This is a genomic window from Klebsiella sp. BDA134-6, from assembly GCF_015601345.1.
Taxonomy (GTDB): domain Bacteria; phylum Pseudomonadota; class Gammaproteobacteria; order Enterobacterales; family Enterobacteriaceae; genus Klebsiella; species Klebsiella grimontii.
Genome location: NZ_CP064784.1, coordinates 3,619,090 through 3,732,810 on the forward strand (window position 1 = coordinate 3,619,090; position 113,721 = coordinate 3,732,810).

Sequence of the window (113,721 nt, forward strand, 5' to 3'; positions counted from 1 at the left end):
TCGCGAACCGCTTCCGGCTTAAGCACCGCTTCACTCTCTTCGCCGTGCCAGACGCCCTGCTCATCGCGCTGATATTCCGCCCAGTAGACCTCGCCCATTCTGGCGTCGATGGCCGCCAGTACGCGGGTTGCGCCGGTTTTGCGCCACGCGCCCTGCGCCATGGTTGCCAACGTGGACACGCCGATCATCGGCAGCTCGGCTCCCAGCGCCAGCCCCTGGGCGATACCGATACCGATACGCACGCCGGTGAAGCTCCCCGGCCCGCGGCCAAAGGCCAGCGCGTCAAGGTCGGTTAATTGCGTGCCGCTTTCATTGAGGACCTCCTGCACCAGAGGCAGGATACGTTGGGTATGTTCACGGGGGCAGATTTCAAAATGAGCACTGAGGGTGCCATCATTCCACAGCGCCGCGGAGCAGGCCTCCGTGGCGGTATCGATAGCTAAAATTCGCATGGGTTGTCGCGCTCTCGCTCTAGCAGATTGACAAAATGGCGCGCAGCTTACCACATTTTGCGTCGGATTACCTCGCCGGCGGCACCGCAAGAAAGCGTACCGCCCGGCGGATGTCGCGCGTGCGCGGCGCGGGCGGCAGGCTGGCGAGGAAGGTCGCACCGTAGGGACGCATCACCAGACGGTTGTCGCAGATAACCAGTACCCCACGATCGGTAACATCGCGGATCAGACGCCCCACGCCCTGTTTAAGTGTAATCACCGCGTCCGGGAGTTGCACCTCATCAAAGGGATCGCCGCCGCGCAGACGGCAATCCTCCATCCGCGCTTTGAGTAGCGGATCGTCCGGCGAGGTGAACGGCAGTTTGTCGATAATCACCAGCGAGAGGGCATCGCCGCGCACGTCCACGCCTTCCCAGAAGCTGCTGGTCGCCACCAGCAGCGCATTTCCGGCGCTGACGAACTGCTGTAAAAGCTGACCTTTACTGGTTTCCCCCTGCAGCAGCACCGGCAGGGTCATGGTGGCGCGAAACTGCTCCGCCAGATCGCGCATCATGGCGTGGGAAGTGCACAGCATAAAGCAGCGCCCGTCGTTGGCCTCAATCAGCGGTTTGAGCATCGCTGCCAGATGCCGCGCCGCGCCGGGTTGGTTGGGTAACGGCAGATTTCGCGGCACGCACAGCAGCGCCTGATGGGCATAATCAAAGGGGCTGGGCAGCAGCAGCGTTTGCGCTTCGCCGATGCCCAGGCGATCGGTGAAATGACGTAAATCGTCATTGACCGAGAGCGTCGCCGAGGTAAAGATCCAGCTTCCCGATTTTTGCGCCATCACCTCTTTAAATTTATCCGCCACCGTCAGCGGGGTCAGCGCCAGGGTGAAGGTACGTGAAGTACACTCATACCAGTAGCTAAAGCCCGGCTGGCTGGTCTCTTTTAGCCGCTTCAGGCGGCCGCGATAAAGGGTTGCCCGCTCAAAGGCGGCATCAAGCAGCGCCGAGCGGCCCAGCGACAGCTTTGCCACGTCGTAACAGAGTTCGAGCGCATCATCAAGCAGCAGCAGCGCGCGCTGAATGTTGTGGTCAGCCAGTAGTTCGCGCAGATTGCCGCGATAGCCTGGTTCCCCCAGCTGCAGGCGAAAATCCTGCGCGCTCTGGGCCAGTCGGTCGGCGCACTTCTGCAGCTGCTGGGTGTCTTTGAGCTCGGTACGATAAGCAATCGTGATATCTTTCGCCAGGTCCAGCAGCTGGCGGCTGGAGAGCGATTGCCCAAAGTACTGGCTGGCGATATCCGGTAGCTGATGCGCTTCGTCGAAGATCATCACTTCCGCTTCGGGAATCAGCTCGGCAAAGCCGCTCTCTTTGACCACCATATCGGCGAGGAACAAATGATGGTTGACGACGACCACGTCGGCATCCATCGCCTTTTTCCGCGCCTTAACTACAAAACAGTCTTTATATAACGGGCAGTCGCTGCCGAGGCAGTTGTCGTTGGTGCTGGTGACCAGCGGCCAGGCCTGGGAATCTTCGGCGACGCTAACGCAGGTGCTGATATCGCCATCGACGGTTTGGTTAGACCATGAACGCAGCAGAATAACGTCGCTGAGGGTTTGCACCGGCAGGTCTCCCCCGGCAAGGGCCTGCTGCTCCAGACGCTCAAGGCACAGGTAGTTCGACCGCCCTTTCAGCAGGGCCAGCTTGCCGGTGTACTTCAGCGCTTTGGCGACGGTCGGCAAATCGCGACTGTAGAGCTGATCCTGTAGCGCTTTCGAGCCGGTGGAGATAATGACTTTCTTGTTGGCGCGCAGCGCCGGCGCCAGGTAGGCGTAGGTTTTCCCGGTCCCAGTGCCCGCTTCAACCACCAGCGGACGGGTTTCTTCAATCGCGCTGGCGACGGCAAAAGCCATCTGGCGCTGCGGCTCGCGCGGTTTAAATCCCGCAATCGCGCTGGCCAGCTGGCCGTCTGCTGCAAAATCGTCGATCACATTACCCCCTGGTTATTTGGACAGTGATTATGTCAGGGTGGAGGGGTTTTCGCCAGTGCGGGTAGTGACGCAGGTGCAACATTGTGGCAGTCTTGCCGCAGCTTAATGAACCGGAACAAAGAGGAAATAAACATGACCATTACGCGTATTGATGCCGAAGCCCGCTGGTCTGATGTGGTGATCCACAACCAGACGCTGTACTACACCGGCGTGCCGTCCAACCTGGATGCCGACGCCTGCGCGCAAACCGCCGATACCCTGGCGCAGATTGACGCGGTGCTGGAGAAACAGGGCAGCAGCAAGTCGCGTATTCTTGATGCGACGATTTTCCTTGCCGATGGCGCAGACTTTGCGGCGATGAACCAGGCGTGGGATGCGTGGGTCGTCGCCGGTCATGCCCCGGTGCGCTGTACGGTACAGGCGAAGCTGATGAATCCTAAGTACAAAGTCGAGATTAAAATCATCGCCGCAGTGTAAGACAGCCGTGGCCCCGTAGCCCGGGCAAGCGTAGCGCCGCCCGGGAAGAAGCCGCGCCAAAGCCGCTATCCGGCGCATTCCCCGGATAGCGGCGTAAACGCCTTTTACTACGGGCTACATACCAGCCAGGCCGACCAGCCACGGCGCCGTCAGGAGGCAAGAAGCATTGTTCTATCAGCCCGGACACCACATGAGCTGTTCCTTCAGCTGCAGCGTCTCCTGCGGCACACATTTCAGCGCTTCACGATAGCTGGCAGATTGTTTTGCGTAGCCCCTCACTGACTGCAGCAGCACGCGCAGCGCGCTATCCCACACGATTCCCTGCAGGTCGCTGTAGGGCCAGAGATCCGGTTCCCGAATAAACGGCACCAGGTAATCGATCCCCTGCTTCACGCCTCGCCCATCGCGGATGGCGTTCCAACGGTCAAACTCGACGTGCTCGGCATAGCGGTTGAGCAGCAGATGCGCTTCCAGGTTAAACAGCGAGTAGTGGAAAGGGATAGTACGTTCGAGCTCCATGGTCTGTTTGCCATCCTGATCAATCTGCGCCGCCATCCGCTGGGTGATCCCCTGCTCGATGATCCGCGCCGCCAGCCCTTTATCGCCATAGAAAAGCGCGTTAACCGTCCGCTGGGCGTCGTACCAGGTGCCGTGGTTGTTGTGCCAGACGTACTCTGAGTGGCCAATGTCGCTGTAGTACATCCAGTGGTTAAAATCGCGGAACCACTGGTGCAGGCCGATTATATCGTCGGTATCAAGCACACTCGCCGTGTTAATCAAACCGATGGTGTCCACCACCATCCACATTAAGCGGGTGTCAATCAGCCCGGTGCCGCGGCCGGAAACAATCCCCGGGATTGCCTGGCCATAGTTCAGATGCGGATTCATTCGCGTGTCGGCATCGAGGAACCAGCAGCGGATCTGCGCGGCCGCCGCCTGCGCGTACTGGCGCTGGCCGGTGAAGTACCACGCCAGTCCCAGGGTCAGACACCGTTCGCACATGCGGATAATGCGCGAGGTGTCGGTATCGTTGTTCTCACACTGCGGATTAATATGCCCGTCGCGGCGAATATAGGGTAACCCGTTGGGACGCCGCGGGTTTGGCCACCAGTAGGTCCCCAGACTGTAGTAATCGTGCGCATCGCCGCTCGCCGGGCGCAGTTTTTTGTGCACCACGCTTTCCGGCGCTTCACGGCGCAGAATGTCAGCCTCCGACACCAGCTTGCTCAGCGCCAGCTGCAGCGGCGAAAACGGCTGTTTTAAGCCCGCCCGGGCGTTTTCCAGGCAGGTTTCATCAAGGGTGTACAGCTTCATCGCCACCTTAATTTACCTCCCGGCACGCTATGCGTTGACCGCTTTGCGCATCGAACAGGTGCACGCCCGAGAGTTTCGGCTGTAGCCAGATCTTATCCCCCTCTTTTACTGCCAGACGCTGTTTGAACACCGAGGTAAACGCCCCGCCGCCGGTATCGCAGAACAGCTGCATATCCGAACCGGTGTTCTCCACCGCCGTCACCGTCGCCGCCAGCGCATCGTCGCGCGCTTCATGGACCACGTTGACCTGCTCGGGGCGAATGGCGTACACCACCTGCTGGCCGTCAATCACCCGTAAACCCGCAGGCAACGCCAGCAGCGAGCCATCTTTCAGACGCAAGCTGGTCGCGTTGCCGTTCAGCACAACCTCGCCGGGAAGCTGGTTAATCTCCGGCGAACCGATAAATCCGGCCACGAACAGATTCGCCGGCCGGTCGTACAGCTCCAGCGGGGTACCCGCCTGTTCAATTCGCCCATCGCGCAGGACGACGATCATCTGTCCCATGGTCATGGCCTCAATCTGATCGTGGGTAACGTACACCGAGGTGGTTTTCAGTCGACGATGCAGTTCGCGGATCTCGCCGCGCACCTGGGTACGTAGCTTGGCGTCCAGGTTGGAGAGCGGTTCATCGAATAAAAACACCTGCGGCTTACGCACGATCGCCCGCCCCATCGCCACGCGCTGGCGCTGGCCGCCGGAGAGATCTTTGGGCAGGCGCTCCAGTAGCGGCTCCAGCCCCAGTAGCGCCGCCGCTTCATTAACCTTCTGATTGATCTCCGCTTTTGGCAGTTTAGCCATCTTCAGGGCAAAGCCCATATTTTCACGCACCGTCATCTGCGGGTAGAGCGCATAGCTCTGGAACACCATCGCAATGTCGCGTAGCTTCGGCTCCACTTCCGTGACGTTACGCTCGTTGATGTGCACGTCCCCGCCGGAGATCTCCTCCAGTCCGGCGATCATGCGCAGTAGCGTGGACTTTCCGCAGCCGCTGGGCCCCACAAGGACGCAGAACTCGCCGTCCGGGATTGTCAACGACACGTCTTTAATCACGTGCGCATCACCATACGATTTACGGACGCTATTCAGTACAACAGATCCCATCGGTAACTCCTTATCCTTTGACCGCGCCGGACATAATCCCGCGATTGAAATGTTTTTGCAGACCCAGGTAGACGATGATGCTGGGCAGCATCGCCAGCAGCGTTATAGCGATAAAAATGTTCGGCGTGATGCTCTCATCGGTACGCAGCGTACCAAGGATCACCGGAATGGTATTCAGGCTGTCCTGGTTGACCACGATCAGCGGCAGCAGGTACTGGTCCCAAATCATAATAAAGCCGAAGGTCACCACCGTTCCGAGCGCCGGTTTCACCAGCGGCAGGATGACGTGGAAGAAAATCTGCCACTCGTTAGCGCCATCAATCCGCGCCGCCTCCTCCAGCTCTTTCGGAATCGCCGACATAAATTCAGTCAGGACAAAGATAGAAAACGCCCAGCCGACAACCGGTAAAATCATCCCGAGGTAGCTGTTGTACAGCGAGGCGTCGATGAACGGCAGCCGCCAGTTAATAATCATGTACAGCGGAATGGCGATAACCTCTTCCGGCAGCATCATGGTGGACAAAATCACCAGGCTCACCAGCGCCACGCCGCGAAACTTCTTACGCGCCAGCGCATAGGCCGCCAGCGCGCTGACCGACACCTGCAGAACGGTGCCGAAGAACACCACCAGAATGGAGTTCAGCAGATACTGCCAGACGCCAATATCCATCCACGCAAAGATGAAGTTTTCAAATGAGAACTGATTCGGCCAGGCCAGCAGTTCGCCCGGTTTCACCGGCGCACCGCTGAATGCCGTGGCGACGATGCCCCAGAACGGACCGACAAAGACAATCAGCAGCAGCGCGTAGATGCACCAGCGTCCTGCGGTATCCCAACGTTTACTTAACATCGCGGCTCCTTAGTAACGGGCGATACGTTTTTTCAGCGTCAGATGACAAATGGTTAACAACACCGTGAAGGTGAACAGCAGAAACGACACCGCCGAAGCGTAGCCATAGTCAAACTGCTCAAAACCCAATTTATAGATGTGGGTCATGACCATTTCCGTGGCGTTAGACGGTCCCCCGCCGGTGGTGGCATACACCTCGGCAAACACGCGAAAACCACGAATAAAGGAGAGCATCAGCACCACCGAGAGCGCCGGGATCATGCCAGGCAGCGTGACGTAGCGCAGGCGGTTCCACCAGCTGGCGCCGTCGACGTTCGCCGCATCGTATAAATCGCGGCTGATCCCCGCCAGGCCGGCAATAAAAATCACCATGTTGTAAGGCACCGCCTTCCAGATATGCAGCAGCATGATGACCCCCAGCGCCTGATCGGAGCTAGCAAGAAAGCCCTGGTCGGCGACGCCAAACCAGCTCAGGATGTGGTTAACCACGCCGTTGGGCGTTGGGTTGAATAAAATTCGCCACATTTCGGCGACGATCGCTGCGCTGGTGACCGCGGGTAAAAAGATGGCGGTGCGAATAAAACGCAGATGGCGCGCCGGGCCTTCCAGCAACATGGCGAGAAAAAAGGCCAGGATAGCCGCGGCGAACATCGTTACCACAACGTACAGCAGCGTGTTCACCACCGCCGCGTGCAGCTCGGCGTCGGCAAAAGCGCGGGTGAAGTTATCCAGCCCTACCCACTCGTTCGGCTGATTAAAGTTGACTTTGTAAAAGCTCATCACCAGACCCTGAATCATCGGGATAAACTTAAACCAGCTGAAAATAATTAGCGCAGGCGCTAAAAACAGCCACGGGATCAGCGCCCGCTTACGCTTTGCGCTCAGCCATCCGGCCGAGTCAGGCGAAGCGGCCTGCTTTATCGGCGAGGACTTCGTCTCATGCAGCGTCATAACCTATGTCCTCAGTTAGCCAGCACATTTTGTTTTTTCAGCTCAGCGTTCACCTTGCCGTCGAGCGTCTTCAGCTCAGCGGCAATATCGCTGCCGCAGTCGGCAAAAATGCGGTTAAAGCCTTCGGCTGCCACCTGACGTACCGGCGTCCAGTTGGGAATTTGCGGTACGTAGCGCCCCTGTTCATTGTAAAGTCGGGCGAAAGTCTCCCAGCGCGCGTCCTGATAAACGGCTTTGACGTCGACGTTCTTATTCACCGGCAGGCGCACCACCGGTATATGCTGGCTGCCTTTACCCATGCCGATTTCCTGACCTTCCGGGGAGATCATAAATTCGATAAATTGACGCGCCGCCTCTTTCTGTACACTGCTCTTCATCATAAAGACCGTGGTGCCCTCGGCGAGGGTGGCCTCACCTTTCGGCCCCACCACCGGAATCACTTCAAAGTTGTCTTTACCAGGGTCTTTATCGAACAGCGCGATATGGTACGGGCCGCTGAAGAACATGCCGCTTTGCCCGGAGCGGAAGGAGGGAATAACGTCGGCGGTAGTGGCGTTAATCGCACCCGGCTGCGTGACTTTGTCGCACATCATAGTGCGCATAAAGTTCATCGCCTGAGCCACTTCCGGCGTATTGAGCGAGGCGCTGAATTTTCCGCTGCGTTCCGTCACGAAATCACCGCCCGCCTGCCAGATAAAGCTGCTCATAAACCAGCTGGCGTAGCCGCGCGTCGTGGAGGCGGGAACGATAAATCCGTAGGTATCATTTTTACCGTTGCCATCGGGATCCTGGGTGGTGAAGGCTTTTGCCAGGGCCTGAATATCATCCCAGCTCTTCGGCTGCGGCAGCCCCAGTTTTTCCCGCCAGTCTTTGCGCACAAACAGGGCGAAAGTTTGCGCGGAGGTCGGTACGCCATAGTATTTACCGTCGATATAGCGGGTACTCTTCCATGCCGTCTGGAATAGCTGGTCGCCGCCCGCGATCGCCTGCGGGTCAATTTCTTCAGCAATACCCAACTGGATAAACTGCCCCAGCGACGCCGCATCGTTAAAAATCAGATCGGGTAAGGCGTTTCCCGCCGTAGCGCGCGCCAGTCGCTGTTCAAAGTCGGTAGTGGCGTTGAAATACTCAATTTTGATACCGGTTTTTTCTTCAAACTTTTCCGCCTCTTGTTTGTAGATATTCTTCGAGTCATTGCTGGCGCGGATCCAGACGTTGAGCGTAGTCGCGGCGTAGCTTTGGCTAACGCCGAGCCCGAGCGCGGTAAGAAGTAACAATGAACGCAATTTATTGGCAGACATGATGGCATATCCTTTATTGTAGGGCACAAAGGTAATTAAATTCTCAATTAATACATAAAAAGAAATTTGAATATCGCTCAGGCGTTAATACAGCTGACGCAAGAAATATTTCCATTCATTAGATAGAAATGTATTTCCCAATACAACCATGCAAAAAAGAAATTGCGTTTCAAAAATCAGAAAATTGAGACAGATCACACCAAAAAGTGACAATAAAAGTGACCAAAAATAAATAATAACAAAAATCAACAACTTATAAATTTACCGTTTTTGTTAAAAAAATCAAAAAGTATAGAAAAATGGCAAAATACGTGATGCACACTGCATTAATAGCGTCATTATTTATCCAGGGCGTTAAACTTGAAGGAGGTCACAAAAAAAATCACTTTGTCTTTTACACTGCTCGCCATCGAATATTTAAATATATTGTTTTTAATTACACCGCCTGTTTTGCGCGTCCTTTAAATACGCGTCAGGTATAATTTTTTTGTTATCTTTTCTCATATTTGCAGAAGGGTTATCACGATGAACTCAATACCTCGCCGAGGTTTGTTAGGCATTGCGCTGTTTTGTTCCGGCCTGAGCGCCTCCTCATATGCCGCTGAGCCGTACACGCTAGACGGAAAGGATTTAGCCTTCAGCCGCCAGCAGATTGCCGCGAAAGACCCGCTATTTGTTCAGGCGCAAGCGGCTCTGCTAAAAAAAGCCGACCTGGCGCTCAAACATCCGCTGTTCTCGGTGATGGATAAAACGCTGGTCGCCGCCAGCGGCAACAAGCACGACTACTACAGTTTTCCACCTTACTGGTGGCCAAACCCTGATACCCAGGACGGGCTTCCCTATATCCGCAAAGATGGGCAAACCAACCCTGACGCCAATAGCGACGCTACCGATAAGAACCGGCTGGTGAAGATGAGTAACGACGTGTCAACGCTGGCGCTGGCGTGGTACTTCTCTCACGACGATCGCTACGCGCAAAAAGCGGCGGCGCAGTTAAAGCGCTGGTTTCTCGATCCCAAAACGCGCATGAACCCCAACCTGCAGCATGCCCAGGCCATTCCCGGTATTAATACCGGACGCGGTATCGGCATTATTGATAGCCGCGCGCTGGTTGACGTCGTTGACGCGATCGCCCTGCTGCAATCCTCAGCTGCGCTGAACGATAACGACGTTAGCGCTTTAAAGCAGTGGTTTGGTGACTATTACCACTGGATGACCACCAGCCAGAACGGCTTTGAAGAAGAGAACTGGCATAACAATCACGGCAGCTATTTTGATATGCAGGCCGCCGCCTTCGCCCTGTTCAGCGGTAAAATCGACGAGGCGAAAAAGCGCCTGTACATCACCCAGCTGCGGCGTATTGCGGGACAATTTGATATTGAAGGCCGCCAGATGGCCGAACTGGAACGCACGCGTCCGTGGCACTACAGCAATTTCAACCTCGAAGCCTACAACCGCCTCGGGCGACTGGGCGAAAAAGCGGGCGTCGATATCTGGAACTTCACCCTCGACGACCATAGCCTGCGCAAAGGCTATCAGTACATCGCCGGGTTTATTAACAGTGATACGCCATGGCCCTGGAAAGACCTCGATAAAATGGATGACAAGAAAGCGCTGCGCAATATCGCCACCGCCGCGCACGCCTGGCCGGAAGATCCGCTGTTCCGTGACAAAGCGCAGTGGCTGCGGGCGAAGTATCCCGACGATATCACGACGCTCATCGCCCCGCTTTCCGCATCGTCAGAGGTCAGGGATAACCGCTAATGAAACAATTTTCTGGGCTCTGGCCCGACATTGTCGGACGCGCAGCCGCGAATAGCGGACTGCTTGAGCGGCTGGTGAAAGATGCGCAGCCGGTACTTCAGGCAGCGGTTCGCATTCCGCAGTCAGGCATCGCCAGCTGGAATCTCTACTACTTTTGTCCGCGCCACGGCGTACGCCTGACGTGGCGGGCGGATACGCCCCACCAGCATGCCTGCCCGGTCGATGGGGAACTATTTAGCGGCGAACCGTGGGACGGCGCCTGGTGGCGCGAGATGAATGGCCGAAACGCCAGCGCCTGTCAGCAGCTTGGCCTGCTTTGGCGGCTGACCGGCGAAACAGCGTATCGCGATAAAGTTCGCACGCTGCTGATGGGTTACGCGGATGTCTATCCCGGCTATGAGATTCACGGCGATATTCCCAACAACGGACCGGGAAAGATGAACGCCCAGACGCTGTGCGAAGCCAACTGCATTCTGGAAATGGCGCTGGGTTATGACTTTATTCGCGACAGCCTGACGCCCGGCGAGCAGCGGCATATCAGTGAAAACCTGCTGCGCTGTGCGGCCACGTTTTTGCGCGACCATCGTAGTCCGCAGATCCATAACCATGAGGTCAAAATCAGCGCGGCGCTTGGCGTACTGGGTTTCGTCCTCGAAGATGAAACCCTGCTGGAGTTTGCCGTTAACCAGCCGTATGGCCTGCGCTGGCAGCTGGAAAACGGCCTGCTGGCGGAAGGGATCTGGTTTGAAGGTTCGATTCACTACCACTATTACGCGCTGCAGGGTTTTTTTGCCTTCGAAAAGCTGGCGCGCGGCAGCCGCTGGAGCCTGCTGGACGGTCCCTGGTATCAGGCGATGCTGAAGTTCCCACTGTCGCTGCTGCTGCCGGACGGCACTTTCCCCCGGCTTAATGACTGCCTCGCCGGGCAGGAGAAACTCCATCACCGGGATCTGTACGAGTTCGCCTGGTTTATCTGGCGTGACCCGCAGTACGCCGCGGTCCTGCAGTTTACCGAAACGGCACCCGATGAGCGTGAAACCCTGCTATGGCGCGAACGGCCTCTGCCGGAATCCCGCCTGCCGCTCATCCCACGGCAGTCGCTGTTTGCGCCGGGCGCGGGTCTGACGCTATGGCGACGGCCGCAGCAGGCGCTGCTGATTAAGCACAGTCCCTGGGGCGGCGAGCACGACCATTACGACCGGCTGGGGCTGATGCTCTGGCATCGCGACGGCTGGCTGCTCACGGATATGGGCACCACAGGATACGGCGCGAAAATGCACTACGACTATTACAAAAACAGCGCCACCCACAATACGCTTTGCGTTAATCAGAGCAACCAGCCTCCGGCCAACCCGCAGGTGCTGGGCTGGCATATGGATGACGACTTTCTGTGGCTGGATAGCGAGGTTGATTGGGGCAAACCGCCGCCGGAGCTCAACAGCCATAGCCGCGTCGAGTGGGACGATACGGCCTGGCGGGACGTGCGCTTCCGCCGTCGCCTGCTGTGGCTTGAAGATGTGCTGATCGATCTGTCCTCCGTGGAGAACCCGCATCGCCAGCAGCTCGACTGGACGCTGCATCTGGCGGCACAGGCGCTGGACCAGAGCGGCTTGGCCCAACCTTTTTCGCTCAGCGGGCCGCTGCGGCGAATGACCGAAGCAACCGTGACGCCGCTGAACGGCTGTCAGCCGCGCCACTTTGCGCGCGGCGGCGATACCGTTGCGCTCTGGCTATCCGGTGATGGTGAACTCTGGCAAGGGCTGGCGCCCGATAACCCGGCGATTCGCAATCTTAGCTATCTGGTAATACGTAATCACCTGCCGCAGGCGCGTTTTGTGTGTCTGTGGGATCTGGCAAACAGCGCGCCGCTGACGGAAGTGAACGTGCATCATACGCCAGTCGGTACGCAAATTACCTTCTGGCGCGGCGATCGCGTGACGCACGTGACGCTATACGACGAGCCAGGAAAACGACCTGATGCGATCCTTCCGCTCGCGGAAAGCGGCGTCTCACCTCAGTACGCAGAGTAATTTACTCGTCTTCATCCTCAAAGCGCGCCACAATCCGATCGCCGGTATGTGAGGCGCGCAGTTCATCTGCCACCAAAGCGATGGCCTGGCCGCTGCTCATGCCCTGCGACATCAGCTCCTGAATTCGTTCAACTGCTTTTTGCTGTTGCTCGTGGCTCAGCGAAGGTAAACCTGCAAACATCACTTACTCCTGCTACATTGTGGGGCGTAATTATTTCACGCCGTCCTCTCGTATACCAGCGGGCGGTCACGATCAGGATTAATGAAGACCATGTTGTCCCCCGCTATGATTTCCCTGCCCTGGCGTCCGGATGCCGCTGAATACTATTTTAGCCCATTAAGTTCACAGCCCTGGGCGATGCTGCTGCACTCCGGTTTTGCCGAACATCCGCATAATCGTTTTGACATTGTTGTCGCCCAGCCGCGCGCAACGCTGGTGACTCGCGGCGATATGACCGTCATAAACGAAGGGGAAACCCTCTCAACCTCTGCCGCCGATCCGCTCACCCTCGTGCATCAACAGCTGGCGCGCTTTAAGCTGCAGCCGCACGCTCATCCGCAGTTGCCGTTTCTCGGCGGGGCGCTGGGGCTGTTCGGTTACGATCTGGGTCGCCGCTTTGAAAATCTGCCGACGCAGGCCGAGGCGGATATCGATCTGCCGGATATGGCGGTAGGCATTTATGATTGGGCGTTAATCGTCGATCATCAGCGCCGGGAAGTGTCGTTATTCAGCTATGACGACCCGCAGGCGCGGCTGACGTGGCTGGAAGCGCAGGCTGAGCCTGCCGCTGCTCCCTTTGCCCTCACCTCAGGGTGGCGCTCAAATATGAGCCGCGCGGAGTATGGCAAGAAGTTTCGCCAGGTTCAGGCTTATCTGCACAGCGGCGACTGCTATCAGGTTAACCTGGCGCAGCGGTTTACGGCGAGCTATCGCGGGGATGAGTGGCAGGCCTTCCGTCAGCTAAACCGCGTCAATCGCGCACCGTTCAGCGCCTTTATTCGCCTCCAGGAGGGCGCCATATTAAGCCTGTCGCCCGAGCGTTTTATTCAGCTCCGGCAAGGCGAAATTCAAACCCGGCCCATTAAGGGGACGTTGCCCAGGCTGGCCGATCCTGAGCAGGATGCGTTGCAGGCGCAAAAGCTGGCGAACTCAGCAAAAGACCGCGCCGAAAACCTGATGATCGTCGATTTAATGCGTAACGATATTGGCCGGGTTGCTGTCCCCGGTAGCGTTCGCGTTCCTGAGCTGTTTGTGGTGGAGCCCTTCCCTGCCGTGCATCATCTGGTGAGCACCGTGGCCGCCCGATTGCCCGCTGATCTGCACGCCGCCGACCTGCTGCGCGCGGCCTTTCCCGGCGGCTCAATCACCGGCGCGCCGAAGGTCAGAGCGATGGAAATCATCGATGAACTGGAGCCGCAGCGGCGCAATGCGTGGTGCGGCAGCATCGGATATCTCAGCTTCTGCGGCAATATGGATACCAGCATTACCATCCGTACGCTGACGGCCTGCCAGGGGCGGATCTACTGCTCCGCCGGCGGCGGAATTGTGGCCGATAGCGAAGAGGCGGCGGAATATCAGGAAACTTTTGATAAAGTTAATCGTATTCTGCATCAACTGGAGAGCTAGCACATGGCGGACAGCGCCCTCGAACTTGACGATTTCCTTTCGCGTTTTCAGCTCCTGCGCCCGCAGCCGACGCGCCACGCGCTCAACCAGCGTCAGGCGGCGGTGCTGGTACCGATTGTGCGCCGCCCGCAGCCGGGGCTGCTGCTGACCCAGCGTTCGCCGCTGATGCGCAAGCACGCGGGTCAGGTCGCCTTCCCCGGCGGCGCGGTGGATAACAGCGATGCGACCCTGATCGCCGCCGCGCTGCGCGAGGCCCACGAAGAGGTGGCGATCCCGCCGGAGTCGGTCGAGGTGATCGGCGTTCTGCCCCCGGTCGATAGCGTAACCGGTTTTCAGGTCACCCCGGTAGTGGGCATTATTCCGCCTGACCTGCACTATCACGCCAGCCAGGATGAAGTCGCCGCGGTCTTCGAAATGCCGCTGGCCGAAGCGCTGCGCCTGGGACGCTACCACCCGCTGGATATCCATCGCCGCGGCAATTCGCATCGCGTCTGGCTATCCTGGTATCAGCATTATTTTGTCTGGGGAATGACCGCCGGCATTATCCGTGAACTGGCGCTACAGATAGGCTCCCGCCCTTAGCTATACTAAAACTGAGACGGCGTTCTCAGCATTAGTAAATCCATGGTTACCCATTAGTTTAATTCATGTGAATACTTAAGCTGATGGCCCGGTTCCCTCTTACACTATGCGCAGTTATTGCATCGTTGCCGCACCCGCGGCAACCCTGTCAGGAGTGTTAGCGTGATTAGTATATTCGACATGTTCAAGGTGGGGATCGGTCCCTCATCTTCCCATACTGTAGGCCCGATGAAGGCCGGTAAACAGTTCGTCGATGACCTGGTCGAAAAGGGATTGCTTAATGAAGTGACTCGCCTGGCGGTTGACGTCTACGGCTCACTGTCATTAACAGGCAAAGGCCACCACACGGATATCGCCATTATTATGGGGCTGGCGGGCAATCAGCCCGATACGGTCGATATCGACGCGATTCCGGCGTTTATCCGCGACGTTGAAGAGCGCGGACGCCTGCTGCTGGCCCAAGGGCAACATGAAGTCGACTTCCCGAAAAATGACGGCATGCGTTTTCGTAGCGACAACCTGCCGCTGCATGAAAACGGCATGACCATTCACGCCTGGGCTGGCGAGAAAGAGATCTACAGTAAAACGTATTATTCTATTGGCGGCGGTTTTATCGTCGATGAAGAACATTTCGGCAAAGAGAGCGCCAGCGAACTCGCCGTTCCGTATCCGTTTAAATCCGCTCAGGAGATGCTGGGCTACTGCAAACAGACCGGCATGTCGCTCTCCGGCATGGTGATGCAGAATGAGCTGGCGCTGCACAGCAAAAAAGAGATTGAAGACTATTTTGCCAATATCTGGCAGACCATGCGCGCCTGTATCGATCGTGGGATGAATACCGAAGGGGTCCTGCCTGGTCCGCTGCGCGTTCCTCGTCGCGCCTCGGCGCTGCGGCGGATGCTGGTTGCCAGCGATAAGCTCTCTAACGACCCGATGAACGTGGTGGACTGGGTCAATATGTTTGCGCTGGCGGTCAACGAAGAAAACGCCGCCGGTGGCCGGGTGGTGACGGCCCCCACCAACGGCGCCTGCGGCATCGTTCCGGCGGTGCTGGCCTACTATGACCACTTTATCGAGCCCGTCAGTCCGGATATCTATATTCGTTATTTCCTGGCTTCAGGGGCTATTGGCACGCTGTACAAAATGAACGCTTCCATTTCCGGCGCGGAAGTGGGCTGTCAGGGCGAAGTGGGCGTAGCCTGCTCAATGGCGGCCGCGGGCCTGGCTGAAATCCTTGGCGCCAGCCCGGAGCAGGTCTGCGTGGCGGCGGAAATCGGCATGGAACACAATCTGGGACTGACCTGCGACCCGGTGGCCGGACAGGTACAGGTTCCGTGCATTGAACGCAACGCGATTGCCTCCGTCAAAGCGATTAACGCCAGCCGAATGGCAATGCGCCGCACCAGCGAGCCGCGCGTCTCACTGGATAAGGTTATTGAGACCATGTATGAAACCGGTAAAGACATGAACGCCAAATACCGGGAAACGTCGCGCGGCGGCCTGGCTATCAAAGTTCAGTGCGACTAAACATTACTCAACAGAATGCGCCTAAGGGCGCATTCTCCTTTTTCCGCTCTATATTATTATCTGCGCCCTCTACACTTGCTCTATAACGGCTGTTACTCTCATTAACACTTTTAGCCGACAGGGCGTCGCGCATGCAGACTGCACAAAAAGTCATCACAACCTATCGCCGGAAACGCATTCTGGTTTGCCTGCTGGTCGCACTACTGACGCTGACAACAACCTTAGTAATACGATTTATTTCGCAGCGTAGCTTAAATCAGCAACGCGTTCAGATGAGCACCAACAAGATGGTGGCCGCTATGGATAATATCCTGCGGCCTCTGGCGGCCCAGCACGTTGCGCTACTGCATCTAGTCAATCAGCCTTGTCAGGACGTCCACCTCACGTTACGTAAGCTGGCGGCATCGCTGCAAACGGTGCGTTCAATTGCGCTGGTCCAGTCGAACCTGCTGTACTGCTCGAGTATTTTTGGCCAACGCAATATTCCAATACACCAGCTACAGCCGGCATTACCAACCCATCATCCCCTGCTCATCTTCAGCTACGACTCCTCGCTGCTCAAAGGGACGCCGGTACTTATCCAGTGGTATCCCGCGTCGCTTAGCGGCGCTGACGGCGTGCTGCTGGTGATCAACATTGAGCTGCTGGGCGAGTTAATTTTCAACGCAAAATCAGCGCTAATCAGCGGAATTGGCCTTAGCGTAGGCGAAAAAAGCTTTATTAGCGGTTCAGGGCTGAGTAAACAGGAAGCCCTACCGGGCGAGCAAATCATCTACCGCCAGCCGTCGACCGAGTTTCCCTTTACCATTAGCGTCAGCGGGCCAGGAGCCTCGGCGGTCGCCCTTAATGAACTACCGGCCGAGCTTCCGCTGGCGCTGGTAATCAGCCTGTTAATGACCGGCATCGCCTGGCTGGCGACCGCCGGAAGAATGAGCTTTTCCCGCGAAATTAATCTCGGCATTGCCGCGCACGAGTTCGCCCTCTGGTGTCAGCCCCAGCAGAACTTACGCACCCGACAATGCTGTGGCGTGGAAATTTTGCTGCGATGGAATAATCCGCGCAGAGGGACTATCTCACCAGATGTTTTTATACCCATCGCGGAAAGATATAATTTGATTGTCCCCCTGACCCGCTATGTCATTTCGCAAACAGCGCACAAATTATCCCTCTTCCCTCAGGACAAACATTTTCACATCAGCATTAACGTCGCCGCCCGCCATTTTGCCAACGGCGAGCTGCTGCGCGATCTGCATCACTACTGGTTTAGCGCCCATCCCATACAGCAACTGATCGTTGAGCTCACCGAACGTGACGTACTGCAGGATGGCGACCACCATATGGCCGAGCATCTTCATTTCAAAGGCGTCCAGCTGGCTATCGATGATTTCGGTACCGGCAACAGCTCCCTTTCGTGGCTGGAAAAGCTGCGCCCTGATGTCCTGAAAATTGATAAATCGTTTACCAGCGCAATTGGGATTGATAGCGTTAATGCGACGGTGACCGACATGATCATTGCTCTCGCCCATCGTCTGAAAATTGTTACCGTCGCGGAAGGCGTCGAGACCCAGGATCAGGAAGAGTATCTGCGCGGCAACGGCGTTGATTTATTGCAGGGGTTTTATTACGCCCGGCCGATGCCGGTAGAGGACTTTCCGCAGTGGCTGGCGGCGGAAAAGCGGCGGGAAATGAACGCCTAAAAATGCCCGCCGGCATGAGGCCGGCGGGCATCAACGTTACTCTTCTTCGTCGTTGTACTGACGCAGCTTGACAACGCGCACCAGATCGACACGGTAGTCGTTGGCTTCAATGATGGTGAACTGCAGAGGCGACAGTTCAAGCACGTCGCCCGGACGAGGAATATGGCCGTTGACGGCAATCACCAGGCCGGCAACCGTGGCGATATCTTCGTCCTCATCGACCAGATCGTCTACGCCCAACGCCTGCTGCAACGCATGCACGTCGGTTGAACCTTTCACCAGCCAGCCATCGCCATCGATGACAATTTCCGGCGTTTCGTCGGCGTCCGGGAACTCACCGGCAATCGCCTCCAGTACGTCCAGCGGCGTAACCAGCCCCTGCACCACGCCAAACTCGTTAGTGACGATGACAAAGCTACCGCGGGCGCGGCGCAGCACGCCGAGCAGGTTGATAGGGTCCAACGTTTCCGGGACCACAATCGCCGGCGAGGCGGAAGCCAGCGCGGCAACGTTGTCACCCGCCTCCAGCGCCACCAGCATCTCTTTTGCCCGTACGATACCGATGATTTCATCCAGCTCGCCGCGACAGACCGGGAACAGGCTGTGCGGGGAAGAGAGCAGCTGGCGGCGAATTTCATCTTCGCTTTGCTCTGCGTTCACCCAGCTAATTTCCCCGCGTGGGGTCATAATACTGCGCAACGAACGCTGGGCCAGGGTCAGTACGCCATTAATCATATAGCGCTCTTCTTCCGCAAACGCGCCTTCCGGTATTGGCACCACGGACGAGCTGTCGCTATCGTGCGCCGGGGCGCTCTGCTTCCGCCCGCCCATCAGGCGCAGGATCGCATCGGCAGTACGCGCGCGCAGAGGCAGGGTCGATTGATGGCGAATAAAGTTACGGCGCGCAACCTGGTTAAAGAACTCGATGGTTATCGAGAAGCCAATCGCGGCGTACAGGTAACCTTTCGGTATATGGAAACCAAATCCTTCCGCCACCAGGCTCAGGCCGATCATCAGCAGGAAGCTCAGGCAGAGCACCACCACCGTCGGATGCTGGTTGACAAAATTAGTCAACGGCTTCGAGGCCAGCAGCATCACCGCCATCGCAATCACAACCGCCGCCATCATCACCGGCAGGTGGTTAACCATCCCGACCGCAGTAATCACGGCATCCAGCGAGAACACGGCGTCAAGTACGACGATTTGCAGTACCACCACCCAGAAACTGGCATATCCTTTACCATGACCGGAGTCATGCTGGCGGTTCTCCAGCCGTTCATGCAGTTCGGTGGTCGCCTTAAACAGCAAGAATATCCCGCCGAGCAGCATAATAAGATCGCGCCCGGAGAACGAGAAATCGGCAACGCTGAAAAGCGGTTTCGTCAGGGTCACCATCCACGAAATGACCGACAGTAGCCCCAGACGCATAAACAGCGCCAGCGAAAGGCCGATCAGGCGCGCCTTATCGCGCTGCTTTGGCGGCAGCTTGTCGGCAAGGATGGCGATAAACACCAGGTTGTCGATACCCAGTACGATTTCAAGGACGACAAGCGTCAGCAAACCGGCCCAAATAGAGGGATCCATTAAGAATTCCATGAGCAGCTCCAGTTAACGACAGGCATAGTCATCGCTGTGTCATGCACAGACGAGACACTTGTTGCTGGTGAAAAGACGTAGCAGGTGACTGCGGCACGCGCGTGCCGGAAGGTGAAATGACGTCGGTGACGGTCCATATAGCGGGCTATGCCCTATACTCCTGAGTAATTAAACGGAACGTAAACATAGCAAAATATAGAGCATTATTGGAAAAAATTTACCTGTCTTTGCAATAGTTAAGGCTATTTTTTGCGCTGCAAAATAATTAGCACCCGATGCATAATTAGCGGAGCTTCATCACATTAATTATTTTTTCACTGTCTAAAATAATTCGCTGTAGTAATTACTTTATATCTTACACCCTTACTGAATCGATTTTGTTCGCAAGAGTGATTCAGGATGTATCACAACAGATGATGCATTCACGATTATAAAGGAGGTAGCAAGTGACGATTGCTATTGTAATAGGCACACATGGTTGGGCTGCAGAACAGCTGTTAAAAACGGCAGAAATGCTGCTGGGCGAACAGGAAAACGTTGGCTGGATCGATTTCGTTCCTGGCGAAAACGCAGAAACGTTAATCGAGAAGTACAACGCTCAGTTGGCAAAGCTGGATACGGCTAAAGGCGTGTTATTTCTCGTCGATACATGGGGAGGCAGCCCGTTTAACGCGGCCAGCCGTATTGTCGTCGATAAAGAACATTATGAAGTCATCGCGGGCGTCAATATCCCGATGCTGGTCGAAACGCTGATGGCGCGCGACGACAACCCCTCGTTTGATGAACTGGTCGCCCTGGCGGTGGAAACCGGTCGTGAAGGCGTGAAGGCACTGAAAGCGAAGCCGGTGGAAAAGGCCGCCCCTGCTCCGGTTCAGGCTGCGGCACCGAAAGCGGCAGCGCCATTGAAGCCAATGGGTCCAAACGACTACATGGTTATTGGGCTGGCGCGTATCGATGACCGTTTAATTCACGGCCAGGTCGCCACTCGCTGGACCAAAGAGACCAACGTTTCGCGCATTATCGTCGTCAGCGACGAAGTGGCGGCGGATACCGTGCGTAAAACGCTGCTGACCCAGGTTGCTCCTCCGGGCGTTACCGCCCACGTAGTAGACGTGGCGAAAATGATTCGTGTCTATAACAACCCCAAATACGCAGGCGAGCGCATTATGCTGCTGTTCACTAACCCAACGGACGTTGAACGTGTTGTTGAAGGCGGTGTGAAAATCACCAGCGTCAACATCGGCGGCATGGCTTTCCGTCAGGGCAAAACGCAGGTGAATAACGCCATTTCGGTCGATGAGAAAGATATTGAAGCGTTCAAGAAGTTGAACGCCCGCGGTATCGAACTGGAAGCCCGCAAAGTTTCCACCGACCAGAAACTGAAAATGATGGATCTGATCGGCAAGGTGAAATAAGCCTCTCTGCGGATCGCAACTCAATTTTCAACTTAAGACTTAATCAACAGGAGAAGTACAATGGAGATTACCCTTCTTCAGATTGTGCTGGTGTTCATCGTCGCGTGTATTGCGGGTATGGAGTCGGTACTTGATGAATTTCAGTTCCACCGTCCTCTGGTGGCCTGTACGCTGATTGGCGCCGTTCTCGGGGATATGAAAACCGGTATTATCATCGGTGGTACCCTGGAAATGATCGCCCTGGGGTGGATGAACATCGGCGCCGCCGTTGCGCCTGATGCCGCGCTTGCATCCATCATCTCAACCGTTCTGGTTATCGCGGGCCACCAAAGCATCGGTGCCGGTATCGCGCTGGCAATTCCGCTGGCGGCAGCGGGCCAGGTGCTGACCATTATCGTCCGTACCATTACCGTTGCTTTCCAGCACGCTGCGGATAAAGCGGCGGAAAATGGCAACCTGACGGCCATCTCCTGGCTGCACGTTTCGTCACTGTTCCTGCAGGCGATGCGTATCGCTATTCCTGCGGTTATCGTGGCGATTTCCGTCGGTACCAGCGAAGTACAAGGTCTGCTGAACGCCATTCCTGAAGTGGTTACCGGCGGTCTGAACATCGCGGGTGGCATGATCGTGGTAGTGGGTTATGCGATGGTCATCAATATGATGCGCGCCGGCTACCTGATGCCGTTCTTCTACCTTGGCTTTGTTACCGCCGCGTTCACCGATTTCAACCTGGTTGCTCTGGGTGTGATTGGTACGGTAATGGCTGTCCTCTACATTCAGCTGAGCCCGAAATATAACCGCGTCGCGGGTGCGCCTGCGCAGGCTGCTGGTAATAACGATCTCGACAACGAACTGGACTAACAGGTGAGCGAAATGGTTGATATGACTAAAAATACCACCGAGAAAAAACTCACTCAGAGTGATATTCGTGGCGTGTTCATTCGTTCTAACCTGTTCCAGGGTTCATGGAACTTCGAACGTATGCAGGCGCTGGGCTTCTGCTTCTCCATGGTACCGGCTATTCGTCGCCTGTATCCGGAGAACAACGATGCGCGCAAACAGGCGATTAAGCGTCACCTTGAGTTCTTTAACACCCATCCCTACGTTGCGGCTCCGGTTCTCGGCGTAACGCTGGCGATGGAAGAGCAGCGTGCTAACGGCGCAGAAATCGACGATGGCGCCATCAACGGTATCAAAGTTGGTCTGATGGGCCCGCTGGCCGGCGTAGGCGACCCGATCTTCTGGGGTACCGTTCGTCCGGTATTCGCCGCACTGGGCGCAGGTATCGCCATGAGCGGAAGCCTGCTCGGCCCTCTGCTGTTCTTTATCCTGTTTAACGCGGTGCGTCTGCTGACCCGCTATTACGGCGTCGCTTACGGTTACCGTAAAGGTATCGACATCGTTAAAGATATGGGCGGCGGTTTCCTGCAGAAACTGACCGAGGGGGCGTCAATTCTCGGCCTGTTTGTCATGGGGGCGCTGGTTAACAAGTGGACGCACGTGAACATCCCGCTGGTGGTTTCCACCATCACCGGTCAGGATGGCCAGACTCGCGTCACTACCGTGCAGACGATCCTTGACCAGCTGATGCCGGGCCTGGTACCGCTGCTGCTGACCTTCGCTTGTATGTGGCTGCTGCGTAAGAAAGTTAACGCCCTGTGGATCATCGTGGGCTTCTTCGTCATCGGTATCGCCGGCTACGCTGTCGGACTGCTGGGTCAGTAATCAACACGTTGTGCGCCGGGGGCTTGCCCCCGGCTTTTTTATTTGGAGGATGGATGACAATCACGGACCTGGTGTTAATCCTGTTTATTCTCGTTTTGCTCGCGTTTGCGGTTTACGACCAGTTCATCATGCCGCGCCGTAATGGCCCAGTTTTACTGGCTATCCCCCTGCTCCGCCGCAACCGCGTCGATGGCATTATCTTCGTCGGCCTCATAGCTATCCTGATTTATAACAATATTGCCAACCACGGCGAACTTATCACCACCTGGTTATTATCTGCCCTGGCCTTAATGGGGTTATATCTGTTCTGGATCCGCTCACCCAAAATCATTTTCAAGCAGCAGGGCTTTTTTTTCGCCAATATCTGGATCGAATATAAGCGTATTAAAGAGATGAATTTATCGGAAGATGGCGTACTGGTCATGCAATTAGAACAACGGCGCCTGCTTATTCGCGTACGAAATATCGACGATCTGGAAAGGATATACAAACTTCTCGTTTCCACTCAATAGCTTAAAAATATAGCCAACGCTATATTTACCCCTTCCCCCACGTCTGGAATATAGCCACGGCTATATTCCAGATGTTCACTTCAACGATATTTATTAACTAATCATTTACCTATAAATTGAAATGAAAATCGTTATCATTTGATTGGAAAAATAACCGCGTCCTGTTATTGTTTTATATTCTAAAATTATGTTAAGGTTGCGCCCGTCGTTGGGGAGTAGCCAATTTTCTGCCTGGCAGAAAATGTCCGTGTCAACATACTCGTTGCAAAACGTGGCACGTGCGGGTTGAAGCAGAACGTATTCAATCAGGCGAGACCATAGACGCATCACTGCTGTACGCAGCACTTTATCATTAGGTGTGCTGCGTATTTTTACTGGGGGCAGCGATGTGTCATATGGATTATCCCCGGTCAGGACGCTCTCATGAATGTATCCGCTACAATTCTTCTTGCCTTCGGCATGTCCATGGACGCCTTTGCGGCCTCTATTGGAAAAGGCGCGACCCTCCATAAACCTAAATTTTCTGAAGCCCTGCGGACGGGTCTGATCTTTGGCGCTATCGAAACGCTCACCCCGCTTGTCGGCTGGGGTTTGGGGATGCTCGCCAGCCAGTTCGTACTCGAATGGAACCACTGGATTGCCTTTGTGCTGCTGGTTTTTCTCGGCGGTCGAATGGTTATCGAAGGGTTACGCGGCGGCGATAGCGATGAGTGCGAAGCTCCGCGCCGTCATGGTTTTTGGCTACTGGTGACCACCGCTTTCGCCACCAGCCTGGATGCGATGGCCGTCGGCGTTGGCCTGGCGTTCCTGCAGGTCAATATTATCGCCACCGCGCTGGCTATCGGCTGCGCCACGTTGATGATGTCGACGCTGGGCATAATGGTAGGACGTTTTATCGGCCCGCTGCTCGGCAAACGGGCGGAAATCCTTGGCGGTATCGTGCTGATCGGCATTGGCGCCCAGATCCTCTGGAGCCATTTCGCTGGCTAATCCTCAGGCATCGCGCTGCCAGCAGTGAATAGCAAAATCGGTCTGGCAGTCAAACAGCGCCTGCTGGCGCAGCGCTTCCCTCACCGGCGGCTTCGCCCGCCACGCAAACGGCGTCATTTGCAGTAAAGCTTCCGCCTCGCTGCCGTTAAGCTGCATCGGATAGGCCAACTGCTGCTGGTGACGTAACGTAAATCCTTCCATCTCTTCCCTGCTCTGCTCATGCAAGCGCACGTCGTCGTAGATCAACCCTTTCAGCTCCATAAGGTGGCGAGGTCCCGGCGTCGCGGTGATAACCCAGCCGCCGGGCCTGACAACGCGCGCCAGTTCAAGGGCATTACAGGGAGCATAAATACGTACTATCGCATCCAGGCTCGCGTTCTCAAACGGCAGACGCTGGCTGGAAGCGACGCAAAAGCTGACCTGCGGATAACGTTTTGCCGCCGCGCGGATAGCCGATTTCGACACATCCAGGCCCCAGCTATGGGCCGCGATGGCGGCAAAAGCGTGCGTGTAGTAGCCTTCTCCGCAGCCAATATCCAATAAATCCGTCGGCGCGAAGGTTTGCAGATAAGCGCAGATAGCTTCGCGAAGCGGCTGATAATGCCCCGCATCAAGGAACGCGCGCCTGGCCTGCATCATTTCAGCGCTGTCGCCCGGATCGCGGGAGCGCTTAAACTGCACAGGCAGCAAATTGACGTACCCTTCCTTCGCCAGATCGAACTGATGCCGCTGCGGGCAGATATAGCTATTATCGCGGCGCTCAAGCGGCGCGTGGCAAAGGGGGCAACTGTAAGACATGACAACTCCGGTGTGCTGAAAGGGCGAAAGTGTAGCGCTATTCGCCCCTCCAGGCCACCGTTACAGCGCAGGCGACGGGGCTCCGTCACGATGCATCACGATAAGATTTTCCGCCCCCTGCGGCATCCCATCGGGCATGACGTTTTCCAGGCGCAGCACATCGCCCATAATCTGGCTGAATACCGGCGCCGAAACCGCTCCGCCGTAATACGAACCGTTACTGGGATCGTTCATCACTACCACCAGCGCGAATTTCGGGTTACTGGCGGGCGCAACGCCGGCGGTATAGGCAACGTACTTATCGATATATTTACCATCCGGTCCAATTTTTTTGGCGGTACCGGTTTTTACCGCCACCCGATAGTCGCGTACCGCCGCTTTGGTCCCGCCGCCGCCCGGTAAGGCGACGCTCTCCATCATATGTTCGACTTCATGCACGATTTGCTCCGGCATTACCCGAGTACCCATCACCGGCGGATCAATACGGGTTATTGATAGCGGACGCTCGATACCGTAGCTGCCGATAGTGGCATACACGTGCGCCAGCTGGAGCGGCGTGACCATCAGGCCGTAGCCGAAGGCGAATGTCGCCCGGTCCAACTGGCCCCAATAGCGGCGCTGCGGCATCAACCCGGCGCTCTCCCCGGTCAATCCCAGGCCAGTAGAGTCGCCAAAACCGAACGCTTTATAGGTATCGATAAGATGCTGAATTGGCATCGCCAGCGACAAATGTGAAACCCCGGTATCGCTGGATTTCTGCAGAATACCGGTGAGGGAGAGCTCGGGATAGTAACCCACGTCGCGAATACGGTGGCCATCGAGGACAAACGGATGAGTATCCACCACGCTATCCGGCTGAACAATGCCCTGCTGGAGCGCGGTCATCAGCACCAGCGGTTTAACCGTCGACCCCGGCTCGAAAGTATCGCTAATGGCGCGATTGCGAAAATCATCCAGCTTCGCATCATCGCGATTGTTCGGGTTGAAGTCCGGGTAGCTGGCCATCGACAGAATCTCCCCGGTATCGATTTTAATTAATACCGCCGCTCCTGATTCCGCCTTGTTCCAGCGAACAGCGTTATCCAGCGCGTCCTCTGTCACCGTTTGCAGGCGCTCATCGATACTGAGCTGTAAATTGTGGGCCGGAACCGCCGGGACTTCGGTGATATTTTCGATGACGTTGCCGTGCCGGTCTTTGCGCACCAGGCGACGCCCGGGCTGACCGGTCAACTGAACGTTAAAGCTTTTCTCAACGCCTTCAATACCCTGGTTATCGATATTGGTAAAACCCAGCAGGTTAGCGGCAACGTGCCCTGCCGGATAAAAGCGGCGCGACTCATCGCGCAGATTGATCCCCGGCAGATGAAGCTTATCAATCCACTCCGCCTGCTCCGGATTGATCTGGCGCGCCAGGTAGAGAAACCGCGCGTGAGGGTGCGCTTCGACGCGGTGGGCCAGCTCGCTAAGGTTGAGATGTAAAGCTTGCGCCATTGCTTGCCAGCGCGGACCGTAGCCGACGCCCCCCTTTTCGAGCGTGGTTTGCGGATCGACCCAGACGGCGCTCACCGGCACGCTGACCGCCAGCGGTCGGCCCTCGCGGTCGCTAATCGTGCCGCGCTGCACATCAATAGGCTCCTCGCGCAGGGATCGCATGTCCTCTTGTTTAACCAGATTGTCAGGGGAGACAATTTGTAGCCAGCCGACCCGGACCAACAGCAGTCCCATACAGCAAAGAATCGCCACGCACAACAACCCAAACCTAAGCGGGGTAAAGTTGGCGGCTGACTTGAGTTTGTTCTTTTGCACCTTAGCTCCATCATTGTTTTGCAAGCATCTGATTTAACAGAAATAGACAAAACAGGTTGCTAAACAGTGCTAATAATGGTGTTGATTTGCAACAAAGCGCAACGGAGGGTGGTAAATGGACATGTTTTGCAATAAATACTAAAAAGCCCCGCAGTTGCGAGGCTTTCTTACAAGATTCAGTGGTCTTAAATCAGATAGCAGTTACGTTAACTGCAGCTGGACCTTTCTGGCCGTCCTGAATTTCGAACTCAACGTTCTGGCCTTCAGCCAGAGTTTTGAAACCGTTACCCTGGATAGCGGAGAAGTGTACAAACACATCTTTGCTGCCATCAGCCGGAGTAATGAAGCCAAAACCTTTAGACTCGTTGAACCACTTAACTTGACCTTTAATCTTTGCCATTTGCAAAATTCCTTAGACTGTTTTCTTCGCCCGTAGGGCGCTTACATAGATAAAACTGACACATGACTGCATGAGGCACTAATATAAGGTTCGGCAGAGAAGCGGTATTCAACGACAACGTGTTTACTCAGGACTTCTTTACTGAAAATGCCACACATAAACAGAACTGTACCTCGTTTAACCCGAAACGTGTTATCACATACTACGTAAATAATGGCAAGCCATTTTTAGACGGGTCTCGATCGCTCGCACAGATTATAAGGGAATCATTTGATCGCCTGCACATTTATGCGACTTTGCTCGCTCTGGCTTATCCTTATCGCGCCCTGCTTGCCCCCCGGGATGTCCTCTCTGGCGGCCACTTATCCGTCACAGCTCAACAACTTCAGTGCTCCCACCCACGGCCGCAGTGAAACCGCCAATTTTAGGGGGAGACAAAAACCACTGCATAAAGATGCATATAAAAGCTCATAACGATAGACGAAAAATTGCTTTAATGCGGGCATTTCATAATATCAAAACACGTAAATTGAAGAGCTTAAAATATTGTCTATACTGATATTCCACGACAATAATGAAGAGCTGATGACAGTTAAGTCCAACTATTCTTTTATTTGATTAATTAAACAAAGCAATATAAGGCGGCGCGGTAAAGCCGCTTCCGCTGGCCCGTGCGCGCGGAAAAAGCTGAAGAGGTTTATAGATAAGATTAAGTTATACAGCCGGGTGAGATACAGGCGCACACCGCAAACGTGCACACCTGTCGGTCGGATCAGCGCTCTGCAACAAGACGGATAAAATCGTCGTCGCCTTTTCCCTTTTCGGCTACTGAAGGTTCAGCGGCGCTCTCCTTCTCAGGCGCATTGGCCTCACAGAGACGACGCAGCAGCGCGGTTTGCCGCTTTTGCTGATCCAGCAGCGCCTGCAGCAGCGCTATCTGCTCATTGGCGCGCGAACTGGCGCGATTAACAAAAAACCATAACAACAGGCCGACAAGCAGCAGCACAACAGATAGCGCCACGGATGCCAGGCTTACAATCCCAGGATTTAGTAACTCACTCATTTCACCACCTCAAAGAGAAGGCGCTTATTCTACCACCCGCGCAGCAGAAGAAAATCAATCATATTAAAAATGTCTTACCAGGGAATAAACTTATTGATAGTGCAGATGCCGCTGAAGAACTGTACATCCTGATCGCACATTACGTTAAGCATCTGAGTCCATAGCAGTAAGCAACCTGCAATGATGACTATCAGCAAAACCCACCGTAATTTTTTCACTCCACACTCCGCATCAGTATCAGATGTCGCCAGGATAACATGACCTTCTTAAACCGCGGCTAACTGTAATACGAAAGGCAAGTTTAGGAATCATAGACTTGTTTCAACTGGTGTTCATGCCAGAATGGACGCAAGGATAATACAAATAATGAGGCAACAATGCGATTGATCATTCGTACCATTGTGGTGCTGGCTATCTTGTGGATTGGCGTGTTATTAAGCGGTTATGGTGTATTAATGGGCAGCAGTGAGAACGCAGGAGGGCTGGGATTGCAGTGTAAATATCTCACGGCTCGCGGCATCAGTACCGCACAATATGTTCATTCCAGCAGCGGTATTATCGGCATCACCGATTGCCCTATTCTGCGTAAAAGCGCCACGGTTGTTGATAACGGCTAGTCACGAGCGGGCTACAGATTCTGTAGCCCGCTTCACGCACCCGATCAGAACGGATAATCGTTATAGCCCATCTGCTCGGAAATTTTACGTGCCGCCGTGTGCAGCATCGCGACATACTCGTTCAGGCGTTCTTCCGAGAAACGCAGCGTCGGGAAAGAGATACTCAGTCCGGCGATAACCACGCCGAAGCGGTCGAAAACCGGCACCCCAATGCAGCGCAGCCCTTCTTCCTGCTCTTCGTTATCTTCGCCATACCCCTGCTCGCGGACCTGATCCAGAACCGCCAGCAGCTCTTCGGTGCTGGTGATGGTCCGGTCGGTGCTGCGTTTGTACTCCACGCCTTCCAGAATCTGTTCAACCTCGGAACGATCGCGCCAGGCCAGCAGCACTTTACCGATCGCGGTGCTGTACAGCGGGTTACGACGCCCAATGCGCGAGTACATGCGCAAATTGTACATTGAGTCGATTTTGTGGATGTAAACGATGCTGTCTTCATCCAAAGCACCCAGGTGGACGGTCTCTTTCGTCAGACGTGAAAGCTCGCGCATCTGAATATCAGCGCTGCGTACCAAATCAACGTTCTGCAAAGCCCGCGCGCCAAGTTCGAAGAGTTTGAGGGTCAGAGAATATTTCTCGGATTCGCCTTCCTGAGCTACGTACCCCAGCGATTTCATGGTCTGCAAAAAGCGATAAACGGTGCTTTTTGACATCATGACGCGCTGGGACAGTTCGGTAATGCCAATTTCACGCTCTTCGCCAAGCGCCTGCAGAATGCCAAAAACCTTCAATACCGAAGAGACAGAATCTGGCTGTTTATCCAAATCTGCAACTGCCATTTATCACCTCATCGCAACTGTTTTATAAAAATTAGAACCGGTTTTTATTATAAATTCGCATCCCGCGACCCGCAATCGTTCTTCTGCCTATTCGTTACAAATCTGCGACATGCCGCTGAATAATCAATGCTAAAATTATTACCCAGTTAATAGTCCCCGATAAGATACAGACCTCACATGGATAAAAACCTCTCCGATGGGTTACCTTTGCCGCAGCGTTACGGCGCCATTCTGACCATTGTATTAGGCCTGTCGATGGCGGTGCTGGATGGCGCGATCGCCAACGTCGCCCTACCGACCATCGCCAGCGATTTAAACGCCTCCCCGGCATCCTCTATCTGGATAGTGAATGCCTACCAAATCGCCATTGTTATCGCCCTGCTGCCGCTCTCTTTCCTCGGCGATATGGTCGGCTATCGGCGTATTTATAAAATCGGCCTGGCGCTTTTTACCTTCACGTCGCTGGCCTGCGCCCTCTCCACAAGCCTGGAAATGCTGACCCTGGCGCGCGTGGCGCAGGGCCTCGGCGGCGCGGCACTGATGAGCGTTAACACCGCGCTTATTCGCCTGATTTATCCCCAGCGTTTTCTCGGCCGCGGAATGGGGATCAACTCTTTCGTGGTGGCGGTCTCCTCCGCGGCGGGTCCGACCATCGCCGCCGCGATTCTCTCGATGGCTTCATGGCAATGGCTGTTTCTGATTAACGTTCCGCTGGGCATTATTTCCCTGCTTCTCGCGATACGCTATCTGCCCGCCAACGTGGGCCGCAGCAAGGTCACCCGCTTCGACCTGCCGAGCGCCATCATGAATGCCTTAACCTTTGGCTTACTGATTACCGCTCTCGGCGGTTTCGCCCAGGGCCAGTCCGGCGAACTGGTTGCGGCGGAGATCGTTGCCATGCTGGTCGTCGGTTTCTTTTTTGTCCGTCGTCAGCTCAGGATGCCGGTCCCCCTGTTGCCGATTGACCTGCTGCGTATCCCGCTGTTCTCTCTTTCAATTTGTACCTCCATATGCTCCTTCTGCGCCCAGATGCTGGCCATGGTTTCGCTGCCGTTCTTCCTGCAGTCAATGATGGGACGCAGCGAGGTGGAAACCGGTCTGCTCCTGACGCCGTGGCCGCTGGCCACAATGGTGATGGCGCCGCTGGCAGGCTATTTGATTGAGAAAGTTCACGCCGGGCTGCTGGGCGCGATTGGCCTTCTCGTCATGGCCTGTGGCCTGTTCGGCCTGGCTTTACTGCCCTCCGCCCCCACGGATCTGGATATTATCTGGCGAATGGCGCTCTGCGGCGCGGGCTTTGGTCTGTTCCAGTCGCCCAACAATCACACCATCGTCTCTTCAGCGCCGGCTCATCGTAGCGGCGGCGCAAGCGGCATGCTGGGTACCGCGCGCCTGCTTGGGCAGAGTACCGGCGCCGCGCTGGTGGCGCTGCTGTTTAATCTGTCAGGGAATAGCGGAACCCACACCGCTCTTATGCTGGCCGGGATCCTTGCCGTTGTCGCCGCGGCCGTCAGCGGGCTGCGCGTCACGCAGCCGCGCGCCAGGCTGTAGCCCTTAATCGACATAAAAAAATCCGCAGCCCGAAGGTTGCGGATTTTTATTTTTTTACAGCCGGGAACGGAGCGTTACTTCAGATATTCGCCGCTGCGCAGGGCTTCAATACGCTTATCCAGAGGCGGGTGAGTCATAAACAGCTCGCTCATGGATTTCGCTTTACCGTTAATACAGAACGCCATCATGCTGCTGGCTTCCTGCGGCTCATAGCTGGTTTTCAGGCGCTGCAGCGCGGCGATCATTTTCTCACGCCCGACCAGTTTTGCTGAACCGGCGTCGGCATGGAACTCGCGGTAGCGGGAGAACCACATGGTGATAATGCTCGCCAGAATACCAAACACCAGCTCCAGCACCGTAGCGACCGCAAAATAGATCAGCGGGTTGCCGTTGCTGTTTTCACCTTCATCCCGATTGCCGCCGAGGAAGCCCGCTGCAATCTGCGCGATAACGCGCGAGATAAAGATAACGAAGGTATTCACCACCCCCTGAATCAGCGTCATGGTAACCATGTCACCGTTGGCAATGTGGCTAATCTCATGCGCAATGACCGCTTCCGCTTCATCACGGCTCATGTTCTGCAACAGCCCTGTGCTGACGGCCACCAGCGACGCATCGCGGCGCGCGCCGGTCGCGAAGGCGTTAATATCCGGCGCATGGTAGATAGCCACCTGCGGCATACCAATGCCCGCCTGCCGCGCCTGCTGCGCGACGGTATTCATTAGCCAGCGCTCGGTTTCATTACGCGGCTGCTCAATGACTTCCCCACCCACCGATTTCAGCGCCATCCATTTCGACATCAGCAGCGAAACGATTGAACCGCCGAAACCAAACAACAGCGCCATGATCAGCAGCCCGGTCATGCTGCTTGACTGAATTCCCGTCAGGCTTAGCACCAGCCCGAACACCACCATCACTGCCAGGTTGGTCAGCAGGAAAAGCGCGATTCGCATCATAATTTTCTTTTAACCTCGATTTAACAAAACGCACTATGCGATTACCCACATGGTATGGGTAGAGCGCCAATTTTCAACCATCAGGCCCCGCTAAGTCACGAGAAAGACACAACTTTACATTTTGTAGCATATTGCTGACGCTGGGCAATAGCGTTGACATTTTGTTGAATTCAGGCCGGCAAAGTTGCGCAAGAACAGAAAAGAAAACGGGCACAAATTAGTGTGCCCGTTGGGGATTTATTTACTGGCCGGGGGCTCTACCGCTGGCCGATCCTTTTCCTCATGGGCCAGATCGAGCGCAATATGAACCGTTTCATCAAGATACGGATCGGGCTCCTGGTAATCCTTCGGCAGATCTTCCAGTTTCTTCAGCAACGGCTTGCCTTCGCGTTTCAGGCGATCGTTAACGCGAGCCAGACGAATCGCATCATCTTCTTCGTTCTCCTTTTCACGCTGCGCGTAGTTCAGGGAGACGATGTTGCGTTTGTCTTTCATCGCGTTATAGCGAGCAATGTCCTTCATGATGTACTGGAATTCAGGATCATTAGCGATACGCGCATCGTGGCGTTTTAGCAGCTCCGGCCCAAACGGCGTCAGGTCGCTGTATTTCACGTAGGTTGCCGCATTGACGCTGTCCCACGGTAGCGCGTTATCTTCATACTGCTCGCCGGTCTCACGCTGTTCCGTTCCGGTCGGCATCATGATGTCCGGCGTCACACCCTTACGCTGAGTACTACCGCCGTTGATGCGATAGAATTTCTGAATGGTGTACTGTACGGAGCCCAGCGCCGGCCAGTCAGGGCGCAGCATTTGATCGTAGATACGGTTCAGCGAACGGTACTGCTGGACGGTCCCCTTGCCAAAGGTCGGCTCCCCGACGATCAGCGCGCGACCGTAGTCCTGCATCGCGGCGGCGAAAATTTCAGAAGCCGACGCGCTGAAACGGTCGACCAGCACCACCAGCGGGCCTTTGTAGTACACCACGCCATCGGTATCGCTGTCTTCGCGCACTTTACCGTTGTTATCGCGCACCTGAACAACCGGACCGGATGGAATAAACAAGCCAGAAAGCGAAACCGCTTCGGTCAGCGCCCCGCCGCCGTTGCTGCGCAGATCGATAACGATGCTGCTAACGTTCTGTTTTTCCAGTTTCTGCAGTTGAACCTTCACGTCATCCGTAAGGCCAACATAGAAACCTGGAATATCCAGTACGCCAACCTTCTCTTTGCCGACGGTTTTGACTGACATCTTAACCGCGCGGTCTTCAAGACGAATACGTTCGCGCGTGAGGGTCACAATCCGTGTTTTCGCGCCTTTACCCGCCGGGAGTATCTCCAGGCGAACCTTGCTGCCCTTTGGACCTTTGATCAGCGCTACCACATCATCAAGACGCCAGCCGATCACATCGACCATGGCTTTACCCGGCTGGCCAACGCCAACGATACGGTCACCCACGCTGATGGCTTTGCTCTTCGCCGCAGGCCCACCGGCCACCAGTGAATTGATCACCGTGTAGTCGTCATCCATCTGCAATACCGCGCCGATACCTTCGAGAGACAGGCTCATTTCGGTATTGAACTGTTCAGTATTGCGCGGTGAGAGATAGTTGGTATGCGGGTCGATTTCACGCGCAAAGGCGGTCATCGCCAGCGAGAAAACATCTTCGCTGTTGGTTTGCGCCAGACGGCGAATGGCAAACTTGTAACGACGGGTTAAGGTCTCGCGAATCTCTTTATCATCTTTGCCAGCCAGCTTGAGACTGAGCTGATCGAACTTCACCTTGGCATCCCACAGCGCATTCAGCTCGGCCTCATCTTTCGGCCAGGGCGACTTGCTGCGGTCAAGGTTGAAGTTGTCATTGCCGGTGAAGTCCATCGGACGTTCCAGCACTTTCAATGCATATTGATAACGCTCGAAACGACGTTTCTGCGCCAGATTATACAGGTCGTAAAAAACGTCCAGCTTCCCGCTGCGCAGCTCATCGCCGATTTGATTCTTTTTCGCGGCAAACTGCGCCACGTCGCTGGCCAACAGCACGTTATGGCTGTAATCCAGCAGGTTCAGATAACGATCGAAAATTTTTGCCGAAAAGGCATTGTCGAGATCGAACTGGCGGTAGTGGGAACGGGTAAAGCGCGATGTCACGCGCTCGCTCACCGTTGCGTGCTGCGGCTCTTCTTTCAGCACGGGGATTTGATCAATCCGGGTTATATCGTCCACGGCGAACGACTGGCCTGCGATTACCAGCAGGCCCGCCAACGCGGTGAGCTTAAAGAATTTGTTCATGCCTGGCCCGGCCTCCGTTTCAGAACACCAGGTGTTCTGCGCGTACAATCATTGACATACCAGAAGTCAGCTGTACACGAACGCCATCTTTGGTGATTTCCAGGACGGTGGCGTCCATTGCATTATTACCTGCTTTCACCTTCAGTGCCTGGCCAACGGTCAATACAGACACATCTGATACAGGGGTATGACGCTCTTCGCGCGGCGCTTTGGCTGCTGGTGCCGGGCGCGGTTTACGCTGCTCAGCGCCTTCTTTACGACGCGCCTGAGCCTGAGGACGAGGTTTACGCTCGCGACGAGCCCCCTCTTCCGGCTGGCCAGCGGCGGCGGCGGCTTCGCGTTTTTTCGCTTGCTGCGCTTCACGCTGCGCCTGAACGCGGGCTTTTGCTTCTTCAAGCTGCTGGCGGGCGTGAGCAACATGCTGCTCTTCCAGCTCGCCGCACGGGTTGCCGTCGAGGTCAACGCGGACTGCGCCAGGCTTAACGCCGTACAGGTAGCGCCAGCTCGAAGTATAAAGACGCAGTGCAGCGCGAAGTTGGGTTTTGCTGAGATTCATCTCTCCGCCAACGCGCTCAACGAGATCCTGAAAAATACCGACTTTCAGGGGGCGAGCTTCGCCTTCAGCGCTAAAACACTGAGGGAAGCGTTCGGCCAGAAACGCAATGACTTCTTTACTGCTATTCAACTTAGGTTGATTTTCCATGAAATTTCCTGATTACAACGGACGTAGCCAACAAGCCGCAGGCATGAACAGGCGTCATTATAATGACGTCATCGGTAAATGCTACGTTATCCGTTGATTATCCTGCGACGCGGGTGAATATTTTTTGATAATCAGTCGCAGAAATGAGTTTTTCCAGATGCGCGACCAGTTCTGCCAGCCCCTGCTCATCTTCAGCGGTGAAGCGGGAATAGGCTGTGCTATCGATATCCAGGACGCCGATAGTTCGATCGTTCACCCGCAACGGGAAGACAATTTCCGAATTACTGGCGGCGTCACAGGCGATGTGACCATCAAACGCGTGAACGTCTTCTACCCGCTGCACGCGATTCTGCGCGACGGCAGCGCCGCATACGCCGCGCCCTACCGGAATACGCACGCAGGCCAGCTTGCCCTGGAACGGGCCAAGGACCAGCGTGTCGCCTTCCAGGAGATAAAAACCGGCCCAGTTCACTTCAGCCAGCCGCTCGAACAGCAGCGCGCTGGTATTTGAAATCATGGCCAGAAAACTGGTTTCGCCTGCCATTAACGCCTGAAAATCGCGGTTCAGATCCGCGTAGAATTCTTGTTTGTTCATTATTTATTCGCTTAGTTGTCTTACTACCTTACACTTACAGCCTAATAAAATAAGCTTTAAATGCATTCATGCTCAAGATGAATTCATTCCTGAGTTAAGATAGAGAGATACACTCATTTCTGTAAGCTATAAATGCCACTAAAAACACCCAGGGTTACGCCAGCAAAAAAGATGATCGTCTACTCGGTCAGCGCGCCTGTTGCGCACGCTCACTATCAGCGCTGCCCACAGTGCGATCTGCTGTTTCGTTTACCGGTCCTCAAAAAGAATCAGAGCGCCTGGTGCCCTCGCTGCAATGCCAAAGTGCGCGATGGCCGTGACTGGTCGCTTACCCGACTGGGCAGTATGGCGATCGCGATGCTGCTGCTGATGCCTTTTGCCTGGAGCGAACCGCTTCTGCGTTTACATCTCTTAGGCGTACGCATCGACGCTAACGTCCTTCAGGGCATCTGGCAAATGACCGGCCAGGGCGATCCGCTCACGGCGGCGATGGTGCTGTTTTGCGCGGTCGTCGCGCCAGTGCTGCTGGTCGTCTCAATCGCCTACCTGTGGCTGGGTAACGTGCTGGGCATGAATCTGCGCCCGATACTGCTGATGCTGGAGCGGCTCAAAGAGTGGGTGATGCTGGATATTTACCTGGTCGGTATCGGCGTCGCCTCCATCAAAGTACAAGATTACGCCTTTCTGCAGCCCGGCATCGGGCTTATTGCCTATATCGCGCTCACCCTGCTCAGCATCCTGACGCTTATCCATATGAACGTTGAGGAGCTGTGGGAGCGTTTTTATCCCCAGCGCCCGGCGCTGCGGCCGGATAATAATCTCCAGGTTTGTCTCGGCTGTCATTATACCGGACATCGTGATTCCCGCGGGCGCTGCCGCCGCTGTCACACGCCTCTGCGCCACAGACGTCGCCAAAGCCTGCAAAAGAGCTGGGCCGCGCTGATCGCGTCGATGGTTTTCCTGCTGCCTGCCAACCTGCTGCCAATCTCGATTATTTACGTCAACGGCGCGCGCCAGGACGACACTATTCTTTCCGGCATTATGTCGCTGGCCAGCAGCAACGTGGCCATCGCCGGAGTGGTGTTCATCGCCAGTATTCTGGTCCCATTCACCAAAGTTATTGTATTGTTTACCCTGCTGGTCAGCATACAATTCAAGTGTGAACAGGGGTTACGTACCCGCATCCTGCTGCTGCGGCTGATTACCTGGATCGGCCGCTGGTCTATGTTGGATCTTTTTGTCATCGCATTAACCATGTCGCTGATCAACCGCGATCAGCTCCTCGCGTTTACGATGGGGCCCGCCGCGGTCTATTTTGGCGCCGCGGTAATATTAACTATCCTTGCTGTTGAATGGCTGGACAGCCGCTTACTTTGGGACGCACATGAGTCAGGAAACGCCCGCTTCGCCGACTGAAGCCAAAATTAAAACTAAACGCCGCATCTCGCCCTTCTGGCTGCTGCCGGTCATTGCGCTACTGATTGCCGGTTGGCTGATATGGACCAGCTATCAGGATCGCGGTACGACGATCGTTATCGACTTCCAGTCGGCCAACGGTATCGTTCCTGGGCGCACGCCCATCCGCTATCAGGGAGTAGAAGTCGGTACGGTCGAGAATATCTCGCTGAGTAAAGATCTGAGCAAAATTGAGGTTTCAGCCAGCGTCAAAGGCGATATGAAAGATGCGCTGCGCAAGGAGACGCAGTTCTGGCTGGTGACGCCGAAAGCTTCTCTCGCCGGCGTGTCGGGCCTCGATGCGCTGGTTGGCGGCAACTATATCGGCATGATGCCCGGTCAGGGCGAGCCTGAAGATCACTTTGTCGCTCTCGACACCCAGCCGAAGTATCACATTAATAACGGCGAGCTAATGATTCATCTCAAGTCTGCGGATTTGGGCTCGTTAACCAGCGGCTCGCTGGTCTATTTCCGCAAAATTCCGGTCGGCCGGGTTTATGACTACGCGATTAATCCGAACAATCAGGGCGTCACCATTGACGTACTGATCGAGCGCCGTTTCACGAACCTGGTGAAAAAAGAGAGCCGTTTCTGGAACGTCTCCGGCGTAAAAGCGGATGTCAGCCTGAGCGGCGCGAAGGTCCAGCTCGATAGCCTCTCAGCGCTGGTGAACGGCGCTATTGCCTTTGATTCCCCCGATGACTCTGCGCAGGCTCAGCAGAACACGGATTATCACTTATATGAAGACCTGGCGCACAGTCAGCGTGGGGTGGTGGTCAAACTGGATCTTCCCGACGGCGCGGGCTTAAAAGCCGGCTCTACGCCGCTGATGTACCAGGGACTCGAGGTTGGCCAGCTCAGCAAGATGAATCTCAATTCCGACGGGAAAGTGACCGGCGAAATGACCGTCGATCCGAGCGTCGTCAGCCTGCTGCGTGAGAAGACGCTGATTCAGATGAAGAAGCCGAAAATCTCTCTGGATAACCCCAGCGTCAGCGCCCTGCTGACCGGCACCACCTTTGAACTGGTCCCCGGTGAAGGTGAGCCGCGTAACCAGTTTGCGGTGCTGCCTGCCGATAAATCCATTCTGGAAGAACCGGATGTGGCGACCGTTACGCTCACCGCGCCGGAGAGCTACGGTATCGACGCCGGGCAGCCGCTAATTCTGCACGGCGTCCAGATTGGCCAGGTTCTGGAGCGCAAGCTGAATGCCGATGGCGTCACGTTCCAGGTAGCGATTATGCCGGAGTACCGTTCACTGGTTCGCGGCGATAGCAAATTCGTGGTCAACAGCCGGATTGACGTCAAAGTCGGCATCGACGGCGTGCAGTTCCTCGGCGCCAGCGCCAGCGAATGGGTCAACGGCGGGATCCGCATTATTCCGGGCGACAAGGGGGCGATGCAAAGCCGCTATCCGCTGTATGCGAACCAGGAAAAGGCGCTGGAAAACAGCATGAGCGATCTGCCGACCACCACGCTTACGCTCTCAGCCGAGACGCTGCCGGACGTGCAGGCCGGCTCCGTGGTGCTGTACCGTAAATTTGCGGTCGGGGAAATCATCACCGTGCAGCCGCGCAAAAACGCCTTTGAAATCAATATTCATATCAAGCCGGAATATCGCCATCTGCTGACCAGCAACAGCGTGTTCTGGGCCGAAGGCGGCGCCAAAGTGCAGCTTAACGGTAGCGGTCTGACGGTGCAGGCTTCCCCGCTTTCCCGCGCGCTGAAGGGCGCGATTAGCTTTGATAACCTCAGCGGCGCCAGCGCTAGCGCGCGGATCGATAATAAACGCGTGCTGTATGCTTCGGAAACCGCTGCCCGCGCGGTGGGTGGGCAGATAACCCTCCACGCCTTCGACGCCGGTAAAATCGCCGAAGGGATGCCGATTCGCTACCTGGGGATTGATATTGGCCAGATCCAGTCGCTGAATTTAATTACCGCGAAAAACGAAGTGCAGGCGAAAGCGGTGCTCTACCCGGAATACGTCAATACCTTTGCCCGCGCCGGGACGCGTTTCTCGGTGATTACGCCGCAGATTTCCGCGGCGGGCGTTGAACATCTGGATACCCTTTTCCAGGCCTATATCAACGTCGAGCCGGGACGCGGTTCACCGCGCCGTGATTTCGAAATTCAGGAAACCACGATCAGCGATTCACGTTATATCGACGGCCTGAGCATTATCGTCGAAGTACCGGAAGCGGGTTCGCTGGGTATCGGCACGCCGGTGCTGTTCCGCGGGCTCGAAGTCGGCACGGTGACCGGTCTGATGCTCGGTTCGATGTCGGATCGCGTGATGGTACAGCTGCGTATCAGCAAGCGTTATCAGTATCTGGTGCGCAACAACTCGGTGTTCTGGCTGGCTTCCGGCTATAGTCTCGACTTTGGCCTGATTGGCGGGGTGGTGAAAACCGGTACCTTTAATCAGTTCATTCGCGGCGGCATCGCGTTTGCGACGCCTCCGGGTACGCCGCTGGCGCCGAAAGCGCAGGATGGCAAACACTTCCTGCTGCTGGAGAGCGAACCGAAAGAGTGGCGCGAATGGGGCACCGCCCTGCCGCGCTAAGCGTAAAAGGCTCCGGTGTCCGCCGCCGGAGCCTTTGTGGTAAACTACGCCCCCTTTTTTCGTTGTGGTGCGCTCCCCGTGGCTCAAAACGCTGTCTATCTTCCTGAAGAATTCCTCGCTCAAATGCGTGCGGCAATGCCGACGCATCTCTCTTTCGACGACTTTATCGCCGCCTGCCAGCGCCCGCTGCGGCGGAGCATTCGCGTCAATACGCTGAAAATCACGGTGGCTGATTTTTTGCAGCTGGTCGCCCCCTATCGCTGGCAGCTCACGCCGGTTCCGTGGTGCGAAGAGGGTTTCTGGATCGAGCGTGAAGACGAAGACGACCTGCCGCTGGGCAGCGCGGCCGAGCATCTTAGCGGGCTGTTTTACATTCAGGAAGCCAGCTCCATGCTGCCCGTCGCCGCGCTGTTTGCCGGCGGTGAAACGCCGCAGCGGGTGATGGATGTCGCCGCCGCGCCGGGATCTAAAACCACGCAAATCGCCGCGCGCATGGGCAATGAAGGCGGCATTCTGGCCAATGAATATTCCGCCAGCCGGGTTAAAGTCCTGCACGCCAATATCAGCCGCTGCGGAATTAGCAACGTGGCGTTAACCCATTTCGATGGCCGGGTATTCGGCGCCGCGCTACCGGAATGCTTTGATGCGATCCTGCTCGACGCCCCCTGCTCTGGCGAAGGAGTAGTACGTAAAGACCCCGATGCGTTGAAAAACTGGTCGCCGGAAAGCAACGCGGAGATCGCGCTTACCCAGCGCGAACTTATCGACAGCGCGTTTCACGCCCTTCGCCCCGGCGGGACGCTGGTTTACTCCACCTGCACCCTGAACCGGCAAGAAAACGAAGACGTGGTCAACGGGCTGCTAGCGCGCTACCCGCAGGCGGTGGAAGTACTGCCGCTCGGCTCGCTGTTCCCCCAGGCCAGCGAAGCGCTGACCGACGAGGGTTTCCTGCACGTCTTCCCGCAGATTTTTGACTGCGAAGGGTTCTTCGTCGCCCGCTTACGCAAAACCGCCGCCATCAAGCCGCTCCCGGCGCCGGGCTATAAAGTCGGGAAATTCCCCTTCACGCCGCTTAAAACCCGCGAATCCGCCGCCGTTATTGCCGCCGCTGCCGCCGTCGGTTTGCAGTGGACCGCCGACCATACGCTCTGGCAGCGTGATAAAGAAATTTGGCTCTTCCCACAGGCGCTCGAAGCGCTCTTCGGTAAAGTGCGCTTTTCACGCATCGGGATCCGGCTCGCCGAAACCCACAACAAAGGCTATCGCTGGCAGCACGAAGCGGTGATTGCGCTTGCCGCCCCGGCCGCGCCCTTTGCGCTGACTCAGGCAGAAGCGGAAGAGTGGTACCGCGGCCGCGACGTCTATCCGGAAACGCTCCCGGAGAAGGATGATGCGATTGTCACCTATCAGGGCGCGCCGCTCGGGCTGGCGAAAAAAGTCGGGTCGCGTTTAAAAAACAGCTATCCCCGCGAACTGGTGCGTGACGGTAAGCTTTTTAGCAAAAAAGCGTGATGGCGCCTCGAAAAACAGCACTTTTTCACTGGCGCTTTACGCCCGTTTGTCTACGCTCAAAAATGTCGGCCTCAACTGGTCGTACCACAAATCAGCAGACAAACGGGGTGAATTTATGAGTAAAACTAGCGTACGTATCGGCGCGTTTGAAATAGACGACGCCGAACTGCACGGCGAACAGCAGGGAGAGCGAACGTTAAGTATCCCCTGCAAATCCGATCCGGATTTATGCATGCAGCTTGATGCATGGGACGCGGACACCAGCGTGCCCGCCATACTTGATGGTGAACATTCCGTCCTCTACCGTAAGCACTACGATCGCCAGTCCGATGCCTGGATCATGCGCCTCGCCTGATTCCAATGAACCCGTCGCCTGAGACGGGTTATTTATTTCCCCGCTTTTCTGACATCTCCTACACTTAACAATATGTTTTTCAGGATATGAGGCCAGGATGTTTGCCTTAGTACTGTTTATTTGTTACCTGGACGGCGGCTGTGAAGATATCGTTGTCGATGTTTACGATAACGAGCGGCAGTGCACAACGGCCATGGACGATCAGCGGATACGCCACGGCGGCTGCTTTCCGGTAGAAGATTTTATCGACAGTTTCTGGCTCCCCGCCCGAGAATACAGCGATTTTTAGCCCGCCAGCTGTAGCGCCACCAGGGTTAGCGCTCCACCAAATACGGCCCCTGTATCGATATAATGCTGGTTATCGCTGTCATAGCGCCGTTTGAGCGGCGTATGGCCGAACCAGAAATGATCGGCGCCGGCAATCGCGCCGTGACGCCCGGCGAAATGGTCGGCAAGCCGCTGCCGACGCCACAACACCTGATGCTCATCGACAGCACGCTGCCAGCAATAAACCGCCGCGGGGTAATCAGCATGGGCAATGACGTGCACCTGCCCACCGCTGTGGAGTTCGATAATCAGCGGTAGGTCGCGGCAGCGGGCGATAAGCTCCGTAAGGCGCCGCCTCTGGTTCTGCGGAGATTGCGTATACCAGTCGCCTCCGTTCATCTCCCAGAGCCGCATATCGCTGCCCGCAAGCGCCTCCAGCGCCATCTGCTCATGGTTTCCACGTACCGCGCAAACCCAGCGATAGCGCAGTAAATCCAGGCATTGCGCGCTTTGTGGTCCACGATCGATCAGATCGCCCACCGAGAGAAGCAGGTCCTGATAAGGGTCAAACCTGTGCTCGCGAAGGGCCGCCATCAGGCGTGCGAAACAGCCGTGCAGGTCGCCCACCAGCCAGATATTACGCCAGGCGGAACCGTCAATGCGCTGATACATATTATGTCCTCCTCGCACAATTATAGGAAAAATCCGCCACTTCAATGCCCGTAATATGGACACCTCAATCGACTTTAAACGAAAGGCAAATATAGTCCGGCGGGGCATTAAGCTCTCCATGATATATCCATAGAATAGAGGCTAAATAACTCCGAGGTATTCATCGTGACGGATAACAGCCTGCATTCAGCCAGCGTAGTTGAGCGACGCCCAAATCTTATTGCCGATCTGGTGATGGGTCGGCTCACCCCAGCCCCCATCTGGCAACAACGTCATTACCGGCTTAAGTTTTTACTGCGCACAGCATTATTTTATGCGCCAACGCGCAGCATGCTGGAAAGCCTGGCGGCGCGTGCGGACTTCAATCAGCTGCTGGCCGCTCAGGTGACGCTGCCGGGCAAAGTTCATCGCCAGTATTTGACCCGCGGATTAAACGCCAGCCAGCGCGCGCAGGCCATTATCAGCCACTACCAGTTTGTCGATTCTCTGGGAGGCTCGTGCCTCGCCGGGGCCATGACCGCAGCGAAAGATGTACCGCTGCTTGAGCTGACGGGCAAAGACGACAGCCGGTTTACGCTCTCCGCCTCCTCGGCGGGCAAAGCCGAACGCGAGGGCGAAACGACGCTGTGGCTGCGCGATAGCGATGAGATTGTACTGGCCAGCGCGACCTTTAGCGTCACCCGCCAGCAGGAGCAATGGCAGTTGACCATCGGCGGTCTACAGGGGCCGCGCAGCACTGTTCCGCACGAAGTGATTAAACGAGCGACCCGCGCCTGTTACGGCCTGTTCCCGAAACGCCTGCTGATGGAATTTATCTGGTTAATGGCGGCGCGCAGCAACATTAATCACATTTACGGGGTCAGCGACAACGGCCACGTCTTCCGCGCGCTGCGCTATCGGTTGAGCAAGGGACGTCATTTTCACGCCAGCTATGATGAGTTCTGGCAATCTATCGATGGCGTCGCCGACGGCGCCTGGCGCTGGCGCTTACCGCTCCAGCTGGAAAGAAAGACGCTTGAGAGCATCGCCAGCAAGAAGCGCGCTGAATATCGTCGCCGCTTTCAGCTTCTGGATGATATGGCCGCTAAGATGGAGATACTCATGGAGTAGCTCTCCAGCCGCTTCGCCAACGCCGTTTAGCACGACGGCGTTTGCATCTTCTGCGGCGCTTTAGTTACTATCATAACTTCGTTGTACTCCTTGCGGACGGCTAATGAAGTTATGAGCAAAACTGAAACACTCCTGCTGGCTATCCTGCTGATTATTTTGGCCGCTGCTTTGTGGTTTATTTTTAGCGGACAAATATGGTTCCTGGTGAGCTTTCTGGAAACATGGTTGTATCCCTCCTTTGTCGCGCCGGAATAAATCTTTACCGATTATTTTTATCCCGCAAGTTACGGTTTTCCTTTCATCCGCTAATAACCCGTCAGGCGGTCAGATAAATACCCGCTAAAAAACTTAAAGCCGTATCTTGTCTATTATTTCATTTGTCATACAAATGTGTATACTGAGTCTCTTCCGATGTTGGCCCGTACATTTCACCTGCACTATGGGCCTGATTTCGTGCAGGTGTTTTCTCCTTTCCCTCTCTGAAAGGCACCCAGTGTCTACACCCGGCTTTTTGTCCAGATTTTTTGTTGCAAAGTTTGCACCAGATTGTGATTTTAAAAAAATCCCCTTATTTTTACGCCCCCTTTGAAAAGCAAAAGGAAAACATAAAACCAACAATCAATTAACATAAAGAATCTAACCCCACACAAAAAGCATAAAAACAGAATAAAAATCCAATAAAAACATAATAATCAGCCAGAAATATACAATTACACATATTCTGCAGGAGTAGTTATACGTTAACCAACAAAACCGCGGCAGTTACTCGGTGACCAACGTCTATCGCTACATTGTTGTTTATCTTCAGCGGCTTTCCACTAAGAGGTTCTCTATGAACGTCAAAACCATCTCGCGCAGTGTGCTGTGCGGCTTACTGAGCGCCATCGTTATTAGTCAACCGGCTTTCGCAGCGGGAACCTTAAGCGGCCAGATTGGCGTCCAGGTGACGCTCGGCAGCGGGTGCAGCGTATCGAACGTCCGCAATGGCGAGAATAACCGCTGGGGCAACATTAATTTCGGCGCCTATGGCGATTTAGCCAACTCCATTGATGCGGAAGTCACCGGCAGCGGCGGCGGAAGCGCGCTAACAGTGACCTGCACCGAGGACCTTGACTCGACCCTGACGCTGGACGGCGGCCAGTCTGGCGATGCAGCGCTGCGCTATATGAAAAACGCCGCCGGCACCCAGCAGATTGCCTATCGACTCTATTCGGATGCCGGCCGCAGTAATGAAATTTTGCCCGGCGGCACGATACCTATCGTTGGCACCGGCAATCCCCAGGCTATTCCAGTTTTTGCCCGAATCCGCCCCGAAGACCAGAGCGTCAATGCGCCGACGGCCGATGTGTATGACGACATCGTCACTGCGACGTTAACCTGGTAATCGCATAAGGAAAGTGGGCGTCATGCTTCGACCCGAGTGGCTTACATTAATTCTGTTTTTTACCTCAGGCGCCCATGCCGCCGTTGTCCAGAAGACGTTCAAAGTCTCCGCGCAGATCGCAGCAGGCTGCGCGCTTGGCGCCGGAGACGGCTCCCAAACGACGGATTTCGGTACCCTGAGTTTTGGCACCCTGTCATCGCTTTACAACAACGTTGATGTCGCCAGTACCTCCGGCGCAGGCTCAATCATCGTCACCTGCACGCCCGGCACCGCTATTTCAATCGCCCTCGACTATGGCGTCAACGGCGGCTCAGCCAGCCAGCGCTATATGTCGAACGGCAACAACAACACCCTGGCGTATCAGCTTTATCAGGACGCCAACCGCGCTAACGTTTGGGGCAACAGTACGCAGGCCTTGAGCGTCGCATCATTTCCGAGCACCACGCAAACCTACACGGTTTATGGCCGCCTTTTTGCCACGAATGGCTTCCCGGCGGTGGGCTCCTATACCGACACGGTCACCGTCACGCTGACCTATTAGATAATCCACAGGTTAACTATGATTCGCTGTAGATTTGCGCCGTTTATATTCGCTTTATCTCTTCCCTCATCGGTTCTGGCCGCAAGCTCCGTCCTGGTATGGCCGATCTTTCAAACTATCGAAAGCCACGAAAAAGGTTCTGAACTGTGGCTGGAGAATCGCGGCAGTTCGCCGGTTAATTTGCAGCTGCGCGTTTTTGCCTGGAATCAAAAAGGGTCAGCGGACGTCTACGCCGACCAGCGCGATGTTGTCGCCAGCCCCCCTTTTACCACGGTAGCGCCGGGGCAGCGGCAACTGGTGAGGCTCATGCGCGTTGCCCCTATCGCCAATGGCAAAGAGCAGTCCTACCGCATTGTTATCGATGAGATCCCTGCCGCGCAGCCGGTAACGCAGACGGAACAGAACTCCGCCGGGCTGAAAATGCGCATGCGCTATGTCCTGCCGCTATTTACCTATGGGCAGGGGCTCACGCCGTTAAAGAACGCGGGTTCAGTCGAATCGGTAAGGACGACGCTGCGCTGGTCGCTCGCGCAGCAAAATAACCGCCAGACGCTATGCATCGATAATAGAGGCAATCAACATGCGCGGCTCAGTACGGTTTACTGGGCGAACGCGAGCGGCAACGGCAAAATTCCCGTGGCTAATGGCCTTCTCGGCTACGTTCTGGCGCAGAAAAAGGCCTGTTTCCCGAACGCCGGAAACGCTTCCGCGCCATCAGGAATACATCTGTTCGCGAAGTTAACGGATAACGGTCAGGCGGTGGAAATTCCGGCGAATCGTTAAAAATGAGAGATCTGAAAAGAACGGCGTCCGGGGGGCTGCTGGCGGTGGCGTCGGTGACGGCCTGCGCCGCGACCTATGATTCCCTGCCTGCGCCTGCGGCATCCTACGGCGAAAGGCAGGAGTATGAGCTGTACCTCAGCTTATCGGTCAATGGCAATATTCTTGCCGGCGCCGTTCCGGTCAAGGTCAACGCTGGTCACTACTGGGTTGCGGCCAGCGTTCTACGGCAAGCGCATATTCCCCTGCAAACCCATGATGCGCTGGTGGATGTCACGGCGCTCCCCTCGGTTAAGGTCGAATATGACCAGCCGGGGCAAGTGCTTAAGCTTCAGGTTCCGGACCAGTGGCTCCCCGAACAGCGCATCGGGGAAACCACGGGACAACAATACCAGGCCGCGATCGGCAGTCCGGGGATTTTATTTAACTACGACGCTTACAGCCTCTTTTCATCCGGCGGCACGCAAACCACCAGCACCTTCACCGAAACGCGTCTTTTTGGCCCGCCGGGCGTCCTTTCCAATAACGCCGCGATCCGGCAAAACTGGTCTTCGTCGGGCTATCAACAACAGGGCTATATGCGCTACGACACCCTGTGGAAATACAGCGATAGCGAACAGATGATAAGCTACCAGGCCGGCGACGTGGTCAGTAACGCTCTGACCTGGAGCAGTTCCGTGCGCATGGGTGGGCTACGCGTAAGCCGTAACTTCAGCGTGCGCCCGGATCTGGTGACATATCCGCTGCTTAACTTATCCGGCAGCGCGGCGGTCCCTTCAAGCGTCGACCTGTTTATTAACGGTTATAAAACCAGCTCGTCGCAGGTTAATGGCGGCCCCTATACGCTGACCAACGTTCCGTGGATCAGCGGCGCCGGCGAAGCGACCGTAGTGACTACCGACGCCCTTGGCCGCCAGGTCTCTACCAGCGTTCCTTTTTATGTCTCTAATACCCTCCTGCGGGAAGGCCTGAGCGATTTTGATTTCACCCTTGGCGCCCTGCGCAACAACTACGGCATCAAGAATGCCGATTATGGCGCCGGGGCGGTGAGCGCGATTTATCGCTATGGATTAACCCACTGGCTTACGCTCTCGGCGCATACCGAAGACCGCCAGGGATTAGCCAATGCCGGGCTAGGCGGCGATATTGGGGTAGGAAATTTGGGCACCCTCAGCCTGTCGGGCAGCGCCAGCCGCGGCGAAGGAGACGGAAACCAGCTCACCTCGGGTTACTCCTACTATGGCAATAGCTGGGGAGTGAACTATCAGCATATCCGCCGCAGCGCCAGCTACGACAACCTCAGCACCTATGGCTCTAGCGCCACGCTCAGCCGTCAGTCAGACCAGGCCACGCTGAGCCTGAGCCCGTGGGGAAGAACCCTCGGTTCTTTTAGCATTGGCTACTTTGATATCCAGGCCGAGGATCGTTCGCGCACCCGCCTGTTGAACCTCTCCTGGAGCCGTAGCCTGTGGCTTAGCAGCAGCCTCAACCTGAGCGTAAACCGCGATCTGCAGGAAGGTAGCTACTCAAGCATGCTGCAGATAATCATCCCTTTCGATTCGCAAAGCTCTATGCAGTTAAGCGGCCAGCGCGCCAGCTCCGGTCAATGGGGCGAAAATATCAGCCTCAACCGCTCCGCCCCGGCAGAAGGCGGGCTTGGCTGGAACCTCGCCCATTCGGTGGGCGGCGATAATTATAGCCAGGCGGATCTGACCTGGATCAACCGCGTGTCGACGTTGAGCGGAGGCTACTACGGCTCACGCAACGATCGTCACAGCTGGTTTGAAGCCACGGGAGCGGTGGTGCTGATGGATAACAGTCTGTTCTTCGCCCGGCAGATTAACGACGCGTTTATCGTTGTCTCCACCGGTAACTACCCGAACATTGCGGTGAGCTATGAAAACCGCAAAGTCGGCGTGACGGATAAAAACGGCCATTTGCTGATCCCGTGGGCGACGGCGTGGTATCCGGGAAAAATTACCCTCGATACGCTGCCATTGCCAACGGACACCGAAGCGCTGATGGTGGAGAAACGCATCGCCGTGCGCGAAGGCAGCGGCGCGCTGGTTGAATTCCCGGTTAACCGCGTGCGTTCGGCAACCATTGTCTTCGTCAATGCTCAGGGACAGCCGCTGCCGGTCGGTACGCCCGTCGAGGAAGTGAACAGCAAACAGCGCGGTCTGGTGGGCTACGACGGCGTCGCCTGGTTCTCGCATCTCACGCGCGACAATAAAGTCATAGTCAACACCGGGGAGTTTCAATGCCGCGTGCGCTTTGCGCTCCCGGAAACAACGCCGGTTCCGCAACGGATAGGTCCGGTTAGCTGTCACCCATAACAGTGGAGATCAAGTTGAAAAGTATCCTCCCGATCTGCGCGCTGCTCTTGCTCCTTGGGCTAACAAGCAACGCGCTGGCCGCCTGCAGCATCAAAACCAGCGCGCCGGTTATCGGCCCGGTGGATTCCTTTGCTCTCAACAGCGCGCCTCAGGGCGTGATGGCCGGCGCGGGGTTTTACTGCACCCCGGAGCTGGTGGCGCTGAACTCAACCAACACATTAAGCGCCACCCTGTCGTCGGCCAACAAGAGCAACGGTATTCCGCGGCTGCTTAATGGCGCGGGCGACGCCATCCCTTACAGCGTCTGTTCTGACGCTTCGTGCTCGCCGGCCTATCTGGATGGCGGCGTGATTAGCTGGTCCAGAACAACGCTGCTCGAACTGCTGGGTTTATTTAACTCAAGCGATGGCACCATGCCGCTCTATTTCAGAACCACCCCGGGCGCCAACGTCCCCGCCGGTACCTATACCGATGTGTTAACCATCACCTGGGTGTACCGATTCTGCTACGTCGGGCTCGATCTGCTGGGCATTAAGATATGTATTCCGAATAACGGAACGCTGACCTCTACGGTCAATGTGTCGGTGAAGGTAACCAATGTTTGCTATATCGACAGCGCGCCAGACGTCGAATTTACCTCTGCCGCCCTTCCGTCCGGTTTTAGCAACTACAGCGGCCAGCTTGCCATCCGCTGCACGAAAAACGCGGCCTACACCATCAACCTCACCAGCACTAACGCCAGCGTCGGCGACTGGCGGCAGATGAGCCACCCCATCGCGAACCAGCCTACCGCCTGGCTGCAGTACCAATTTTACCAGCCCAACGGCAGCGCATGGACGGAAAATAACAATCTCAGCGTGGCCGGATCCGGCGCCGCGCAGCCCGCAAACTACACCCTAAAAATAAACCCGACCCAGAGTAACCAGCCTGCCGGAACCTATACCGATACCGTACTGGTGACCGTTAGCTACTAAAACGTTAACAGACGATTTTTTGTAAAAGAAATGTTTGGGAAATTATTGTTGTGGTATAAGAAAAAAGCCCCGAAAAAAGTGAATGGGGTTTTGCAAGGGAATCTGCGATTTGTGAAAAATAGATAAAAAGAGACCGAACACGATTCCTGTATTCGGTCCAGGGAAATGGCTCTTGGGAGAGAGCCGTGCGCTAAAAGTTGGCATTAATGCAGGCTAAGTCGCCTTGCCTTATAAGAATAGTTTACCGTGTCAGGTTTTCCAGTCCGTGACAAAAGTGGACGAATAATTCGTCTCAAAATTGCTGATATCAACAAAAAACCGCCATGCCCGGTATTGGGGGATGGCGGTTTTTTTCATGTAAATACAGCGGGATGCAGGCGGCGATCAGCAGAGTTTCTGCGCGCGCTCAATAAAGGGCGCCAGGCTCATTTTTTGTCCCGGCCGTTGCGGATCGTCAATCTGGATCACGGAAATCGGCTGCGCGTTGGTTTTACCGTCTTTCATCTGCTGTTCGGCGATGTCGTTTAGCGGGTACTGCACCAGGGTACTCGGATTAATGGCGAACAGCGCATTGCCCGGACGGCAGGTCAGCATCACCTCTTCACGGTTAAACGCCCAGCTCTCTTTACCCACCTCAAAGCGGCTCACGGTAATCACCTGCGGCGCCGCCAGCGCAGCGCCAGAACTTGCCAATAACAACATTGTCAGAACGATTTTTTTCATGATTTAACCAGTTTATTCAGAAAGGTTCCCAGGTGGCAAACAGGCTGACGGCAAACAGCGCCAGCGCCCCCAACGCAATTTCTATCTGCGTGGTGCGCACGATGAGCTGCTCCGCTCGCGTTCCGCCTGCCGACATGCGTGGCACCAGAACATACCGGTTCACCAGCGCAATTGCCACCATTGCCGCTACCAGCGCACATTTCAACAACAGCATACGCCCCCAGGGCGAGGCGCTGATAAGTTCGCCCTGGATCAGCAGCGCATTTACCACCCCGCTGGCGATGGCGCCGGCAACCGCCAGATGTCCGTAACGCGAAAACCGCATCATGGTGAAAATCGCCGCCTGCCGCCAGCGACCGTGCGCCAGGCGAAGACAGTAGATAAACGGCAGCAGACCGCCAAACCAGCTGGCCACGCAAAACAGATGAAGCGCATGATTGGTTCGCTGCACTATCCCCAGCCAGCCATCGTTCATCGCGGCATGTCCGACGCCCGCCAGCAGCAGCAACTGGGCGCAAAACAGCACCAGCAGTAAACGCCCCGGTCGCCGGGGCTTCAGCCAAACCACTGCCAACGCCACAAAGGCGAGTAAAATTTGCCATACCCACACACCGCCAAACTGCGTCCCGGCCACCGCCTGCCAGATAGCCGGCTGCCAGACATCCGACCAGCCGTTGCCCATCAGGCCGCCCTGCGCCATCAGCATCAGCAGCGCCGACAGCGCGCTAGCCAGTAGTAAATGACGCATTAGCGGATAAAAACGCTGCATCATCAGACGGCGCAAGGCCGCTGGCGCCCACCACGCGCCGTAAAGCAGGCAGCCGAAAGCGACGATCAGCGAAATGAAATGGATAAAGCGTAAGCTGACATAGACGGCACTGAGCATCGGCTTACTTCACGGTAAAGGTGTATTGCCCTTTGGTCTTATGGCCATCTACGGAGACCACGTGCCAGTCAACGGTATATTCGCCCGGCGTCAACGCCTGCTCAACCGGTACCGTCAGTTGAGCCTTATTGCTGTCGCTGCGGACGGGTTTACCGAGGGTGATGGTCTTCTGCTGCGGCCCGGTGAGGGTTACGCCGCTAAACTGCGTTTCGATGCCTTCGGAGAAGTTCAGGGTCAGCGCCTGCGGTGACGCCTCCACCTCACTACCGGCAGCCGGCAGCGGTTGTTGCAAATGGGCGTGGGCAAATGCGCCTGCGGAGGTCAGGCAACCGGCGAGAAACAGAGACAGACGCAGGGCGCGTCCGGCGATGATTGGCATAGTTGTCATTCCTTTTTGTTATGTATGTAGCACAGAGAATAACCCTGTATAATGGCGCAGTCGAGCTAAGCGTCTGAGACTTGCCTTTTTGCCGCGTGCTTAGTACTTTTTGCGGCATTATCAGAGGAGAAACCGATGGAAAACAACCTGGCTAAACTATCCCAGGAGGAGATGGACAAAGTGAATGTCGATCTCGCCGCGGCTGGTGTCGCCTTTAAAGAACGCTACAATATGCCGGTGGTGGCTGATTTAGTCGAAAGAGAACAGCCCGAGCATCTGCGCAGCTGGTTTCGCGAGCGTCTGATTGCCCATCGGCTGGCCTCCGTTTCGCTCTCTCGCCTGCCCTATGAACCGAAACAGAAATAATTCCCGTCCTCTGCGGACATCCGAGTTGGCAAGACCTGCGCATTCCATTACGCTGGTTTCTTTGGCCTGGAGCGAGCCATGCTGCGCGTAATCGATACAGAAACCTGCGGATTGCAGGGAGGCATTGTTGAAATCGCCTCGGTAGATATCATCGACGGACAAATCACCAATCCCATGAGCCATCTGGTTCGCCCCGATCGTCCTATCAGCCCACAGGCGATGGCGATTCACCACATCACCGAAGAGATGGTTGCCGATAAGCCATGGATCGAGGAGATTGTGCCGCTGTATATGGGCAGTCCGTGGTATGTCGCCCATAACGCTAGCTTTGACCGCCGGGTGTTACCGGAAATGCAGGGTGAATGGATCTGCACGATGAAGCTGGCGCGCCGCCTGTGGCCAGGCATCAAGTACAGCAATATGGGGCTGTATAAATCGCGCAAGCTCAGCGTCGCGACGCCACCGGGACTGCATCATCACCGGGCGCTGTACGATTGCTATATCACCGCGGCCCTGCTGCTCGATATCATCAACACCTCCGGCTGGACGCCTGAGGAGATGGCGACCATTACCGGCCGCCCGGCGCTGCTCTCCACCTTTACCTTCGGCAAATATCGCGGCAAGCCGGTCTCGGAAGTGGCGGAAAACGATCCCGGCTATTTGCGCTGGCTGTTCAATAACCTGGATCGCATGAGCCCCGAGCTGCGCCTGACGCTGAAGCACTATCTCGGGGAGTAATCGGCGCTATACCTCCGCCTGGCCCGGCAGCGTCCCCTGCGCCAGACCAATCAGAAACGCAAACTCCAGCGCCACGCCCTCATAGCTTTTAAAACGGCCGGATTTACCGCCGTGGCCGGAATCCATATCGGTACACAGCAGCAGCAGGTTATCGTCGGTTTTCAGCTCGCGCAGTTTCGCCACCCATTTTGCTGGCTCCCAGTATTGTACCTGCGAATCATGCAGGCCCGTGGTGACCAGCAGATGCGGATAGGCCTGAGCCTCAACGCCGTCATACGGGCTGTAGCTTTTCATATAGCGATAGTATTCTTCATCCTGAGGATTACCCCACTCTTCAAACTCGCCGGTGGTCAGCGGGATCGACTCATCGAGCATGGTGGTGAGGACATCCACAAATGGAACCTGGGCCACCACGCCGTGGAAGAGCTCCGGCCGCTGGTTCACCGCTACGCCCATCAGCATACCGCCGGCGCTGCCGCCCATGCCGTAGCAAAAACGCGGATTGCCGTAACCCTGTGCCAGTAGCGCATCGCAGACGTCGAGATAATCGTTGAAGGTATTTTTCTTGCACAAAAACTTACCGTCTTCGTACCACTGCTGGCCCAGCTCGCCACCGCCGCGAATATGGGCGATAGCGAAGACAAAGCCGCGGTCGAGCAGGCTCAGTCGGCTGGCGCTGAAATCCGCATCCATGCTGGCGCCATAGGAGCCGTAGCCGTACACCAGCAGAGGGCTGGCGCCCTTGCGGAAATATTCATCACGGTAGACCAGCGAGACCGGGACTTCCACGCCGTCGCGGGCGTTGATCCAAAGATGCTCGCTGCGGTAGTGGCTGGCATCAAATCCTTTGACTTCCTGCTGTTTGAGTACCCGCCGCTCGCCGGTATTCATATCCAGCTCGAACAGCGTATCCGGGGTTGTCATGGAGGAGTAGCCATAGCGCAGGCGCGAGGTTTCCGGCTCCGGATTATAGGCAAGCCAGGTTACGTAGGCCGGATCGTCAAACGCGATCCCCTGCGATTCTCTTGTCTTACGGTTGATCTGGCGCAGACTGGTTAGCCCGCGCTGGCGCTCTTCCACAACCAGCCAGTCGGTAAACAGGGTAAAACCTTCCAGCATCACTTCGTGACGCGGCGCTATCAGGGTCTCCCATTCCTGCTCATCGCGCAGGGTGCTGCGATAAAGGCCGAAGTTCTTACCCTCACGATTAGAGCGCAGATAGAAAGTGTGCTGATAGTGATCGAGGCTATATTCATGATCTTTACGCCGGGGTAGAAAACAGACCGGTTCGGCGTCGGTCATTTCCGCATTGAGCAGCAGTACTTCGCTGGTGGTCGCGCTGGCCAGGTAGATCACCACAAACTGCTGGGATGTAGTCTTGTGTACGCTGACGTAAAAAGTGTCGTCCTGCTCTTCATACACCATAACATCCGCACTGGCCGGCGTACCCAGACGGTGGCGCCAGACCTGATACGGCAGCAGCGTGGTGGGGTGTTTACGCACGTACCACAGAGTCTGCGAATCGTTACTCCAGGCAAAATCAGGTGAGACGTTCTCCAGCACTTCCGCAAATTGTCGGTCGTCGTTTAAGGGAAAGAAGCGCAGGCTATACTGGCGTCGGGAGAGATAGTCTTCCGCCACCGCCATCAGGCTGTTGTCGGGCGAAACGCCTAATCCGCCGAGGGTATAAAATTCGCTACCGGCCGCACGCTGGTTGCCGTCAAGCAGGACGTCCCATTCGTCCCACTCCTCTTTGACTACCGGCTGGCGTTGATAAATCGCGTACTCGCAGCCCGGCTCGTAGACCTGACGGTAACGATAGCCATTTTTGCTGTAGGGGGCCGACACTTCGCGCTGCGGAATACGGTCGATAATCTCCTTGAGCACCCTATCCTGCAGGCTACTTTGCGAAGACATCACTTTTTTGCCGTACTCATTTTCCTGGCGCAGATAATCCAGCACTTCCGGCTGCGAGCGATCGTCATCGCGCAGCCAATAGTAATTATCGATTCGCGTGTCGCCATGTAAGGTCATGGCATGGGGGATCCGTTTGGCTTTTGGTGGCATCTGCTTATTCTTCTGCGGCTTGTATTGGGTAGTAAAATTTTCAGGCTGCCTCAAAGCAGCCTGAAGGGTAACGTGACTACACAATATATAAGGGTGGCAAAAGTCGCCAGCGATGCAAGCGAAACGTGCGGATTTAAGCCGTTACGGCCTGTTTTTGCGCCTGAATATCCCGTTCGATATTTTCACGCACTTCCTGCGGGAGCTTCAGCGCTTCGCCGAGGGCATTGAGGTAGCTACGTTCCATAAAGTGGTCAATATCGATGACCGCGCAGCTGATATAGTAAACTTCAAGCGCCTCTTGCTCGCTGCTGATACCCTGCGCCAGGCTCTGCGGGTCAAGCGGCTGCGCCAGCGCCCGGTCAATTAACACTCGGCCCTGGACGTCGACATTTGCCGCACGTAGTTGCTCTTCAATATTTGCCCGCTCGCGATCGTCAATATGTCCATCGCTTTTGGCGGCGAAGACCAGCGCCATAATTAGCCGTTCGCTGCGGGCGTCGAGTTCGGCCGGTGCGGAAGATGGCGCCTGAACGGGCACAGCCTCTGCCGATGCCGGCTGCGCGCTGGCGCGCATTTTCTGCTGGTATTTATTCCACAACACGCTGCCCGCAACCGCGCCGCCGCCCACCAGCAGCGCGCCGGTACCGTATTTGGCTAACAGCTTGCGCGATGATTTGCTGGCCACCAGCAGACCTGCCAGCCCGCCGAGCGCGCCCGGCAGCAGTAAATTTTTGCCGCTTGGTTGATCGTCAGATGAAGAAGACCGCCCCTGCTGACCCAGCAGAGACTGCAGTTGATTAAGCCAGTTAGCCATACATTTCCTCGTTGCGCGATAAGCGATACCACCAGCCTAACCGACGCGACGTCAGGAAACGTTATCGACAGCTAAAGATGCGCAAATTCCGCGCCGGGAAGCGCGGGAGCCTGCCGCCAGAACTGCTGGCGGCGGCAGCGTAAAGCGTAACTCAGGCCGCTTTCGCTTTGCGCGGCTTCGCCGGCGCCGGGGCTTCAGATTCGATGACGTCAGCAGTCTTATCGCCCTCTTCTGCTTCTGCGCGATCCGCTGACGCCTCGGCGGCGCCCTCGGCTTCCGGCAGCTTACCGGAACGCAAAATATGGTTGAGGGTATCTTTGCGCTCGGCCAGCCACATCGCCATACTATCGCGCTGCTCTTCGTCAAGCGTTAGCGGGCACTCAACCAGCCAGTCGTTCAGTACTTCCGCCAGATCGAGCATTTTGTCATAAGCATCGGCCTCTTTTTTGCTGGCAAAAGACATTTTTTCCTCACCTTCGCGAATCACTACATATTTAATTTCAACCGCCATGATGCAGCCTCTCAGTACTGTATTTTTATACAGTATATCAAATTTCTCCCCCGAACTCAAATGACGCGCATAAAGACATGCGCAAACGTTTTCGTTTATAATGCGGCGCATGTTTTTTTACTGCGGAAGAGAGTTATGACTGTATTAGGTACGGCGCTGCGCCCTGCGGCAACAAAGGTAATGCTGTTAGGTTCCGGCGAACTGGGTAAAGAGGTGGCCATTGAATGCCAGCGTCTGGGAATTGAGACCATCGCCGTCGATCGTTACCCTGACGCCCCGGCCATGCAGGTCGCACACCGTTCGCACGTCATCAATATGCTGCATGGCGAAGCGCTGCAGGCGCTGATTGAGCAGGAAAAGCCTGACTTTATCGTGCCGGAAATCGAGGCCATCGCCACCGACACCCTGGTCGACCTGGAGCAGGCCGGGCAGAAAGTCGTCCCCACCGCCCGCGCGGCAAAGCTCACCATGAATCGTGAAGGGATCCGCCGCCTGGCCGCTGAAGAGCTGAAGCTGCCGACCTCCGCCTACCGTTTTGCCGACAGTGAACCCGCCTTCCGCGAAGCCGTCGCCGAGATAGGCCTGCCGTGCATCGTCAAGCCGGTAATGAGTTCATCGGGTAAAGGCCAGAGCTTTATTCGTTCCAGCGAACAGCTGGCTGACGCCTGGCAATATGCGCAGCAGGGCGGCCGCGCCGGAGCCGGACGCGTTATCGTTGAAGGCGTGGTGAATTTTGATTTCGAGATCACCCTTCTCACCGTCAGCGCCGCGGACGGCGTACACTTCTGCGCGCCGGTCGGTCATCGCCAGGAGGATGGCGACTATCGTGAATCCTGGCAGCCGCAGCGGATGAGCGCGCTGGCGCTGGAACGCGCGCAGGAGATCGCCCGCCAGGTGGTGCTGGCGCTGGGCGGCTACGGCCTGTTCGGCGTCGAACTGTTCGTCTGCGGCGACGAGGTGATTTTTAGCGAAGTCTCGCCGCGCCCGCACGACACCGGTATGGTCACGCTGATTTCGCAGGATTTATCGGAGTTCGCCCTGCACGTTCGCGCCTTCCTCGGACTGCCGATTGGCGCGATCCGCCAGTACGGCCCGGCGGCCTCTGCGGTGATCCTGCCGCAGCTGACTAGCCAGAACGTCACCTTCAGCAATATTCAGGCCGCGGTCGGCGCGGGACTGCAACTGCGTCTGTTCGGCAAGCCGGAAATCGACGGTTCGCGTCGCCTGGGCGTCACGCTGGCAATAGCCGATAACGTTGAGGACGCGGTTGCGCGCGCCAAAGCGGCGGCTTCGGCAGTCATGGTTGCGGGATAAAAAAAAGCCCGGTCGCAGACCGGGCCTCTGGTGAGCGCGCGATAATTACTTCGCGCCTTCTACCGCTTCACGAGCCAGTTTGGTGATACGGTCGTAATCACCGGCTTCCAGCGCATCCGCCGGCACCAGCCAGGAGCCGCCGATGCACAGCACGCTGTTCAGCGCCAGATAATCACGATAGTTCGCCGGGGAGATACCGCCAGTCGGGCAGAAGCGAATATGCGCGAACGGGCCGCCAATCGCCTGCAGCGCTTTCACGCCGCCGTTAGCTTCTGCCGGGAAAAATTTGAACTCTTTCAGACCATACTGCATACCCAGCATCAGCTCGGATACGGTGCTGATCCCCGGGATCAGCGGGATGGTGCCTTCGCCGGTCGCCGCTTTCAGCAGGGATTCGGTCAGGCCCGGGCTGATAGCAAACTGCGCGCCCGCTTCGGTCACTTCTTTCAGCTGCTCAACGTTGGTGACGGTACCGGCACCGACAATCGCTTCCGGGACCTCTTTGGCGATCGCGCGGATAGCGTCCATCGCGCACTCGGTACGCAGAGTCACTTCCAGCACGCGTACGCCGCCCGCAACCAGCGCTTTCGCCATTGGCACAGCGTGTTCCAGCTTTTTCACCACGATTACCGGTACAACCGGGCCGGAGGTGAGGATTGCTTCTGCAGTTGTTTTCCAGTTTTTCATTAGATTTTCTCTCGCCAGATCTACAAATCGAATCGTCTTAAAAAGTGATGCAGGTTGCGCCCTGTTCTGCTCCGGAGAGTTTCTCACGCAGCGCACCGAACATCTCCCGGCCGGTTCCCACGCGCGAACCGCTCAGGTCAGGAATATGCGGCTGACGGGCAGCCAGCTCGGCGTCATCGACCAGCAGCGTCAGCTCGCCCGTCTGGCCGTTGACGCGAATAATGTCGCCATCGCGTACCTTGGCCAGCAGACCACCATCGTACGCTTCGGGCGTCACATGAATAGCCGACGGCACTTTGCCTGATGCGCCGGAGAGTCGACCATCGGTCACCAGCGCAATTTTGAAACGGCGGTCCAATAATACACCAAGTGGCGGCATAAGTTTATGTAATTCTGGCATGCCGTTCGCTTTTGGTCCCTGATGACGGACCACCACCACGCAATCTTTGTCGAGCAGCCCCGCTTCAAAGGCGGGCAGCACGTCATGCTGGCTCTCGAAAACCACCGCCGGCGCTTCGATAATCTGGTTCTCAACCGGCACAGCGGAAGTTTTCATCACCGCGCGACCGAGATTGCCGCTCAGCACTTTGGTGCCGCCGTGGCGAGAGAACGGCTTGTCAAACGTGGCGATAACCGCTTCATCAAGCGGAGCGGCCGCCCCTTCGCGCCAGTCAAGTTCACCGTTATTAAGCCAGGGCTCCATGGTGTAGCGAGAGAGGCCGAAACCGGCAACGGTGTGAACATCTTCATGCAGCAGGCCGCCTTTCAGCAGCTCGCGCACCAGCACCGGTACGCCGCCCGCGGCCTGGAAGTGGTTAATATCCGCCGGGCCGTTCGGGTAGAGGCGCGCCAGCAGCGGCACCACGTCAGAGAGATCGGAGAAATCATCCCAGTTAATGATAATCCCTGCCGCCCGCGCCATGGCCACCAGGTGCATGGTATGGTTGGTGGACCCGCCGGTTGCCAGCAGCGCGACAATCCCGTTGACCACTACTTTTTCATCAAACATTTTACCCAGCGGCATCCACTCGTTACCGTTGCCGGTCAGACGGGTCACCTGGCGGGCGGCGGCGGCGGTCAGCGCTTCGCGCAGCGGCGCATCCGGATGCACGAATGACGATCCGGGCAGCTGCATCCCCATAAACTCAACCACCATCTGGTTGGTATTGGCGGTACCGTAGAAGGTACAGGTGCCAGGCGCATGGTAAGACGCGGCCTCGGACTCCAGCAGCGCCATGCGATCCACCTTTCCTTCCGCATAGAGCTGACGAATGCGCACTTTTTCTTTATTCGCCAGGCCGCTGGCCATCGGGCCGGAAGGAATAAAGATGGACGGCAGATGGCCGAACGACAGCGCAGCCATCGCCAGGCCCGGGACAATTTTATCGCAGACGCCAAGATAGAGCGCGCCGTCAAACATGTTGTGCGACAGGCCAATCGCGGCGGACATGGCAATCACTTCGCGGCTGAGCAGCGACAGCTCCATCCCGTCCTGCCCCTGCGTCACGCCATCGCACATCGCCGGAACGCCGCCGGCGACCTGGCCCACCGCGTTCGCGGAGTGCAGCGCTTTGCGGATAATGTCCGGATAACGCTCATAGGGCTGGTGGGCGGAGAGCATATCGTTGTAGGAGGTAATGATGGCGATGTTATTGCGCAGCATGCTTTTCAGTGAGGCTTTGTCATCCGCCTGGCAGGCGGCGAAGCCGTGGGCCAGGTTACCGCACGCCAGTTGGGCGCGATGCACGGTATCGGTTTTGGCCTGGTTAATCCGGGCGAGGTAGGCTTCGCGGGTATCGCGCGAGCGTTCGATGATGCGATTTGTTACCCGTAACATTTCTGAATTCATAAAGGCTCCTCAAATTTTATCTGTCCGGCCGCAGCGCTTTAACGATACTTTTCGGTGTTTAAGGCACCTGTACTGGGGCTCAGGGGCAAAATATCTGTAGGCAGTGTAATAAAAAAAGCCCCGGGGGTGAATCCTCCGGGGCTTAAAAGATTAAAAATTACACGACTTGCTGCGTCAGATCATGTTACCGGTAAAATAACCCTGACGGAGGAGATGGCGATTACTCAAACTCGTTCCACGAACGACCATCGCGGGTGATCATCGCCACGGAGGCAACCGGCCCCCAGGTGCCCGCCTGGTAAGGTTTCGGCGAATCGCGATCGGCGGCCCAGGCTTCCGTGATGGAGTCGACCCACTTCCACGCCTCTTCCACTTCGTCGCGACGCACGAACAGCGCCTGAATACCGCGCATCGTTTCCAGCAGCAGACGCTCGTAGGCATCCGCCAGATGGGTTTGATTAAAGGTTTCCGAGTAGCTCAGGTCCAGCTTGGTGATCTGCAGGTTATGCTTGTGGTCTAGCCCCGGGACTTTGTTCAGCACCTGGATATCCACCCCTTCATCCGGCTGCAGACGAATGGTCAGCTTATTCTGCGGCAACTCTTGCCAGGTCTCTTTGAACAGGTTCAGTTCCGGTGTCTTAAAGTAAACCACGACTTCGGAACATTTGGTCGGCAGTCGCTTACCGGTACGCAGGTAGAACGGTACGCCCGCCCAGCGCCAGTTGTCGATATCCACGCGGATCGCCACGAAGGTTTCAGTATGGCTGGACTTGTTGGCCCCCTCTTCTTCGAGGTAGCCCGGCACTTTTTTACCCTGCGCGAAGCCGGCGGTGTACTGGCCGCGCACCGTTTTTTCACGCACGTTGGTGCGGTCAATGCGGCGCAGCGATTTCAGCACCTTCACTTTTTCATCGCGGATGCTATCGGCAGTCAAATCTGACGGCGGAGACATGGCAATCATGCACAGAATTTGCAGCAGGTGGTTCTGGATCATATCGCGCATCTGCCCGGCCTGATCGAAGTAGCCCCAGCGGCCTTCAATGCCCACCTCTTCCGCCACGGTGATCTCAACGTGATCGATGGTACGGCTGTCCCAGTTATTAACGAACAGCGAGTTGGCAAAGCGCAGCGCCAGCAGGTTCAGCACCGTCTCTTTACCCAGATAGTGGTCGATACGGTAGACCTGGCACTCTTCAAAGAACTCGCCTACCCGATCGTTGATCTCGCGGGAGGTTTCCAGGGAAGTCCCCAGCGGTTTTTCCATCACCACGCGCGCCGGTTTCGCGTTCAGCTTCGCTTCGCCCAGACCTTTGCAAATCGCGCCAAAGGTGCTTGGCGGCATGGCGAAATAGTTAATGGTCACCCGCTCTTTCTGATCGAGCATTTTGCCCAGGCGGGTAAACGCTTTGGTATCGTTGACATCAAGGTTACAGAAATCCAGACGCCCGCTCAGGGTCTCCCACAAACCTTCATCGATTTTTTCCTTCATGAAGGTTTCCATCGCTTCACGCACAACTTTGGTGTAAGCGTCTTTATCCCAGTCGGCACGGCCGACGCCGATGATGCGGGTGTCAGGATGGATCTGACCAGCTTTTTCGAGCTGATACAGGGAAGGCAGCAATTTACGTCGCGCCAGGTCACCCTTCGCGCCGAAAATGACCAGATCGCATGCCTGGGCCGTTTGCGTTACCGCCATGTCATTCTCCTTAGTTGATAGACTGGTGCTTGTGCCAGGCTATATTTGTAATTTTCTTTCACTGCATCGTACTGTGTTTACGAATTTCCCGAAACCCTCAGCGCCGGTTCCCGCAGCTAAATCGCACAGGGTGGAAAACAGGCGCTGAGATTTTGGGCATGCGGCTAATATTGTTCGTTGTTTCGACCGATTCTCAGTTAGTAAAATACGACTCTGATCATGTAATGAAAAAAAACAACATATTTTAAGGTCATTCCTCACCGTTTCCGACAACGGAGGGGTATATTCTTGCTAAAACGCCTGATGATTTCACCCATTAATGAAATCGCTTCCATTGATGAGCGCCCGATTACCCATGAACATGCTGGAAAAAATCCAGTCCCGGCTGGAACACCTTAGCAAATCTGAACGCAAAGTGGCGGAAGTCATCCTTGCAACCCCCGCGCAGGCCATCCATTCAAGTATTGCCGCCCTGGCGCTGGAAGCCGGCGTCAGCGAGCCCACGGTTAACCGTTTCTGCCGCAGTCTGGAAACCCGCGGTTTCCCCGATTTTAAACTGCATCTGGCGCAAAGCCTGGCGCACGGTACCCTCTATGTTAACCGCAACGTCGATGAAGACGACAGCGTCGAGTCCTATACGGGAAAGATATTTGAATCCGCCATGGCCAGTTTAGATCAGGTCCATCATTCTCTCGACATGTCGGCGATCAATCGCGCGGTTGACCTGCTCACGCAGGCGAAGAAAATCGCCTTTTTTGGCCTTGGCTCTTCGGCCGCCGTCGCCCACGACGCGATGAACAAATTTTTCCGCTTTAATGTACCGGTGATCTATTCCGACGACATCGTCCTGCAACGCATGAGCTGTATGAACTGTAATGACGATGACGTGGTAGTGATCATCTCGCACACCGGCAGGACTAAAAGCCTGGTGGAGCTGGCGCAGCTGGCACGTGAAAACGATGCGATGGTGATCGCCATTACCTCACCCGGTACGCCGCTTTGCCGAGAGGCAACGCTGGCTATTACCCTGGATGTGCCGGAAGATACCGATATCTATATGCCGATGGTTTCCCGCTTAGCGCAGCTGACGGTGATTGATGTACTGGCGACCGGCTTCACCCTGCGGCGGGGCGCAAAATTCAGAGATAACTTGAAGAGGGTCAAGGAAGCGCTTAAGGAATCGCGGTTTGATAAAGAGCTCATCGTACACAGCAATGACCAATAAAAGTAGAAACAAAGCACTATCCTATTACACCGTCGGTATCGTTCCGGTATAGCGACTTTGCTCATCGGCGCTACCGAATCCATGTTCACGCAACACCAAAGATGTTTCAGTCAACGGAGTATTACATGTCCAGAAGGCTTCGCAGAACCAAAATCGTTACCACCTTAGGCCCGGCTACCGACCGCGATAACAACCTTGAGAAGGTTATCGCCGCAGGCGCTAACGTGGTACGTATGAACTTCTCTCACGGTACCGCGGAAGATCATCAGATCCGTGCGGATAAAGTCCGTGAGATTGCGGCAAAACTGGGCCGTCATGTCGCGATTCTCGGTGACCTACAGGGGCCGAAAATCCGCGTATCCACCTTCAAAGAAGGGAAAATTTTCCTCAATATCGGTGACAAATTCCTCCTCGACGCGAACCTGGGTAAAGGCGAAGGCGACAAAGAGAAAGTGGGCATCGACTATAAAGGACTCCCGGCTGACGTGGTTCCGGGCGATATCCTGCTGCTGGACGACGGCCGCGTGCAGCTGAAGGTCCTCGAAGTTCAGGGCATGAAGGTGTTCACCGAAGTCACCGTCGGCGGCCCGTTGTCTAACAACAAAGGCATCAACAAACTGGGCGGCGGCCTCTCTGCAGAAGCGCTGACGGAAAAAGACAAAGCGGACATCGTCACCGCCGCCAAAATTGGCGTCGACTATCTGGCCGTCTCCTTCCCGCGCTGCGGCGAAGATCTAAACTACGCCCGTCGCCTGGCGCGCGATGCCGGCTGCGACGCCAAAATCGTCGCCAAGGTCGAGCGTGCCGAGGCGGTATGCGATCAGGACGCGATGGATGACGTGATCCTCGCCTCGGACGTTGTTATGGTGGCCCGCGGTGACCTCGGCGTGGAAATCGGCGATCCGGAGCTGGTCGGCATCCAGAAAGCGCTGATCCGCCGCGCCCGTCAGTTGAACCGCTCGGTCATTACCGCGACGCAGATGATGGAGTCGATGATCACCAACCCGATGCCTACCCGCGCCGAAGTCATGGACGTGGCGAACGCCGTGCTGGATGGGACCGATGCCGTAATGCTGTCGGCTGAAACCGCCGCGGGCCAGTATCCGTCTGAGACCGTTGCCGCGATGGCGCGCGTCTGCCTCGGCGCGGAAAAAATCCCGAGCCTCAACGTCTCCAAGCACCGTCTGGACATTCAGTTCGATAACGTGGAAGAAGCCATTGCGATGTCCGCCATGTATGCGGCGAACCACCTCAAGGGCGTCACCGCTATCATTACCATGACCGAATCCGGTCGGACCGCGCTGATGACTTCGCGCATCAGCTCCGGCCTGCCGATTTTCGCCCTGTCTCGCCACGAGCGCACGCTGAACCTGACTGCGCTGTATCGCGGCGTGACGCCGGTTCATTTCGATAGCGTAAATGATGGCGTAGCCGCTGCGCACGATGCGGTAACGCTGCTGCGCGACAAAGGCTATCTGGTGACCGGCGACCTGGTTATCGTCACTCAGGGCGATGTCATGAGCACCATCGGTAGCACCAACACCACCCGTATTCTGACCGTAGAGTAAGCCTCTCCGTCTACCTGCCAGCGCCGCAGCTGGCAGGTATATCCGATAAACTACACAAGCCAGCTCAACAATAGCGTAGCGGTAATTACCGTTGATGCGCCGCCGATACGAGTCGCAATCTGAGCAAAAGGCATCAACCCCATTCTGTTCGACGCCGAGAGAATAGCCACATCCCCCGTCCCCCCCAGCCCGCTATGGCAACTGGTCACGATAGCCGCTTCAACAGGGTACATATTCAGACGTGAAGCGATAAGGAAGCCGCTCAGCGCCATTGCCATGACGATGGAGCCGCAAACCACCACGTAGCCCACCGAAAATACCGCAACCACGCTTTCCAGCGGAACATACAGCATTCCCAGACCAATCATCAGCGGCCAAACCAGCGCGGCCGACACGAGCTTGTAGCAGCTGTGCGCCCCCAGCTCCATCGCCGCCGGGATAACTTTAGCATATTTACAGAACACCGCAGCCAGGATCATCAGTACCGGCCCCGGAATATGCACCACCTTTTCCAACAGACCGCCGACGATGAAAAACGCGCAAATCATTAAAAGCCCGGCCCCCATCAGTTGGAAATCCGTGGGTTGCGCGCTCTGATTTTGCGCAAAGACGCTATTATCTTCATGGCTGCGGATCAGCATCCCGTTGCCGGAAAGCGAAGGGCGTCGCGCGCCCATGCGCGCCAGAAAACCGGCGCAAATAATGGCGAAAATGTTGCCCACCACGGCGGCCGGCGCCAGTTGCGCAACGTAAACATCGGGCGTTTGTCCGAGAATGGCTGAATAGGCCAGCGACAGGGGCAGGATCCCTTCACCGATGCCGCCGCCGATGATCGGCACGATAATAAAGAAAAAGGTGTAGTAGAAACTGTAGCCAAATAAACTGCCCACCAGCAGGCCGGTTAAGATTGCCGCCCCGGTCCCAACGACCAGCGGGACAAACATACGGACCATTCCCTGAATCAGGATAGTTCTGTTCATACCCAGTATGCTGCCGACGACCAGGCAGGCGATAACGAAATAGAGGAGATTGGCCTCCTTCATCAGCAAATGCACGGTATCGAGGGTATGCGCTTCAAACATGCCGAAATAGACCAGCACCGATGGCACCATCAGGCACAAAATGGCCGGGCCGCCTATATCCTTGAGGATCGGCACCATTCGGCCAATTTTAGCCAACGCGAACCCCAGGGTCATAATCACCGCCAGGCCGCCAATCATATTCTTCGGCAGCAGACCTGCGGTTGCAGAGATAGCCACAATCGTCGCTATCCCGATAAAGAGCGTCAACGGTACGGCGCCGACCTCAATATTGGATAAAAGTCGTACCGACGGCCCGCTCGGCAGCGTTTTATCTATCGGGTGGTTCAGAGAATTATTTTCCATATTTTTACCTGAATTATGATGACGTAGGGTATCAACGCAATATTAAAACTGCGTAATAAAATTAAAAAAGAGTACCAGCCACAATGCCAATAAAACAAAAAAACGTTAGCACAGGAATTTAAAATTAAAAACGAGATCCAAATTTCGCTGTTCTACTTTGTGACTAAACCACAAAATTCATTTTAAGTAATTTAATTTATCACCACGAAACTAAAGTTAGCATTGTCGCAATAATTGAATGCCAGGGATATAAGTTGATGATCCCACCCTCTTTTCCCTATTTGTAAGTAAAGTAGTCAAGGCGAAATTATTTAAAGCCCGGCGACTGTGATGACTATCACCTTTTAAATACCGAGGGATCGTTAGATTAAAAAAATACAACGTCGCCGATAATATATTTTCAGGACATCCTATGCCTTCACTGCTTTTAGAATCCCTTTTTCCCCTGGTGTTTATCATGCTGCTCGGATGGCTAAGCGGCAAGTTGGGCTACAGCCGCCGCGAGGACGCGTCCGTGCTGGCCACGGTGGTTATTCGTTTTGCACTTCCCTTCCATCTGTTTATCGGCGCATTGAATACCCATCCCGATAAGATTAAAAACTTCACCTTTATGGCGGTATTGGTCATCGGTCTTATGGGATCGTATTTCCTCACGCTACTGATCTCACGCTACGTTTTTCGCCATGATATAAAAACCAGCGCAATTCAGTCCCTGGTGTGCGCTTTCCCCGATATGGCCTACTTTGGCGCCCCCGTGCTTGCGGTGCTGATTGGCCCCGAGGGCTTTCTCGGGGTGCTTATCGGCAACCTGGTGACCAGCGTATTGATGATCCCCTTGACCATCATTCTGATTCGCATGGGAGATAAGCGCGCCTACGCTGATCTACAACAGCCTGATGCGCTGCAGCTTATCCTGCAAAACCTGTTTAAAGCCGTCAGAAACCCAATAGTCTGGATCCCGATTTCCGGCGTGCTGCTCAGCCTCGCGGGGGTACAGCTGCCGCATATGCTCAGTATGCCTATTGAGATGGTGGGAAAAGTGGCGGGCGGCCTCTCCCTGTTCGCCCTTGGGCTGCTCTTTTACGGTGAGCGTCCTACGGTCAATATTCAAACCTGTACCAATATCAGTATTAAAAACCTGATCCAACCGGCAATGATGGCCGTGGCTGGTTTAGCCTTTGGCCTCAGCCATAGCCTGATGCAGCAGGTCATTATCATCGGCGCGACGCCTTCCGCCATTGCGGCAGGGATGTTTGCCCTGCGCAGCGATACCTATATCGAGCCCGCCTCATCCTCTATTTTGCTGGGCACCGCCATCGGCGTCGTTACCGAAGGAATTATGATTTATTTAATCTCATAATCACTGAAGTAAAGCCGGAAGAATCCCGGCAATTATTTGATATCATATTCAGGAGTCATCCAATGTTAGCCACAGAAACCTTATACACGCCTTATAACGGTGCCGTCCTGCTGGAAAACCCGTTATTAAATAAAGGTCTCGCTTTTACTCAAGGTGAACGGTCCGCATTTAATCTTCAGGGACTGCTGCCGCATAGTGTTGAAACTATTGAAGAACAAACCGCGCGCGCCTAGGGGCAATTTTGCCAGTTTAAACGGGATATATCGCGGCATATTTATCTTCGAAATATACAGGATACTAACGAGACCCTATTCTATAATCTGCTGCGCAACCATATGAAAGAAACGCTGCCGATCATTTATACCCCAACGGTAGGCGAAGCGTGTGAACACTTCTCAGAAATTTATCGTCGGGGGCGCGGCCTGTTTATTTCATGGCCTAACCGCAACAATATTGACGAGATGCTGCAGGGCTTCTCCCGCAACGATATCAAAGTCATTGTCGTGACCGACGGCGAGCGCATCCTGGGTCTCGGCGATCAGGGGATTGGCGGCATGGGGATCCCGATCGGCAAACTCTCGTTATATACCGCCTGCGGGGGGATTCATCCGGCATCAACGCTGCCCATTATGCTGGATGTGGGCACCAACAACGCCCAGCATCTGGAGGACCCGCTGTATATGGGCTGGCGTCATCCACGTATTAGCGACGAACAGTACATTGAATTTATGGACATGTTTGTGCATGCCATCAGCCAGCGCTGGCCACAAGTGTTACTGCAGTTCGAAGATTTTGCGCAAAAAAATGCTACCCGGTTACTTAACCGCTATCGTGACCAGCTTTGCTGTTTCAACGATGATATCCAGGGCACGGCGGCCGTGACCTCTGGCACGCTGATTGCCGCCGCCGCTGCGGCCGGTACGCGGATCCGCGACCAGCGCGTGGTGTTTCTCGGCAGCGGTTCCGCCGGATGCGGGATTGCGGAAAAAATCATGGCCCTGATGGTTGATGACGGGCTGTCAGAGCAGGAAGCGCGCAATCGGATCTTTATGGTTGACCGCTTTGGTCTGTTAACCGATGAGATGCCCAATTTGCTGGATTTTCAGCGCAGCCACGTGACGCCGCGGAAACATATTGCCCACTGGGATACCGACGCGGCCAACCTGTCGCTGATGGATGTTGTACGCAACGTCCACCCCACCGTGCTGATCGGCGTATCAGGCCAGCCGGGACTGTTCAGCGAAGAGATCATCAAAGAGATGCATCAGCACTGCCCGCGCCCGATTATTATGCCCTTATCTAACCCGACGTCCCGCGCTGAAGCCCAGCCGAAGGATTTGCTGGAATGGACCCGGGGGAACGCGCTGATTGCCACCGGTAGTCCGTTCGCTCCCGTCTGCTATGACGGTAAGACTTACGATATCGCCCAGTGCAACAACGCCTATATCTTCCCCGGCCTGGGGCTGGGAATTCTGGCCAGTAAAGCGGAACGCGTTACCGAGGCAATGCTTATCACCTGTAGTAAAACCCTCGCCGCCCACTCGCCTTTAGCTACCCGCGAAGCCGGCGGATTGCTGCCGCCGGTCGAAGAGATTGAGATGATTTCCCGGGCGATTGCCGCAGATGTCGCTCGCGCGGCTCAGCAGGACGGCGTCGCGCCGCTTATCAGCGAAGCCCAGTTGGCCGAGAATATCGATCGCACCTTCTGGCGAGCGCGCTACACCGCGTATAAACGCTCGCCATTTTAAACGCCCGCTGCCGGGTGAACACTGCGGGAAGCGCCCTGCTTCCCGCCGAAGCGAGAACCCACGCATGATTAATGTGCTGATTGTCGATGATGATTCGATGGTGGCCGAACTGAACCGGCTGTTTCTCAGCCGGGTGGCTGATTTTCACTGCTGCGGCGTAGCCCCGACGGTCCGCGAAGCCAGGGAGATGCTTAGCCATTTGCCGCAGATCGATCTGGTGCTGCTGGATGTCTATATGCAGCAGGATAATGGGCTGGAACTGCTGCCTGCGCTACGCGCCGATGCGCGCAATATTGATGTCATTATGATTACCTCCGCCGCCGATAGGGTAACGGTTCAGACGGCGCTGCATTACGGCGTGGTCGATTACCTGATAAAACCGTTTCAGTTTCCGCGCTTTGAGGAGGCGCTGCTGTCATGGCGTAAAAAGCGCGATTTGAAAAACGCGAAATCCTGCTACGCTCAAGCCGATGTCGACAGCCTGTTGCGCAGCGGGGTTCAACAACACGAGGGCGCGCGCCGCTTGCCAAAAGGACTTACGCCGCAGACGCTTCGTCTGGTGTGCCAGTGGATTGACGCCTGGCTGGAACGTGATTTTTCGACCAATGAGCTGGCTGCGGCATTGCAGATATCCAGAGTTTCATGCCGTAAATACCTGATTTGGCTTGAGCAGCTACATATTCTCTACACCACCAATCATTACGGCATCACCGGTCGTCCAGAATATCGTTACCGGCTCGTTGTCGACCATTTGGCACTACTCAAACAATACAGCCAATGAACCCCGAAGCCCACTGGCTGCGATTTTTAACCCTGGCGCGACGACTTTCGCGGGTACAGCTCTTTACGCTTATACGGCTCTATTTCACCCGGCTTGCGCGTTTTCAGCAGCTTGAGAATCCAGGTGTACTGCTCGGTATGCGGCTTCACGAACACTTCAACCTCTTCGTTCATCCGCCGGGCGATAGTGGTATCGTCCGCCTCCAGCAGATCGTCCATCGGCGGGCGCACCAGCACCGTCAGGCGATGCGTTTCGCCATCATAGACCGGGAACAGCGGCACGACGCGGGCGCGGCACACTTTCATTAAACGGCCAATCGCCGGCAGCGTCGCTTTATAGGTGGCAAAGAAATCAACGAATTCGCTGTGCTCGGCGCCGTGATCCTGATCCGGTAGATAGTAGCCCCAGTAACCCTGACGCACCGACTGAATAAACGGTTTGATCCCGTCGTTGCGCGCGTGCATACGTCCGCCGAAACGTCGGCGGACGGTATTCCAGACGTAATCAAAGACCGGGTTGCCCTGATTATGGAACATCGCCGCCATTTTTTGCCCGCCCGACGCCATCAGCATCGCCGGAATGTCCACTCCCCAGGCATGAGGAACCAGAAAGATCACTTTCTCGTTGTTCCTCTGCATCTCATCGATGATCTCTTTGCCCTGCCAGTCGACGCGGGAAAGAATGCGCTGCGGGTCGCGCAGGCCTAGTTCCGCCATCATGACCATCGCCTGCGGCGCGGAGGCGTACATTGCATCAATAATGTCTTCTCGTTCCTGCTCACTCTTTTCCGGGAAACAGTACAGCAGGTTAATCTGCGCCCGACGGCGCGAACTCTTTGCCAGGCGACCCACAAAACGCCCCAGTTTGCCGAGAATCGGATCGCGGAAAGACGCTGGCGTCAGAGCGATACCGGCGAAGGCAAAAACCCCTAACCAAGCGCCCCAGTAGCGCGGCAGTAAAAAGGATTTTTCAAATTTTGGAATAAATTCAATATTATTTTTTTTCGTTTCCATGCCTAATCCGCAGACGTTCCGCTCAATAAAGATAATGAGTTAGTTTAGCGATACGTTGAGTAACGTACAAAAGAAAAAGCCGGCGCACAGCTGGCGCCGGCTTTAACTGACGGAAGGTTAGTCAAACCGCAGCTGCGGAATAACCTGTTTTGCCTGCGCCAGATAATCGGTACGGTCGGAACCGCTGAGCCCTTCCGTACGCGGCAGTTTCGCCGTCAGCGGGTTGACCGCCTGCTGGTTAATCCACACTTCATAATGCAGATGCGGGCCGGTAGAACGGCCGGTGTTGCCCGACAGCGCAATGCGATCGCCGCGTTTGACCTTCTGCCCGGGTTTGACCAGCAGCTTACGCAGGTGCATATAGCGGGTGGTATAGGTGCGGCCATGGCGGACGGCGACGTAATAACCGGCCGCACCGCTACGTTTAGCCACCACAACTTCGCCATCCCCTACCGACAGCACCGGTGTGCCCTGCGGCATTGCAAAATCGACACCGCGATGCGGCGCTACGCGGCCGGTCACCGGGTTCAAACGACGTGGATTAAAGTTCGAAGAGACGCGGAACTGACGTGCGGTCGGGAAACGCAGGAACCCCTTCGCCAGGCCGGTACCGTTGCGGTCGTAGAATTTGCCATCCTCAGCGCGGATCGCGTAGTAGTCTTTACCATCCGAGCGCAGGCGCACGCCAAGCAGTTGGCTCTGCTCGCGCTTACCGTCGAGCATTTCACGCGACATCAGCACGGAGAATTCATCGCCTTTTTTCAGCTTACGGAAGTCCATCTGCCACTGCATGGCCTTGATCACCGCGCTGATTTCGGTGCTGGTCAGGCCGGCATCACGAGCGCTGGCGACAAAGCTGCCGCCAACGGTACCTTTCAGTACGCTGTTGACCCAGTCGCCTTTTTGCAGCTCGCTGCTCATTTTGAAACCGTTAGCGACTCGATCGTAGGTGCGGGTTTCGCGGCGCGACATTTCCCAGGTCAGGCTTTGCAGGTCGCCGTCCGCCGTCAGGGTCCAGGAGAGCTGTTGACCAATTTTCAGATTACGCAGCTCTTTATCTACCGAGGAGAGCCGGGCAATATCGCCCATATCGATGCCGTACTGATTAAGAATGCTGCTGAGCGTATCGCCGGTCGACACCACATATTCGTGGCCGCCGGAATCGCCATCCGCTTTATCATCCAGCTCATCCTGAGGGATGGCCTCCTCTTCCTGAGGTGCCTGATCGATAGGTTCCGAGGCTTCTGGCAGCAGAGAACGAATTTCGCTTTGCTCAAGCTCGATGGTTCTGCTGATGGGAGCCGTTTCAGGATGGTGGTAAATGTAAGGTCGCCAGACGGCGACCGCTAAGGTAAGAACGCTAAGCGACCCCAGCATAACGCGGTGAGGTCGTGGCAGATTGTTAAATGCCTGAGTGACAGCGCGGGCTATCTGTTGCACGTATTCACTTCCTCGTTATTCTCCTTTCAGGCAGCTTGAATACTGATTCGCCATCTGGCTCAGGAATTGCGGATAACTCTCTTTACCCAGCTTAATTCCGATTCCAAGTGGATCCAGGGTTCCCATGCGCACGGACGTTCCCCTGGCAACAGCTTCTATGACCGCTGGCCTGAACTGTGGCTCAGCAAAAACGCAAGTTGCTTTTTGCTCAACCAGCTGTGTTCTGATTTCGTGTAAACGCTGCGCACCAGGCTGGATTTCAGGGTTGACAGTAAAATGACCCAGTGAGGTCAAACCGTAGTGTTTTTCAAAGTAGCCATAGGCGTCATGAAAAACGAAATATCCCTTCCCTTTCAGCGGTGCCAGCTCGGTCCCAACCTGCTTGTCGGTTGCGGCTAATTTTGCCTCAAAATCCTTCAGGTTGGCGTCAAGTTTGGCTCGACTCTGCGGCATAAGTTCCAATAATTTATCGTGGATTGCAACCGCCGAAAGGCGCGCTATCTCTGGGGAAAGCCACAGATGCATGTTATAGATGCCGTGATGGTGATCGTCGTCACTATTTTCCCCTGCGCCATGGTCGTGACCATGATGGTCATCGTCGTCGTCGGTGCCTTTCATGAGTAACGGTTTCACGCCGTCAAGCTCGGCAATCGTCACCTTTTTGTTTGGCGCAATGCTTTGCGTTGACTTATCCATAAACGCTTCCATTTCGGGTCCAATCCAGACCACTAAGTCTGCGTTCTGTAAGCGTTTTGCATCCGATGGCCGCAGCGAATAATCGTGCTCGGACGCCCCGTCTGGCAGCAGTACCTGGGTCTCCGTGACCCCATCCGCGATAGCGGAAGCGATAAAGCCCAGCGGTTTAAGGGAGGTGACAACGGCGGCGCTAGCCAACGGCGCATGGGCGAACAAAAAAGCGGCGCTAAGTCCAGCGCAAAGAAGCGTATTTTTATGTAACATAATGCGTCTAATCATCGTATAGAATGAGAAAGATGTGATATTATAACATTCACTGGCTTGTGCAACCTCTAATTTGATATGACAAATCTTGTAACGCTGGAAAACGTCGCGGTCGTTTATGGCCAAAGGCGCGTGCTGTCTGACATTTCGCTAACGCTAAAGCCGGGCAAAATTTTAACCTTACTGGGGCCAAACGGCGCCGGTAAATCGACCCTCGTAAGGGTAGTTCTTGGACTGGTAGCACCTTCGGAAGGGGTTATCAAACGCGAGGGACATCTGCGGATCGGCTATGTCCCGCAAAAGCTGCATCTTGATGCCACGATGCCGCTGACCGTCAGCCGCTTTATGCTTTTACGTCCGGGAACCCACAAGCGCGATATTCTGCCGGCGCTGAAGCGCGTACAGGCCGGGCATCTGATCGACGCCCCCATGCAGAAACTTTCCGGCGGCGAGACCCAGCGGGTACTGCTGGCGCGGGCGCTGCTCAATAAGCCGCAGCTGCTGGTGCTCGACGAGCCAACGCAGGGCGTTGACGTCAACGGCCAGGTGGCGCTTTACGATCTGATTAACCAACTGCGCCAGGAGCTTGATTGCGCCGTGCTGATGGTTTCTCATGACCTGCATCTGGTGATGGCCAAAACCGACGAAGTGCTGTGTCTCAATCAGCATATTTGCTGCTCCGGCGCGCCGGAAGTGGTTTCTATGCACCCGGAATTTATCTCGATGTTCGGCCAGCGCGGCGCGGAACAGCTGGGTATTTATCGCCATCATCATAATCACCGCCACGACCTGCAGGGGCGGATTGTACTGCGTCGGGGAAATGACCGTTAATGATTGAATTACTGCTCCCCGGCTGGCTGGCCGGAATGATGCTCGCCTGTGCCGCGGGTCCGCTGGGATCGTTCGTCGTCTGGCGGCGAATGTCCTACTTCGGCGATACCCTCGCCCACGCCTCTCTGCTTGGCGTCGCTTTTGGTTTACTGCTGAACGTTAACCCGTTTTATGCGGTCATCGCGGTGACGCTGTTGCTGGCGGGCGGGCTGGTATGGCTGGAAAAACGTCCCCACCTGGCGGTGGACACGCTACTCGGCATCATGGCGCACAGCGCGCTGTCGCTGGGTCTGGTGGTGGTCAGCCTGATGTCAAACGTGCGCGTCGACCTGATGGCCTATCTGTTCGGCGATCTGCTGGCGGTGACGCCGGAAGACTTGATAGCTATCGCTATTGGCGTGGTTATCGTGCTGGCGATCCTGCTTTGGCAGTGGCGCAACCTGCTGTCGATGACCATTAGCCCAGATCTGGCGTTTGTTGATGGCGTTAAGCTCCAGCGGGTGAAACTGCTTCTGATGCTGGTCACCGCGCTGACGATCGGCGTGGCGATGAAGTTCGTCGGGGCGCTGATTATCACATCGCTGCTGATTATTCCCGCCGCAACGGCCCGTCGCTTTGCTCGTACGCCTGAACAAATGGCGGGGGTAGCGGTTGGAGTGGGAATGATTGCCGTGACCGGCGGTTTGACCTTCTCGGCGTTCTACGACACACCGGCGGGGCCTTCCGTGGTACTATGCGCCGCGCTGCTGTTTATCATCAGCATGAGCAAGAAATCGGCCGCCTGACGCTATGCTCCGCGTACGTTGTAGCCCGGCTAAGGCGTTCATGCCGTAAGCCGGGACATCCACCGCTCAGCTATTTTCCCGGCTTGCGCTCCGCTTAGCCGGGCTACTGGTTCTTGCGGTCTGCTGTTTTATCGCCGGACAACGTTTAAGGCATCTCCGGCGGCGTAATGCCGAAGTGGGTCCAGGCCCGCACCGTCGCCATTCGCCCGCGCGGGGTACGCTGTAAAAAGCCCTGCTGGATCAGATACGGCTCCAGTACATCTTCAATCGTTTCCCGCTCTTCGCCAATGGCCGCCGCCAGGTTATCCAGCCCGACCGGCCCGCCAAAGAATTTATCGATGACCGCCAGCAGCAGCTTACGGTCCATATAATCAAAGCCTTCCGCATCCACGTTGAGCATATCCAGCGCCTGCGCGGCAATATCCTCAGAGATACGCCCGTCGTAGCGAACCTCGGCAAAATCGCGCACCCTGCGCAGCAGGCGGTTGGCGATTCGCGGCGTGCCGCGCGCGCGACGCGCGACCTCCAGAGCCCCATCTTCGCTCATCTCCAGCCCCATATAGCGGGCGCTGCGGCTGACAATATGCTGCAGGTCCGGGATCTGGTAGAACTCCAGGCGCTGGACGATGCCAAAACGGTCGCGCAGCGGCGAAGTCAATGAACCTGCGCGAGTCGTCGCGCCAATCAGGGTAAACGGCGGCAGATCGATTTTTATCGAACGCGCCGCGGGCCCTTCGCCAATCATGATATCCAGCTGATAATCTTCCATTGCCGGATAGAGAACTTCTTCAACAACCGGTGACAGGCGATGAATCTCGTCGATAAACAGGACGTCGTGGGGTTCAAGATTGGTCAACATCGCCGCCAGATCGCCCGCCTTTTCCAGCACCGGGCCAGAGGTGGTGCGCAGGTTCACGCCCATCTCGTTGGCGACGATGTTTGCCAGGGTGGTTTTCCCCAGCCCCGGCGGGCCAAAAATCAGCAGGTGATCGAGCGCGTCGCCGCGCAGCTTCGCCGCCTGGATAAAAATCTCCATTTGCGAACGGACGTGCGGCTGGCCCACATACTCTTGCAGCAATTTAGGGCGAATGGCGCGGTCGGCCGCCTCTTCAAAACCGCTGCTGTCCGCCGATACCAGCCTGTCTGCTTCAATCATCCCTTACCTCACAACGCGGCGCGGAGCGCTTCGCGAATTAGCGTTTCACTGTTGGCATCCGGGCGTACGATTTTGCTGACCATCCGGCTGGCCTCCTGAGGTTTATAGCCCAGCGCCACCAGCGCGGCAACCGCTTCCTGTTCAGCATCATCATCAGAAGGACCGGCTGGAGACGTCAGCACCAGATCTGCCGCCGGCGTAAACAGATCGCCGTGCAGCCCTTTAAAGCGGTCTTTCATTTCGACAATCAGGCGTTCCGCGGTTTTCTTACCGATTCCCGGCAGCTTCACCAGCGCCGCCAGCTCCTCGCGCTCAACGGCATTCACAAACTGCTGCGCCGACATGCCGGAAAGGATCGCCAGCGCCAGCTTCGGACCGACGCCGTTGGTTTTAATCAGCTCTTTAAACAGCGTGCGCTCCTGCTTGTTGTTAAAGCCATACAGCAGTTGGGCATCTTCGCGCACGATAAAGTGGGTAAAAATGATCGCCTCTTTGCCCACGTCCGGCAGCTCGTAGAAACAGGTCATCGGCAGATGAACCTCATAACCTACGCCTCCCGTTTCGAGTAAAACCAGCGGGGGTTGTTTTTCGAGAATGATGCCTCTGAGTCTGCCTATCACGTGGAGCTCCTGGATTAAGGGCTGAAAGTCTAATGCGGTATCATAAAAAAAGGCTGGATAGATATCCAGCCTGATTTCAGGTTATCGTAAGCGTCCGCGCGCCAGATTCAGGCGGCTTTCGCTGATCTGGGCGGCGTTCTGGCTGACGTGGCAGTGGGTAATGGCAATCGCTAAGGCATCCGCCGCATCCGCCTGCGGGTTAGCCGGCAGCTTGAGCAAGGTGCGCACCATATGCTGCACCTGACTCTTTTCCGCGCTGCCGATCCCGACAACGGTCTGCTTTACCTGCCTGGCGGCGTACTCAAAGACCGGCAGGTCCTGATTCGTCGCCGCAACAATCGCCACGCCGCGAGCCTGGCCGAGCTTCAGCGCCGAGTCGGCGTTCTTCGCCATAAACACTTGTTCGATGGCGAAATAGTCAGGCTGGAACTGGGTGATAATTTCCGTGACGCCCGCATAGATAAGCTTCAGGCGAGACGGTAAATCATCCACTTTCGTGCGAATACAGCCGCTGCCCAGATAGCTGAGCTGGCGTCCAACCTGGCGGATAACGCCATAACCAGTGACGCGCGACCCCGGGTCAATGCCGAGAATAATGGCCATCACGCGCCTCCGGTCATAACTAGCCCGTGAGACCCTAAAGATTTCAGTTCACAGCCAGGCGGCCACGCAGCGCATCCCCGGGAGCGTAGATTCACTACGTGACCGGGGTAAGCGAGGAGAGCCAACACCGCTGTGGGCTGAAAGATTACGGGTATCACAGGGTTGCGGCGACCTCATCAGAGATCTCGCCGTTGTGATAAACTTCCTGCACGTCGTCGCAATCTTCCAGCATATCGATCAAACGCAGCAGTTTCGGCGCAGTTTCCGCGTCCATATCCGCTTTGGTTGACGGGATCATCGAGACTTCAGCGGCGTCCGCTTTCAGGCCGGCGGCTTCCAGCGCATCGCGTACCGCGCCCATCTCTTCCCACGCGGTATAAACGTCAATCGCGCCGTCGTCATAAGTCACAACGTCTTCCGCGCCCGCTTCCAGCGCCGCTTCCATGATCGCATCTTCGTCGCCTTTCTCGAAGGAGATAACGCCTTTTTTGCTGAACAGGTAGGAAACGGAACCGTCGGTCCCCAGGTTACCGCCGGTTTTGGTGAAGGCATGACGTACTTCCGCAACGGTACGGTTACGGTTGTCTGACAGACATTCAACCATCACCGCCGTGCCGCCAGGACCATAACCTTCATAGATGATGGTTTCCATGTTCGCATCATCATCGCCGCCCACGCCACGCGCGATAGCGCGGTTCAGGGTGTCGCGGGTCATGTTGTTGCTCAGCGCTTTGTCGATTGCCGCGCGCAAACGCGGGTTAGAGCCTGCGTCGCCGCCGCCCAGACGCGCGGCGGTGACCAGCTCGCGAATAATTTTCGTAAAGATCTTACCGCGCTTGGCATCCTGTGCCGCTTTGCGGTGTTTGGTGTTGGCCCATTTACTATGACCTGCCATAAAAAACTCTCCAAAAAAGCGCGCCCTTTCAGGCGGCGTTAATTACAAATTCTTCAATCGCCTGCCGGTTGCTCCAGGACTTGGTCAACGTGGCGGCTTCCGCCGCATCAACCCAGCGATAGTCCAGATGTTCCGTAAAGACAATCTGGCGTTCATGAGGGAGCGCAAGACGGAACCAAAATTCCGTATTACGCTCAACGCCCGGCGCATAGCGATGACGTAAATGAGAAAAAATCTCGAACTCTACCGTGCGCTGACAGTCAACCAACGCCAGCTGCTCGCTGGCGACATCAATGGCGACTTCTTCCATAACTTCACGCGCGGCAGCCTGCGGCGCGGTCTCTCCCTCTTCCAGACTGCCGGTAACCGACTGCCAGAACGCGGGATCGTCGCGCCGCTGCAACATCAGCACCCGCTTCGTATCTTTGGCGTAAATCACCACCAGTACGGAAACGGGGAGCTTGAATGACATCTTACTTATTCTCCAGAGACTCTTTTGCCTCTTTCGCCACCACCTGAATGCCCAGTTCGCTCAGCGATGCCGGGTTAGCGAAGCTTGGCGCTTCGGTCATCAGGCAAGCGGCGGCGGTAGTTTTCGGGAAAGCAATAACGTCACGGATATTATCAGTACCGGTCAGCAGCATGGTCAAACGGTCAAGACCGAAAGCCAGGCCCGCGTGCGGCGGAGTACCGTATTTCAGCGCGTCCAGCAGGAAGCCAAACTTCTCGCGCTGCTCTTGTTCGTTAATGCCGAGAATGCCGAACACGGTCTGCTGCATTTCACCGCTGTGAATACGCACCGAACCGCCGCCGACTTCATAGCCGTTGATGACCATATCGTAGGCGTTGGCCACCGCGTCTTCCGGCGCGGCCTTCAGCTCGGCGGCGGACATATCTTTCGGCGAGGTGAACGGATGGTGCATCGCGGTCAGACCGCCTTCACCGTCGTCTTCAAACATCGGGAAGTCGATAACCCACAGCGGCGCCCATTTGGCTTCGTCGGTCAGGTTCAGGTCTTTGCCCAGCTTCAGACGCAGCGCGCCGAGCGCGTCGGCGACCACTTTTTTGTTATCCGCGCCGAAGAAGATCATGTCGCCATCCTGCGCGCCGGTGCGCTCAAGGATCGCTTCAACGATATCGGCGTTAAGGAATTTAGCTACCGGGCTGTTGATGCCTTCAAGGCCTTTCGCCCGCTCGGTGACTTTAATATAGGCCAGGCCTTTTGCGCCGTAGATCTGGACAAACTTTCCGTACTCGTCGATTTGCTTACGGGTCAGCGCAGCGCCACCCGGTACGCGCAGCGCGGCAACGCGGCCTTTGGCGTCGTTAGCCGGACCTGCGAAGACGGCGAATTCCACCGTTTTCACCAGATCGGCGACATCCACCAGCTCCATCGGGTTGCGCAGGTCTGGTTTATCGGAACCGTAGCGACGCTCGGCTTCGGCGAAGGTCATGATCGGGAAATCGCCCAGATCCACGCCCTTCACTTCCTGCCACAGGTTACGCACCAGCGCTTCCATGACTTCACGCACCTGCTCGGCGGTCATAAAGGAGGTCTCGACGTCGATCTGGGTGAATTCCGGCTGGCGGTCGGCACGCAGGTCTTCGTCGCGGAAACATTTCACAATCTGATAGTAGCGGTCAAAACCGGACATCATCAGCAGCTGTTTGAACAGCTGTGGAGACTGCGGCAGCGCGTAGAATTTACCTTTATGCACGCGTGAAGGCACCAGGTAGTCGCGCGCGCCTTCCGGCGTAGCTTTGGTCAGCATCGGCGTTTCAATATCGAGGAAACCGTGGTCGTCCATAAACCGACGAACGAGGCTGGTAATCTTCGCTCGCGTTTTCAGGCGCTGCGCCATTTCCGGACGACGCAGATCCAGGTAGCGGTATTTCAGACGCGCTTCTTCGGTATTGACGTGGTTGGAGTCCAGCGGCAGCGCTTCCGCGCGGTTGATAATGGTCAGGTCGGATGCCAGCACTTCGATGGCGCCGGTGGCCATATCGCTATTAACGTTTTTTTCGTCACGCGCACGCACGGTGCCGGTGACCTGGATGCAGAACTCATTACGCAGTTCAGAGGCCAGCTTTAATGCGTCGGCGCGATCCGGATCGAAAAACACCTGCACGATGCCTTCGCGGTCACGCATATCGATAAAGATAAGGCTACCAAGATCACGACGACGGTTGACCCAACCACACAGAGTCACTTGCTGCCCTACGTGGGACAGACGAAGCTGCCCGCAATATTCTGTACGCATGAGATATCCCTTAACTTAGCCGCAGGCGGATTGTTGCCTGCCTTGCAGGCGACGAGGTCGCAGCTTTAGCTGATGTCACAACTGAATGAAAAAAGGCGGCTATTATACTGGAAATTATGGCGCACGATAAGCCCGGCGCAGCGCGCTGCGTTGCTTTGCTACGCGCTTATTGCTTGTACTCACAAAAATTAACAAAATTTGTTACCCTCGGGCGAGATCGGCAACGGTATTGTAGCGGCCTGACAACAAAAGAAGATACGGGGATATCATGTTAGAACTCAATGCAAAAAAGACCGCGCTGGTGGTTATTGACCTGCAGGAAGGCATTTTACCGTTTGCCGGCGGCCCGCATCGCGCTGACGAAGTGGTTGAGCGCGCCGCGAGTCTGGCCAAAAAGTGCCGCCAGCAGGGTTCCCCGGTGGTCATGGTTCGCGTTGGCTGGTCGGCGGATTTCGCCGAAGCGCTGAAACAGCCGGTCGATGCCCAGGCAGGCGCGCCAACGCTACCCGAAAACTGGTGGTCCTATCCGCTGGCGCTGGAAAAACAGGCGAGCGATATCGAAGTCACCAAACGCCAGTGGGGGGCCTTTTACGGCACCGACCTGGAGCTGCAGCTTCGCCGTCGCGGTATCGATACGATTATTCTGTGCGGTATCTCCACGAATATCGGCGTCGAATCGACGGCGCGCAACGCCTGGGAGCTGGGCTTCAATCTGATTCTCGTTGAAGACGCCTGCAGCGCAGCAACGGCTGAACAGCATCAGGGCAGCATGACGCACATATTCCCGCGGATTGCCCGCGTACGCAGTACCGAGGAGGTGCTTGCCGCATTATGATTTATATAGGGCTTCCCCAGTGGGCGCACCCGAAGTGGGTGCGGCTGGGTATCACCAGCCTTGAAGAGTATGCCCGCCACTTCAACTGCGTGGAGGGCAACACCACCCTGTACGCGTTACCAAAAGCGGAGATTGTCAGCCGCTGGTATGAACAAACCCACGACGATTTTCGCTTCTGCTTCAAATTTCCGGCCACCATTTCGCACCAGGCGGCGCTGCGCAACTGCGACGACTTAAGCCATGAGTTTTTTACCCGTCTGGCGCCGCTGTCTTCGCGCATCGGCCAGTATTGGCTCCAGCTGCCGGCGACGTTCGGCCCTCGGGACCTCACCGCCCTCTGGCCGTTCCTCGACAGCCTGCCGCGCGAATTCCGCTACGGCGTTGAGGTAAGGCATCCGGAATTTTTCGCCAAAGGGGAAGCGGAACAGCAGCTCAATCGCGGCCTGCATCAGCGTAACGTCAATCGCGTGATCCTGGATAGCCGTCCGGTTCATAGCGCCGTCGCCCGCAGCCCGGCGATGATCGAGGCGCAGAAGAAGAAGCCGAAAGTCCCCGTCCATGCACTGGTGACGGCCCATAATCCGATGGTGCGTTTTATCGGCAGCGATGATATGACGCAGAATCGCGAGCTTTTTAGCGTGTGGATTCGCACGCTGCCAAAATGGACGCAGACCGCCACGCCGTACCTGTTTCTCCATACGCCGGATATCGCCCAGGCGCCGGAACTGGTCGATACCCTGTGGAGCGATCTGCGTACCGCCCTACCGGAAATAGGGAATGCGCCGTCAATTCCGCAGCAAACCTCTCTTTTCTGATATCCTGCTATCCTCAATTGAGCCACCGGAAGCGATAAAAGGGAGTTTTGAGTATGGTCAGCGCGCTGTATGCGGTCTTAGGTGCGTTATTGCTTATTAAGTTTTCCTGGGACGTCGTACGCCTGAGAACGCAATATCGCGTTGGCTACGGCGACGGCGGTTTTAGCGAGCTGCAGGTTGCTATTCGCGTGCACGGGAACGCGGTGGAGTATGTTCCCATTGGTCTGATCTTGCTGCTGTTTATGGAGATGAACGGCGCACAGACCTGGATGGTCCACGTCTGCGGTATTTTGCTGATTGCCGGGCGCCTGATGCACTCGTATGGCTTTCATCATCGTCTCTACCGCTGGCGTCGTTCCGGCATGAGCGCGACGTGGTGTTCATTGTTGCTGATGGTGCTGGCGAACTTCTGGTATATGCCCTGGGAGTTGGTTTTCTCCGTCCGTTAGCGCACAATACGCCGTTTTCGATTTTTCGGGTTTAACGTTATGTCTCACCGCGATACGCTTTTTTCCGCGCCGATTGCCAGTCTCGGCGACTGGACCTTTGATGAACGGGTTGCTGAAGTCTTCCCGGATATGATCCAGCGCTCTGTTCCCGGCTATTCCAATATCATTTCGATGATCGGCATGCTGGCGGAACGTTTCGTTCAGCCGGATACCCAGGTTTACGATCTCGGCTGCTCGCTTGGCGCAGCCACGCTGTCCGTGCGCCGCAATATTGCGCATGCAGGCTGCAAAATCATCGCCATCGATAACTCGCCGGCGATGGTCGAACGCTGCCGTCGCCATATTGACGCCTATAAGGCGCCGACGCCGGTCGAGGTGATTGAAGGCGATATTCGCCACATCACGATAGAAAACGCCTCGATGGTGGTGCTGAATTTCACCATTCAGTTTCTCGAACCCGGCGAACGTCAGGCCATTCTGGACAAGGTCTATCAGGGGCTGAACCCGGGCGGCGCGCTGGTGCTGTCGGAAAAATTCAGTTTCGAAGATGACAACGTCGGCGAACTCCTGTTCAACATGCATCACGACTTCAAACGCGCTAACGGCTACAGCGAGCTGGAAATCAGCCAAAAGCGCAGCATGCTGGAAAACGTAATGCTCACCGATTCCGTGGAAACCCATAAAGCGCGCCTGCGTAAGGCCGGTTTCGAACATGCCGAGCTGTGGTTCCAGTGCTTTAACTTCGGATCGTTAATCGCCGTAAAATCCGGGGACCCGGCATGATTGATTTCAGCAACTTTTATCAATTGATTGCCAAAAGCCCGCTTTCGCACTGGCTGGAGACGCTGCCAGCCCAGGTGGCGGCATGGCAGCGCGACGCGCTGCACGGCAAATACCGGGAATGGGAACGGGCCGTCGAGTTTCTGCCCGAGTTTGCGCCCTACCGTCTGGATCTGCTGCATAGCGTCACCGCCGAGAGCGAAACGCCGCTCGGTGACGGCCAGCGCCTGCGGATTGAAAACCTGCTGAAGAATCTGATGCCGTGGCGTAAAGGGCCCTTCTCCCTTTACGGCGTGAATATCGATACCGAATGGCGTTCCGACTGGAAGTGGGAGCGCGTACTGCCGCACCTTTCCGACCTGACCGGGCGTACCATCCTTGATGTCGGCTGCGGCAGCGGATACCACATGTGGCGCATGATTGGCGCCGGCGCTCATCTGGCGGTGGGCATCGACCCTACCCAGCTGTTTCTGTGCCAGTTTGAAGCGGTGCGAAAACTGTTGGGCAACGATCAGCGCGCGCATCTGCTGCCGCTGGGTATTGAGCAGCTTCCGGCGCTCAACGCCTTTGATACCGTCTTTTCGATGGGCGTACTGTATCATCGCCGATCTCCGCTCGATCACCTGTGGCAGCTCAAAGATCAGCTGGTTCCCGGCGGCGAGCTGGTGCTGGAGACTCTGGTCGTTGAAGGCGACGAAAATACCGTGCTGGTGCCGGGCGACCGCTATGCCCAAATGCGCAACGTCTACTTTATCCCGTCCGCCGCCGCGCTGAAGCAGTGGCTGGAGAAGTGCGGCTTTGTCGATGTGCGTATTGTCGATGCGTGCGTCACTTCGACCGACGAGCAGCGCCGCACCGAGTGGATGACCACCGAGTCGCTGGCCGATTTCCTCGATCCGCACGATAGCAGCAAAACTCTCGAAGGCTATCCTGCCCCGCTGCGCGCGGTGATTATTGCCAGTAAACCGGAAACGCAGCAGTCGTTAGCGGCGAAAAAAGCCCGCGGCTAGAGAGCGAATTCTGGATAAAAAAAGGCCCCTGTTTAATGGGCAGGGGCCTGGTACGGGCAATCATCATATTGGGCGACATGATGTGCAGCAAAAAACGGTTTATCCCCGTCATACTTCAAGTTGCATGTGCGTTGGCTTTCCTCGCTCCCTCCAGTCACTACTTGAGTAAGCTCCAGGGGATTCCCTGCATCGCCGCCTTCTCGCAACTCGAATTATTTAGGGTTTTAATCTCTCTGTGCGGAAATAATCTTCTTCATTTCCGCTACCGCTTCGCCATTGACGGCGTAGCGTAAGTATTCATCTGCTTCGGCATCCGTAGACATCGACAATCCGGGATTGCGAAAGCGCATCGGAGACGGTAACCATTGGCCTGCCGAGGTATGCACCTCTTTTACCCCCGCCTGTAAAAACAGCGGCAGGTTGGCGGCGCGCACTCCTGCACCGGCCATAATAATAGGAGTATCGCTTTGGGAAATAAGTTCCCTGATTAATGAAATTCCTTTTTCGGCAGACGCCTGCTGGCCCGAAGTCAGGATACGCTGAACGCCGAGTTCAGCCAGCTCAGCGCTGGCCTGGCGCGGGTTGGCGCACATATCAAAGGCCCGATGAAAGGTGACGGCCAGGGTTCCCGCCGCCGCTATTATTTTTTTCATTCGCCCGCCATCCACCCGCCCATCGGCGTCCAGAATACCGATTACCAGGCCGGGAAAACCGAGATCTTTCACCGCAGCGACATCATCCAGCATCGCGGCAAACTCGCCCGCGGTGTAGCAAAAATCACCGCCGCGCGGGCGAATAATCGGATGGACGGGAATGGTCACCGCTCCACGTACCGATTTCAGTACGCCCAGCGAAGGCGTCAGCCCTCCCTCCTGCGGCGCGGCGCATAGTTCGATGCGGTCGGCGCCGCGGCGCTGGGCCTCCAGCGCGCACTCCATGCTGTAACAGCAAACTTCCAGTAAGGTCATTCTTCTCTCCGTAGATTGAGCAGGCACGCCAGAATGGCACGATTTCTCCCGCCAGACGCCGCGTAACGTCACACTGTCATCGTTCAGCGTGTTCGCTGGCGACAATTTGCTCAATCGACCACGGGTGAAATTTAATCGTCACTTTGCCATCGGTTACCGCCAGGGTCGGATTCGGTAAACGCTCACGCTCGCCTTTCGGCGCGCTGGTCTTCACAAAAATGCCCGGTTGGCTCAGCCCGTCATCGGACAGCAGCGCCAGCGCGCGGGTATTGAGCGTTTCAGGCTCGCCCGGCAGTACGATTTCAATATGTTCCCAGCCCTCATGCGGATAGCGCTTTTCGCCCGGCCACGGTAGCTCAACGATGTGAAAACGCCAATGCGCCACGACCACCGGCTCATCCAGCCTGAACAGGCAGATGGGTCGACCGTTAATGACATTTTCCGACAGCAGAGTACCGCATTGTTCAAAGCCGCGACGCCAGCGCTCCGCCGTGGCGTTCTGGTGACAGCGTAGGGAAATATGGTCGGCGTCATGGGGCGTAATATCAAGACCGAGTCGGTGAGCAAGCACGTTTAGCGCCTCGGTAAAGCGCGGCAGGTCCGCGGAAATATCGTTCAGTTCATCAATCTGCTGCCAGTTCGCCATCGTAAGCCTCGGTACTCGCTAAAAAGAGTTAATTTATCGCGTTTCCCGCGCCCTACCAACCGACAATCGTCGGCAGCCCCCAGTGAACGGTTATTCGTTGAGCGCGAGGCTTAGCAACCTCTGCGCGGTGCTGACGCGTGGGCGCAAATGCAGTATACTCCCGCCCTAATTTGTCCACATTCCTGCGCCGCCCCTTCTGGGTGACGGCGTGTTAAACGTAAGGTATTTCGGTGAATATTCAGGCTCTTCTCTCAGAAAAAGTCAGTCAGGCCCTGATCGCGGCAGGCGCGTCTGCCGATTGCGAACCTCAGGTCCGCCAGTCAGCAAAAGTCCAGTTCGGCGACTATCAGGCCAACGGCGTGATGGCCGTAGCCAAAAAACTGGGCATGGCGCCGCGACAACTTGCAGAGCAGGTCCTGACTCATCTCGACCTGAGCGGCATTGCCAGTAAGGTCGAAATCGCCGGTCCCGGCTTTATTAATATTTTCCTCGACCCGGCCTTCCTCGCGGAAAACGTCAGCAGCGCGCTGAAATCCGAACGTCTGGGCGTGGCTCAGCCGCAGGCGCAGACGGTGGTGGTCGATTACTCCGCGCCGAACGTGGCGAAAGAGATGCACGTAGGCCACCTGCGCTCCACCATTATTGGCGATGCCGCGGTGCGTACGCTGGAGTTTCTCGGGCATAAAGTGATCCGCGCGAACCACGTGGGTGACTGGGGCACCCAGTTCGGCATGCTGATCGCGTACCTGGAAAAGCAGCAGCAGGAAAACGCCGGCGAGATGGCGCTGGCCGACCTCGAAGGTTTCTATCGCGAAGCGAAAAAACACTACGACGAAGATGAAGCCTTCGCCGAGCGCGCGCGCAGCTACGTCGTTAAGCTGCAGGGCGGCGACGAGTACTTCCGCGAAATGTGGCGCAAGCTGGTCGACATTACCATGTCGCAAAACCAGCTTACCTATAACCGCCTCAACGTCACCCTGACCCGCGACGATGTGATGGGTGAAAGCCTCTATAACCCGATGCTGCCGGGTATCGTTGCCGATCTGAAAGCCAAAGGTCTGGCGGTAGAAAGCGAAGGCGCGACCGTGGTGTTCCTTGATGAGTATAAAAACAAGGAAGGCGAACCGATGGGCGTGATTATCCAGAAGAAGGATGGCGGCTATCTCTACACCACTACCGATATCGCCTGCGCAAAATACCGTTACGAAAACCTGCATGCAGACCGCGTCCTTTACTACATCGACTCTCGCCAGCATCAGCACCTGATGCAAGCGTGGACCATTGTGCGTAAAGCCGGCTACGTACCGGATTCCGTCCCGCTGGAGCACCACATGTTCGGCATGATGCTCGGCAAGGACGGCAAACCATTTAAAACCCGCGCCGGCGGCACCGTGAAGCTCGCCGACCTGCTGGACGAAGCGCTGGAACGCGCCCGTCGTCTGGTGGCGGAGAAAAACCCGGATATGCCCGCCGACGAGCTGGAGAAACTGGCGAACGCGGTCGGAATTGGCGCGGTGAAATACGCCGATTTGTCTAAAAACCGCACCACCGACTACATCTTTGACTGGGACAACATGCTGGCCTTTGAGGGCAATACCGCGCCTTATATGCAGTATGCCTATACCCGCGTGCTCTCCGTGTTCCGCAAAGCGGATACCGATGAAAGCGCGCTGGCGGCGGCGCCGGTGGTCATCACCGAAGACCGTGAAGCCCAGCTGGCAGCCCGTCTGCTGCAGTTTGAAGAAACCCTGACCGTCGTCGCCCGTGAAGGCACGCCGCACGTCATGTGCTCTTATCTGTACGATCTGGCTGGCCTGTTCTCCGGATTCTACGAGCACTGCCCGATCCTGAGCGCCGAAAGCGAAGAGACGCGCAACAGCCGCCTGAAGCTGGCACTGTTGACCGCAAAAACGCTGAAGCTGGGTCTGGATACCCTGGGTATCGAAACCGTAGAACGGATGTAAAAACAAACCCGGCGAAAGCCGGGTTTGTTTTATAACGCCTGATGGCGCCACGCTCATCAGACCTGCAACATCATTGTAGCCCCGGTAAGCGTAAGCGCCACCGGGGAAATTCCCCCTTCTCAGAAATACTTCCGCAGATACTCCGTCAGGCACAGGATCGCCATCGCCTGGCCATACGGCATCGACGTCAGCGGAATGTCGCGATAAAAATCAAGATTCGAACCCATTCCGGTACCGAACGACGTTTGCAGCAGCTCCCCTTGCGGTGAGATATTCTGCACGATGCCACGAATCGCTTTTTCCGCAACCTCCGCATACGCCTGGCTCACGTAGCGCTTGCGCACAGCTTTGAGGATCCCATAAGCAAAACCGGCGGTCGCCGACGCTTCAAGATAGGAGCCGGGATCGTCAAGCAGCGTATGCCACAGGCCGCTATCGTCCTGACAGCGGGCCAGCGCCGCAATCTGCGCATTCAGCACCTGCACCAGATAACGACGTACCGCGCTGCTCTCGGGTAAATCCACCAGTTCCAGAAAATCCGGAATCACGATAGTCAGCCAGCTATTCCCACGCGCCCAGCGAGCGTGGGCGAAATTATGCCGCCCCTCGTAGCTCCAGCCGTGGAACCACAGGCCGGTCTCGCGGTCCAGCAGATTCTGCACGTGCAGCAGAAACTGATACACCGCCTCCTCTACGTATTCCGGACGATTAAGCAGCTTGCCGATTTTCGCCAGCGGCAGAACCGTCATCATCAACGTGTCGTCCCACATCTGCTGATGATTCTCTTCCGCCAGGGTGATGTGCTGCATGCCGCCAGATTCAGTGCGCGGCATTTCGTTCATCGCCCACTCCGCCCAGCTATCGAGCCAGGGCAGATACGCGGAGTTGCCCGTCTCTTCGTAGCGGTATGCCAGGGTGAGAAACGGCGCCATGGTGTTGACGTTTTTGGTGGTCGCGCCCTCGGCAAAGCGGTCGGTAAACCAGCTATCGATAATGTCGCGCATTGCCGTATCGCCGGTCTGCTGATAATACTGATAAATACCGTACAGGCCGACGCCGTGAGTCCACTCCCAGCCGTTCCATCCTTTGGTGTCGATAACGCGTCCGTCGTCCAGCCGCAGTAAAAATTGCCCGCTTTCGTCCTTAATGTTGACCAGATTGTGCGTCACCTTCTGAATCAGCGCCTGCAGTTCATTGCGGGCGATAAAACGCTCCGGCTGGCGCAGTAGTGGGCTATGTTTGACAGGCCAAACTTTCATATCCTTAACCTCTGTTATATGTCGAATTCATGGCTGAACGCTGCTTCAGCGCTGGCGCGGCGGGTTTATTCCGATTCAGATAACCAATATTGTTGTTTCCCCACAGGGCGTCGTACGGCATCCCGGCCAGCATCTCCACCACTTCACGATCCTCGGCGCTGGCCAGTTCCGGCTGAGCGCGGCCTGATTCACGCATTTTCAGCGTTTCCGCACGCAGGACGCTGTGGGTTTGCAGATTGAGCTTAAAGCGCAGGGACACGAGGAAACCGCAGGCCAGCACCAGTAAGGTACCGACGCTGAGGATCAGCAGAATGGTATGGCTCACTTCATAGGGCTGCGTTTTCTGCCCGGAGACAAAGCCCGACATCTGCATGATGATCCCCACCAGCATCACCGCGCCGGCCTGGGATGCCTTACGCGTCAGGGTCATAATCCCGGCGAAGATGCCTTCGCGGCGCTGGCCGGTGATCACTTCGTCCACGTCGGCAATATAGGTGTAGGTGTTCCACGGAACATAGTTGATGCCGCCGCGCCCCAGGCCCGCCACCGCGGATATCAGCAGCAGCAGCGAATAGACATCGCTGAGGCCAGCGTAGTACAACACCGCGTAGGAGAGCGAACTCAGGCCGAACAGCACCACCACCATGCGGTACGATGGCGCCGGCCCGAAGCGAATGCACAGCGGGATCATGGCGATAACCGCGATAAACTGGAAGATTGCCATGGTACCGAGCAGGTTGGAGGCCATCGACGCTTCCTGCATCAGAACAAACACCACGTAGTAGGTAAAGACCGCATTGAACACGTCCTGGGCGATATAGCCGCCCAGATACATACCCAGATGCTGACGGAATATTTTAATCCGCAGGGTCGAACTTAACTCAATAAACAGGCGGTTAAGACTCTGAGACAGGCTCAGGTTCTGTTTCTCTTCTTCGGCGCGCAGCGCGGCCTCCGTCCACTCTTCACGCGGGCGTTCCCAGGTAAAGAACCAGACGAAGGTCAGCATCATCGCGCACAGCACCGAGAACACCAGGCTCGCGTAAAAGAAAGAAACCGCGTTATCCTTACCGAAGATAGTCAGCAGCACGCCCGGCAGGAACGAAGCCAGAATCGCCGACATCTGCGCCATTGAAATACGCGCGCCGGAGAATTTTGTTTTCTGTTTAAAATCATCGGTCATTTCCGGCACCAGCGTTTCATACGGCACCAGAATCATGGTGTAGACAATATCAAACAGCAGATAGGTCAGCAGGTAGTACCAGAAACCCATATCCCCTACCCACATGATGGAGTAGCTAAATACGCAGGGGATGCCGAGCAGGATGAAGAACTTGCGTCTGCCAAAACGTTTCCCCAGCCAGGTCGAGCCAAAGTTATCCGTCAGGAAGCCCATCAGCGGACTGATTACCGCATCCAGAACCCTGGCGGTGGCAAAAATAAGCGTCGCTTCGATAGGGGAAAGACCGCAAAAAGTGGTGTAGAAGTAGAGCAGCCATGCTGCTGTGAGTGCGGTCGTTCCCGCACCAAGGAAATCGCCCGATCCATAGGCAAGGTAGTTAACCAAACCGATTTTACGTGTTTTCATCGCCGTAAATCCTGTGTCTTTTTTTAGAGAACTCCGAACCGCTTTTTGGCCCATTCAGCCAAAAGAGGGTTGATACATGGCTACATTAAGAACATGGGAACGGCGTTACCTTTTCATTTTTGCCAGCCAAAAGCGTTCACTGGCAAAAACACAAAGAGTCGATGAACGCGCCTCACTGATTTATAAAACAGCGTTTCTTTTAATACAAAAGATCGGACCAAAAGTTGCGAAGTGACAATCAAAAAGGCCCTGCAACGGGCAAAACCTGCGCGTTATTTTTCGCCGCGGATAAACCTTGCGAAAGCTAAGGAATCGGAGTAAAGACAATAGAAAAGGGTTATTTCGCGTATCTCAAGGAGGCTTGATGCCCTACTCACATCTACTGGTCGCCGTGGCGCCAACCCCGGAAAGCCGGGTTCTCATTCAGAAAGCCGTCTCTATCGCCCGTCCGGTTAATGCGAAAGTCAGCCTGATCACGCTGGCAACCGATCCGGAGTTGTACAATCAGTTTGCGGCGCCGATGATGGAAAATTTACGCGAAGTCATGCAGGAAGAGACGCGCGGCTTTCTGGCCGAGCTCGCCCGCCACGCCGACTACCCTATCGAAAAAATGACCATCGCCAGCGGCGGAATTGCTCATCACGTGAAGGATTTTTGTCGGCAGCATCGCGTTGACCTGGTGATTTGCGGTAACCACAACCAGAGCCTGTTTTCTCGCGCGACCTGTTCGGCGAAAGATATCGTTGGCAGCAGCGGCGTTGACGTGCTGCTGGTGTGTCTGGAAAAAGGTTAGCGCCGTGGAAGCGCTAACCATCGTTGCATCAGGCGAGTTTGGGGAAGGTCGCGACCTTACGCGCTAAGTGGCTCTCCTCACTGCCCGGCTCAATCTCCTTTAGATCGGCAATAAACCGCTCCTGCCAGCGATGGATATCGTTATCCTTAATCACCGCCAGCATGGCCGAATGACGGGCTATACGCTCGGCCAGCGGCATCGTTAGCGCCTGGTCCAGCGCTGCGGCGACCTCGTCGCGATCGTAAGGATTGACGATTAAGGCAGTCGGGAGCTCGTTCGCCGCGCCGGCAAACTGCGACAGCACCAGCACGCCCGGATTTTGCGGGTCCTGCGCGGCAACATACTCTTTCGCCACCAGATTCATCCCATCGCGCAGCGGCGTAACCAGCCCGACGTCCGAGTAGCGGAAGATTTTCATCAGCAGCTTGCGTTCAAAGTGCTGGTTCAGGTAGTAGAGCGGGGTCCAGCCCAGCTGACCATACCGGCCGTTAATGCGTCCGGCTGCGGTTTCGAGCTGGTGACGAATATCCTGATAGGCCTGAACATCGCCGCGCGACGTCGGCGCAATCTGGGTATAACGAATCTTACCGTGATGATGGGGATAGTTTTCAAGCAGCGCCTCGTAGGCGAGAAAACGCTCCGGCAGCCCCTTCGAATAATCCAGTCGCTCGACGGAAAAGATATTCTGCACGCTTTTCAGTTCGCTTTTCAGCTGCGCCAGCTTGGGCGGCAGCGGCCCTTTTGCGCTGCGCGCTATCTCTTCCGGATCGATACCGATTGGGTAGACTTCGGTCTGGAAAGGTTTGCCCCAGGCCACATGTTTTTTTCCGCCGCGCGTCGTCAGACGGGTCTGCATCGATACGCAGTCAAGAAACGCCAGTCGGTCGCTCTCGGTCTGGAAGCCCAGTAAATCGTAATCGCAAAGCTGTTCAAGCAGCTCCGCATGCGGCGGCAGCGCGTTAAAGACTTCCGGCGTCGGGAAAGGAATATGTAAAAAGAAGCCGATGCGGTTATTGACGCCGCGCTGGCGCAGTTCGCTGGCCAACGGCAGCAGGTGGTAATCGTGGATCCAGACAATATCGTCAGGTTCGATCAGCGGCAGTAGCCTATCGGCCAGCTTCGCGTTGACCCGCTGATAGCCCTCCCAGGCTTCACGCTGAAAATCGACCAGGTCAAGACGATAATGGAATGCGGGCCACAGCACGGCGTTGGAAAAGCGGTTGTAATATTCGTCGTGATCCTGCTCGCTAAGGTTGAAAGAGGCCCAGGTTATATTTCCCTGAGTCACTTTCTTTAGCGGCTGCTGGTCATCACCGATTTCACCACTCCAGCCGAACCACAATCCTCCGGCTGCTTTTAATGCCCCCATAATCCCCACGGCAAGGCCACCGGCGCTGGCCTTTTTATCGTCCGGCGGGGCAATACGATTAGATACTACGACTAAGCGACTCATAGCCATCTCTCCTGTCGGTTAGCGCATCTGGTTGTTGCCCATGATTCGCGATGTTACTAATCCAAAGATGAACAGCGGCGACATCCGGCAGGCGCCAGTGCGCCTGAGTCTCGCCGCCGCCCACTTTGACCGATACGCCACTCAGTTGATTGACAACGCTAAAACCCGCTTCATCGGTTAAATCATCACCGACAAATACCGGCTTGCGCCCTCTGAATGGAGCTTCCTGCATAAAAGCGGCTATCGCTTCACCCTTATTCACTCCGCGCGGTTTGATCTCCACCACGCATTTACCCGGCTGTAAAGCCAGAATGGGATGGCGCTGCACGACAGCTTGCGCCAGCGCCAGCACCGCGTGCTGATGCTCAGGCGCCTGACGGTAGTGCAGCGCAAAAGCCATCCCCTTACTTTCCAGTTCGCATCCCGGCAACGCATCCAGCGCCGCGGTCAGCTCCGCCGACAGCGCCTTCAGGAGGGAATCAGGTAAAGAGACAATATGCGTTTTACCATTGATGTCACGGCGTTCAGCCCCGTGTACACCGGCAAGCGGCAGCCGGTAAGGACGGGTAAGCTCATCCAGCTCAACCATTGAGCGCCCTGAAATCAATGCCACCGCGCCGCTGTGCTGCTGCACGAGCTGGCGCAGCGTCTGCAGAACATCGGCAGGAATAACCACCTGATCGGGATGGGGTTTGATACCGGCAAGGGTACCGTCGAGGTCAAAGAAAAAAGCGTAGTTTCCGGTTAACGCAGGCGGTACATAAATCTGGTCAGCCACCCTGTTTCCTCCTTATCATGGCCAGCAACATGCTGGGTGTTAATTTATTGTAGCCATGTAAGTATAGACAGTGTGACCAGCCTCGCCATTTTTGATAGTCATTGCCAGCGGAACGAGCGCTGGCAATGGATTAGGATTAAACTGAAAAGTTGGCCGGATTAAACGACGCGCTTCGCTTTCTGTTTGTAGCGGTCAAAGATAACCGCCGCCAGCAAAATCACGCCGCGAACGACGTACTGCGAGAACGGCGAAATGTTCAGCAGGTTCATCGCGTTCTCCACCGTCCCCAGGATCAGGATCCCGGCCACCACGTAGGAGATCTTACCGATCCCGCCCTTCAGCGATACGCCCCCCAGCACGCAGGCCGAGATAACAATCAGCTCATAGCCAATCGAGGTCATCGGCTGACCGCTGGTCATACGGGAAGCAAGGATAATGCCTGCCGCGGCAGAAACCAGGCCGGAAAGGACGAAAATAATGATCTTGGTCCGCACCACCGGCACGCCCGCCAGACGCGCAGCTTCTTCGTTGCCGCCAATCGCCAGGGTATTCCGGCCAAAGGTGGTTTTATTAAGCAACAGGCCGAAGACAATCAGGCAGGCTACGGTCAGCCAGATAGGCGCAGGCAGACCAAACCAGTTGGCATATCCGAGGGTAAAGAAGCGCTCGTCTTCAATCCCTACCGCCTTACCGTCAGAGATAATATAAGCCAGACCGCGAACGATCTGCATGGTCGCCAGGGTGGTGATCAGGGCGTTAATCTTCAGGCGTGCAATCACAAAACCGTTTACCAGACCGCTTAGCGCCCCGAGCAGTAGACCGGCGCCGATGCCAATCCACATGCTCTCTGTCATGTTAATCACCACCGCCGTGGTCACCCCGGCGCAGGCGATAACCGAGGCCACCGACAGGTCAAAATCGCCGGATGCCAGGCAAAACAGCATCCCGCAGGCCACCATTCCGGACATAGAAATAGCCAGCCCCAGGCCTTTCATATTGATAAATGAGGCAAAATTAGGCACAAAAATCACGCAGCCAATAAACAGCACCGCAAAAACAACCAGCATGCCGAACTGATCCCAGACGCGGGAGAAGCTAAAAGCTGACCGGGTAGTACCTGAAGTAGTAACTGATGACATCATAGACTCCTTACTCAGGCGACCGCCTGGCTCACTTTTGGCATCGCAAGGCTCAATGCCTGCTGTTCATTCGCATGTTCATGCAGCAGTTCTCCGGCAATCTCACCCTCGCGCATAACCACGATGCGATCGGCAACGCCGAGAACTTCCGGTAAATCGCTGGAGGCAAAAACCACCGCGACGCCAGATGCCGCTAATGCATAGATAACGTTGTAGATTTCATGCTTAGCGCCTACGTCAATACCGCGCGTTGGCTCATCAAGCAGGATGACTTTCATCTCTTCCGACAGCCAGCGGCCAAGGATCGCCTTCTGCTGATTGCCGCCGGAGAGGTTCATAATCAGCTGTTCTGCGCCGGGCGTTTTGATATTCAGCGATTTAATGTGCTGGTCGGCGTTCTGCGCTTCCCAGGCGTTGTTGATAACGCAGCCGGCGAGAATATGCTTGCGGCGAGCGCTGATATTGATGTTGTCGCGCACCGAATGGACCGGAATAATGCCCTCCGCTTTACGGTCTTCCGGGCAGAGCATCATCCCGGCCTGAATCGCCTGGGCCGGCTTACGAATATCAATGGCCTCGCCGTCGATATAAACCTGACCGCCGGTTATTCTGTTACCGCCGAATAAGCCTTTCATCAGCTCGCTGCGTCCGGCGCCGACCAGCCCAAACAGACCGACGATTTCTCCGCTCCGCACCGACAGACTGACGGGCTGGCGCACGCCGGGCGCCTTCACCTGCTCAAGACGCAAACGCTCTTTGCCATATTCACGCGGCTGCCAGCCGTAGATATCGCCCAGTTCGCGCCCCACCATCGCCTGGACCAGCGCGTCGTGGTTAACCTCCTGCATATTGTCAAAGGTGCGTACGTAGCGGCCATCTTTGAATACCGTAATGGCGTCGCTTAACGCAAAGATCTCCTCCATGCGGTGGGAAACGTAAATAATGACCCGTCCTTCCTGGCGCAGCTCGCGGATCACCCGAAACAGGTTTTCAATTTCTCGCGCCGAAAGGGAGCTGGTCGGCTCATCAAAGGCGATAATTTTGGCGTTACGCGCCAGCGCTTTGGCGATCTCCACCATTTGCCACTGGCCAATAGAGAGATATTTGAGCGGCGTTTCCGGGTCGATATCGAGCCCCAGATGTTTAAGCTGCAGGCCTGCTTCATAATTCAGCAGCGACCGATTCACAATCCCGCCTTTATGCGGCAACTGGCCGAGGTAGATATTTTCCGCCACGGTCATTTCCGGAATCAGATGCAGCTCCTGATAGATAATCGCCACCCCGGCGTTCAGCGCCTCGGTAGTGTGATTGAACGTCATCTGCTGACCGCGGATCTGCAGGCTGCCGGCCGTCGGTATATAGTTGCCGCTGAGAATTTTCAGCAGCGTGGATTTCCCGGCGCCGTTTTCTCCCATCAGGGCGTGAACCTGTCCGGCATAGCAGCCAAAGCTAATGTCGGACAGCGCTTTAACGCCCGGGAAGGTCATGGTAATGCCGTGAAATGAGAGATAAGGGGTAGACTGTTGCATAACGACTCCGCTTTTCTGTACGGAGCCCCTCGCGCACTGCGAGAGGCCCGGTCAACCGGCCTTACAGCCCTTTTTTCGCCAGCTCTTCTTTAAAGTTGTCGCGGGTAATCAGCACCACGTCGGTTACCGCGGTGAATTTCGGCGGTTCAACGTCTTTCGTTACCCAGTTGTAAAGCATCTCGCTGGTTTTATAGCCGTGAATATCCGGGCTTGGTAGCAGAGAGCCGTAGAAACCGGTGGCCTGTGCTTTAGAAAGCTCGTTCACCGCATCAACGCCGTTAATACCGATACCGATAACGTCAGGGGCTTTAAAGCCCTGGCCTTCGGTCGCGCGCACGCCGCCCAGCACGGTATTGTCGTTCATGCCGACGATAAGCCAGTGCTTAACATTAGGATGTTGAACCAGCATGGAGTTACCGGCGTCAAAGGCGCCGGGGATGTCGTTAGATTTGGTTGGTACGCGATAGATTTGTTGCTCCGGGAAACCGGCGGCTTTCAGCGCATCAATAGATCCGGTGGTACGGCGGCGGGCGGTATCCAACTCATCGGCAGTGATAGCCATAACCGCGGTGTCTTTTACATCCCAACCGCGTTTTTGCATCTCTTTATAGAGCTCCTGCCCCTGACGCGCGCCGATTTCGCTGGCCGCCATCATTACCAGCGGTACGCTGTCCATCGGTTTGCCTTTGGCGTTGACGAACTGGTCATCGACGGTAATTACTTTCATATCATAGCCGCGTGCTTTGGCGACAATAGCCGCCCCGAGTTTCGGGTCCGGGGTGCAAATGACGAAGCCCTTGGCTCCGCTGGCTGCCAGGCTATCAATCGCGTTAAGGGTTTTTTCGCCGTCGGGAACCGCGATTTTAATCACATCGAAACCTAAATCTTTACCGGCCTTATCGGCAAATTTCCACTCTGTTTGAAACCATGGCTCTTCAGGCTGTTTCACCAGAAAACCCAGCTTAAGCGTCTCAGCCATAGCTGATTGTGACATAACTGCGGCAAGACCAATCGCCGCCAGCGCTTTAGTAAATTTGTGCATGGTAAACTCCAGCTTTAATTCGCTTTTATGTAGGGAAAAATATGACTTAAAATTTTTATCGGACGAAAAACAAGGCATTAGGAAAATGTCAACCATGAGTGCCGTTGTTTAAATAGTATTAACCGGAAATTATTTCTCCATACGAGAGCCCAATCACATCGCGGAATTACAGTAATTGCGTACATATAAACAGCGAAAAAAGACATAAAAAAAGCGCTAATTGTCAGACAATTAGCGCAGGCCGTAGCAATATTCTCTATATCATCAGCAGAGTTATCCCTGGAGAGATCGCCATTGGCAATAAATGTGCTCCGCATGAAAGCGAACAGGCGCCTCGTCCCCCAATAAACGGGCGGCGACGGTGAACGAAAAATCAAATACGTGCCCTAACCCTTTACCACTGATCAAATTCCCGTCTTCCACCACCGCCTGGTCAACGTACTCGCCGTCGGAGACGTCTTGCCATAACTCTCCCGAACAGACGTAGCGACGCCCCTTCAGCAGACCGTTGCCGCCGAGGACTCTCGCGGCCGCCGAACAGATTGGGCAGATCAGCTTTCCCGCTTTATCGTGGGCCGAGATAAACGTCACGACGTCCCGACTGGCGGCCAGATTCACGCTTCCCTGCGGACCGCCAGGCAGAACCACCGCCTCGTATAGCGTGCCGGCGCGTTCCGTTAGCGTGCTGTCCGCCACCATGGGGATATTATGGTAGCTCACCACCGCGCGCGACTCGGCGCAGGCGAGTAGTTCAACATCGAGGTGCAAGCGACGAAGAATATCAATGACCACAATCGCTTCGCCTTCCTCAAAACCCGGCGCCAGCAGCACCGCAACTTTTTTCATTTCCGTCTCCTTCTGATAGCCTGGTAGCAATAATGTGTTTACAAACACAGCGTTTTTTAAATTAACGTCATCATCTGCTCTTTGTTACATGAGACCAAACGACCCCGCTGATTTTCTTACTCGCAGGCTACCACAATAAAGAACGATTAATCACTATTTTTAAAATGCAATTTCATTAACATAATTAGCACTACTATTAATTAATTATCGATCGAGATAAAAATACATAAAATCATCCAGATAAATTTAAATATTCTGCTAAAACCTTAGCGTTTTACCTGACAAAAAATCATTATATAAAGATATCTACCGATGCTGTAACTAAATGTAAATATCATGCATTGAGAGTTTTCTCAATTGAGATATAGCGCTATTCTATATCCCTTGAGATAAGAAATTTAATAGACAGGCGTATGCAGGAAGACTGAATATTATTATTCAGAGCTATCTTCATGGGTCCAATAATTTCTACGCAGCCCTGATACAGATGCGTCAGGACATGACGCCAGCCCCTCCAAAGAGAATAAGGATATTTATATGGTCGTTCCAGGAATGGTTCAAAAGCTGAATAACCAGATGAATCTTGAGTTCCATACCTCAAATTTATATCTACATTTGAGCGAATGGTGTACTCAGCACCGGTTGAACGGTACCGCCACTTTTCTCCGTAACCGAGCGCAAGCCAGCATAACGCAGATGATGCGGGTCTTTGATTTTATGAAAAAATCAGGCGCCTGGCCCGTTGTGAAAGCGGAAGGAACCTACAGCACTGAATGTTCGTCCCTGGAAGATCTCTTTAGCAAAACCGTCGAAGATTATCAGCAGCGCAGCAGCATACTCTCCGGCCTGGCTGAGGAGGCGAAGACACAAAGCGATGCGCCAACCCTACGCTTTCTGACCCTGCTTGCGGAACAACAGAATCAGGATGGCATGCTGCTGGAGACGATTCTTGACGAAGTACGCCATGCGCAAAAAGTCGGGGCCAGCGAACAACAAACCGATCGTCACCTGCTCGGTCTGGTCAGCAACCAGCGAGGTTAACCCCATACTGCCGGGGATATGTCACCTGTTCACACCCGCACTCGCTTTATCCTACCTCCCCTGCTCACCATCTTTTTCGGCGCTTCGGCGCCGCTTTTTATTCCTGAAAAGCATTAAAAAGTTTTAACCAGATCTCATTCCCGCTCAGCCGGTGGAATTAGCAAGGCATTGGTGATCTGGATCACGTTTAAAGCTACGAGTTAATAATATAAAAACAGTGTTTCAAAAATTTAAAACACGGAGTTTATTTTAATGGCAAGATATACGGCTTCAGCCCCGCAGGGGCTGCAGGGAAGACCGATTTTGTTACGCCATCAGTTAGCCTACGGCGGCGGGAATTTACTGGGAAGCGGCGCACTGGCGATCAGCGGCGCATGGCTGCTCTACTTTTATACAACCTTCTGCGGGCTGACGCTGATCGAAGCCTCCTTTATCTTTTCCGTCGCCAGTATTATTGACGCGATTAGTAACCCGCTTATGGGTTATCTCACCGATAACTTTGGCAAAACGCGGCTGGGTAAACGCTTCGGTCGTCGCCGCTTCTTTTTATTGATTGGCATTCCGCTGATGATGTTCTACCCGCTGCTGTGGGTAGAAGGCCTCGGTTTCTGGTACTACCTGTGCACCTACGTCGTCTTTGAAATCATATATACATCGATTATGGTCCCCTATGAAACATTGGCGACCGAAATGACTGACGATTTCTCACTGCGTTCGAAACTGACCGGTTACAAAGCGATTTTCGGCAAACTGGCCAACTTTCTCGCGGCATTTATCCCCGGACAATTCATCCTCCTGTATGGTAAAGAATCCGCCACCCCGTTTTTTCTCACCGGGCTGACCTACGGCGTTATTCTTATCGTGGCCATCTCCTGCCTGTGGTACTGCAGCTGGGAGCGTCCCCGTGAAGAGGAGATAAGCAAGGGAGAGAAAAAGGGGCTGTTCAATACTCTGCTCATGCTGGCGAAAGATATGCGCTCAACATTTTACCTGCGCGTATTCCGCAAACACCTGGGCATGTATCTCTGCGGCTTCGGCGCCGAGTGGCTTTTTGCCTCGATCTTCACTTACTTCGTTATCTTCGTGCTGCAGCACGATCCGGCGATGGTGGCCGGGCTCAACAGTCTGAACTCCATCCTGCAGCTGGTATCAACCGCCCTGTTTATTGGCCTGTGCGTGAAGAAAGGTTTCAGTAAACCGTATATTCTGGCGCTGAGCGTGGTTATTTTTGCCGTTCTGCTCTACACCTCGCTGTGGTTCTTCCATCTGCCGGCACATCTGGCCACCATCCTGATGTTTGGTATTACCGTACTCTTCGGCCTGGGCACCGGCGGCGTATACTATATTCCCTGGACCGTTTACACCTTTTTGGCGGATGTCGATGAAATCTATACCGGCCGTCGCCGCGAAGGGATCTATGCGGGAGCCATGACCTTCTCCGGTAAAATTTTGCGCTCTATCATCGTCTTTTCCATGGGGGCGATCCTCAGCTTCTACGGATTCCAGTCGAAGGCGCATACGCAGCCTGAAAGCGCGGTCACTGCGATTGCGGTGGTGTTCTGCGCGGGCGTGATTCTGCTGGCGCTGGCAGCCATTGTGTTCAGTAAGCAGATGAAACTCGATCGCAAGGCGCACCTGGTGGTATTGCAGGAAGTCGCGCGCATCAAGGCAGGTGGTAAGATTGGCGATATCGCGCCGGACGTTCGCCTTATCGTGGAAGATTTAGTCGGCCATCGCTACGAAGAGTGCTGGGGCAACAGCAAGCTGTTTAAAGACACGCAGGAAGGCGCCATTCAAACCGCAGTATCCCACTAAACCGTTATAACGCCCCGCTATCACAATGATGACGGGGCTGACGCAGCTAGTGCGCTTCTTCCTGCGGGGTGAATTTCAGTTCAATCAGCGCGATGGCCTTTTGTACCGCCCGCAGGGTCACCGGGTCAGCCGACGCCGGGTGGCTGGCAAAATCGATCGCTTTCAGTTGGGTGGTCATTTTTTCGCGCACCTCGACAGGGGCGATAATATCAATGACATCGAGGATCTGTTTGATGACTAACTGGCAGGCAACCACGTCAGAGACCAGCTCGTCGTGTTCGGTAAGATGTTGAGACATTTTTCACTCCTTTTTTCAGGAGCGTAATAGTAACCTAAATCGTGAAAGATAAAAAAACCTGCCGCAGCAGGTTTTTTATCAGAACATACCGCCAGGCGGTACGTCTTTGAAGGTTTTACAGTAGTTTTCAAACATGCTTTTCAGGATTTTGCGCAGCTTCATGGTTGACTCCATTTTTTGTTATGCAGGTGTTAATGTCTTTACGGCTATAATATGACTCACATCACAAAAATCAATCAGAACGTGCGATAAATCACCCATTTTTTACACAAATAATTTAATTATTAAACAACACTGAGCGAAATCGGAGAGTTAAGCACTGAACGCTCCGGACAAGTCTGCGCTCTCTTTGCTATGGCAGCGACACAATAATGAGTACAAACACCTCTTCCAGGGATGAACGTTCTTTTTCAGCACCTGCGCTGCTGGTGGCTGGCGCGTTTTTTATGGAGTTTCTCGACGGCACGGTGATTGCCACCGCCCTGCCCGACATGGCGAAAGATTTTGGCGTGACAGCGGTCGACCTCAATATCGGGATTAGCGCCTATCTTATTACCCTTGCGGTCCTGATACCGGCCAGCGGCTGGATCGCCGATCGTTTCGGCGCGCGGAAAATCTTTACTCTGGCGCTGGCGATATTTACCCTGGCTTCGGTGTTTTGCGGGCTGTCGACCGATGTTGATGTGTTCGTCGCGATGCGCATTCTTCAAGGGGTAGGCGGCGCGCTGATGGTACCCGTTGGCCGGCTGGCGGTGCTGCGTACCACACCGAAGCATCAGCTGATTAAGGCGATTGCTACCCTGACCTGGCCGGCGCTGGTCGCGCCAATTATTGGCCCGCCGCTGGGCGGATTTATTACCCGCTACGCCAGCTGGCACTGGATATTCTTTATTAACGTTCCGCTCGGGCTTATCGCTATCGCCCTGTCGTTGCGCATCATTCCCAATATTCGCGAAGATGAGCGACGCCCTTTCGATCTGTCGGGCTTTCTTGCCACCTCGGTGGCGATGGTTAGCCTGGTTGCCGCCATGGAGCTTCTCGGCGAGCGCCAGCCTCTGGGCTGGCAGACCCTGGCGCTGCTGGCGTTAGGCCTTGGCTGCATGCTCTTCTCGCTGCGGCATTTCCGTCGAACCGCGTGGCCAATGGTGCGCCTTGATGCCCTACAGATCCCCACCTTCAGGGTCACCATGTACGGCGGTTCCCTGTTCCGCGCTTCCATTAGCGCCGTGCCGTTTCTGCTGCCGCTGCTGTTCCAGGTCGGATTTGGTATGGACCCTTTCCACTCGGGGCTGCTGGTGCTGGCCGTGTTTGTCGGCAACTTAACCATCAAGCCCCTCACAACGCCGCTGATCCGCTGGTTGGGCTTTCGCCGACTGTTGCTGATTAACGGCGCATTAAACGTTTTGTCGCTGCTGGCCTGCGCCTTTTTAACCCCGCAAACGCCGGTTTGGCTGATCGTTGTGATTCTCTATCTCGGCGGGGTCTTTCGTTCTATCCAGTTTACCGGCATCAGCACGCTCGCGTTTGCCGATGTACCTGCCACGCAAATGAGCTATGCCAATACCCTGTTCAGCACCGCTTCACAGCTGGCCGTTGGGCTTGGGATCACGCTCGGCGCGATTGGTATTCGTCTTGGGGAAGCGTTGAGCGACTGGTTTATGCTTTCTCATCTGCCGGGCATCAGCTTCCGCCTGTCGTTTATTTTTATTGCGCTGATTTGCCTGGTAGGAATGATTGATAGCCTGCATCTGAACAGAGAGGCGGGTAGCAGCGTGTCGAACAAAAAGAAATAACGAAAGAAAAGGCCAGCAGCGCTGGCCTGGCAAATTTCATACTGACCGGATATTAACCGACGATCTGGCGAACGAACGCTTCGATCTCTTTATCCTGGCAGTTCTCAAAGAAACACTGCTGGAAACGAGGGCCAGAAGCGGCAGTTTTTACCAGCTCCGGATCGATGGCGCGCAGCGTATCCAGGTAGTTCTCCTTAACAACCGCAGCTTTGACCGTGTTCAGGATCCCGGCGTTACGCACCTGAGGCTCTTTACGCTCCGGCGGATAGCCTTCGCCATTACGGCCGGTGAAGGCTTTTTCAAAGATAAAGCGGACGTTCAGCTCTGCGCCCCAGCCAAACCCTTTCGCAAACGGCAGAGAAAGCGCGTTACCGTTGTTGATCTGCGCAAACAGGAAGGCATCCGCAGGATCGATGCAGTAGCCGCAAACCACGCCCGGGTGAATATTCAGCGACATCAGCGCGCCCTGGCCCGTGCCGCAGCCGGTCACGACAAAGTCGACCGCTTTCGAATTCAGCAAGATGCTGGCCATGATACCCAGATGGATATAGGTCAGGTGATGGTCGTTTTCATCGCTCATCCCGACGTTGTAAACCGGGAAACCTTTCTCGTCAGCAACGGCGTTTAATTCATTGAGGATGATGGCGTTTTTGTTCGCCTGGCTGTTTTCCATCATCAGTGCGATTTTCATGCTTTACTCTCCTGAATGCTGTGCGGATACTCCCGCGATAGTTCGTTAGCGTTGCTAAGAACAATACTACCTTACGAACATACTTTCAAATTTTATGAAAAGTTGTTTTAGAAACTGCATCTCGCCTCACACTTTTGACTTCCATCCCCTGGCGGTAAGGCGCCCCCCTTACTTATCCGCGTCATAGGAATCCCGCCGCGGCCGCCGGGCGCGTCTATTTTTACCGCTAAATTTGGCTCGCCGTTTTTTCACATGAAATATTAAATTAAAACCATTCTCATTATTTTTAAATCGCCAATGCGTGTTATTCCCATTTGCATTATTAATAAATAATTTTATTAATTTACTTTTTGCAAATAAATTAATAACAAATTATAGTGAGCGCACAATAATCCTTAACTCTATTTTCCCGGAGCAGCCTGATGCTAAAAACTGAAATGATCGATAAGCTGAATGCGCAGATGAACCTTGAACTTTATTCTTCTCTGCTTTATCAGCAAATGAGCGCCTGGTGCAGCTACCACAGTTTTGAAGGAGCCGCCGCGTTTCTGCGCCGCCACGCACAGGAAGAGATGACCCATATGCAGCGCCTGTTCGACTACCTGACCGATACCGGTAGCCTGCCCAGCCTCACCGCTATCGCTTCGCCGGTTGCAGAATATACCTCTCTGGATGAGCTGTTTCGCGCGACCTATGAACATGAACAGTTGATTACGCAGAAAATTAACGAACTGGCCCATGCGGCGATGACCAGTCAGGATTATCCAACATTTAATTTCCTGCAGTGGTACGTTGCTGAACAGCACGAAGAAGAAAAACTGTTTAAATCCGTTATTGATAAACTGTCCCTCGCCGGCAAAAGCGGCGAAGGCCTGTATTTTATTGATAAAGAGTTGGCAACGCTCGATACGCAAAATTAATAAATACGGCAGCGAGGCTCAGCGCTCGCTGCCAGATTAATGACGGCAAATTTTACTTTCGTGCGTATTAAAGCCTTCATCAGCGGCAATAAACTTGCCTTTTTTCTGCAAAAACGCCACCAGCTCCGCCGCGCTCAGATTTTCCGCCGAGCAGGTATGGAATCGAGCCTCTTTCCCGAAACGGACGATAATCGCCGCTTCCAGCGTTGCAACAGTGTAAGACTCGCCTGATGAAATCATCATTTGCAGCACTTCGTGACCATGTATTGATGGCATAACCCCTCCCGTAAACACCGAAGAGTAAACCAGCCGCAGCGGCAGGTTATTGCGCCAGCGCAGCTTTAGCGCAACCCCTTTGGGATTGTAAATTTATCATTACACCATCTGTAACCCTCATTTGACGAACTCACTGATTTCACATACTCTGCGCGGCATAATTTATTGTGTATTCCGTGATGGATAGAGAAAAGCGTGAAGAACCGCACTCTGGGTAGTATTTTAATCGTTGCCGGCACCACCATCGGCGCCGGGATGTTAGCAATGCCGTTGGCATCAGCGGGCGTCGGTTTCGGCGTCACGTTAGGTTTGCTGATAACGCTGTGGGCGCTGATGTGTTACACCGCTTTACTGCTGCTGGAAGTGTATCAACACGTGCCGGCGGATATGGGGCTGGGTTCGCTGGCGGCTCGCTATCTGGGGCGTTACGGGCAGTGGGCCACCGGTTTTTGCATGCTGTTTCTGCTGTACGCGCTCACCGCTGCCTATATCAGCGGCGCTGGCGAGCTGCTGGCTTCAAGCCTCAATCAGTGGCTGGACTGGCGCCTGCCTCCCGCGGCAGGTGTCCTGATTTTTACCGGGATCGGCGGAACGGTAGTGTGCATCGGGACCTCGCTGGTCGATCTTTTTAACCGCTTTTTATTCAGCGCAAAAATTATCTTTCTCGCCATTATGCTGGCTCTTCTCCTGCCGCATATTCACCAGATAAATCTGCTGACTCTGCCACTACAGCAAGGACTGGCGCTATCGGCCATTCCGGTGATTTTTACTTCCTTTGGTTTTCACGGCAGCATACCCAGTATTGTGAGTTATCTGGGCGGAGATATTCGCAAGCTGCGCCGGGTATTTGTCATCGGGAGCTTTATTCCCCTGGTCGCCTATATTTTCTGGCAGCTAGCGACGCTTGGCAGTATTGACTCCCCGGTATTTACCGCGCTGCTGGCAAAAAATGCCGGGCTTAATGGCCTGCTGGAAGCGATCCGTGAAGTGGTTGCCTCTGCGCACGTTGAACTGGCGGTACATTTGTTTGCCGATCTGGCGCTGGCGACGTCGTTCCTCGGCGTGGCACTTGGGTTGTTCGACTATCTGGCCGATCTGTTTCAACGCCAGGACAGCGCCGCAGGACGGATACAGAGCGGTCTGATTACCTTTTTGCCCCCTCTGGCCTTCGCGCTATTTTATCCACGCGGCTTCGTGATGGCGTTAGGTTACGCGGGCGTCGCGCTGGCCGTGCTCGCGCTCATGCTGCCTTCGCTGCTGGTCATGAAGAGCCGTCAGCAGCACCCCAATGCCGCATGGCGAGTGGCGGGCGGTTCTCCCGCGCTATGGCTTGTTCTACTATGCGGAATCGGCATTGTCGCGATTCAGTTTGCGATAGTCGCAGGCCTGCTGCCCGCGGTGGGGTAAAAAAAGAAGGGGCCGATTTAGCCCCCTTCTTTTATTTCACTAAACAGCACTGCTTGTATTTCTTACCGCTGCCGCACGGGCAAGGATCGTTGCGCCCAATCTTCGCCTCATTTCTGATGGGCTGCTGAACTTCCGCCGGTTGCGCGTGCTCAGTCCAGTAGTTGTATAGCGCCAGGGCCGCAGGACGAATTCGCTCAACGCTGGCAATAAACGCTTCGGCGGATAATTCATCAAGCGCCTCGAATCGCTCCTCGGTACCGTGCAGGGCGATGACGTCCAACTCCGGCTGCAGCGCAGCCGGCAGCGCGGACCAGTCGCTCAATCCTACTCCGCGCATATAGCCGAAGCACCACTCTTCAACAATCGTAAGCTCCTGCCCTTCCTCTTCCCGGCTGCCAAACATCGGCTCGAACTGATCGGGATAATCGCTTAAACGCTCGGCAATATCGCTCATTTGCTGCAGCGTCAGGTTCACAAAACGATCCCGTTCGCGATCGTTGGCCCAGCGCGGCACGTTATCCGCTCCGCCCCAGATAGCCATCAGCCACTGCGCAGGCTCAATCTCCGTCGGCCCGGAGAGAATGGCCGTCAGCAGCCCATCAAGCTCGGCAACGTCCATGATAGTGCCTTCAACCGCGTATTTCGACAGGATATCATCCAGCCATTCAACTTCGCTTTCGTTCAGGGGTCCAGTTTTCATAAACAGGCTCATCGTCGTAAAAAATGGCGCTTACAGTAGCGGAAATAGCGAGAGAAAACCACCCGGCTACTGAAGGTTCAGGCTGCGCAGCGTCTCAGCAATCTCGCTAAAGGCCTCCGGCGAGAGCGGTAACAGCGGGCGCGGTAAGCAATCCTCAGCGCAAATACCGAGGATCGTCGCTGCGGCGGCAATGACCCGCAGGCTTCCGCCATGCTTGCGGAACAGCATCCACAGCGGCTCCAGCCTGGCGCTTATCGCCATCGCCCGCTGGGCCTCGCCCCGCGTCGCGGCTGCCACTATCTCTTGGGCAACGTTCGGAAAAAGTCCGCCGCACACGGAATACCATACCGCACAGCCGGCGTTCAGCCCATCAGCCGCACAGGCGTCTCCGCTAATTCCAATAGACACCCCGTCCGGGAGCTGTCGCCGCAGGCTCTGCACACGTTGCGCGACTTCATGGCTGGCAGGTCCGGGTATTTTAATTGAGGCAATTCCCGGCAGCGCGGCTATGGCGCTTTTGAGCTCATCGGACAGAGAAATATGGGTAGTAACTGGATTGTCGTAAACGCAAACGGGTACTGAGACATGGCGACAAACGGTCTGGTAAAAAGTTAAAATTTCCTCATCTGACAGGGGCTGATAAGCCATCATCGGCAGGAGTAGCGCGTTCGCACCTGCCCGCTGGGCATCGTCTGCCAGACGAAGAACCTGATCGGTTCCCACCGCCCCGATCCCTACCATCAGCGGCACCGAGCCGGCATGCGATTTTGCCTGTCGGACAACCTGCGTTCTCTGCTCACGGCTGAGGTATGCGTAGCTTCCCGTCGAGCCGAGCACGCCGAGCGAATCGACAGCAGCGTCAACGAGATGAGTAACAATGCGAGCAAAAGCGGTTTCATCAACGACGTGATGATTGAACGGAGTCAGAGGAAAAGCGCAAAGGCCAGTAAACATTTCATCCCCACTTATTGAGATAATGATCGAGTGCTGGCAAATAGTAGCAACAGAAATTTGTTTTGTCCTATGACAAAATAGAGTGAGGTGACTTTGAGGGACTAAAGGGACATGGTGGAAAAACAAAAAAACCACCCGTAGGTGGTTTCACGACACTGCTTATTGCTTTGATTATTCTGCTTTATCCCAATGGTACCCGGAGCGGGACTTGAACCCGCACAGCGCGAACGCCGAGGGATTTTAAATCCCTTGTGTCTACCGATTCCACCATCCGGGCTCGGGATAGAAATTGGAGGCGCGTTCCGGAGTCGAACCGGACTAGACGGATTTGCAATCCGCTACATAACCGCTTTGCTAACGCGCCTTAATGCTTTAACACCCGCAACTGCCGATGTTCTAAACTGGAGCGGGAAACGAGACTCGAACTCGCGACCCCGACCTTGGCAAGGTCGTGCTCTACCAACTGAGCTATTCCCGCATCATCAAGCTAATTTGCTAATTACTTGATTTTGTTATCGTCTGCCAGACTGTGCTGCCGTTCGATGCGTTGCATTCTACTTACCTGGCGCAATGAGTCAACGATATTTTTTAAAACCTTGTGTTGTTTGCTGAAAATTGCGCCGAAACGATCACTGATCAAGCAAATCGCCGCGCGCCGCGTTCAAATATTGCAGCATAGACCATAGCGTCAGCACTGCCGCCACGAGAAACAGACCAATTCCCGCCCACTCGACCCAGATATTTGGCCGCCACAGCATCCACACCAGCGCCGCCATTTGCGCGGTGGTCTTTACTTTGCCTATCCAGGATACCGCAACGCTGCTGCGCTTGCCCAGTTCAGCCATCCACTCGCGCAGTGCGGAGATAATAATTTCACGAGCGATCATCGTGGCGGCCGGTAACGTCACCCACCAGGTATGATAATGCTCGGCAACCAGGACCATCGCAATGGCAACCATAACTTTATCGGCAACCGGATCGAGAAAGGCACCGAAACGGGTGCTCTGATTCCAGCGACGCGCCAGGTAACCATCGAACCAGTCGGTCACGGCGGCAACAAAGAAAATCAGCGCGCAGGCAAAAGGCGCCCAGGTAAACGGCAGGTAAAACGCCAGTACAAAGAAAGGAATAAGAATGACGCGAAACAGGGTAAGCAATGTAGGGATATTAAATTGCATAGTAACGGGTAACTATCTGTTGTAAGTAAAAATTAGCCCTATGTTGCTACAGAGCCCCTAATGTTTCAACGAGTAGAAGATCTTTTCTGCCAGACCGTGAGATATACCCGGTACTTGCGCAATTTCTTCGACGCTGGCTTTCTGCAACCCCTGCAGACCGCCCATATATTTCAGCAGCATCTGTCGGCGTTTGGGTCCGACGCCCTCAATGGTTTCCAGCGTGCTGGTGCTTTTTACTTTTGCCCGTTTCTTACGGTGGCCGGTAATGGCATGATCGTGCGACTCGTCGCGAATATGCTGAATCACATGCAGCGCGGGAGAATCCGGCGGCAGGCTAAAACCCTCGCCTTCTGGTTCGAAGAATAACGTCTCCAGCCCTGCTTTACGATCGCTGCCTTTTGCCACGCCCAATAGTAGAGGATGATTTTTATCCCACGGCACATCAAGTTCGGCAAAAACCGCTTTCGCCTGCCCAAGCTGGCCTTTACCGCCGTCGATCAGAATGACATCGGGGATTTTATTCTCTTCTATTGCCTTGCCGTAACGACGACGCAGAACCTGGTTCATCGCCGCATAATCATCTCCCGGCGTGATGCCGGTGATATTGTAGCGGCGATACTCCGCTCGTAGCGGTCCGTTGCTATCAAAAACCACGCATGACGCAACCGTTTGTTCACCCATCGTATGGCTGATATCAAAGCATTCCATCCGGTTGACGGCAGGAAGCTTGAGCAATGTCGCCAGCGCCCGCAGGCGTTGGGTAATCGTCGAATGCTGGGAAAGTTTGGTGGTCAGCGCGGTCGCGGCGTTAGTTCGCGCCAGCTTCAGGTAGCGGGCGCGATCGCCGCGGGGTTTAGTCTGTACGTTAACCCGCCTCCCGGCCAGTTCCGAGAGCGAATCCGCCAGCAGGGTTTTGTCGCCGAGGTTAAAATCCAACAGGATTTCGCCCGGTAGCGTACGCATCTGGCTGCCCTGTAAATAGAACTGCCCGACAAACGTTTCCACCACTTCACCCAGCTCGGTGCCATTGGGCACTTTAGGGAAATAGCTGCGGCTACCAAGAACTTTCCCCTGGCGTATAAAAAGCACGTGGACGCACGCCATTCCAGCATCAAACGCCACGCCGATAACGTCCAGATCGTCCCCGGTATTGGAGACGAACTGCTTCTCCGTTACCCGGCGTACGGCCTGAATCTGGTCGCGGATCCGCGCCGCCTCTTCAAACTCCAGCGCCTGACTCGCTTTTTCCATACGGGCAATCAGCTGGGTCAGCACCTGATCGTCTTTACCCGCAAGGAACAGACGCACGTAGTCGACCTGCTGGGCATACTCTTCCTCGCTCACCAGTCCGGCGACGCACGGCCCCAGACAGCGGCCAATTTGGTACTGCAGGCACGGCCGAGAACGGTTGCGATAGACGCTGTTCTCGCATTGGCGGATGGGGAAGATTTTTTGCAGCAACGCTAACGTTTCGCGAACCGCGTAACCGTTAGGGAATGGGCCAAAATATTCACCTTTAGCGTGCTTCGCCCCGCGATGCGTCGCCAGGCGAGGATGCGTATCGCCGCTAAGGAAAATAAAGGGATAGGATTTATCATCGCGCAGCAGCACGTTGTAACGCGGCTGGTATAGTTTGATGTAGTTGTGCTCAAGCAGCAGCGCTTCCGTCTCGGTGTGGGTCACCGTGACGTCTATCTGGGCGATAAGCGCCACCAGCGCTTCGGTTTTACGCGAAGCCAGGTTGCTACGGAAATAGCTGCTAAGCCGCTTTTTCAGGTCTTTCGCTTTGCCTACATAGATGACAGTACCGCCAGCATCATACATCCGATAGACGCCCGGCTGGCTGGTCACTGTTTTCAGGAAAGCTTTTGCGTCAAAAACATCACTCACTGACTTGCTAACGACTCCGCATTGCACAGGCCATGGCGAATTGCCAGGTGCGTCAGCTCCACGTCACCATGAATATTCAATTTACTGAACATGCGGTAACGGTAGCTGTTCACGGTCTTCGGACTCAGATTCAACTGCTCTGAGATCTCGTTGACCTTCTGACCTTTGGTAATCATTAGCATAATCTGCAATTCTCGCTCAGACAAACTGGCAAACGGCGACTCCGCCTTTTCCGGTTCGATCTGGCTGAGAGCCATCTGCTGGGCGATATCAGAGGCGATGTAACGCTGGCCCGATGCCACGCAGCGAATTGCATTCACGACCTCCTGCGGCGCGGCGCCTTTACTAAGGTAGCCAGCAGCACCGGCCTGCATCACTTTTGCCGGCAGCGGGTTTTCCGTATGCACGGTAAGCATAATCACTTTGGCATCAGCAACGGAACGGGCAATTTTTCGCGTAGCCTCGAGGCCGCCGATACCCGGCATGTTCATATCCATCAGGACTACATCTACGGGATTCGCGCGGCACCATTTCACGGCATCTTCACCGCAGCAGGCCTCGCCGGCAACTTTAATCCCTTTTATATCTTCCAGAATGCGTCGTATCCCTGCGCGCACCAGTTCGTGGTCATCAACAAGAAGGACGTTGATCAAAGGAATATTCTCCAGAATTAGGGATAACGCTACTGATAGCTTATCTCCCACATATTACCGGGTTTTAACCTAATTTTAAAAGCCAAAAAATGTTCTGGGAAAGATTTCTTACGCAGCGATGGAAATTTGTCTGCACACCTGCTGGAAAGCCATACATAACATAGAGTTGTGCAATAGTTATTTTTTAACATTCATCATACAGATTACGTAAAAACACAACACAATGCGTAGGCCATAAATAAGCGCCTGAATATGTAACAATTATTAACACGAAAACAGCGCCATGAAAAAATTAACCCGCTTAGCCCTCATGAATACGTATTATTCAGTCAATTAAATCATTCACCATTCGGATGAAAGAACGGAAATCCAGCACTCCTTTTTTTTCCTTTGCTTGTGGTATACTGCGCCGCCTTCACTTTTAGTCATGCGCATTTGCGCAGAAAGCAACCGAGGATATCGATGAGCACACCAGATTTTTCCACTGCGGAAAATAATCAAGAACTGGCACAGGAAGTTTCGTGTCTGAAAGCAATGATAACGCTGATGCTGCAGGCCATGGGTCAGGCTGATGCAGGCCGCGTGATTATTAAAATGGAAAAGCAAATCGCGCAGATGGAAGATGAGGCTCAGGCTGCCGTATTCTCCAGCACCGTTAAGCAAATTAAACAGGCATATCGTCAGTAATCATTTACCGGCTGAAGGTATTACTAACAGCCGGTCTTACGTCTGGCACGCAGAACACCAATGAGATCAAATTAGGCCCGTCGCCACGGCATAGCAGGCAATTTGGGTTTTGTTTGGCGCATTGAATTTTCGCTGCATATTCTTCTGGTGGAAATTGACGGTATTTTCTGAGATAGACAGAATCATTGCGACCTCAGCCGAGGTTTTCCCTTCTGCTGTCCATTTCAAAATTTCCAGTTCACGTCGACTAAATTTCATTTCCGGCGGCATAACCATCTCGTCCTCCAGACGCAAGAGCGTCAGCAGGCTCAATTCGGTTAGGGTTCTTAAGCGCATCTCCAGTTCGTCTTCCGCAAAGGGGCCCTGGCTATGGCTTGCGCCTGAAACCGACAGGAATCCCTGAGCATGGTTAGGCAGGGTCAGACACTGCGTCACGCCCTTGCGTAATCCATGGTCGCGCGCGCCGTTCCATAATTCAGGCGTATCGTTGAATAGCTTATCGTTCCAGGGCAAATGGCCACGAAGAAAATTCTCCTTACGCAGTACCGGGTCGATCGCAAAATAATTCTCGGCTTGATAATGCGCCATCCAGGCCTGCGGATAAGTTGATTGCAGCGTGACCCTGGGGCGAGTAAAAGGCACAGGATGCCTTACGCAGAGTGCGAAGTAGTCATATTCCAGCCCTTTTGCCTGCTGCTGGAGAAGATGAAAAACCCCCTCACCTACAGAAACTGACTGAAATTGTTGCAGCATTTCCCGCCGCCAGCTGAAAAAATCATTGTCCCTCATAACTGACCAAATAACTCCTGAGTGATAATCATTATTATAAATACATAAAGCTAACACATAAACCCTGCTTATATGTATAAAAAATGGTAGCCACCGCATTTATTAGACTGCGGTTGGCAAAAGCGCCAGACGCGTTAAAAAATTATGCCAATTGATGTGGCACAAAACCTTGACAGAGGTATCGTCGTTGATGAGCGCCAATATCTGGGGAGGCTTTTTTGCTGAACAACCGGAAATTCTTCGCGGTCTGCCGCATCCGCCTGAGCGAATGCGGCCAGCGCAAGGAGATTATTGCATCAGGAATTTTTCGAGGAACTGTCGAGTACGCGCCTGCTGAGGATTAGCAAACAGGGATTTCGCTTCTCCCTGTTCAACGATGCGCCCCTGATCCATAAAAATAGCGCGGTCCGCTACGTCGCGGGCAAAACTCATTTCATGGGTCACGATAACCATCGTGCGCCTCTCCTGCGCCAGTTGACGAATGGTATTGAGAACCTCACCGACCAGCTCCGGGTCTAACGCCGACGTTGGCTCATCAAACAGAATAACATCGGGACGCATCGCCAGCGCGCGAGCAATCGCCACGCGCTGCTGCTGCCCGCCGGACAAACGGCGCGGGTAGCT

At 55.4% G+C, this 113,721-nt stretch carries 108 protein-coding genes, 3 tRNA genes and 3 pseudogenes (2 of these 114 cut by a window edge); 50 read left to right on the plus strand and 64 right to left on the minus strand.

All coding sequences use genetic code 11. From position 1 onward, the window contains the following. Positions 1-452, minus strand: partial view of a tRNA (adenosine(37)-N6)-threonylcarbamoyltransferase complex dimerization subunit type 1 TsaB gene (tsaB, locus tag IYV58_RS16695; protein WP_004121974.1) — the 5' portion only. 244 nt of this gene lie to the left of the window's left edge; the window shows 452 of its 696 coding nt (coding positions 1-452); its start codon is at positions 450-452; its stop codon lies off the left edge, out of view. Between the two features lie 67 nt (positions 453-519). Then, entirely contained in the window at positions 520-2,430 is a 1,911-nt protein-coding gene (locus tag IYV58_RS16700; protein ID WP_087828988.1) for an ATP-dependent DNA helicase, read from the minus strand. 132 nt (positions 2,431-2,562) lie between these two features. On the opposite strand from IYV58_RS16700, the gene IYV58_RS16705 reads away from it, so the two are divergent. Beyond that, positions 2,563-2,907 (plus strand): RidA family protein, encoded by a 345-nt coding sequence (locus tag IYV58_RS16705; RefSeq protein WP_004113724.1) that lies wholly within the window; start codon positions 2,563-2,565, stop codon positions 2,905-2,907. Positions 2,908-3,081: 174 nt separating this feature from the next. Here IYV58_RS16705 and IYV58_RS16710 read toward each other — a convergent pair whose 3' ends face one another. From IYV58_RS16710 to IYV58_RS16730, 5 genes are read right to left on the minus strand one after another with little or no spacing between them, the layout of a single operon-like run. Then, positions 3,082-4,221: an alginate lyase family protein gene (locus IYV58_RS16710; protein WP_004121977.1), complete on the minus strand. Its 1,140-nt coding sequence runs from the start codon at positions 4,219-4,221 to the stop codon at positions 3,082-3,084. Between the two features lie 7 nt (positions 4,222-4,228). Next, entirely contained in the window at positions 4,229-5,323 is a 1,095-nt protein-coding gene (locus IYV58_RS16715; RefSeq protein WP_004121978.1) for an ABC transporter ATP-binding protein, read from the minus strand. Positions 5,324-5,333: 10 nt separating this feature from the next. Continuing rightward, positions 5,334-6,173 (minus strand): carbohydrate ABC transporter permease, encoded by an 840-nt coding sequence (locus tag IYV58_RS16720; RefSeq protein ID WP_004121979.1) that lies wholly within the window; start codon positions 6,171-6,173, stop codon positions 5,334-5,336. Positions 6,174-6,182: 9 nt separating this feature from the next. Next, positions 6,183-7,124, minus strand: coding sequence for a carbohydrate ABC transporter permease (locus IYV58_RS16725; protein ID WP_004121980.1), 942 nt, complete (start codon positions 7,122-7,124; stop codon positions 6,183-6,185). Between the two features lie 11 nt (positions 7,125-7,135). Next, positions 7,136-8,425 carry an ABC transporter substrate-binding protein gene (locus IYV58_RS16730; protein WP_049114342.1) on the minus strand — a complete coding sequence of 430 codons (1,290 nt, stop codon included), beginning with the start codon at positions 8,423-8,425 and terminating at the stop codon, positions 7,136-7,138. A 525-nt stretch (positions 8,426-8,950) separates the two neighbouring features. On the opposite strand from IYV58_RS16730, the gene IYV58_RS16735 reads away from it, so the two are divergent. Together IYV58_RS16735 and IYV58_RS16740 are read left to right on the plus strand one after the other, a co-directional pair. Next, on the plus strand, positions 8,951-10,189 hold the full coding sequence (locus IYV58_RS16735) for an alginate lyase family protein (RefSeq protein ID WP_112166198.1): 1,239 nt from the start codon (positions 8,951-8,953) through the stop codon (positions 10,187-10,189). Beyond that, positions 10,189-12,219: a heparinase II/III domain-containing protein gene (locus tag IYV58_RS16740; protein ID WP_112166200.1), complete on the plus strand. Its 2,031-nt coding sequence runs from the start codon at positions 10,189-10,191 to the stop codon at positions 12,217-12,219. The genes IYV58_RS16735 and IYV58_RS16740 overlap by 1 nt, the downstream gene beginning before the upstream one ends. Before the next feature lies 1 nt (position 12,220). Here the strand turns inward: IYV58_RS16740 and IYV58_RS16745 are convergent, their stop codons facing one another. Further along, positions 12,221-12,400 carry a YoaH family protein gene (locus tag IYV58_RS16745; RefSeq protein ID WP_004103292.1) on the minus strand — a complete coding sequence of 60 codons (180 nt, stop codon included), beginning with the start codon at positions 12,398-12,400 and terminating at the stop codon, positions 12,221-12,223. Positions 12,401-12,490: 90 nt separating this feature from the next. On the opposite strand from IYV58_RS16745, the gene pabB reads away from it, so the two are divergent. From pabB to IYV58_RS16765, 4 genes are all read left to right on the plus strand, one after another. After that, on the plus strand, positions 12,491-13,846 hold the full coding sequence (pabB, locus tag IYV58_RS16750; protein ID WP_195729149.1) for an aminodeoxychorismate synthase component 1: 1,356 nt from the start codon (positions 12,491-12,493) through the stop codon (positions 13,844-13,846). 3 nt (positions 13,847-13,849) lie between these two features. Further along, positions 13,850-14,428, plus strand: coding sequence for a CoA pyrophosphatase (locus tag IYV58_RS16755; protein ID WP_004121986.1), 579 nt, complete (start codon positions 13,850-13,852; stop codon positions 14,426-14,428). Between the two features lie 162 nt (positions 14,429-14,590). Continuing rightward, positions 14,591-15,955, plus strand: coding sequence for an L-serine ammonia-lyase (gene sdaA, locus IYV58_RS16760; protein ID WP_004121987.1), 1,365 nt, complete (start codon positions 14,591-14,593; stop codon positions 15,953-15,955). Positions 15,956-16,086: 131 nt separating this feature from the next. Further along, complete coding sequence (locus IYV58_RS16765) at positions 16,087-17,652, plus strand: EAL domain-containing protein (protein WP_195729150.1); 1,566 nt, start codon at positions 16,087-16,089, stop codon at positions 17,650-17,652. A gap of 36 nt (positions 17,653-17,688) precedes the next feature. Here the strand turns inward: IYV58_RS16765 and yoaE are convergent, their stop codons facing one another. Continuing rightward, positions 17,689-19,248 (minus strand): CNNM family cation transport protein YoaE, encoded by a 1,560-nt coding sequence (gene yoaE / locus IYV58_RS16770; RefSeq protein ID WP_004121989.1) that lies wholly within the window; start codon positions 19,246-19,248, stop codon positions 17,689-17,691. Between the two features lie 446 nt (positions 19,249-19,694). Between yoaE and manX the strand changes: the two genes are divergently transcribed. From manX to mntP, 5 genes are all read left to right on the plus strand, one after another. Further along, positions 19,695-20,663 (plus strand): PTS mannose transporter subunit IIAB, encoded by a 969-nt coding sequence (gene manX, locus IYV58_RS16775; RefSeq protein WP_004138485.1) that lies wholly within the window; start codon positions 19,695-19,697, stop codon positions 20,661-20,663. 60 nt (positions 20,664-20,723) lie between these two features. Next, positions 20,724-21,524, plus strand: coding sequence for a PTS mannose transporter subunit IIC (manY, locus tag IYV58_RS16780; RefSeq protein ID WP_004121991.1), 801 nt, complete (start codon positions 20,724-20,726; stop codon positions 21,522-21,524). A 12-nt stretch (positions 21,525-21,536) separates the two neighbouring features. Continuing rightward, positions 21,537-22,388: a PTS mannose transporter subunit IID gene (locus tag IYV58_RS16785; RefSeq protein WP_004103307.1), complete on the plus strand. Its 852-nt coding sequence runs from the start codon at positions 21,537-21,539 to the stop codon at positions 22,386-22,388. Between the two features lie 53 nt (positions 22,389-22,441). Continuing rightward, on the plus strand, positions 22,442-22,900 hold the full coding sequence (locus tag IYV58_RS16790) for a DUF986 family protein (protein ID WP_004121992.1): 459 nt from the start codon (positions 22,442-22,444) through the stop codon (positions 22,898-22,900). Between the two features lie 423 nt (positions 22,901-23,323). Beyond that, on the plus strand, positions 23,324-23,890 hold the full coding sequence (mntP, locus tag IYV58_RS16795) for a manganese efflux pump MntP (RefSeq protein WP_004121993.1): 567 nt from the start codon (positions 23,324-23,326) through the stop codon (positions 23,888-23,890). Between the two features lie 3 nt (positions 23,891-23,893). Here the strand turns inward: mntP and rlmA are convergent, their stop codons facing one another. The 6 genes and pseudogenes from rlmA to mgrB all read right to left on the minus strand — a co-directional run bounded on the left by rlmA (position 23,894) and on the right by mgrB (position 28,175). Continuing rightward, on the minus strand, positions 23,894-24,688 hold the full coding sequence (gene rlmA / locus IYV58_RS16800; protein WP_004121994.1) for a 23S rRNA (guanine(745)-N(1))-methyltransferase: 795 nt from the start codon (positions 24,686-24,688) through the stop codon (positions 23,894-23,896). A 60-nt stretch (positions 24,689-24,748) separates the two neighbouring features. Then, the gene (gene ftsI / locus IYV58_RS16805) at positions 24,749-26,494 is read right to left on the minus strand and encodes a peptidoglycan glycosyltransferase FtsI (protein WP_004121995.1); all 1,746 of its coding nucleotides are present in this window, start codon (positions 26,492-26,494) and stop codon (positions 24,749-24,751) included. Between the two features lie 190 nt (positions 26,495-26,684). After that, a complete protein-coding gene (gene cspE, locus IYV58_RS16810; protein ID WP_001062678.1) occupies positions 26,685-26,894 on the minus strand; it encodes a transcription antiterminator/RNA stability regulator CspE in 210 nt (69 codons plus the stop codon). Between the two features lie 12 nt (positions 26,895-26,906). Then, positions 26,907-27,052: pseudogene (locus IYV58_RS16815) on the minus strand (DUF2627 domain-containing protein). Between the two features lie 614 nt (positions 27,053-27,666). Continuing rightward, positions 27,667-27,957 carry a YebO family protein gene (locus tag IYV58_RS16820; protein WP_004121996.1) on the minus strand — a complete coding sequence of 97 codons (291 nt, stop codon included), beginning with the start codon at positions 27,955-27,957 and terminating at the stop codon, positions 27,667-27,669. 74 nt (positions 27,958-28,031) lie between these two features. Further along, a complete protein-coding gene (gene mgrB / locus IYV58_RS16825; RefSeq protein WP_002911375.1) occupies positions 28,032-28,175 on the minus strand; it encodes a PhoP/PhoQ regulatory lipoprotein MgrB in 144 nt (47 codons plus the stop codon). A 159-nt stretch (positions 28,176-28,334) separates the two neighbouring features. Here mgrB and IYV58_RS16830 point away from each other — a divergent pair, with 159 nt between their 5' ends. Further along, the gene (locus IYV58_RS16830) at positions 28,335-28,574 is read left to right on the plus strand and encodes a YobH family protein (RefSeq protein ID WP_004122000.1); all 240 of its coding nucleotides are present in this window, start codon (positions 28,335-28,337) and stop codon (positions 28,572-28,574) included. A 44-nt stretch (positions 28,575-28,618) separates the two neighbouring features. Here the strand turns inward: IYV58_RS16830 and kdgR are convergent, their stop codons facing one another. Beyond that, a complete protein-coding gene (kdgR, locus tag IYV58_RS16835; protein WP_004122001.1) occupies positions 28,619-29,410 on the minus strand; it encodes a DNA-binding transcriptional regulator KdgR in 792 nt (263 codons plus the stop codon). A 177-nt stretch (positions 29,411-29,587) separates the two neighbouring features. On the opposite strand from kdgR, the gene IYV58_RS16840 reads away from it, so the two are divergent. Next, on the plus strand, positions 29,588-30,961 hold the full coding sequence (locus tag IYV58_RS16840; RefSeq protein WP_004122002.1) for an MFS transporter: 1,374 nt from the start codon (positions 29,588-29,590) through the stop codon (positions 30,959-30,961). A 74-nt stretch (positions 30,962-31,035) separates the two neighbouring features. On the opposite strand, the gene htpX is transcribed toward IYV58_RS16840, so the two are convergent. From htpX to IYV58_RS16860, 4 genes and pseudogenes are all read right to left on the minus strand, one after another. Then, positions 31,036-31,917: a protease HtpX gene (gene htpX / locus IYV58_RS16845; RefSeq protein WP_004122003.1), complete on the minus strand. Its 882-nt coding sequence runs from the start codon at positions 31,915-31,917 to the stop codon at positions 31,036-31,038. A 237-nt stretch (positions 31,918-32,154) separates the two neighbouring features. Beyond that, positions 32,155-34,203 (minus strand): carboxy terminal-processing peptidase, encoded by a 2,049-nt coding sequence (gene prc / locus IYV58_RS16850; protein WP_004122004.1) that lies wholly within the window; start codon positions 34,201-34,203, stop codon positions 32,155-32,157. Positions 34,204-34,222: 19 nt separating this feature from the next. Further along, positions 34,223-34,906, minus strand: coding sequence for an RNA chaperone ProQ (gene proQ / locus IYV58_RS16855; protein ID WP_004122005.1), 684 nt, complete (start codon positions 34,904-34,906; stop codon positions 34,223-34,225). Positions 34,907-34,987: 81 nt separating this feature from the next. Continuing rightward, positions 34,988-35,501: pseudogene (locus tag IYV58_RS16860) on the minus strand (GAF domain-containing protein). 132 nt (positions 35,502-35,633) lie between these two features. Here IYV58_RS16860 and yebS point away from each other — a divergent pair. From yebS to IYV58_RS16885, 5 genes are all read left to right on the plus strand, one after another. Next, positions 35,634-36,917 (plus strand): membrane integrity lipid transport subunit YebS, encoded by a 1,284-nt coding sequence (gene yebS, locus IYV58_RS16865; protein WP_032741884.1) that lies wholly within the window; start codon positions 35,634-35,636, stop codon positions 36,915-36,917. Next, positions 36,886-39,519 (plus strand): PqiB family protein, encoded by a 2,634-nt coding sequence (locus IYV58_RS16870; protein WP_004122010.1) that lies wholly within the window; start codon positions 36,886-36,888, stop codon positions 39,517-39,519. The genes yebS and IYV58_RS16870 overlap by 32 nt, the downstream gene beginning before the upstream one ends. Before the next feature lie 78 nt (positions 39,520-39,597). Further along, a complete protein-coding gene (gene rsmF, locus IYV58_RS16875) occupies positions 39,598-41,031 on the plus strand; it encodes a 16S rRNA (cytosine(1407)-C(5))-methyltransferase RsmF (protein ID WP_075208585.1) in 1,434 nt (477 codons plus the stop codon). A gap of 115 nt (positions 41,032-41,146) precedes the next feature. After that, entirely contained in the window at positions 41,147-41,386 is a 240-nt protein-coding gene (locus IYV58_RS16880; protein WP_004103329.1) for a YebV family protein, read from the plus strand. A gap of 97 nt (positions 41,387-41,483) precedes the next feature. Then, a complete protein-coding gene (locus tag IYV58_RS16885) occupies positions 41,484-41,675 on the plus strand; it encodes a YdfD/YebW family protein (protein ID WP_004122014.1) in 192 nt (63 codons plus the stop codon). Here the strand turns inward: IYV58_RS16885 and pphA are convergent. Beyond that, positions 41,672-42,325: a protein-serine/threonine phosphatase gene (gene pphA / locus IYV58_RS16890; RefSeq protein ID WP_049114590.1), complete on the minus strand. Its 654-nt coding sequence runs from the start codon at positions 42,323-42,325 to the stop codon at positions 41,672-41,674. The two genes, IYV58_RS16885 and pphA, sit on opposite strands and share 4 nt — an antisense overlap. A 165-nt stretch (positions 42,326-42,490) precedes the next feature. Between pphA and IYV58_RS16895 the strand changes: the two genes are divergently transcribed. From IYV58_RS16895 to IYV58_RS16925, 7 genes are all read left to right on the plus strand, one after another. Next, positions 42,491-43,435: a VirK/YbjX family protein gene (locus IYV58_RS16895; protein WP_004122018.1), complete on the plus strand. Its 945-nt coding sequence runs from the start codon at positions 42,491-42,493 to the stop codon at positions 43,433-43,435. Between the two features lie 111 nt (positions 43,436-43,546). Then, a complete protein-coding gene (locus IYV58_RS16900; RefSeq protein ID WP_142445585.1) occupies positions 43,547-43,690 on the plus strand; it encodes an Ecr family regulatory small membrane protein in 144 nt (47 codons plus the stop codon). Positions 43,691-44,267: 577 nt separating this feature from the next. Beyond that, positions 44,268-44,819, plus strand: a complete 552-nt coding sequence (locus IYV58_RS16905) for a Csu type fimbrial protein (RefSeq protein WP_049114588.1) — start codon at positions 44,268-44,270, stop codon at positions 44,817-44,819. 22 nt (positions 44,820-44,841) lie between these two features. Next, positions 44,842-45,360: a Csu type fimbrial protein gene (locus IYV58_RS16910; protein WP_004122022.1), complete on the plus strand. Its 519-nt coding sequence runs from the start codon at positions 44,842-44,844 to the stop codon at positions 45,358-45,360. Positions 45,361-45,378: 18 nt separating this feature from the next. Beyond that, complete coding sequence (locus tag IYV58_RS16915; RefSeq protein WP_049114587.1) at positions 45,379-46,143, plus strand: fimbrial biogenesis chaperone; 765 nt, start codon at positions 45,379-45,381, stop codon at positions 46,141-46,143. 2 nt (positions 46,144-46,145) lie between these two features. Further along, positions 46,146-48,476 (plus strand): fimbria/pilus outer membrane usher protein, encoded by a 2,331-nt coding sequence (locus IYV58_RS16920; RefSeq protein ID WP_049114586.1) that lies wholly within the window; start codon positions 46,146-46,148, stop codon positions 48,474-48,476. 14 nt (positions 48,477-48,490) lie between these two features. After that, a complete protein-coding gene (locus IYV58_RS16925) occupies positions 48,491-49,450 on the plus strand; it encodes a Csu type fimbrial protein (RefSeq protein ID WP_195729151.1) in 960 nt (319 codons plus the stop codon). A 384-nt stretch (positions 49,451-49,834) separates the two neighbouring features. Here IYV58_RS16925 and IYV58_RS16930 read toward each other — a convergent pair whose 3' ends face one another. The 3 genes from IYV58_RS16930 to yobA are packed head-to-tail and all read right to left on the minus strand — an operon-like array spanning position 49,835 to position 51,438. Continuing rightward, positions 49,835-50,173 carry a YebY family protein gene (locus tag IYV58_RS16930; protein WP_004122026.1) on the minus strand — a complete coding sequence of 113 codons (339 nt, stop codon included), beginning with the start codon at positions 50,171-50,173 and terminating at the stop codon, positions 49,835-49,837. Positions 50,174-50,189: 16 nt separating this feature from the next. Beyond that, positions 50,190-51,059 (minus strand): copper homeostasis membrane protein CopD, encoded by an 870-nt coding sequence (gene copD / locus IYV58_RS16935; protein ID WP_004122027.1) that lies wholly within the window; start codon positions 51,057-51,059, stop codon positions 50,190-50,192. A 4-nt stretch (positions 51,060-51,063) separates the two neighbouring features. Next, positions 51,064-51,438, minus strand: a complete 375-nt coding sequence (gene yobA, locus IYV58_RS16940) for a CopC domain-containing protein YobA (protein WP_004122028.1) — start codon at positions 51,436-51,438, stop codon at positions 51,064-51,066. A gap of 135 nt (positions 51,439-51,573) precedes the next feature. Here yobA and IYV58_RS16945 point away from each other — a divergent pair, with 135 nt between their 5' ends. After that, a complete protein-coding gene (locus IYV58_RS16945) occupies positions 51,574-51,804 on the plus strand; it encodes a DNA polymerase III subunit theta (RefSeq protein WP_004122029.1) in 231 nt (76 codons plus the stop codon). Positions 51,805-51,882: 78 nt separating this feature from the next. After that, the gene (gene exoX, locus IYV58_RS16950) at positions 51,883-52,542 is read left to right on the plus strand and encodes an exodeoxyribonuclease X (RefSeq protein ID WP_004122030.1); all 660 of its coding nucleotides are present in this window, start codon (positions 51,883-51,885) and stop codon (positions 52,540-52,542) included. 6 nt (positions 52,543-52,548) lie between these two features. On the opposite strand, the gene ptrB is transcribed toward exoX, so the two are convergent. From ptrB to IYV58_RS16965, 3 genes are all read right to left on the minus strand, one after another. Next, positions 52,549-54,609, minus strand: coding sequence for an oligopeptidase B (gene ptrB / locus IYV58_RS16955; RefSeq protein WP_032741886.1), 2,061 nt, complete (start codon positions 54,607-54,609; stop codon positions 52,549-52,551). 133 nt (positions 54,610-54,742) lie between these two features. After that, on the minus strand, positions 54,743-55,423 hold the full coding sequence (locus tag IYV58_RS16960; RefSeq protein WP_123829165.1) for a tellurite resistance TerB family protein: 681 nt from the start codon (positions 55,421-55,423) through the stop codon (positions 54,743-54,745). A 151-nt stretch (positions 55,424-55,574) separates the two neighbouring features. Further along, on the minus strand, positions 55,575-55,934 hold the full coding sequence (locus IYV58_RS16965) for a YebG family protein (protein WP_049114582.1): 360 nt from the start codon (positions 55,932-55,934) through the stop codon (positions 55,575-55,577). Between the two features lie 135 nt (positions 55,935-56,069). Between IYV58_RS16965 and purT the strand changes: the two genes are divergently transcribed. Beyond that, positions 56,070-57,248: a formate-dependent phosphoribosylglycinamide formyltransferase gene (gene purT / locus IYV58_RS16970; protein WP_112166220.1), complete on the plus strand. Its 1,179-nt coding sequence runs from the start codon at positions 56,070-56,072 to the stop codon at positions 57,246-57,248. A gap of 45 nt (positions 57,249-57,293) precedes the next feature. On the opposite strand, the gene IYV58_RS16975 is transcribed toward purT, so the two are convergent. From IYV58_RS16975 to zwf, 3 genes are all read right to left on the minus strand, one after another. Then, complete coding sequence (locus tag IYV58_RS16975; RefSeq protein WP_004103368.1) at positions 57,294-57,935, minus strand: bifunctional 4-hydroxy-2-oxoglutarate aldolase/2-dehydro-3-deoxy-phosphogluconate aldolase; 642 nt, start codon at positions 57,933-57,935, stop codon at positions 57,294-57,296. A gap of 37 nt (positions 57,936-57,972) precedes the next feature. Next, entirely contained in the window at positions 57,973-59,784 is a 1,812-nt protein-coding gene (edd, locus tag IYV58_RS16980; RefSeq protein ID WP_004122039.1) for a phosphogluconate dehydratase, read from the minus strand. A gap of 220 nt (positions 59,785-60,004) precedes the next feature. Further along, a complete protein-coding gene (gene zwf / locus IYV58_RS16985; RefSeq protein WP_004122041.1) occupies positions 60,005-61,480 on the minus strand; it encodes a glucose-6-phosphate dehydrogenase in 1,476 nt (491 codons plus the stop codon). Between the two features lie 319 nt (positions 61,481-61,799). Between zwf and IYV58_RS16990 the strand changes: the two genes are divergently transcribed. Both IYV58_RS16990 and pyk read left to right on the plus strand, forming a co-directional pair. Continuing rightward, the gene (locus tag IYV58_RS16990; RefSeq protein WP_162626063.1) at positions 61,800-62,705 is read left to right on the plus strand and encodes a MurR/RpiR family transcriptional regulator; all 906 of its coding nucleotides are present in this window, start codon (positions 61,800-61,802) and stop codon (positions 62,703-62,705) included. A gap of 125 nt (positions 62,706-62,830) precedes the next feature. Continuing rightward, the gene (gene pyk / locus IYV58_RS16995; protein ID WP_004122043.1) at positions 62,831-64,273 is read left to right on the plus strand and encodes a pyruvate kinase; all 1,443 of its coding nucleotides are present in this window, start codon (positions 62,831-62,833) and stop codon (positions 64,271-64,273) included. Positions 64,274-64,323: 50 nt separating this feature from the next. Here pyk and IYV58_RS17000 read toward each other — a convergent pair whose 3' ends face one another. Then, positions 64,324-65,658, minus strand: a complete 1,335-nt coding sequence (locus IYV58_RS17000) for a 2-hydroxycarboxylate transporter family protein (RefSeq protein ID WP_142446675.1) — start codon at positions 65,656-65,658, stop codon at positions 64,324-64,326. A 412-nt stretch (positions 65,659-66,070) separates the two neighbouring features. Between IYV58_RS17000 and IYV58_RS17005 the strand changes: the two genes are divergently transcribed. From IYV58_RS17005 to dcuR, 3 genes and pseudogenes are all read left to right on the plus strand, one after another. Then, a complete protein-coding gene (locus tag IYV58_RS17005; RefSeq protein WP_004122045.1) occupies positions 66,071-67,018 on the plus strand; it encodes an AEC family transporter in 948 nt (315 codons plus the stop codon). Between the two features lie 62 nt (positions 67,019-67,080). Next, a pseudogene (locus tag IYV58_RS17010) lies at positions 67,081-68,766 on the plus strand (NAD-dependent malic enzyme). Between the two features lie 64 nt (positions 68,767-68,830). Next, on the plus strand, positions 68,831-69,547 hold the full coding sequence (gene dcuR, locus IYV58_RS17015) for a two-component system response regulator DcuR (RefSeq protein ID WP_195729152.1): 717 nt from the start codon (positions 68,831-68,833) through the stop codon (positions 69,545-69,547). A gap of 26 nt (positions 69,548-69,573) precedes the next feature. Here dcuR and lpxM read toward each other — a convergent pair whose 3' ends face one another. From lpxM to znuA, 3 genes are all read right to left on the minus strand, one after another. Beyond that, positions 69,574-70,560, minus strand: a complete 987-nt coding sequence (gene lpxM / locus IYV58_RS17020) for a lauroyl-Kdo(2)-lipid IV(A) myristoyltransferase (protein ID WP_004122055.1) — start codon at positions 70,558-70,560, stop codon at positions 69,574-69,576. A gap of 117 nt (positions 70,561-70,677) precedes the next feature. After that, a complete protein-coding gene (gene mepM, locus IYV58_RS17025; RefSeq protein ID WP_004122057.1) occupies positions 70,678-72,000 on the minus strand; it encodes a murein DD-endopeptidase MepM in 1,323 nt (440 codons plus the stop codon). A gap of 15 nt (positions 72,001-72,015) precedes the next feature. Continuing rightward, positions 72,016-72,960, minus strand: coding sequence for a zinc ABC transporter substrate-binding protein ZnuA (gene znuA, locus IYV58_RS17030; protein ID WP_004122058.1), 945 nt, complete (start codon positions 72,958-72,960; stop codon positions 72,016-72,018). A 78-nt stretch (positions 72,961-73,038) separates the two neighbouring features. Between znuA and znuC the strand changes: the two genes are divergently transcribed. Both znuC and znuB read left to right on the plus strand, forming a co-directional pair. Further along, positions 73,039-73,791: a zinc ABC transporter ATP-binding protein ZnuC gene (gene znuC / locus IYV58_RS17035; RefSeq protein WP_004122060.1), complete on the plus strand. Its 753-nt coding sequence runs from the start codon at positions 73,039-73,041 to the stop codon at positions 73,789-73,791. Further along, entirely contained in the window at positions 73,791-74,576 is a 786-nt protein-coding gene (gene znuB / locus IYV58_RS17040; RefSeq protein WP_004122061.1) for a zinc ABC transporter permease subunit ZnuB, read from the plus strand. The genes znuC and znuB overlap by 1 nt, the downstream gene beginning before the upstream one ends. A 145-nt stretch (positions 74,577-74,721) precedes the next feature. Here znuB and ruvB read toward each other — a convergent pair whose 3' ends face one another. The 6 genes from ruvB to aspS form a co-directional block, all read right to left on the minus strand. Further along, positions 74,722-75,732: a Holliday junction branch migration DNA helicase RuvB gene (ruvB, locus tag IYV58_RS17045; RefSeq protein ID WP_004122062.1), complete on the minus strand. Its 1,011-nt coding sequence runs from the start codon at positions 75,730-75,732 to the stop codon at positions 74,722-74,724. Between the two features lie 8 nt (positions 75,733-75,740). After that, entirely contained in the window at positions 75,741-76,352 is a 612-nt protein-coding gene (gene ruvA / locus IYV58_RS17050; protein WP_004103390.1) for a Holliday junction branch migration protein RuvA, read from the minus strand. An 81-nt stretch (positions 76,353-76,433) separates the two neighbouring features. Beyond that, positions 76,434-76,955 (minus strand): crossover junction endodeoxyribonuclease RuvC, encoded by a 522-nt coding sequence (gene ruvC / locus IYV58_RS17055; protein WP_004113791.1) that lies wholly within the window; start codon positions 76,953-76,955, stop codon positions 76,434-76,436. A gap of 154 nt (positions 76,956-77,109) precedes the next feature. Continuing rightward, positions 77,110-77,850, minus strand: a complete 741-nt coding sequence (locus IYV58_RS17060) for a YebC/PmpR family DNA-binding transcriptional regulator (RefSeq protein ID WP_004122063.1) — start codon at positions 77,848-77,850, stop codon at positions 77,110-77,112. Positions 77,851-77,878: 28 nt separating this feature from the next. Beyond that, positions 77,879-78,322, minus strand: coding sequence for a dihydroneopterin triphosphate diphosphatase (nudB, locus tag IYV58_RS17065; RefSeq protein WP_004122064.1), 444 nt, complete (start codon positions 78,320-78,322; stop codon positions 77,879-77,881). 1 nt (position 78,323) lies between these two features. Beyond that, a complete protein-coding gene (gene aspS / locus IYV58_RS17070; protein ID WP_087829004.1) occupies positions 78,324-80,111 on the minus strand; it encodes an aspartate--tRNA ligase in 1,788 nt (595 codons plus the stop codon). A 268-nt stretch (positions 80,112-80,379) separates the two neighbouring features. Here aspS and IYV58_RS17075 point away from each other — a divergent pair, with 268 nt between their 5' ends. Genes IYV58_RS17075 through cmoB form a run of 5 tightly spaced genes read left to right on the plus strand, consistent with a single transcriptional unit; the run spans position 80,380 to position 84,000 of the window. Continuing rightward, complete coding sequence (locus tag IYV58_RS17075) at positions 80,380-80,946, plus strand: hydrolase (protein WP_112166231.1); 567 nt, start codon at positions 80,380-80,382, stop codon at positions 80,944-80,946. Then, the gene (locus tag IYV58_RS17080; protein WP_004122067.1) at positions 80,943-81,761 is read left to right on the plus strand and encodes a DUF72 domain-containing protein; all 819 of its coding nucleotides are present in this window, start codon (positions 80,943-80,945) and stop codon (positions 81,759-81,761) included. Before IYV58_RS17075 ends, IYV58_RS17080 begins: the two co-directional genes overlap by 4 nt. 53 nt (positions 81,762-81,814) lie before the next feature. Then, on the plus strand, positions 81,815-82,210 hold the full coding sequence (locus tag IYV58_RS17085; protein WP_004122068.1) for an MAPEG family protein: 396 nt from the start codon (positions 81,815-81,817) through the stop codon (positions 82,208-82,210). A 39-nt stretch (positions 82,211-82,249) separates the two neighbouring features. After that, a complete protein-coding gene (gene cmoA, locus IYV58_RS17090; RefSeq protein ID WP_004122069.1) occupies positions 82,250-82,993 on the plus strand; it encodes a carboxy-S-adenosyl-L-methionine synthase CmoA in 744 nt (247 codons plus the stop codon). Further along, positions 82,990-84,000: a tRNA 5-methoxyuridine(34)/uridine 5-oxyacetic acid(34) synthase CmoB gene (gene cmoB, locus IYV58_RS17095; protein WP_123829157.1), complete on the plus strand. Its 1,011-nt coding sequence runs from the start codon at positions 82,990-82,992 to the stop codon at positions 83,998-84,000. The genes cmoA and cmoB overlap by 4 nt, the downstream gene beginning before the upstream one ends. Before the next feature lie 224 nt (positions 84,001-84,224). On the opposite strand, the gene cutC is transcribed toward cmoB, so the two are convergent. Next, positions 84,225-84,968: a copper homeostasis protein CutC gene (gene cutC, locus IYV58_RS17100; RefSeq protein WP_004122072.1), complete on the minus strand. Its 744-nt coding sequence runs from the start codon at positions 84,966-84,968 to the stop codon at positions 84,225-84,227. A gap of 76 nt (positions 84,969-85,044) precedes the next feature. Beyond that, positions 85,045-85,614: a VOC family protein gene (locus tag IYV58_RS17105; RefSeq protein WP_123829156.1), complete on the minus strand. Its 570-nt coding sequence runs from the start codon at positions 85,612-85,614 to the stop codon at positions 85,045-85,047. Between the two features lie 230 nt (positions 85,615-85,844). On the opposite strand from IYV58_RS17105, the gene argS reads away from it, so the two are divergent. Then, the gene (gene argS, locus IYV58_RS17110) at positions 85,845-87,578 is read left to right on the plus strand and encodes an arginine--tRNA ligase (protein ID WP_049115027.1); all 1,734 of its coding nucleotides are present in this window, start codon (positions 85,845-85,847) and stop codon (positions 87,576-87,578) included. 119 nt (positions 87,579-87,697) lie between these two features. On the opposite strand, the gene IYV58_RS17115 is transcribed toward argS, so the two are convergent. Together IYV58_RS17115 and IYV58_RS17120 are read right to left on the minus strand one after the other, a co-directional pair. Then, entirely contained in the window at positions 87,698-88,837 is a 1,140-nt protein-coding gene (locus IYV58_RS17115; RefSeq protein WP_004122075.1) for a beta-galactosidase BglB, read from the minus strand. A gap of 4 nt (positions 88,838-88,841) precedes the next feature. Next, complete coding sequence (locus IYV58_RS17120; protein WP_142446678.1) at positions 88,842-90,425, minus strand: MFS transporter; 1,584 nt, start codon at positions 90,423-90,425, stop codon at positions 88,842-88,844. A 76-nt stretch (positions 90,426-90,501) separates the two neighbouring features. Here IYV58_RS17120 and IYV58_RS17125 point away from each other — a divergent pair, with 76 nt between their 5' ends. Both IYV58_RS17125 and uspC read left to right on the plus strand, forming a co-directional pair. After that, entirely contained in the window at positions 90,502-90,660 is a 159-nt protein-coding gene (locus IYV58_RS17125) for a hypothetical protein (protein ID WP_157261974.1), read from the plus strand. Positions 90,661-90,789: 129 nt separating this feature from the next. Further along, a complete protein-coding gene (gene uspC / locus IYV58_RS17130; protein ID WP_004122077.1) occupies positions 90,790-91,218 on the plus strand; it encodes a universal stress protein UspC in 429 nt (142 codons plus the stop codon). A gap of 28 nt (positions 91,219-91,246) precedes the next feature. Here the strand turns inward: uspC and otsA are convergent, their stop codons facing one another. From otsA to IYV58_RS17160, 6 genes are all read right to left on the minus strand, one after another. Further along, positions 91,247-92,671, minus strand: a complete 1,425-nt coding sequence (otsA, locus tag IYV58_RS17135; RefSeq protein ID WP_004122078.1) for an alpha,alpha-trehalose-phosphate synthase — start codon at positions 92,669-92,671, stop codon at positions 91,247-91,249. Next, positions 92,646-93,449, minus strand: coding sequence for a trehalose-phosphatase (otsB, locus tag IYV58_RS17140; RefSeq protein ID WP_004122079.1), 804 nt, complete (start codon positions 93,447-93,449; stop codon positions 92,646-92,648). The genes otsA and otsB overlap by 26 nt, the downstream gene beginning before the upstream one ends. A 158-nt stretch (positions 93,450-93,607) precedes the next feature. Continuing rightward, positions 93,608-94,588, minus strand: a complete 981-nt coding sequence (araH, locus tag IYV58_RS17145) for an L-arabinose ABC transporter permease AraH (RefSeq protein ID WP_004122080.1) — start codon at positions 94,586-94,588, stop codon at positions 93,608-93,610. Between the two features lie 14 nt (positions 94,589-94,602). Continuing rightward, positions 94,603-96,117, minus strand: coding sequence for an L-arabinose ABC transporter ATP-binding protein AraG (araG, locus tag IYV58_RS17150; protein WP_004122081.1), 1,515 nt, complete (start codon positions 96,115-96,117; stop codon positions 94,603-94,605). A 61-nt stretch (positions 96,118-96,178) separates the two neighbouring features. Next, entirely contained in the window at positions 96,179-97,159 is a 981-nt protein-coding gene (locus IYV58_RS17155) for an arabinose ABC transporter substrate-binding protein (RefSeq protein WP_024359886.1), read from the minus strand. Positions 97,160-97,432: 273 nt separating this feature from the next. After that, positions 97,433-98,005 (minus strand): DJ-1/PfpI family protein, encoded by a 573-nt coding sequence (locus IYV58_RS17160; protein ID WP_142446679.1) that lies wholly within the window; start codon positions 98,003-98,005, stop codon positions 97,433-97,435. Positions 98,006-98,542: 537 nt separating this feature from the next. Between IYV58_RS17160 and IYV58_RS17165 the strand changes: the two genes are divergently transcribed. Together IYV58_RS17165 and IYV58_RS17170 are read left to right on the plus strand one after the other, a co-directional pair. Then, positions 98,543-99,046 (plus strand): non-heme ferritin-like protein, encoded by a 504-nt coding sequence (locus IYV58_RS17165; protein ID WP_142446680.1) that lies wholly within the window; start codon positions 98,543-98,545, stop codon positions 99,044-99,046. Between the two features lie 303 nt (positions 99,047-99,349). After that, positions 99,350-100,861, plus strand: coding sequence for an MFS transporter (locus IYV58_RS17170; RefSeq protein ID WP_170100604.1), 1,512 nt, complete (start codon positions 99,350-99,352; stop codon positions 100,859-100,861). A 46-nt stretch (positions 100,862-100,907) separates the two neighbouring features. On the opposite strand, the gene IYV58_RS17175 is transcribed toward IYV58_RS17170, so the two are convergent. Next, entirely contained in the window at positions 100,908-101,159 is a 252-nt protein-coding gene (locus IYV58_RS17175; RefSeq protein WP_004103438.1) for a DUF2766 family protein, read from the minus strand. 78 nt (positions 101,160-101,237) lie between these two features. After that, positions 101,238-101,321 (minus strand): stress response protein AzuC, encoded by an 84-nt coding sequence (gene azuC, locus IYV58_RS17180; protein ID WP_004136622.1) that lies wholly within the window; start codon positions 101,319-101,321, stop codon positions 101,238-101,240. Positions 101,322-101,530: 209 nt separating this feature from the next. Between azuC and IYV58_RS17185 the strand changes: the two genes are divergently transcribed. Further along, a complete protein-coding gene (locus IYV58_RS17185; protein WP_049115020.1) occupies positions 101,531-102,952 on the plus strand; it encodes an MFS transporter in 1,422 nt (473 codons plus the stop codon). A 52-nt stretch (positions 102,953-103,004) separates the two neighbouring features. On the opposite strand, the gene IYV58_RS17190 is transcribed toward IYV58_RS17185, so the two are convergent. Next, the gene (locus tag IYV58_RS17190; protein ID WP_142446681.1) at positions 103,005-103,643 is read right to left on the minus strand and encodes an RpiB/LacA/LacB family sugar-phosphate isomerase; all 639 of its coding nucleotides are present in this window, start codon (positions 103,641-103,643) and stop codon (positions 103,005-103,007) included. Between the two features lie 422 nt (positions 103,644-104,065). Here IYV58_RS17190 and ftnA point away from each other — a divergent pair, with 422 nt between their 5' ends. Continuing rightward, positions 104,066-104,563 carry a non-heme ferritin gene (ftnA, locus tag IYV58_RS17195; RefSeq protein ID WP_142446682.1) on the plus strand — a complete coding sequence of 166 codons (498 nt, stop codon included), beginning with the start codon at positions 104,066-104,068 and terminating at the stop codon, positions 104,561-104,563. Positions 104,564-104,599: 36 nt separating this feature from the next. Here ftnA and IYV58_RS17200 read toward each other — a convergent pair whose 3' ends face one another. After that, positions 104,600-104,839, minus strand: coding sequence for a YecH family metal-binding protein (locus tag IYV58_RS17200; RefSeq protein WP_004122091.1), 240 nt, complete (start codon positions 104,837-104,839; stop codon positions 104,600-104,602). Positions 104,840-105,034: 195 nt separating this feature from the next. On the opposite strand from IYV58_RS17200, the gene tyrP reads away from it, so the two are divergent. Beyond that, positions 105,035-106,246, plus strand: a complete 1,212-nt coding sequence (gene tyrP / locus IYV58_RS17205; RefSeq protein WP_004122092.1) for a tyrosine transporter TyrP — start codon at positions 105,035-105,037, stop codon at positions 106,244-106,246. A gap of 31 nt (positions 106,247-106,277) precedes the next feature. Here the strand turns inward: tyrP and IYV58_RS17210 are convergent, their stop codons facing one another. The 8 genes from IYV58_RS17210 to uvrY form a co-directional block, all read right to left on the minus strand. Next, positions 106,278-106,946 carry a YecA/YgfB family protein gene (locus IYV58_RS17210; RefSeq protein WP_004122096.1) on the minus strand — a complete coding sequence of 223 codons (669 nt, stop codon included), beginning with the start codon at positions 106,944-106,946 and terminating at the stop codon, positions 106,278-106,280. Between the two features lie 66 nt (positions 106,947-107,012). After that, positions 107,013-107,900, minus strand: a complete 888-nt coding sequence (locus IYV58_RS17215; RefSeq protein WP_195729153.1) for a dihydrodipicolinate synthase family protein — start codon at positions 107,898-107,900, stop codon at positions 107,013-107,015. 190 nt (positions 107,901-108,090) lie between these two features. Continuing rightward, positions 108,091-108,177, minus strand: a tRNA-Leu gene (locus IYV58_RS17220). A 13-nt stretch (positions 108,178-108,190) separates the two neighbouring features. Then, positions 108,191-108,264, minus strand: a tRNA-Cys gene (locus IYV58_RS17225). Positions 108,265-108,302: 38 nt separating this feature from the next. Next, positions 108,303-108,378: transfer RNA gene (locus tag IYV58_RS17230), tRNA-Gly, on the minus strand. A 151-nt stretch (positions 108,379-108,529) separates the two neighbouring features. Continuing rightward, on the minus strand, positions 108,530-109,078 hold the full coding sequence (gene pgsA / locus IYV58_RS17235) for a CDP-diacylglycerol--glycerol-3-phosphate 3-phosphatidyltransferase (protein WP_004122100.1): 549 nt from the start codon (positions 109,076-109,078) through the stop codon (positions 108,530-108,532). Positions 109,079-109,135: 57 nt separating this feature from the next. Next, positions 109,136-110,968, minus strand: a complete 1,833-nt coding sequence (gene uvrC / locus IYV58_RS17240) for an excinuclease ABC subunit UvrC (RefSeq protein ID WP_004122101.1) — start codon at positions 110,966-110,968, stop codon at positions 109,136-109,138. Further along, positions 110,965-111,621, minus strand: coding sequence for a UvrY/SirA/GacA family response regulator transcription factor (gene uvrY / locus IYV58_RS17245; RefSeq protein WP_004122102.1), 657 nt, complete (start codon positions 111,619-111,621; stop codon positions 110,965-110,967). Before uvrY ends, uvrC begins: the two co-directional genes overlap by 4 nt. Before the next feature lie 462 nt (positions 111,622-112,083). On the opposite strand from uvrY, the gene IYV58_RS17250 reads away from it, so the two are divergent. Further along, positions 112,084-112,308, plus strand: a complete 225-nt coding sequence (locus IYV58_RS17250; protein WP_004122104.1) for a DUF2594 family protein — start codon at positions 112,084-112,086, stop codon at positions 112,306-112,308. Between the two features lie 66 nt (positions 112,309-112,374). Here the strand turns inward: IYV58_RS17250 and sdiA are convergent, their stop codons facing one another. Continuing rightward, on the minus strand, positions 112,375-113,097 hold the full coding sequence (gene sdiA / locus IYV58_RS17255) for a transcriptional regulator SdiA (RefSeq protein WP_004122106.1): 723 nt from the start codon (positions 113,095-113,097) through the stop codon (positions 112,375-112,377). Positions 113,098-113,385: 288 nt separating this feature from the next. Further along, positions 113,386-113,721: the 3' portion of an L-cystine ABC transporter ATP-binding protein TcyN gene (gene tcyN, locus IYV58_RS17260; RefSeq protein ID WP_004122108.1), read on the minus strand. Its footprint extends 417 nt past the window's final position; 336 of the gene's 753 nt are visible here — the last part of the coding sequence; its start codon lies beyond the right edge, outside the window — the gene reads right to left on this strand; it ends in the stop codon at positions 113,386-113,388.

What these genes read in the sequence shown, in the direction of transcription:
- IYV58_RS16705 (WP_004113724.1), top strand. Translation starts at nt 2,563, where the DNA reads ATGACCATTACGCGTATTGATGCCGAAGCCCGCTGGTCTGATGTGGTG.
- IYV58_RS16710 (WP_004121977.1), bottom strand. Translation starts at nt 4,221, where the DNA reads ATGAAGCTGTACACCCTTGATGAAACCTGCCTGGAAAACGCCCGGGCG.
- IYV58_RS16715 (WP_004121978.1), bottom strand. Translation starts at nt 5,323, where the DNA reads ATGGGATCTGTTGTACTGAATAGCGTCCGTAAATCGTATGGTGATGCG.
- IYV58_RS16720 (WP_004121979.1), bottom strand. Translation starts at nt 6,173, where the DNA reads ATGTTAAGTAAACGTTGGGATACCGCAGGACGCTGGTGCATCTACGCG.
- IYV58_RS16725 (WP_004121980.1), bottom strand. Translation starts at nt 7,124, where the DNA reads ATGACGCTGCATGAGACGAAGTCCTCGCCGATAAAGCAGGCCGCTTCG.
- IYV58_RS16730 (WP_049114342.1), bottom strand. Translation starts at nt 8,425, where the DNA reads ATGTCTGCCAATAAATTGCGTTCATTGTTACTTCTTACCGCGCTCGGG.
- IYV58_RS16735 (WP_112166198.1), top strand. Translation starts at nt 8,951, where the DNA reads ATGAACTCAATACCTCGCCGAGGTTTGTTAGGCATTGCGCTGTTTTGT.
- IYV58_RS16740 (WP_112166200.1), top strand. Translation starts at nt 10,189, where the DNA reads ATGAAACAATTTTCTGGGCTCTGGCCCGACATTGTCGGACGCGCAGCC.
- IYV58_RS16745 (WP_004103292.1), bottom strand. Translation starts at nt 12,400, where the DNA reads ATGTTTGCAGGTTTACCTTCGCTGAGCCACGAGCAACAGCAAAAAGCA.
- pabB (WP_195729149.1), top strand. Translation starts at nt 12,491, where the DNA reads ATGTTGTCCCCCGCTATGATTTCCCTGCCCTGGCGTCCGGATGCCGCT.
- IYV58_RS16755 (WP_004121986.1), top strand. Translation starts at nt 13,850, where the DNA reads ATGGCGGACAGCGCCCTCGAACTTGACGATTTCCTTTCGCGTTTTCAG.
- IYV58_RS16765 (WP_195729150.1), top strand. Translation starts at nt 16,087, where the DNA reads ATGCAGACTGCACAAAAAGTCATCACAACCTATCGCCGGAAACGCATT.
- yoaE (WP_004121989.1), bottom strand. Translation starts at nt 19,248, where the DNA reads ATGGAATTCTTAATGGATCCCTCTATTTGGGCCGGTTTGCTGACGCTT.
- manY (WP_004121991.1), top strand. Translation starts at nt 20,724, where the DNA reads ATGGAGATTACCCTTCTTCAGATTGTGCTGGTGTTCATCGTCGCGTGT.
- IYV58_RS16785 (WP_004103307.1), top strand. Translation starts at nt 21,537, where the DNA reads ATGGTTGATATGACTAAAAATACCACCGAGAAAAAACTCACTCAGAGT.
- IYV58_RS16790 (WP_004121992.1), top strand. Translation starts at nt 22,442, where the DNA reads ATGACAATCACGGACCTGGTGTTAATCCTGTTTATTCTCGTTTTGCTC.
- mntP (WP_004121993.1), top strand. Translation starts at nt 23,324, where the DNA reads ATGAATGTATCCGCTACAATTCTTCTTGCCTTCGGCATGTCCATGGAC.
- rlmA (WP_004121994.1), bottom strand. Translation starts at nt 24,688, where the DNA reads ATGTCTTACAGTTGCCCCCTTTGCCACGCGCCGCTTGAGCGCCGCGAT.
- cspE (WP_001062678.1), bottom strand. Translation starts at nt 26,894, where the DNA reads ATGGCAAAGATTAAAGGTCAAGTTAAGTGGTTCAACGAGTCTAAAGGT.
- IYV58_RS16820 (WP_004121996.1), bottom strand. Translation starts at nt 27,957, where the DNA reads ATGAGTGAGTTACTAAATCCTGGGATTGTAAGCCTGGCATCCGTGGCG.
- IYV58_RS16830 (WP_004122000.1), top strand. Translation starts at nt 28,335, where the DNA reads ATGCGATTGATCATTCGTACCATTGTGGTGCTGGCTATCTTGTGGATT.
- kdgR (WP_004122001.1), bottom strand. Translation starts at nt 29,410, where the DNA reads ATGGCAGTTGCAGATTTGGATAAACAGCCAGATTCTGTCTCTTCGGTA.
- IYV58_RS16840 (WP_004122002.1), top strand. Translation starts at nt 29,588, where the DNA reads ATGGATAAAAACCTCTCCGATGGGTTACCTTTGCCGCAGCGTTACGGC.
- htpX (WP_004122003.1), bottom strand. Translation starts at nt 31,917, where the DNA reads ATGATGCGAATCGCGCTTTTCCTGCTGACCAACCTGGCAGTGATGGTG.
- prc (WP_004122004.1), bottom strand. Translation starts at nt 34,203, where the DNA reads ATGAACAAATTCTTTAAGCTCACCGCGTTGGCGGGCCTGCTGGTAATC.
- proQ (WP_004122005.1), bottom strand. Translation starts at nt 34,906, where the DNA reads ATGGAAAATCAACCTAAGTTGAATAGCAGTAAAGAAGTCATTGCGTTT.
- yebS (WP_032741884.1), top strand. Translation starts at nt 35,634, where the DNA reads ATGCCACTAAAAACACCCAGGGTTACGCCAGCAAAAAAGATGATCGTC.
- IYV58_RS16870 (WP_004122010.1), top strand. Translation starts at nt 36,886, where the DNA reads ATGAGTCAGGAAACGCCCGCTTCGCCGACTGAAGCCAAAATTAAAACT.
- IYV58_RS16880 (WP_004103329.1), top strand. Translation starts at nt 41,147, where the DNA reads ATGAGTAAAACTAGCGTACGTATCGGCGCGTTTGAAATAGACGACGCC.
- IYV58_RS16885 (WP_004122014.1), top strand. Translation starts at nt 41,484, where the DNA reads ATGTTTGCCTTAGTACTGTTTATTTGTTACCTGGACGGCGGCTGTGAA.
- pphA (WP_049114590.1), bottom strand. Translation starts at nt 42,325, where the DNA reads ATGTATCAGCGCATTGACGGTTCCGCCTGGCGTAATATCTGGCTGGTG.
- IYV58_RS16900 (WP_142445585.1), top strand. Translation starts at nt 43,547, where the DNA reads ATGAGCAAAACTGAAACACTCCTGCTGGCTATCCTGCTGATTATTTTG.
- IYV58_RS16905 (WP_049114588.1), top strand. Translation starts at nt 44,268, where the DNA reads ATGAACGTCAAAACCATCTCGCGCAGTGTGCTGTGCGGCTTACTGAGC.
- IYV58_RS16910 (WP_004122022.1), top strand. Translation starts at nt 44,842, where the DNA reads ATGCTTCGACCCGAGTGGCTTACATTAATTCTGTTTTTTACCTCAGGC.
- IYV58_RS16915 (WP_049114587.1), top strand. Translation starts at nt 45,379, where the DNA reads ATGATTCGCTGTAGATTTGCGCCGTTTATATTCGCTTTATCTCTTCCC.
- IYV58_RS16920 (WP_049114586.1), top strand. Translation starts at nt 46,146, where the DNA reads ATGAGAGATCTGAAAAGAACGGCGTCCGGGGGGCTGCTGGCGGTGGCG.
- IYV58_RS16930 (WP_004122026.1), bottom strand. Translation starts at nt 50,173, where the DNA reads ATGAAAAAAATCGTTCTGACAATGTTGTTATTGGCAAGTTCTGGCGCT.
- copD (WP_004122027.1), bottom strand. Translation starts at nt 51,059, where the DNA reads ATGCTCAGTGCCGTCTATGTCAGCTTACGCTTTATCCATTTCATTTCG.
- yobA (WP_004122028.1), bottom strand. Translation starts at nt 51,438, where the DNA reads ATGCCAATCATCGCCGGACGCGCCCTGCGTCTGTCTCTGTTTCTCGCC.
- IYV58_RS16945 (WP_004122029.1), top strand. Translation starts at nt 51,574, where the DNA reads ATGGAAAACAACCTGGCTAAACTATCCCAGGAGGAGATGGACAAAGTG.
- exoX (WP_004122030.1), top strand. Translation starts at nt 51,883, where the DNA reads ATGCTGCGCGTAATCGATACAGAAACCTGCGGATTGCAGGGAGGCATT.
- ptrB (WP_032741886.1), bottom strand. Translation starts at nt 54,609, where the DNA reads ATGCCACCAAAAGCCAAACGGATCCCCCATGCCATGACCTTACATGGC.
- IYV58_RS16960 (WP_123829165.1), bottom strand. Translation starts at nt 55,423, where the DNA reads ATGGCTAACTGGCTTAATCAACTGCAGTCTCTGCTGGGTCAGCAGGGG.
- IYV58_RS16965 (WP_049114582.1), bottom strand. Translation starts at nt 55,934, where the DNA reads ATGGCGGTTGAAATTAAATATGTAGTGATTCGCGAAGGTGAGGAAAAA.
- purT (WP_112166220.1), top strand. Translation starts at nt 56,070, where the DNA reads ATGACTGTATTAGGTACGGCGCTGCGCCCTGCGGCAACAAAGGTAATG.
- IYV58_RS16975 (WP_004103368.1), bottom strand. Translation starts at nt 57,935, where the DNA reads ATGAAAAACTGGAAAACAACTGCAGAAGCAATCCTCACCTCCGGCCCG.
- edd (WP_004122039.1), bottom strand. Translation starts at nt 59,784, where the DNA reads ATGAATTCAGAAATGTTACGGGTAACAAATCGCATCATCGAACGCTCG.
- zwf (WP_004122041.1), bottom strand. Translation starts at nt 61,480, where the DNA reads ATGGCGGTAACGCAAACGGCCCAGGCATGCGATCTGGTCATTTTCGGC.
- IYV58_RS16990 (WP_162626063.1), top strand. Translation starts at nt 61,800, where the DNA reads ATGAAATCGCTTCCATTGATGAGCGCCCGATTACCCATGAACATGCTG.
- pyk (WP_004122043.1), top strand. Translation starts at nt 62,831, where the DNA reads ATGTCCAGAAGGCTTCGCAGAACCAAAATCGTTACCACCTTAGGCCCG.
- IYV58_RS17000 (WP_142446675.1), bottom strand. Translation starts at nt 65,658, where the DNA reads ATGGAAAATAATTCTCTGAACCACCCGATAGATAAAACGCTGCCGAGC.
- IYV58_RS17005 (WP_004122045.1), top strand. Translation starts at nt 66,071, where the DNA reads ATGCCTTCACTGCTTTTAGAATCCCTTTTTCCCCTGGTGTTTATCATG.
- dcuR (WP_195729152.1), top strand. Translation starts at nt 68,831, where the DNA reads ATGATTAATGTGCTGATTGTCGATGATGATTCGATGGTGGCCGAACTG.
- lpxM (WP_004122055.1), bottom strand. Translation starts at nt 70,560, where the DNA reads ATGGAAACGAAAAAAAATAATATTGAATTTATTCCAAAATTTGAAAAA.
- znuA (WP_004122058.1), bottom strand. Translation starts at nt 72,960, where the DNA reads ATGTTACATAAAAATACGCTTCTTTGCGCTGGACTTAGCGCCGCTTTT.
- znuC (WP_004122060.1), top strand. Translation starts at nt 73,039, where the DNA reads ATGACAAATCTTGTAACGCTGGAAAACGTCGCGGTCGTTTATGGCCAA.
- znuB (WP_004122061.1), top strand. Translation starts at nt 73,791, where the DNA reads ATGATTGAATTACTGCTCCCCGGCTGGCTGGCCGGAATGATGCTCGCC.
- ruvB (WP_004122062.1), bottom strand. Translation starts at nt 75,732, where the DNA reads ATGATTGAAGCAGACAGGCTGGTATCGGCGGACAGCAGCGGTTTTGAA.
- ruvC (WP_004113791.1), bottom strand. Translation starts at nt 76,955, where the DNA reads ATGGCCATTATTCTCGGCATTGACCCGGGGTCGCGCGTCACTGGTTAT.
- IYV58_RS17060 (WP_004122063.1), bottom strand. Translation starts at nt 77,850, where the DNA reads ATGGCAGGTCATAGTAAATGGGCCAACACCAAACACCGCAAAGCGGCA.
- nudB (WP_004122064.1), bottom strand. Translation starts at nt 78,322, where the DNA reads ATGTCATTCAAGCTCCCCGTTTCCGTACTGGTGGTGATTTACGCCAAA.
- aspS (WP_087829004.1), bottom strand. Translation starts at nt 80,111, where the DNA reads ATGCGTACAGAATATTGCGGGCAGCTTCGTCTGTCCCACGTAGGGCAG.
- IYV58_RS17075 (WP_112166231.1), top strand. Translation starts at nt 80,380, where the DNA reads ATGTTAGAACTCAATGCAAAAAAGACCGCGCTGGTGGTTATTGACCTG.
- IYV58_RS17080 (WP_004122067.1), top strand. Translation starts at nt 80,943, where the DNA reads ATGATTTATATAGGGCTTCCCCAGTGGGCGCACCCGAAGTGGGTGCGG.
- IYV58_RS17085 (WP_004122068.1), top strand. Translation starts at nt 81,815, where the DNA reads ATGGTCAGCGCGCTGTATGCGGTCTTAGGTGCGTTATTGCTTATTAAG.
- cmoA (WP_004122069.1), top strand. Translation starts at nt 82,250, where the DNA reads ATGTCTCACCGCGATACGCTTTTTTCCGCGCCGATTGCCAGTCTCGGC.
- cmoB (WP_123829157.1), top strand. Translation starts at nt 82,990, where the DNA reads ATGATTGATTTCAGCAACTTTTATCAATTGATTGCCAAAAGCCCGCTT.
- cutC (WP_004122072.1), bottom strand. Translation starts at nt 84,968, where the DNA reads ATGACCTTACTGGAAGTTTGCTGTTACAGCATGGAGTGCGCGCTGGAG.
- IYV58_RS17105 (WP_123829156.1), bottom strand. Translation starts at nt 85,614, where the DNA reads ATGGCGAACTGGCAGCAGATTGATGAACTGAACGATATTTCCGCGGAC.
- IYV58_RS17115 (WP_004122075.1), bottom strand. Translation starts at nt 88,837, where the DNA reads ATGAAAGTTTGGCCTGTCAAACATAGCCCACTACTGCGCCAGCCGGAG.
- IYV58_RS17120 (WP_142446678.1), bottom strand. Translation starts at nt 90,425, where the DNA reads ATGAAAACACGTAAAATCGGTTTGGTTAACTACCTTGCCTATGGATCG.
- IYV58_RS17125 (WP_157261974.1), top strand. Translation starts at nt 90,502, where the DNA reads ATGGCTACATTAAGAACATGGGAACGGCGTTACCTTTTCATTTTTGCC.
- uspC (WP_004122077.1), top strand. Translation starts at nt 90,790, where the DNA reads ATGCCCTACTCACATCTACTGGTCGCCGTGGCGCCAACCCCGGAAAGC.
- otsA (WP_004122078.1), bottom strand. Translation starts at nt 92,671, where the DNA reads ATGAGTCGCTTAGTCGTAGTATCTAATCGTATTGCCCCGCCGGACGAT.
- araH (WP_004122080.1), bottom strand. Translation starts at nt 94,588, where the DNA reads ATGTCATCAGTTACTACTTCAGGTACTACCCGGTCAGCTTTTAGCTTC.
- araG (WP_004122081.1), bottom strand. Translation starts at nt 96,117, where the DNA reads ATGCAACAGTCTACCCCTTATCTCTCATTTCACGGCATTACCATGACC.
- IYV58_RS17155 (WP_024359886.1), bottom strand. Translation starts at nt 97,159, where the DNA reads ATGCACAAATTTACTAAAGCGCTGGCGGCGATTGGTCTTGCCGCAGTT.
- IYV58_RS17160 (WP_142446679.1), bottom strand. Translation starts at nt 98,005, where the DNA reads ATGAAAAAAGTTGCGGTGCTGCTGGCGCCGGGTTTTGAGGAAGGCGAA.
- IYV58_RS17165 (WP_142446680.1), top strand. Translation starts at nt 98,543, where the DNA reads ATGGTCGTTCCAGGAATGGTTCAAAAGCTGAATAACCAGATGAATCTT.
- IYV58_RS17175 (WP_004103438.1), bottom strand. Translation starts at nt 101,159, where the DNA reads ATGTCTCAACATCTTACCGAACACGACGAGCTGGTCTCTGACGTGGTT.
- azuC (WP_004136622.1), bottom strand. Translation starts at nt 101,321, where the DNA reads ATGAAGCTGCGCAAAATCCTGAAAAGCATGTTTGAAAACTACTGTAAA.
- IYV58_RS17185 (WP_049115020.1), top strand. Translation starts at nt 101,531, where the DNA reads ATGAGTACAAACACCTCTTCCAGGGATGAACGTTCTTTTTCAGCACCT.
- IYV58_RS17190 (WP_142446681.1), bottom strand. Translation starts at nt 103,643, where the DNA reads ATGAAAATCGCACTGATGATGGAAAACAGCCAGGCGAACAAAAACGCC.
- ftnA (WP_142446682.1), top strand. Translation starts at nt 104,066, where the DNA reads ATGCTAAAAACTGAAATGATCGATAAGCTGAATGCGCAGATGAACCTT.
- IYV58_RS17200 (WP_004122091.1), bottom strand. Translation starts at nt 104,839, where the DNA reads ATGCCATCAATACATGGTCACGAAGTGCTGCAAATGATGATTTCATCA.
- IYV58_RS17210 (WP_004122096.1), bottom strand. Translation starts at nt 106,946, where the DNA reads ATGAAAACTGGACCCCTGAACGAAAGCGAAGTTGAATGGCTGGATGAT.
- IYV58_RS17215 (WP_195729153.1), bottom strand. Translation starts at nt 107,900, where the DNA reads ATGTTTACTGGCCTTTGCGCTTTTCCTCTGACTCCGTTCAATCATCAC.
- pgsA (WP_004122100.1), bottom strand. Translation starts at nt 109,078, where the DNA reads ATGCAATTTAATATCCCTACATTGCTTACCCTGTTTCGCGTCATTCTT.
- IYV58_RS17250 (WP_004122104.1), top strand. Translation starts at nt 112,084, where the DNA reads ATGAGCACACCAGATTTTTCCACTGCGGAAAATAATCAAGAACTGGCA.
- sdiA (WP_004122106.1), bottom strand. Translation starts at nt 113,097, where the DNA reads ATGAGGGACAATGATTTTTTCAGCTGGCGGCGGGAAATGCTGCAACAA.